The organism is Capnocytophaga sp. oral taxon 878 (assembly GCF_002999135.1).
Taxonomy (GTDB): Bacteria; Bacteroidota; Bacteroidia; order Flavobacteriales; family Flavobacteriaceae; genus Capnocytophaga.
In genome coordinates this window covers 1260001-1375343 of the sequence record NZ_CP027229.1, presented here as the reverse complement: position 1 = coordinate 1375343, position 115343 = coordinate 1260001, and the positions used below count along the sequence as shown (strand labels likewise).

The 115343-nt window shown below is 38.2% G+C and carries 105 protein-coding genes, 2 tRNA genes, 2 rRNA genes and 3 pseudogenes (2 of these 112 only partly in view); 52 read left to right on the top strand and 60 right to left on the bottom strand.

Annotated elements, in window-relative coordinates; translation table 11 throughout:
* Positions 1-17: pseudogene (locus C4H12_RS06430) on the bottom strand (IS1595 family transposase) (its annotated part extends 361 nt beyond the left edge of the window); the annotation flags it as partial.
* Positions 18-215: 198 nt separating this feature from the next.
* On the opposite strand from C4H12_RS06430, the gene C4H12_RS06425 reads away from it, so the two are divergent.
* A complete protein-coding gene (locus tag C4H12_RS06425; RefSeq protein ID WP_106098179.1) occupies positions 216-1070 on the top strand; it encodes a GyrI-like domain-containing protein in 855 nt (284 codons plus the stop codon).
* 11 nt (positions 1071-1081) lie between these two features.
* Positions 1082-1561 (top strand): hypothetical protein, encoded by a 480-nt coding sequence (locus C4H12_RS06420; protein WP_106098178.1) that lies wholly within the window; start codon positions 1082-1084, stop codon positions 1559-1561.
* A 71-nt stretch (positions 1562-1632) separates the two neighbouring features.
* Here C4H12_RS06420 and C4H12_RS06415 read toward each other — a convergent pair whose 3' ends face one another.
* The 6 genes from C4H12_RS06415 to C4H12_RS06390 form a co-directional block, all read right to left on the bottom strand.
* Positions 1633-2946 carry a DUF389 domain-containing protein gene (locus tag C4H12_RS06415; RefSeq protein ID WP_106098177.1) on the bottom strand — a complete coding sequence of 438 codons (1314 nt, stop codon included), beginning with the start codon at positions 2944-2946 and terminating at the stop codon, positions 1633-1635.
* Between the two features lie 34 nt (positions 2947-2980).
* Positions 2981-4327 carry a UDP-N-acetylmuramate--L-alanine ligase gene (gene murC / locus C4H12_RS06410; RefSeq protein ID WP_106098176.1) on the bottom strand — a complete coding sequence of 449 codons (1347 nt, stop codon included), beginning with the start codon at positions 4325-4327 and terminating at the stop codon, positions 2981-2983.
* Positions 4327-5166, bottom strand: coding sequence for a hypothetical protein (locus tag C4H12_RS06405; protein ID WP_106098175.1), 840 nt, complete (start codon positions 5164-5166; stop codon positions 4327-4329). The genes murC and C4H12_RS06405 overlap by 1 nt, the downstream gene beginning before the upstream one ends.
* A 7-nt stretch (positions 5167-5173) precedes the next feature.
* Complete coding sequence (murG, locus tag C4H12_RS06400) at positions 5174-6265, bottom strand: undecaprenyldiphospho-muramoylpentapeptide beta-N-acetylglucosaminyltransferase (protein WP_106098174.1); 1092 nt, start codon at positions 6263-6265, stop codon at positions 5174-5176.
* A 13-nt stretch (positions 6266-6278) separates the two neighbouring features.
* Positions 6279-7493, bottom strand: a complete 1215-nt coding sequence (locus C4H12_RS06395) for a metallophosphoesterase (protein WP_106098173.1) — start codon at positions 7491-7493, stop codon at positions 6279-6281.
* A gap of 68 nt (positions 7494-7561) precedes the next feature.
* Entirely contained in the window at positions 7562-8284 is a 723-nt protein-coding gene (locus tag C4H12_RS06390; protein WP_106098172.1) for a copper homeostasis protein CutC, read from the bottom strand.
* A 407-nt stretch (positions 8285-8691) separates the two neighbouring features.
* On the opposite strand from C4H12_RS06390, the gene pruA reads away from it, so the two are divergent.
* The 6 genes from pruA to C4H12_RS06360 all read left to right on the top strand — a co-directional run bounded on the left by pruA (position 8692) and on the right by C4H12_RS06360 (position 14814).
* Positions 8692-10323: an L-glutamate gamma-semialdehyde dehydrogenase gene (gene pruA, locus C4H12_RS06385; protein WP_106098171.1), complete on the top strand. Its 1632-nt coding sequence runs from the start codon at positions 8692-8694 to the stop codon at positions 10321-10323.
* 122 nt (positions 10324-10445) lie between these two features.
* Entirely contained in the window at positions 10446-12116 is a 1671-nt protein-coding gene (locus C4H12_RS06380) for a putative transporter (protein ID WP_106098170.1), read from the top strand.
* A gap of 47 nt (positions 12117-12163) precedes the next feature.
* Positions 12164-12469: a YbaB/EbfC family nucleoid-associated protein gene (locus tag C4H12_RS06375; RefSeq protein WP_106098169.1), complete on the top strand. Its 306-nt coding sequence runs from the start codon at positions 12164-12166 to the stop codon at positions 12467-12469.
* 22 nt (positions 12470-12491) lie between these two features.
* Complete coding sequence (locus tag C4H12_RS06370; protein WP_106098168.1) at positions 12492-13262, top strand: ParA family protein; 771 nt, start codon at positions 12492-12494, stop codon at positions 13260-13262.
* Positions 13263-14201: a ParB/RepB/Spo0J family partition protein gene (locus C4H12_RS06365; protein WP_106098167.1), complete on the top strand. Its 939-nt coding sequence runs from the start codon at positions 13263-13265 to the stop codon at positions 14199-14201.
* Complete coding sequence (locus C4H12_RS06360) at positions 14194-14814, top strand: DUF5683 domain-containing protein (RefSeq protein ID WP_106098166.1); 621 nt, start codon at positions 14194-14196, stop codon at positions 14812-14814. The genes C4H12_RS06365 and C4H12_RS06360 overlap by 8 nt, the downstream gene beginning before the upstream one ends.
* Before the next feature lie 234 nt (positions 14815-15048).
* On the opposite strand, the gene C4H12_RS06355 is transcribed toward C4H12_RS06360, so the two are convergent.
* The 15 genes from C4H12_RS06355 to C4H12_RS06285 all read right to left on the bottom strand — a co-directional run bounded on the left by C4H12_RS06355 (position 15049) and on the right by C4H12_RS06285 (position 34246).
* Positions 15049-15984, bottom strand: a complete 936-nt coding sequence (locus C4H12_RS06355) for a hypothetical protein (RefSeq protein WP_106098165.1) — start codon at positions 15982-15984, stop codon at positions 15049-15051.
* 15 nt (positions 15985-15999) lie between these two features.
* Complete coding sequence (locus C4H12_RS06350) at positions 16000-17079, bottom strand: DUF4625 domain-containing protein (protein ID WP_106098164.1); 1080 nt, start codon at positions 17077-17079, stop codon at positions 16000-16002.
* 13 nt (positions 17080-17092) lie between these two features.
* Positions 17093-19399, bottom strand: a complete 2307-nt coding sequence (locus C4H12_RS06345) for a TonB-dependent receptor plug domain-containing protein (RefSeq protein WP_106098163.1) — start codon at positions 19397-19399, stop codon at positions 17093-17095.
* 88 nt (positions 19400-19487) lie between these two features.
* The gene (locus C4H12_RS06340; protein ID WP_106098162.1) at positions 19488-19778 is read right to left on the bottom strand and encodes a hypothetical protein; all 291 of its coding nucleotides are present in this window, start codon (positions 19776-19778) and stop codon (positions 19488-19490) included.
* Positions 19779-19841: 63 nt separating this feature from the next.
* Positions 19842-20795 carry a hypothetical protein gene (locus C4H12_RS06335; protein WP_106098161.1) on the bottom strand — a complete coding sequence of 318 codons (954 nt, stop codon included), beginning with the start codon at positions 20793-20795 and terminating at the stop codon, positions 19842-19844.
* Positions 20796-20838: 43 nt separating this feature from the next.
* Positions 20839-21543 (bottom strand): lipoyl(octanoyl) transferase LipB, encoded by a 705-nt coding sequence (gene lipB / locus C4H12_RS06330; protein ID WP_106098160.1) that lies wholly within the window; start codon positions 21541-21543, stop codon positions 20839-20841.
* A complete protein-coding gene (locus C4H12_RS06325; protein ID WP_106098159.1) occupies positions 21521-22396 on the bottom strand; it encodes a neutral zinc metallopeptidase in 876 nt (291 codons plus the stop codon). Before C4H12_RS06325 ends, lipB begins: the two co-directional genes overlap by 23 nt.
* Positions 22397-22749: 353 nt before the next feature.
* A complete protein-coding gene (locus C4H12_RS06320) occupies positions 22750-26103 on the bottom strand; it encodes a reprolysin-like metallopeptidase (protein WP_106098158.1) in 3354 nt (1117 codons plus the stop codon).
* Between the two features lie 25 nt (positions 26104-26128).
* Entirely contained in the window at positions 26129-29194 is a 3066-nt protein-coding gene (locus C4H12_RS06315) for a reprolysin-like metallopeptidase (RefSeq protein ID WP_106098157.1), read from the bottom strand.
* A gap of 664 nt (positions 29195-29858) precedes the next feature.
* Positions 29859-31604, bottom strand: a complete 1746-nt coding sequence (locus C4H12_RS06310) for a DNA mismatch repair protein (RefSeq protein WP_106098156.1) — start codon at positions 31602-31604, stop codon at positions 29859-29861.
* A gap of 7 nt (positions 31605-31611) precedes the next feature.
* On the bottom strand, positions 31612-32010 hold the full coding sequence (locus C4H12_RS06305) for a hypothetical protein (protein ID WP_106098155.1): 399 nt from the start codon (positions 32008-32010) through the stop codon (positions 31612-31614).
* Positions 31991-33268, bottom strand: a complete 1278-nt coding sequence (gene rodA, locus C4H12_RS06300; RefSeq protein ID WP_106098154.1) for a rod shape-determining protein RodA — start codon at positions 33266-33268, stop codon at positions 31991-31993. Before rodA ends, C4H12_RS06305 begins: the two co-directional genes overlap by 20 nt.
* Before the next feature lie 48 nt (positions 33269-33316).
* Positions 33317-33559: a DUF6327 family protein gene (locus C4H12_RS06295; protein ID WP_106098153.1), complete on the bottom strand. Its 243-nt coding sequence runs from the start codon at positions 33557-33559 to the stop codon at positions 33317-33319.
* Entirely contained in the window at positions 33546-33914 is a 369-nt protein-coding gene (locus tag C4H12_RS06290) for a hypothetical protein (protein WP_106098152.1), read from the bottom strand. Before C4H12_RS06290 ends, C4H12_RS06295 begins: the two co-directional genes overlap by 14 nt.
* Positions 33915-33919: 5 nt before the next feature.
* The gene (locus C4H12_RS06285; RefSeq protein ID WP_106098151.1) at positions 33920-34246 is read right to left on the bottom strand and encodes a YtxH domain-containing protein; all 327 of its coding nucleotides are present in this window, start codon (positions 34244-34246) and stop codon (positions 33920-33922) included.
* A 370-nt stretch (positions 34247-34616) separates the two neighbouring features.
* Between C4H12_RS06285 and prfA the strand changes: the two genes are divergently transcribed.
* Complete coding sequence (prfA, locus tag C4H12_RS06280; protein WP_106098150.1) at positions 34617-35690, top strand: peptide chain release factor 1; 1074 nt, start codon at positions 34617-34619, stop codon at positions 35688-35690.
* Positions 35691-35757: 67 nt separating this feature from the next.
* Here the strand turns inward: prfA and C4H12_RS06275 are convergent, their stop codons facing one another.
* Together C4H12_RS06275 and C4H12_RS06270 are read right to left on the bottom strand one after the other, a co-directional pair.
* Complete coding sequence (locus tag C4H12_RS06275; protein ID WP_106098149.1) at positions 35758-37674, bottom strand: S9 family peptidase; 1917 nt, start codon at positions 37672-37674, stop codon at positions 35758-35760.
* A 3-nt stretch (positions 37675-37677) separates the two neighbouring features.
* Complete coding sequence (locus C4H12_RS06270; protein WP_106098148.1) at positions 37678-38805, bottom strand: heparan-alpha-glucosaminide N-acetyltransferase domain-containing protein; 1128 nt, start codon at positions 38803-38805, stop codon at positions 37678-37680.
* 363 nt (positions 38806-39168) lie between these two features.
* Here C4H12_RS06270 and C4H12_RS06265 point away from each other — a divergent pair, with 363 nt between their 5' ends.
* Entirely contained in the window at positions 39169-40962 is a 1794-nt protein-coding gene (locus tag C4H12_RS06265; RefSeq protein ID WP_106098147.1) for a leucine-rich repeat domain-containing protein, read from the top strand.
* Between the two features lie 128 nt (positions 40963-41090).
* Positions 41091-41573 (top strand): cytidine deaminase, encoded by a 483-nt coding sequence (cdd, locus tag C4H12_RS06260; protein WP_106098146.1) that lies wholly within the window; start codon positions 41091-41093, stop codon positions 41571-41573.
* Here cdd and C4H12_RS06255 read toward each other — a convergent pair.
* From C4H12_RS06255 to secDF, 12 genes are all read right to left on the bottom strand, one after another.
* Positions 41565-42251 (bottom strand): 5'-methylthioadenosine/adenosylhomocysteine nucleosidase, encoded by a 687-nt coding sequence (locus C4H12_RS06255; RefSeq protein ID WP_106098145.1) that lies wholly within the window; start codon positions 42249-42251, stop codon positions 41565-41567. The genes cdd and C4H12_RS06255 overlap by 9 nt on opposite strands.
* 90 nt (positions 42252-42341) lie before the next feature.
* Positions 42342-43373, bottom strand: a complete 1032-nt coding sequence (locus tag C4H12_RS06250; RefSeq protein ID WP_106098144.1) for an FAD:protein FMN transferase — start codon at positions 43371-43373, stop codon at positions 42342-42344.
* Between the two features lie 32 nt (positions 43374-43405).
* Entirely contained in the window at positions 43406-44413 is a 1008-nt protein-coding gene (locus C4H12_RS06245; protein ID WP_106098143.1) for an FAD:protein FMN transferase, read from the bottom strand.
* 128 nt (positions 44414-44541) lie between these two features.
* A complete protein-coding gene (locus tag C4H12_RS06240; protein WP_371514495.1) occupies positions 44542-45306 on the bottom strand; it encodes a class I SAM-dependent methyltransferase in 765 nt (254 codons plus the stop codon).
* A gap of 2 nt (positions 45307-45308) precedes the next feature.
* Entirely contained in the window at positions 45309-46037 is a 729-nt protein-coding gene (locus C4H12_RS06235; RefSeq protein ID WP_106098141.1) for a phosphatase PAP2 family protein, read from the bottom strand.
* A 27-nt stretch (positions 46038-46064) separates the two neighbouring features.
* A complete protein-coding gene (locus C4H12_RS06230) occupies positions 46065-46865 on the bottom strand; it encodes an undecaprenyl-diphosphate phosphatase (protein ID WP_106098140.1) in 801 nt (266 codons plus the stop codon).
* Positions 46865-47101, bottom strand: a complete 237-nt coding sequence (locus C4H12_RS06225) for a DUF3098 domain-containing protein (RefSeq protein ID WP_106098139.1) — start codon at positions 47099-47101, stop codon at positions 46865-46867. The genes C4H12_RS06230 and C4H12_RS06225 overlap by 1 nt, the downstream gene beginning before the upstream one ends.
* A 12-nt stretch (positions 47102-47113) precedes the next feature.
* The gene (locus C4H12_RS06220) at positions 47114-47986 is read right to left on the bottom strand and encodes an ABC transporter permease (protein ID WP_106098138.1); all 873 of its coding nucleotides are present in this window, start codon (positions 47984-47986) and stop codon (positions 47114-47116) included.
* Between the two features lie 141 nt (positions 47987-48127).
* Positions 48128-49306: a proline dehydrogenase family protein gene (locus tag C4H12_RS06215; RefSeq protein ID WP_106099444.1), complete on the bottom strand. Its 1179-nt coding sequence runs from the start codon at positions 49304-49306 to the stop codon at positions 48128-48130.
* Positions 49307-50080: 774 nt separating this feature from the next.
* Positions 50081-50368: a hypothetical protein gene (locus tag C4H12_RS06205; protein ID WP_106098137.1), complete on the bottom strand. Its 288-nt coding sequence runs from the start codon at positions 50366-50368 to the stop codon at positions 50081-50083.
* Positions 50369-50602: 234 nt separating this feature from the next.
* Positions 50603-52009, bottom strand: coding sequence for a dihydrolipoyl dehydrogenase (gene lpdA, locus C4H12_RS06200; RefSeq protein WP_106098136.1), 1407 nt, complete (start codon positions 52007-52009; stop codon positions 50603-50605).
* A gap of 55 nt (positions 52010-52064) precedes the next feature.
* Positions 52065-55055: a protein translocase subunit SecDF gene (secDF, locus tag C4H12_RS06195; protein ID WP_106098135.1), complete on the bottom strand. Its 2991-nt coding sequence runs from the start codon at positions 55053-55055 to the stop codon at positions 52065-52067.
* 815 nt (positions 55056-55870) lie between these two features.
* On the opposite strand from secDF, the gene C4H12_RS06190 reads away from it, so the two are divergent.
* Positions 55871-58114 carry a nitric-oxide reductase large subunit gene (locus tag C4H12_RS06190; RefSeq protein ID WP_106098134.1) on the top strand — a complete coding sequence of 748 codons (2244 nt, stop codon included), beginning with the start codon at positions 55871-55873 and terminating at the stop codon, positions 58112-58114.
* Between the two features lie 105 nt (positions 58115-58219).
* Here the strand turns inward: C4H12_RS06190 and C4H12_RS06185 are convergent, their stop codons facing one another.
* Positions 58220-58426: a hypothetical protein gene (locus tag C4H12_RS06185; RefSeq protein WP_254424835.1), complete on the bottom strand. Its 207-nt coding sequence runs from the start codon at positions 58424-58426 to the stop codon at positions 58220-58222.
* Between the two features lie 130 nt (positions 58427-58556).
* On the opposite strand from C4H12_RS06185, the gene C4H12_RS06180 reads away from it, so the two are divergent.
* From C4H12_RS06180 to trpA, 9 genes are read left to right on the top strand one after another with little or no spacing between them, the layout of a single operon-like run.
* On the top strand, positions 58557-59741 hold the full coding sequence (locus C4H12_RS06180) for a hypothetical protein (protein ID WP_106098133.1): 1185 nt from the start codon (positions 58557-58559) through the stop codon (positions 59739-59741).
* Complete coding sequence (locus C4H12_RS06175) at positions 59738-60649, top strand: AAA family ATPase (RefSeq protein ID WP_106098132.1); 912 nt, start codon at positions 59738-59740, stop codon at positions 60647-60649. The genes C4H12_RS06180 and C4H12_RS06175 overlap by 4 nt, the downstream gene beginning before the upstream one ends.
* 51 nt (positions 60650-60700) lie before the next feature.
* Positions 60701-61984 (top strand): anthranilate synthase component I family protein, encoded by a 1284-nt coding sequence (locus C4H12_RS06170; RefSeq protein WP_106098131.1) that lies wholly within the window; start codon positions 60701-60703, stop codon positions 61982-61984.
* Positions 61985-62003: 19 nt separating this feature from the next.
* Positions 62004-63635 carry an anthranilate phosphoribosyltransferase gene (gene trpD / locus C4H12_RS06165; RefSeq protein ID WP_106098130.1) on the top strand — a complete coding sequence of 544 codons (1632 nt, stop codon included), beginning with the start codon at positions 62004-62006 and terminating at the stop codon, positions 63633-63635.
* A gap of 28 nt (positions 63636-63663) precedes the next feature.
* Positions 63664-64392 carry an indole-3-glycerol phosphate synthase TrpC gene (locus tag C4H12_RS06160; RefSeq protein ID WP_106098129.1) on the top strand — a complete coding sequence of 243 codons (729 nt, stop codon included), beginning with the start codon at positions 63664-63666 and terminating at the stop codon, positions 64390-64392.
* 49 nt (positions 64393-64441) lie between these two features.
* On the top strand, positions 64442-64843 hold the full coding sequence (locus C4H12_RS06155) for a DUF4279 domain-containing protein (RefSeq protein WP_106098128.1): 402 nt from the start codon (positions 64442-64444) through the stop codon (positions 64841-64843).
* Complete coding sequence (locus C4H12_RS06150) at positions 64840-65445, top strand: phosphoribosylanthranilate isomerase (protein WP_106098127.1); 606 nt, start codon at positions 64840-64842, stop codon at positions 65443-65445. Before C4H12_RS06155 ends, C4H12_RS06150 begins: the two co-directional genes overlap by 4 nt.
* Positions 65446-66651: a tryptophan synthase subunit beta gene (gene trpB, locus C4H12_RS06145; protein ID WP_106098126.1), complete on the top strand. Its 1206-nt coding sequence runs from the start codon at positions 65446-65448 to the stop codon at positions 66649-66651.
* On the top strand, positions 66641-67408 hold the full coding sequence (gene trpA / locus C4H12_RS06140) for a tryptophan synthase subunit alpha (protein WP_106098125.1): 768 nt from the start codon (positions 66641-66643) through the stop codon (positions 67406-67408). Before trpB ends, trpA begins: the two co-directional genes overlap by 11 nt.
* Here the strand turns inward: trpA and C4H12_RS06135 are convergent.
* The 5 genes from C4H12_RS06135 to C4H12_RS06115 form a co-directional block, all read right to left on the bottom strand.
* Complete coding sequence (locus tag C4H12_RS06135; protein ID WP_106099443.1) at positions 67405-68637, bottom strand: NAD(P)/FAD-dependent oxidoreductase; 1233 nt, start codon at positions 68635-68637, stop codon at positions 67405-67407. The two genes, trpA and C4H12_RS06135, sit on opposite strands and share 4 nt — an antisense overlap.
* A 107-nt stretch (positions 68638-68744) precedes the next feature.
* Complete coding sequence (locus tag C4H12_RS06130; RefSeq protein ID WP_106098124.1) at positions 68745-69179, bottom strand: PepSY-like domain-containing protein; 435 nt, start codon at positions 69177-69179, stop codon at positions 68745-68747.
* A 1-nt stretch (position 69180) separates the two neighbouring features.
* Positions 69181-69627, bottom strand: coding sequence for a PepSY-like domain-containing protein (locus tag C4H12_RS06125; RefSeq protein ID WP_106098123.1), 447 nt, complete (start codon positions 69625-69627; stop codon positions 69181-69183).
* Between the two features lie 137 nt (positions 69628-69764).
* Positions 69765-70160: a PepSY-like domain-containing protein gene (locus tag C4H12_RS06120; protein WP_106098122.1), complete on the bottom strand. Its 396-nt coding sequence runs from the start codon at positions 70158-70160 to the stop codon at positions 69765-69767.
* Entirely contained in the window at positions 70160-70603 is a 444-nt protein-coding gene (locus C4H12_RS06115) for a PepSY-like domain-containing protein (protein WP_106098121.1), read from the bottom strand. The genes C4H12_RS06120 and C4H12_RS06115 overlap by 1 nt, the downstream gene beginning before the upstream one ends.
* Positions 70604-70950: 347 nt before the next feature.
* Here C4H12_RS06115 and C4H12_RS06110 point away from each other — a divergent pair, with 347 nt between their 5' ends.
* Complete coding sequence (locus C4H12_RS06110) at positions 70951-72069, top strand: formimidoylglutamase (RefSeq protein ID WP_106098120.1); 1119 nt, start codon at positions 70951-70953, stop codon at positions 72067-72069.
* A gap of 15 nt (positions 72070-72084) precedes the next feature.
* Here the strand turns inward: C4H12_RS06110 and mfd are convergent, their stop codons facing one another.
* The 15 genes from mfd to pncB all read right to left on the bottom strand — a co-directional run bounded on the left by mfd (position 72085) and on the right by pncB (position 87439).
* Complete coding sequence (mfd, locus tag C4H12_RS06105; protein ID WP_106099442.1) at positions 72085-75417, bottom strand: transcription-repair coupling factor; 3333 nt, start codon at positions 75415-75417, stop codon at positions 72085-72087.
* Between the two features lie 132 nt (positions 75418-75549).
* Complete coding sequence (locus C4H12_RS06100; RefSeq protein ID WP_106098119.1) at positions 75550-76092, bottom strand: DUF4199 domain-containing protein; 543 nt, start codon at positions 76090-76092, stop codon at positions 75550-75552.
* A 354-nt stretch (positions 76093-76446) separates the two neighbouring features.
* A complete protein-coding gene (mscL, locus tag C4H12_RS06095) occupies positions 76447-76824 on the bottom strand; it encodes a large conductance mechanosensitive channel protein MscL (RefSeq protein ID WP_106098118.1) in 378 nt (125 codons plus the stop codon).
* A gap of 159 nt (positions 76825-76983) precedes the next feature.
* Positions 76984-78348: an oxygen-independent coproporphyrinogen III oxidase gene (gene hemN / locus C4H12_RS06090; RefSeq protein WP_106098117.1), complete on the bottom strand. Its 1365-nt coding sequence runs from the start codon at positions 78346-78348 to the stop codon at positions 76984-76986.
* A 65-nt stretch (positions 78349-78413) separates the two neighbouring features.
* Positions 78414-79307: a NifU family protein gene (locus tag C4H12_RS06085; RefSeq protein WP_106098116.1), complete on the bottom strand. Its 894-nt coding sequence runs from the start codon at positions 79305-79307 to the stop codon at positions 78414-78416.
* A gap of 2 nt (positions 79308-79309) precedes the next feature.
* On the bottom strand, positions 79310-79948 hold the full coding sequence (locus tag C4H12_RS06080; RefSeq protein WP_174688430.1) for a viroplasmin family protein: 639 nt from the start codon (positions 79946-79948) through the stop codon (positions 79310-79312).
* Entirely contained in the window at positions 79945-80430 is a 486-nt protein-coding gene (locus C4H12_RS06075) for a hypothetical protein (RefSeq protein ID WP_106098114.1), read from the bottom strand. The genes C4H12_RS06080 and C4H12_RS06075 overlap by 4 nt, the downstream gene beginning before the upstream one ends.
* Positions 80431-80462: 32 nt before the next feature.
* Positions 80463-82154 carry an energy-dependent translational throttle protein EttA gene (ettA, locus tag C4H12_RS06070; protein WP_095914737.1) on the bottom strand — a complete coding sequence of 564 codons (1692 nt, stop codon included), beginning with the start codon at positions 82152-82154 and terminating at the stop codon, positions 80463-80465.
* A 215-nt stretch (positions 82155-82369) separates the two neighbouring features.
* Positions 82370-82993, bottom strand: a complete 624-nt coding sequence (locus tag C4H12_RS06065) for an L-threonylcarbamoyladenylate synthase (protein WP_106098113.1) — start codon at positions 82991-82993, stop codon at positions 82370-82372.
* A 36-nt stretch (positions 82994-83029) separates the two neighbouring features.
* Positions 83030-83458, bottom strand: coding sequence for a PaaI family thioesterase (locus tag C4H12_RS06060; RefSeq protein WP_106098112.1), 429 nt, complete (start codon positions 83456-83458; stop codon positions 83030-83032).
* 1 nt (position 83459) lies between these two features.
* A complete protein-coding gene (locus C4H12_RS06055) occupies positions 83460-84770 on the bottom strand; it encodes a hypothetical protein (protein ID WP_106098111.1) in 1311 nt (436 codons plus the stop codon).
* The gene (locus tag C4H12_RS06050; protein WP_106098110.1) at positions 84767-85432 is read right to left on the bottom strand and encodes an ABC transporter ATP-binding protein; all 666 of its coding nucleotides are present in this window, start codon (positions 85430-85432) and stop codon (positions 84767-84769) included. The genes C4H12_RS06055 and C4H12_RS06050 overlap by 4 nt, the downstream gene beginning before the upstream one ends.
* A complete protein-coding gene (locus C4H12_RS06045) occupies positions 85429-85977 on the bottom strand; it encodes a Smr/MutS family protein (RefSeq protein WP_106098109.1) in 549 nt (182 codons plus the stop codon). The genes C4H12_RS06050 and C4H12_RS06045 overlap by 4 nt, the downstream gene beginning before the upstream one ends.
* Positions 85978-86029: 52 nt before the next feature.
* On the bottom strand, positions 86030-86230 hold the full coding sequence (locus C4H12_RS06040; RefSeq protein WP_106099441.1) for a hypothetical protein: 201 nt from the start codon (positions 86228-86230) through the stop codon (positions 86030-86032).
* A 42-nt stretch (positions 86231-86272) separates the two neighbouring features.
* Complete coding sequence (pncB, locus tag C4H12_RS06035) at positions 86273-87439, bottom strand: nicotinate phosphoribosyltransferase (protein WP_106098108.1); 1167 nt, start codon at positions 87437-87439, stop codon at positions 86273-86275.
* A 506-nt stretch (positions 87440-87945) separates the two neighbouring features.
* Between pncB and C4H12_RS06030 the strand changes: the two genes are divergently transcribed.
* The 6 genes from C4H12_RS06030 to C4H12_RS06005 all read left to right on the top strand — a co-directional run bounded on the left by C4H12_RS06030 (position 87946) and on the right by C4H12_RS06005 (position 92987).
* On the top strand, positions 87946-88887 hold the full coding sequence (locus tag C4H12_RS06030) for a 2-hydroxyacid dehydrogenase (RefSeq protein WP_106098107.1): 942 nt from the start codon (positions 87946-87948) through the stop codon (positions 88885-88887).
* A gap of 7 nt (positions 88888-88894) precedes the next feature.
* A complete protein-coding gene (locus C4H12_RS06025; RefSeq protein ID WP_106098106.1) occupies positions 88895-89704 on the top strand; it encodes a 5'-nucleotidase, lipoprotein e(P4) family in 810 nt (269 codons plus the stop codon).
* 136 nt (positions 89705-89840) lie between these two features.
* Complete coding sequence (ubiE, locus tag C4H12_RS06020) at positions 89841-90575, top strand: bifunctional demethylmenaquinone methyltransferase/2-methoxy-6-polyprenyl-1,4-benzoquinol methylase UbiE (RefSeq protein ID WP_106098105.1); 735 nt, start codon at positions 89841-89843, stop codon at positions 90573-90575.
* A gap of 24 nt (positions 90576-90599) precedes the next feature.
* The gene (locus C4H12_RS06015) at positions 90600-91322 is read left to right on the top strand and encodes a porin family protein (protein ID WP_106098104.1); all 723 of its coding nucleotides are present in this window, start codon (positions 90600-90602) and stop codon (positions 91320-91322) included.
* Between the two features lies 1 nt (position 91323).
* A complete protein-coding gene (locus tag C4H12_RS06010; RefSeq protein WP_174688420.1) occupies positions 91324-91935 on the top strand; it encodes a DUF2911 domain-containing protein in 612 nt (203 codons plus the stop codon).
* Positions 91936-91937: 2 nt separating this feature from the next.
* A complete protein-coding gene (locus tag C4H12_RS06005; RefSeq protein ID WP_106098103.1) occupies positions 91938-92987 on the top strand; it encodes a DUF3810 domain-containing protein in 1050 nt (349 codons plus the stop codon).
* A gap of 16 nt (positions 92988-93003) precedes the next feature.
* Here the strand turns inward: C4H12_RS06005 and C4H12_RS06000 are convergent, their stop codons facing one another.
* On the bottom strand, positions 93004-93300 hold the full coding sequence (locus C4H12_RS06000; RefSeq protein ID WP_106098102.1) for a co-chaperone YbbN: 297 nt from the start codon (positions 93298-93300) through the stop codon (positions 93004-93006).
* 99 nt (positions 93301-93399) lie between these two features.
* Here C4H12_RS06000 and ccsA point away from each other — a divergent pair, with 99 nt between their 5' ends.
* The 11 genes and pseudogenes from ccsA to C4H12_RS05940 all read left to right on the top strand — a co-directional run bounded on the left by ccsA (position 93400) and on the right by C4H12_RS05940 (position 103443).
* A complete protein-coding gene (ccsA, locus tag C4H12_RS05995; protein ID WP_106098101.1) occupies positions 93400-96090 on the top strand; it encodes a cytochrome c biogenesis protein in 2691 nt (896 codons plus the stop codon).
* A gap of 120 nt (positions 96091-96210) precedes the next feature.
* Positions 96211-96666, top strand: coding sequence for a hypothetical protein (locus C4H12_RS05990; RefSeq protein ID WP_106098100.1), 456 nt, complete (start codon positions 96211-96213; stop codon positions 96664-96666).
* 46 nt (positions 96667-96712) lie between these two features.
* On the top strand, positions 96713-97675 hold the full coding sequence (locus tag C4H12_RS05985; RefSeq protein WP_106098099.1) for a beta-ketoacyl synthase N-terminal-like domain-containing protein: 963 nt from the start codon (positions 96713-96715) through the stop codon (positions 97673-97675).
* Between the two features lie 402 nt (positions 97676-98077).
* Positions 98078-98422 (top strand): hypothetical protein, encoded by a 345-nt coding sequence (locus C4H12_RS05975; RefSeq protein WP_254424833.1) that lies wholly within the window; start codon positions 98078-98080, stop codon positions 98420-98422.
* Between the two features lie 316 nt (positions 98423-98738).
* Positions 98739-99278 (top strand): hypothetical protein, encoded by a 540-nt coding sequence (locus tag C4H12_RS05970; protein WP_106098097.1) that lies wholly within the window; start codon positions 98739-98741, stop codon positions 99276-99278.
* Between the two features lie 657 nt (positions 99279-99935).
* Positions 99936-100112 carry a hypothetical protein gene (locus C4H12_RS13695; RefSeq protein ID WP_164997593.1) on the top strand — a complete coding sequence of 59 codons (177 nt, stop codon included), beginning with the start codon at positions 99936-99938 and terminating at the stop codon, positions 100110-100112.
* A pseudogene (locus C4H12_RS05960) lies at positions 100027-100245 on the top strand (IS1595 family transposase); the annotation flags it as partial. The gene C4H12_RS13695 and the pseudogene C4H12_RS05960, both read left to right, overlap by 86 nt.
* Positions 100246-100329: 84 nt before the next feature.
* Positions 100330-101415 carry a M949_RS01915 family surface polysaccharide biosynthesis protein gene (locus tag C4H12_RS05955; protein WP_106098096.1) on the top strand — a complete coding sequence of 362 codons (1086 nt, stop codon included), beginning with the start codon at positions 100330-100332 and terminating at the stop codon, positions 101413-101415.
* 260 nt (positions 101416-101675) lie between these two features.
* Positions 101676-102367, top strand: a pseudogene (locus C4H12_RS05950) (IS1595 family transposase); the annotation flags it as partial.
* 190 nt (positions 102368-102557) lie between these two features.
* Complete coding sequence (locus tag C4H12_RS05945; protein WP_106098095.1) at positions 102558-103088, top strand: hypothetical protein; 531 nt, start codon at positions 102558-102560, stop codon at positions 103086-103088.
* 10 nt (positions 103089-103098) lie between these two features.
* Complete coding sequence (locus tag C4H12_RS05940) at positions 103099-103443, top strand: DUF4280 domain-containing protein (RefSeq protein WP_106098094.1); 345 nt, start codon at positions 103099-103101, stop codon at positions 103441-103443.
* A 394-nt stretch (positions 103444-103837) separates the two neighbouring features.
* Here the strand turns inward: C4H12_RS05940 and C4H12_RS05935 are convergent, their stop codons facing one another.
* Together C4H12_RS05935 and C4H12_RS05930 are read right to left on the bottom strand one after the other, a co-directional pair.
* Positions 103838-104305, bottom strand: a complete 468-nt coding sequence (locus tag C4H12_RS05935) for a hypothetical protein (protein WP_106098093.1) — start codon at positions 104303-104305, stop codon at positions 103838-103840.
* Positions 104306-104364: 59 nt separating this feature from the next.
* Positions 104365-105399 (bottom strand): DUF2931 family protein, encoded by a 1035-nt coding sequence (locus C4H12_RS05930; RefSeq protein WP_254424831.1) that lies wholly within the window; start codon positions 105397-105399, stop codon positions 104365-104367.
* Between the two features lie 617 nt (positions 105400-106016).
* Here C4H12_RS05930 and C4H12_RS05925 point away from each other — a divergent pair.
* The 13 genes from C4H12_RS05925 to C4H12_RS05865 form a co-directional block, all read left to right on the top strand.
* Complete coding sequence (locus tag C4H12_RS05925) at positions 106017-106664, top strand: polysaccharide deacetylase family protein (protein ID WP_254424830.1); 648 nt, start codon at positions 106017-106019, stop codon at positions 106662-106664.
* Positions 106661-107275 (top strand): outer membrane lipoprotein carrier protein LolA, encoded by a 615-nt coding sequence (locus tag C4H12_RS05920; protein WP_106098090.1) that lies wholly within the window; start codon positions 106661-106663, stop codon positions 107273-107275. The genes C4H12_RS05925 and C4H12_RS05920 overlap by 4 nt, the downstream gene beginning before the upstream one ends.
* Positions 107253-107843, top strand: coding sequence for a hypothetical protein (locus tag C4H12_RS05915; RefSeq protein ID WP_106098089.1), 591 nt, complete (start codon positions 107253-107255; stop codon positions 107841-107843). Before C4H12_RS05920 ends, C4H12_RS05915 begins: the two co-directional genes overlap by 23 nt.
* 49 nt (positions 107844-107892) lie before the next feature.
* Complete coding sequence (locus tag C4H12_RS05910) at positions 107893-108261, top strand: 3-hydroxyacyl-ACP dehydratase (RefSeq protein WP_106099439.1); 369 nt, start codon at positions 107893-107895, stop codon at positions 108259-108261.
* A gap of 142 nt (positions 108262-108403) precedes the next feature.
* A complete protein-coding gene (locus C4H12_RS05905) occupies positions 108404-109003 on the top strand; it encodes a hypothetical protein (protein WP_106098088.1) in 600 nt (199 codons plus the stop codon).
* A 72-nt stretch (positions 109004-109075) separates the two neighbouring features.
* Positions 109076-110098 (top strand): hypothetical protein, encoded by a 1023-nt coding sequence (locus tag C4H12_RS05900; RefSeq protein WP_106098087.1) that lies wholly within the window; start codon positions 109076-109078, stop codon positions 110096-110098.
* An 18-nt stretch (positions 110099-110116) separates the two neighbouring features.
* On the top strand, positions 110117-111589 hold the full coding sequence (locus C4H12_RS05895) for a HEAT repeat domain-containing protein (protein WP_106098086.1): 1473 nt from the start codon (positions 110117-110119) through the stop codon (positions 111587-111589).
* Positions 111590-111695: 106 nt separating this feature from the next.
* The gene (locus tag C4H12_RS05890; RefSeq protein ID WP_106098085.1) at positions 111696-112016 is read left to right on the top strand and encodes a hypothetical protein; all 321 of its coding nucleotides are present in this window, start codon (positions 111696-111698) and stop codon (positions 112014-112016) included.
* Between the two features lie 119 nt (positions 112017-112135).
* A complete protein-coding gene (locus C4H12_RS05885) occupies positions 112136-112582 on the top strand; it encodes an Imm26 family immunity protein (RefSeq protein WP_254424829.1) in 447 nt (148 codons plus the stop codon).
* A gap of 690 nt (positions 112583-113272) precedes the next feature.
* Positions 113273-114784 (top strand): 16S ribosomal RNA (locus tag C4H12_RS05880).
* 110 nt (positions 114785-114894) lie between these two features.
* A tRNA-Ile gene (locus C4H12_RS05875) sits at positions 114895-114968 on the top strand.
* Positions 114969-115005: 37 nt separating this feature from the next.
* Positions 115006-115079, top strand: a tRNA-Ala gene (locus C4H12_RS05870).
* A gap of 139 nt (positions 115080-115218) precedes the next feature.
* A 23S ribosomal RNA gene (locus tag C4H12_RS05865) occupies positions 115219-115343 on the top strand (it continues 2725 nt past the right edge of the window).
* The 16S and 23S rRNA genes sit together here with 2 tRNA genes alongside, the layout of an rRNA operon.

The window sequence follows — 115343 nt, the reverse complement described above, 5'->3', positions numbered from 1 at the left end:
CCTTTGAATAATTGCATAATACATTAATTTTCAGAGTGCAAATATATGAAAATACTTTGACACCTTAAAAAATATATTTTTTACTTAAAATGCAGAAAGAACACTTTTTACTTCCTACCCAACATTATCCTCCTCGTAATAAACTTAGCAAGTTAGGAAAAGCCTTTTTATCAAACTTGCCTTATCTTTGCACCGAAATTTAAAATAACTCCTATATGAAAAACATCACCCATAATGATTATACCCAGCGCATCAACAAGGTAGCAGAGTATATTAATAATCACCTGAACGACCCTATCGAAGTAAAAACTCTTGCTAACATAGCCAATCTATCTCACTATCATTTCAGTCGTATCTTTAAGGCACTTAAGGGAGAGTCGCCAGCAGCTTTTATAGCGCGTTTGCGTATTGAAACCGCCGTTCAGCTTCTCCGTTACTCCAGTCTTACGGTTGAAGAAATAGCCTTTAATATAGGCTATGAAACCCCAGCATCCCTTTCCAAAGCTTTTAAAAACCACTATAACATAACCCCCACCCAATACCGTACAAATAAAGATATCTATATTATGAAAAAAGAAATTATCAATCCCGATTTGGTGCTTAAAGCTCCTAAAATAGTTCAGTTAGAGCCAAAAAACCTCATTTATGTAGCTCTTACAGGAGCCTATGGCACGTTGGATTATAATGCAGCCTATCGGCAACTTTGGGCTGTAATTAAAGCCCAGAAACTATTTACCAAAGGCATCGAAACAATATGCATCTCGTACGACGACCCTAAGGTTACACAAGCTTCCCTACAACGCTCTGATGTATGTCTCGCTATACACAAACCAGCAGTACCCCAAGATAAAGTCAGTTGCAAGACCCTTACCGGTGGCAAATACGCTGTATTTTTCTACCAAGGCAGTTACACTATGCTCTCAGTGGTATGCGATGCTGCTATGCAATGGCTCTTGCAAAGTGAATACACCCTCCGCGACGAACCTATGTTTGAAAAATACCTTAACGACAGCCGTCGCACGCCCGAAGATAAGTTAAAAACCGAAATTTATATCCCTATTAATTCCTAAAACTAACACTTATGACTCTTACAAAAACAGAAAAAACTGTAGGCATTGCTTTGGCTATGGTCTTATTGTTGCTAACGCTTTCTGGCAGTGGCTACTTCTTTTTTACCCTTAAAGTGAACTGTATACAATGGCTTGCCTATAACGCTTGCTCTCCCAGTAGTTTGGTTTATTTAGGCTGCTTTCTTGCTTTTTTGCGTACCAAAAACACCTTTTGGCTACCCCTTGCTTTCCTGCCTATGTATTACTTCGGAACTATGGGGCTTTTCACCTTTACGTGGAGCGGAGCCAACATCTTCGCCCAACTTTCGCACATTACAATGACGCTGAACCTCCTTTGGGCAGGCTATATCCTCTACCGTACAGCCCATTATAAGGCTTTTGCAGAAGGCTTATTGTGTAGTATAGGGCTTTTTGTGCCCTATATCGCCTTTGTGATGTATTACTGCCGTACTCACGCTACCGAAATAGCCAACTTATTACAGATGAACTAACCCTAAATAACAGCAAACAAAAAAGGCTACCCCAGCGGGCAGCCTTTTTTCTTGTTAATTTGTTATTAGCTTTATTGGCGAATAAGCTTCACTTCTTTATCCTTGAATTTTTTAGAAAGCCATTGTTGTAGCTTCTCGGTATCTACTTCTTTTACTACCTCTTTTCCTTTAACAGTTTCTATCATAGGTTCATAAATCATTACAGTAGTAGTGTAGATAGAATCCTTTTTACTAAAATTATTCAGTTTTCCAAAATAAAACTCTTTGATATTAGGGAACAATACCTTTACTTCATTGGCAAAAGTAGGGTCAGAAGGCTTATATTGCTCTAACTCATCAGTAAGATGCTTAATTTTTACATCTTTATTGGAGAGTGTAGCCTTACTTTTGTTAATTTCAGTAAGTATTTCGTCGCTAATATCTGTCTCTTTTTGGCGAATAATCAGCTCAGTGTTATTAATCTTGAAGTTTTTAAGGTTACTTTGCAGTGTTTTAAGCTCTTCCTCACTGAATTTCTTATCCAAAAATGCCAATTCTATTTTTTTAGGCGAACTGTTATAGCGTATTTTCTTATAAATAATGGTATAACCACTATTTTCAAACTGGGCAGTAATGTAATGAGCTACATTTTCATTAAAAGTTTTTTCTTGAAATAAAGAGTACGCCAAATACAAACTGGGAGTTGTAATAAGTACCACCAACGAGCTGATTACATAGCGCAAACGCTTGTTTAGTTGTTCATTACCAGTGTTTTTAGGAGCATATTTTAGGTATTTGATGATTAGGAAAGTAGCAATACCAATAAAAAAGCAGTTGATACTATACAAGTAGAAAGCTCCTAAGAAGTAAGCAAAATTAGCAGTAGCCAGCCCAAAGCCAGCTGTACATAACGGAGGCATTAAAGCCGTAGCGATAGCCACCCCAGGTATAGGGTTCCCTCTATCTTGGCGAGTAAGTGAAATAGCCCCTACCAAGCCACCTACAAAGGCAATAAACACATCATAAATAGTAGGTGAGGTACGTGCCAACAACTCTGATTGTACATCTTTAAACGGACTTACATAGAAGTAAATAAAGGACACTAATAAGCTCACTATGGTAGCTATTAAGAGGCTTCTACCGGTTTTCTTCAGCAGGTCGAAATCATAAGTAGCAAGGGCAAAACCTGCCCCTACAATAGGACCCATTAGGGGCGAAATAAGCATTGCTCCTATAATTACAGCTGTTGAATTAACATTTAGCCCTATAGAAGCAATAAGGATAGCACAAGCCAGAATCCAAAGGTTGGCCCCTCTGAATGAAATATTGTTAAGTATATCCTCTATTACCTTTTCTTTCTTCTCCTCACCTTGATGTAAGTTGAATAGGTTTTTGAAAAAACTCATATTTTTATTTCTTAATTTTCTAATTTACTATCTGTTAATTTATTAAAGCTTCTTTAATATGATTCACTTCGGCACCTATATCGCCAGCACCTACTGCTAAGAGCAGTTTAGGACGTTTTTTTAGTAAGAAAGGAATTAAGGCTTCTTTGCTTACTAAAGTTTTCTGCTTAGCGGTAATCTTATCTAATAGCACTTGTGAAGTGATACCCTCAATAGGCAATTCGCGGGCTGGATAGATGTCCAACAGTATTACCTCATCAAACTGAGATAAGCTTTTAGCAAAATCATCCATAAAGTCGCGAGTGCGGGTAAAAAGGTGAGGCTGGAAAATAATTGTTTTGGGAGTGTCAGGATACATTTCGGCTACGGCTTGGTACAAAGCGCTAATTTCGGAAGGATGGTGTGCATAGTCATCAATGAAAACGAAATCCTTTTCTTTGATGATATAAGAAAATCGCCTTTTTACCCCTTTGAAAGTAGCTAAGTGAGGGAGAAGTGCCTCTGGAGCAAAACCAGCTTTTATAGCCACTGAAACTGCGGCTAAGGCATTAAGTAAGTTATGTCGGCCGGGCTTAACGAAAGTATAATCTTTGTAGATGCCCCCACTGTATTTAAAATCAAAGTGATATACGCCATTTTCTATACGTATGTTTTGGAAAGAGTAATCGGAATTGTCTTCTAAGCCATAAGTTTCGCCTGCAATATTTAAGCCATTACGCACTATAAGGCTACCCCCTGGTTTTATCTTAGCTGCAAACTGATGAAATCCTTCAATAAGATGTTGCTCATCACCATAAATATCAAGGTGATCGGCATCCATTGAGGTAATACAAGCTATATTAGGAGATAGGCGCAAGAAAGACCTGTCAAACTCATCGGCTTCGGCTACGGTGTACTCACTGCCTTTTAGCACTAAGTTGCTACCAAAATTTTCGGCTATTCCGCCTAAGAAAGCACTTACTGGAGCACCTGCTTCTACCAATATGTGAGCGAGAATACTAGTAGTAGTAGTTTTGCCGTGAGTACCAGCTATAGCCAAGCAGAAACTGTTTTGGGTAATAAGCCCTAATACTTCGGAGCGTTTTACTACCTCAAAGCCGTGCTGCTGAAAGTATACTAACTCACTATGTTCTTTAGGAATAGCAGGGGTATAAATAACCAAAGTAGTTTCTTTATCTTTAAATGGGGGAGCTATTTTGGCTACCTCATCGGTGAAGTGCACGCTGATGCCTTCTTTTTCTAACATTTCGGTAATTTCGGTAGGAGTACGGTCGTACCCTGCTACCAGCTTGCCATTGGTGTTAAAATATCGGGCAAGTGCAGACATTCCTATACCGCCTATACCTATAAAATAAACGTTTTGTATTTTTTCTAAGTTCATTATTTTTTTGAATCAATTAATTTTCCGTTGAGGTAATTACTTACTTTTGTTTCCTTAGTACTGCGGTCTTCGCAAGTTTTTTGGGTAATAACACCCTTATTATACAGTTCGCGGCAGTTACCTTTTTCGGTTATATAAAATTTTTCGGTAAGATTGCCTTCGGGGTCATACTTGGTAGTGGCTTTGCCATCAATTACTTCCAATTTGAGTTTGCCATTTTGGTAAAACTCACGAGTGATGTTTTTAATAGTATTCACCTCTTTGCTAGGGTTACCATTCTTATGGTAAGTAGTAACAATTTGGTCGGCACCTTCTTTTAAGTTGGTATGAATTTCTATTTTTTGAGCTACATTACCAGCATAGTCATACACTAAGCCCTCAATGATGTCGCCTTTGAAGATATTCTTTTTGCGCAATCTGCCTTCTTTGTTAAACAAGTGTATTTCTGAGAGTTTTCCATTATCAAAAAGGTAAGTAGAGGCAATATTACGGACTTTGTTAAGGAACTTACCTTCTCCTGTAAATTTGCCGCTATTACCTATTTCGAACTCAAAGCGTTGCTCATCATTATCAATTATGTAAGAGCCTTTTTGTAAAGCTACCTTGCGAATAATATATGCCTGACGTATCATATCGGCATTGATACTTGCTGAGTTACCAGACTTCATTAATCGTTGTAATTGTTGATACACTTCGTAATTGGTATATTCTTTTATTTCGACAATGCCTTTTTTAAAGGTATCACTTTTAGTATCGATAAAAACAGAAGGCTTTAGGGTAGTTTGTGAAAAGGCAGTAGCTACCCAACATATCATTATAAAAGTTATGTATTTTCTCATTCTTTTTCTATTTTTTGTGTTCTAATTCTTCAAATATCAAATCGACAATTTCTGTAGTAGCATTGGGTTGGGCAAGCGCTTTGATATGCTGTGAAAGGCTTTGCTGCTGGTTTTCATCGGCTATTAAAGAGCTAAAAGTATCGGCAAAGTGAGTGTCTAACTCTGTTTCACGTAGTAGGATAGCGGCTTGCTTATCGGCTATAGCTTTGGCATTTTTGGTTTGGTGGTCTTCGGCTACATTGGGTGATGGTATAAATATTACGGGTTTGCCTACCACGCATAGCTCACTTACTGAGCTAGCGCCTGCCCGTGAGATGATTACATCGGCGAGGGCAAAAGCCATTTCCATCTGATCAATAAATGCTAATACGCGTATATTTTCGCTATTGTACTTTTTGTACTCATCATAGTAGAGTTTGCCGCACTGCCATAGTACTTGCACCCCAAGCTGTTCAAACAAAGGTAGCTGAGCTTCTACCAGCTGATTGATACGCCTTGCTCCTAAACTACCTCCTAATACCAAGAGTGTTTTCTGCTGGCTATTAAGATGAAAATAAGAAAAGCCTTCATTGCGATGTTGTGCTATATTTAGCAAACCTTCGCGTATGGGGTTACCTGTTTTGACGATTTTCTCTTTAGGGAAAAAAGCCTCCATACCGTCATAAGCTACGCATATTTTCTTAGCTTTTTGGGCGAGCATCTTATTGGTGATGCCGGCATAGGAGTTTTGTTCTTGAATAAAAGTAGGGATACCCATTTGTCCTGCTACTTTCACTACAGCCCCGCTAGCAAAGCCTCCGGTACCTATTACTGCATCGGGTTTGAAGCGTTTAATAATCTGTCGGGATTTGAGCAGGCTATGGATAAACTTTAAAGGGAATAGCAAGTTTTGCCAAGTGAGCTTACGTTGGATACCGGAAATCCAGAGCCCTTGAATGGGGTAGCCAGCTTGGGGTACCTTTTGCATTTCCATACGGTCTTTGGCTCCTACGAATAGAATTTCGGCTTCGGGTGAGCGTCTTTTTATTTCGTTGGCAATGGCAATGGCGGGGAACATGTGTCCGCCAGTACCGCCACCAGAAATGATAATTTTTTTCATTTTTATTTAGGTTTTAGGTAGTTTTGAGTTCAATAACAGTGATTTCAGGCCATACGCCAAGTCGGCCAGGGAAGGCGTGATAACCGAATCCGCGATTCACGTTTAGGTATTTGCCATCTTCTTCATACATTCCGCCCCAATATTTATAGGCGTATTGAGAGGGGCTCCACTTTATCCACCCAGGTATTTCGATGCCGAACTGCATACCATGTGTATGTCCGCTAAGGGTGAGCTGGATATCTTTGTTTTCGGGCAGCACTACTGCTTCCCAGTGAGTAGGGTCGTGGCTCATTAGTATTTTGAAATCGGTATCGGTGATGCCCTCCATAGCTTTGTTCAGGTTGCCGTATTTGGAGAAGCGGCCTTTGCCCCAGTTTTCGACTCCTATGAGAGCGATTTTTTCGCCATTTCGTTCTAAAAAGCGATGTTCATTGAGTAGCAAATTCCATCCCATTTCTTTTTGAAGGGCAAAGAGCTTGTCTAAATTTTGTTGTTTTGCTTCGGGAGTTTCCCAAGAGGAATAATCGCCATAATCATGGTTACCCATTACAGAAAACACTCCGTGGGGGGCGTGTAGGGTAGCGAAGAGGCTTTTCCAATTATGTACTTCATCGGCTAAGTTATTGACTAAATCGCCGGTGAAGAGGATTACATCACTTTGTTGGGCATTAATGAGTTCGACTCCGTACCGTATTTTGTCGTAATTATCAAAGCTGCCGCAATGGATATCGGATATTTGGGTAATGCGGTAGCCATCGAACGCCTTGGGGAGGTTATCAAAGTAGAGGGTGTATTTCCATACTTTGTAGTTGTATTTGCCTTTAAAGATGCTATACAAAATTCCTGCCAAAGGGATAGCGGCTAGGCTCCAGCCTAATGTACTTACGAACTTACGGCGTGAAGGCATACGGGGTTGGCCATTGGTGGGCTTGCGGAAAGGAGCGCGGATAAGGCGCACTACATCTTCTAACAGCAGGGGTATGCTTACAAAGAGGCAGACAATAAGCCACGATAGCAAGCCGGCTACAGCGTATTGCTGAGGGGCACTCCATACTACCTTACCACGGTGAAACCAGTGGTACAAGAGGTGGGCTATTACGGCTGAAGCTGCTATCCAAAATACCCAGTGTACCCAACGGGGTGCTTTGAGTGCTTTTAGGCTTCGGCTGGCGTAGATAGTTAATAAAAAGTATACGGTAAAAATACCTGTAATAATGATGTAGACCATAGATGAAATTAGCAAATTAGAAAATTAGCAAATTGGCAAATTAGCAAATTAGCAGATTAGCAGATTAGTTAATTGGCAGATTGGATAATTTTCTTTATATTTTCGACTGATGAGATGGGGCGCTTGCTTTCGTCGAGGAAGGCTTCGGTTTTGAATGAGAAGGGTAGGGTAGTGCCCATATCTTCAAAGATAGTGCCTGAAAAATGTACATCGGTAAAGCCAGCGGCTTTTATCTGTTGTATGCTTTGTGGGTTGATACCTCCTCCAGGCATAATGGTAGGTTGCCCCTTGGCAATGTTATTGAGTTGTTTTAATAACTCAAGTCCTTCGATAGCTGATTTTTTGCCTCCTGAGGTGAGAATGCGATCAACACCTAAGCTTTTGAGTGTTTGGATAGCTGTGATAGGGCAGGGGGTGCAATCAAAGGCGCGGTGGTAGATGAACTCCATAGTGCCTGCGGCTTCTTTGAGGCGGGCAGTACGCTCCTGATCGATGGTATTGTCACGATGTAGTACGCCTGTAACTACGCCTTGGCAACCGAGTTCGCGACAGAGAAGGATATCACGTAGCATTACATCGAACTCTTCATCGGTATAGGTGAAGTTACCACTGCGTGGACGTATGAGTACACAGTTACCAATACTGAGTTCGTCCATTACTTTTTTTGTAAGTCCGTAGCTGGGGGTGATACCTCCTACGCCTAATTCACTACACAATTCAATACGGGTAGCGCCCGCTATTTGAGCATTTTTAGCCGACTCAAAAGAGCTGGCACATATTTCATAAATCATAATAATCGGTAATTTTTGGTGCAAAGATACAGAATAATTGACAAATAGCAATATTTTTTAGGATTTAGGGGGGAGGAGGGTGAAGTTTCTTCATTTTGCATTACATACTTGGTTGCGGTAGCTGAGCAACTATCCTTCGTTTATAGTTCGTTTATCCTTCGTTATTCGTTCGTTCAGCCTTGGGGATAGTTGGTAGGCAGTTGAGGGGTGGGGGGGAGCTTAACTATAGTAGGCTGGGGGTGGCGTGAGGAAGAAGGGTAGGGGAGTGGAGGGGTGGTGAGCCTTGGGAGGAGGTAAAATGTTTTGGCAAAATAAAAAACTTATTAAAAACTTGCAGATTCATTTTTTTGTCGTAATTTAGCCCCAAAATTTAAAACAGTTGTATCAACTAAAAACAAGCATTTACAATGGGAAAAGGATTTTTTAAGGTACCTAATGCTACCAATGAACCGGTAAAAAGCTATGCTCCTGGCACAGCTGAACGCACTGCGGTGCAAGCAGCCTATAAAGATTTATGGGCTACTGAAATTAATGCGCCTTTGTATATAGGTGGTAAGGCCGTGCGTACAGGCGATACTGCCGAAATGTACTGTCCGCACGATCATAAGCACTTGCTTGGGGTGTATCACAAAGCTAGTAGCGAGCATGTAAAGCAAGCTATAGAAGCGGCTTTGGAGGCTAAAAAACAATGGGCTGCCCTTGCGTGGGAAGAACGTGCGGCTATCTTTTTGAAGGCTGCTGACCTTATTGCGGGTCCGTACCGTGCCCGTATGAATGCTGCTACGATGATTGCGCAATCAAAAACGGTGCATCAGGCAGAGATAGATTCGGCTTGTGAGCTGATAGATTTTTTGCGTTTTAATGTGCAGTTTATGGCGGATATTTATGCTGACCAACCTAATTCAAGCGAGGGGGTATGGAACCGTGTGGAATATCGTCCGCTTGAGGGATTTGTGTATGCTGTGACTCCGTTTAACTTTACTGCTATATCGGGTAACTTACCTGCCAGCGCTGCCCTTATGGGTAATGTGGTGGTGTGGAAGCCAAGTACTTCGCAGATTTTTTCGGCTGAAATGATAGTGGAAGTGCTACAGAAAGCGGGATTACCTGCTGGGGTGATAAACGTAGTACACGGTGATGCGGCTATGATTACTGATACTATATTGGCGAGCAAAGATTTTGCTGGTATTCACTTTACGGGCTCGACTAATGTGTTTCAAGATATATGGAAGAAAATAGGTAATAATATTCATAACTACAGAACTTATCCTAAAATAGTAGGAGAAACTGGTGGTAAAGACTTTATTATTGCACACCCTACTGCTGATGCACAAGAGGTGGCAACAGCTATAAGCCGTGGTGCGTTTGAGTATCAGGGACAGAAGTGTAGTGCTGCTTCACGCGTGTACCTGCCAAAGAGTAAGGCTGATGAGATTTTGGCTTTGGTGAAGAAAGATGTACTATCATTCAAGATGGGTTCACCTGAGAACTTTGAGAACTTTATTACAGCTGTTATTCACGAGCATTCATTTGATAAATTGGCGCGCTATATAGACCAAGCGAAGAAGGATAAAGATGCTGAAATATTTGTAGGCGGTGGTTATGATAAGAGTAAAGGTTATTTTATTGAACCTACAGTAATTGTAACTACTAATCCTAAATACACTACTATGGAAACTGAGCTTTTTGGTCCGGTAGTAACTGTGTATGTGTATGAGGATGCGAAATGGATAGAGACATTGCATTTGGTAGATGAGACTTCGGACTATGCGCTTACAGGTGCTGTATTTGCTACCTGCCGTTATGCTGTGGATGAGGCAGTGAAGGTATTGGAGAATGCTGCGGGTAACTTCTATGTGAATGATAAACCTACGGGTGCTGTAGTAGGACAACAGCCTTTTGGTGGTGCTCGTGCATCAGGAACTAATGACAAGGCAGGGTCAGCCCAAAACTTATTACGCTGGGTATCGCCACGCCTTATTAAAGAGACTTTTGTGCCTCCTGTAGATTATAGATATCCTTTTTTAAATAAGAATTAAACAATAGATAAATTATACTTTGCCAAAGGTTATAGCAGAATAAGAGGCTATAAACTTTGGCAAAGTTAATGCTAATATTAAAATAATAATCATCATTAATCATTAAACGTTAAACATTTGAAATGGACTGGCTTATTAACTTAATGACCAATCATGAAAGTGTAGCCTATACGGTTATTGTGTATAGTATTGTAATAGCAGTAGGGGTTGCCTTAGGGAAAGTAAAGATTTTTGGCATCTCGTTTGGGATAGCGTGGGTGCTGTTTGCAGGGATTGCAATGGCTGAAATGGGGTTCACGGTGAATCATCATATTCAGCATTTTATTAAGGAGTTTGGGCTTATACTATTTGTATATACGATAGGGTTACAGGTAGGGCCAAGCTTTTTTGCAGCCTTTAAGAAAGAAGGTATTAAGCTTAATTTATTGGCAATACTTTCGGTAAGTACTTGTGTAGCAACAGTTATTGCTATTCACTACATTACCAATACCGATATGGGTACGCTAGTAGGTATAATGTCGGGGGCAGTAACTAATACGCCAGGACTTGGAGCTGCTAATGCGGCTTTGGCAGAGAAGTTTGGTGAAGGAGCGCCTTCACTTACTACTATGTATGCGGTAGCTTATCCTTTTGGGGTATTGGGTATTATTATTGTAATGCTTGGCTTGAAAAGCATCTTTAAGGTAAACTTGGATGCGGAGAAGCGGCTTAATGCACTACGCCGCTCTAAAGACCAAGTTATTATTAACCGATTTGCAGTAAAAGTTACCAACCCAGCGCTTTATGGCAAGCCGCTAAGTGTGATTAAAGAAACTTTACACTTTGATTTTTCTATTTCACGTGTTAGCAGAAAAGGTGAGGTACTACTTGCCAGTGAAGATACACTAATTGAAGAAGATGATGTGATATTGGTAGTAGCAAACCAAAAAGAGAATGAGAAGTTCTTGACTTTAATGGGACAGAATGTATCGATTTTGGATTATTTCCCTGAAGAAAAGACAACGCGTTACACATCACACCGCATTAACGTTACGCAAAGATCAATCTTTACTAAAACGCTTGCAGAGCTGGATGTACGCAAACGTTTTGGAGTAAATATCACTCGTGTATTCCGTGCAGGTATTGAGTTTGTGCCTTCGGCTAATACTAAATTACAATTTGGTGATACTATTACCGTAATAGGAGAAGAAGCTCATATACAACAAGTAAGTAAAGAGTTTGGTAACTCTAAACGCCGTATGCAAACCCCACATATAGCAGAGCTTTTTATGGGTATTACTCTTGGGGTGCTATTGGGTAGTATACCTTTTGCTATACCAGGTATACCAGGGGCTGTGCGCTTGGGATTGGCTGGTGGTCCGCTGATTGTAGCTATACTCATAAGCCGTTACGGAGGTAAGTTTTCGGTAACGCACTATGTATCACAAAGTGCTAACCTAATGGTGCGCGAGATAGGTATTGTGCTTTTCCTTGCCAGTGTAGGCTTGGATGAAAGAGCTAATTTTATTGATACTCTTTTGTACGGACAAGGTTTGTACTGGATGGGCTTAGGAGCGCTTATTACCCTAATACCATTATTGGTAACCTCACTTGTAGCACGTATAAAAGCTAAGTTAGACTATTTGGAAATCTGTGGATTACTTTCAGGAGCATCGACAGACCCACCAGCATTGGCTTTTGCTAATGATATGTCCAACTCGGAAATACCTGCCCTTACGTATGCTAGTGTATATCCGCTTACTACGTTTATGAGGATAATGGTAGCGCAATTATTGATAGTACTTTTTATGTGATGTTTTAAAAAAAAATATGTACTTTTGCGCCCTAAAAATATAATACTATGTTTGGAAATATGATGGATATGATGGGTAGGCTTCAGGAAATTAAACAAAAAACCGATGAAGCTAAAGCCCAGCTAAATAGCGTACTCTTGGAAGAAACATCTGCTGATGGGAATGTGAAAGTAACTATTAATGCTAATAGAGAAATAAAATCTATTAGTATAGATGATACACTTTTGGAAGATAAAGAAGCCTTAGAAGACTTTTTGATACTTACCTTGAATAAAGCTATAGCTAGAGCTACAGAAAAGAATGAAGCAGCTTTGGCAGAGGTAGCTAAACAAGGACTTCCTTTTAATTTTTAAAACACAAAAAAACACAAAACAAATGGGTAAAATAATTGCTATTGCAAACCAAAAAGGAGGGGTAGGTAAAACTACAACCTCAGTGAATTTAGCAGCTTCGTTAGGGGTGCTGGAGAAGAAAGTATTACTTATTGATGCTGACCCACAGGCAAATGCTACTTCGGGCTTAGGTATTAATGTTGACTCAATAGAACATGGTACTTATGAGCTTTTGGAGCACACTATGGAGGCTAAAAATATGATTATTCATACCAGTTCGCCTAACCTTGACCTTATAGCAGCACATATTAACTTAGTAGCTATTGAGATTGAATTGGTGGATAAGGAACAGCGTGAATTTATGCTTAAAAAGGCCTTAGCCCCTATTAAAGACCAATACGACTATATTTTGATAGACTGCGCGCCTTCATTAGGACTTATTACCCTAAATGCTCTTACTGCTGCAAACTCGGTAATAGTGCCTATACAGTGTGAATACTTTGCTTTGGAAGGTTTGGGTAAATTACTTAATACTATTAAGAGTGTGCAGAAAGCTTTTAATCCTAATTTGGATATTGAAGGCTTGCTACTTACTATGTATGATGCCCGCTTGCGCCTATCAAACCAAGTAGTAGAGGAGGTACAAAAGCATTTTAGCAATATGGTGTTTAAGACTATCATTCAGCGTAATGTGCGCTTGAGTGAGGCACCGAGCTTTGGTGAAACAATCATTAACTATGATGCTACTAGCAAAGGAGCTACAAACCATATTAGTTTGGCGCAAGAAATTATTGATAAAAACAGAACAACATAAATGGCGAAACCTTTAAAAAAACAATCATTAGGAAGAGGCTTAGATGTTATTTTTGGTAATAGTCCTGAATTGGCAATCAATTCTATAGAAGATAAGAATGCTGATAAGATAGTGGGGAATATTATTGAGTTGGAACTTGACCTGATAGAAGTGAACCCTTTTCAGCCCCGTACTTCATTCAATGAAGAAGAGCTGCAAGGCTTGGCATCTTCTATTGAAGAATTAGGGGTAGTACAGCCTATTACTGTACGCAAGCTGGAAGGAAAGAATAAATATCAACTCATTTCGGGCGAACGTCGTTTTCGTGCATCTAGATTGGCAGGATTGAAAACTATACCTGCTTATATACGTATAGCTGATGATAACGAGTCGCTTACAATGGCATTGGTAGAGAATATTCAGCGACAAGACTTAGATCCTATAGAAATAGCTCTTTCATACCAACAGCTTATTGAACAAGTAAACCTTACTCAAGACCAAATGAGTAAACGTGTAGGCAAAAAACGCTCTACAATTACTAATTACTTGCGATTACTGAAGTTAGCCCCTATAGTGCAAACAGGTATACGTGATGGCTTCATTACAATGGGACATGGTAGAGCTATTATTGCTATTGAAGATGCTGACCAGCAAGCTGAAATATACCAACGTATTGTAGCTGAAAATCTATCAGTACGCGATACGGAAGAGTTGGTACGCCGCATGCAAAACCCTGAGCAACTTACTGATAATATAGTGAGTATACAAATACCTAAGAGTGTAGTAAAGACAGATTTGCCTACCTATATACGTGAAAATGTAGGAGCTATCAGTAAATTTTTTGGTGCTAAGGTAGGAGTGAAAATGAGTAAAGATGGTAAAGGAAGCCTTACAATTCCTTTTACTTCAGAAGAAGATTTTAAACGAATTCAACAACTCTTACGTACATATAATGAATAAACATATTGTTTTTATAATAGCGCTTTTTGGCTGTATGGGGATTTTGCAGGCACAAACCAATAAAGGAGAAAAACTTGAAGTGCCTAGTGACTCGGTGCAAATAGCTGCTATGCGCAATAATGTGAAAAGCATTACATGGAATACTGATCCGCTATCGCCTGCTAAAGCTGCTTTTTATTCGGCAGTATTGCCAGGTTTAGGACAAATATATAATAAGAGTTATTGGAAGGTACCTTTTGTATATGCAGCTATAGGCACTCCTATCTATTTTTATATTCGTAATTCAAATTACTATGATCGTTATCTAAATGCCTATAAACACAGGCAGCAGGGATATACAGATGATGAATTTTACGGTAACCAATCTAATGGACAACCTAGAGTTAGTACTGATGGTTTGAGACGTGGTATACAGTTTTATAGGCGTTATAAAGAGCTATCAATACTAGTAGGTGTAGGTTTATATGCTCTAACAGTGATTGAAGCTAATGTAGATGCCCACTTAAAGCAGTTTAATGTAGATGAGAGACTTACTTTAGAGCCTTTTATTTATACAGATCCGCTTACCAGTTCCCAGTTTGGCCTAACACTTACTTATAAGACAAAGTGGTAAAAATATTTAACTAAAAAGAAGTGGCAGCCAAGCATTTGCTTGCAACCACTTCTTTGTTTAGTTTTTTATAAAATCACAAATCTGTAAAAGTATCATTAGTAAAGCATAGAAAATATTAATCTATACTTAAATAGAAAAATCTGTTTGAGACTTTCCAAAAGGATCTGAGTTTACCCTCCCCAATTTACTAAATTACTAAATTTGTTCATTTGAAACTAGAATTCTAAAGTAAAACTACATCCAAAAACTTTCGTTTTCTTGATTTCGTTTCTCCTCTTTTATTAAACGCTTAGCTTCTTCTTCTGTTATGTTATATTGTCTAGCTATATCGCTGTAATATCGCATTGTTTCAGCTTCACTACCATCAGGAAGTGTTGTAAATATGTATATAGGTACTTTTTGAGAAAAGTCAGTAGAGCTTCTTGCTTCTAATTCATCACCAACTTTATTAAAAGGATAAAATCCTTTAGATTTTATATCATTTATATATTTTGTACCTTTAGTAACATGAAATAGAGTGATCTGTAAATTGAATTTTACATAGGCTTTTTTAGGAGAAAAATAACCTTTAAGGCCTAATGGGTTATCTGTAAGAGCAGACCTTCTTGGAGAATTAGTAGGGTCTATAAATTGATTTATCATAATGTCTTCAGGGTCAGTGTCTCTATATTCATAGCTCCAAAGATCATCGGTTTGGGTTACTGTTTCATTGTTCTTTGTATTTATATAGCTATTTACTTCAAAGAAATGTTGGTGGATAGGTAGCATTTCGGAAGTTGTAAATTCACTATTCATTCTCTCTCCTTTATGATTATAATAAATAATCTCTAAAGCATAAACAGTTTTACCACTATTTTCTATCATTAATACAGGGTCACTTTCTGTAAGGATTTTGCCAGATTCATTTTTTCGTACCCAGTTTTTACTTACATTATCTAATTCAAAAAAGAATTTTTGTACAGGATTGATAGCACTTATAGGGTCGGCATGAAACATTTTGTCATGCAAGTGTCCTTTTCTAATAATGAACTCTACTTTGGCAGGGTCTTCATGTCCTTTACCTTTTCTTTCATCAGTAGGGGCAATAGGTTCTTTACTACAAGCAGTAAAAATAATTGTTAATGCTATAAAAACAAATATAGCTTTGAAAGTGTATGTAATTTTTTTCATTTTAGTAATCTATTATTAGTTATTCTTCAAATATTTATGAAAATCTTCAGGACGATTAAATTCTAAGGAAATATTATAGGTTTGTGTTTCGTGTTCGTAGTTAAGAGTGATTTTAGGAGTATTTTTAGCCTTACTGCTATTTTCTGCTAAAGCATTAGGATTATTATTCCAATATATTGTTGCACTTCCTAACTCTTCTTTGGTTAAAGAATGATAAAATTGCTCTTTTGTAAATTGAGCATAATCATAGTTTTTATCATCATTAAATCTTCTATATCTATAAGCTTTGTTAGCAAAAGAGCTAATGTACTTATCTAAAAAAGTAATGTTTTCCACTACATTCTTACTTTGTAAGCTTTCATTAGCATTATCTACAGGCACTACTATAATACTTCCTACCCCTTTGTATCTTTGATAAGGGCGAAGATCTAAATCAAAAATATCCTCGAAAGAAACAGTTACTTTATATTTTTTAAAGGCTTCCATTTCTTTTTCTGCATAATATATTAATTGTGGCTCAAAATCATCTGTCCACTCATAACTGATATTGTGAGAGGTCAGTAATGCTACAAAATCGTCTTTTTTCATTCCGATACTTTTATTTAACACACCTAATTGTAGAATGCTAAAGGATAAAGCTTCATTTTCACTGAAATTATACTTCTTTTCCAATTTAAGTATTTCTTTTATCTCAACTCTTTTTCCTTTTTGGTCAGTAATACTCAGTGAAAAATTATAATTTCCTTCTTTGGCATCTGTTGGAATATCAAAATGTTTATGAATATTACCTCCTTTCAAGCCTTTAAGATTAGGAAAAGTTTCTTTTACATTAAAACTAGAAGACTCATTTCCTTGATAAGTGATTTCTAATTTTACTTCTTCAATATTTCCTTCTACAGTAAGAGTTGCTTCTAAATGCAGTTCCTCTCCTATTTCTCCTATTTTAGAATTTTTCTCTCCTAATTCTATGTTTTCTATCTTAGGATCAGCTATAGTGGCATCAATGTCATTCTTACCTTCTTTAGAACAAGAAAATAGAAAAATAGTAAAAAATATTCCTGTAATAATAGTGAATAAATATGATATTTTCTTCATTTTTTTGATAGTTTTAAAAATTGTAATTTACTCTTACGAATATATTCCTACCCAAATCGTGGGCATAATACCTAAACCTATTGGTATATTCTTTATATTCGGTATTGAAAAGGTTTTCAGCAGAAAGCTTTATGGTAAGAGTTTGCTGTTTATGTATGGGTAAAGTAACTCCTATACTTCCCTCAAAAAGATGATATGCATTAGGAGTAGTAGGTACTAACTCTTGTGAAGGCTCAAAACGAGTTTGCTTAGCTACAAAAGTATGTCCTATACTTAGCAGGATGTTATTGAAAAACCTTTTAGGAGCTACCTTATATTCCAACTGCTGACTTACACGAGGTGCAGGAATGAACGGGAAGTAACGCTTCGTATGTAGTTCATTTGCCAGCACTACCGAACCTTTTAGCTGATAGTTAAAATTATTGTGTAGCTGCAAACTCGCATTTAAGTCAGCCCCTCGGAAAAATGCATCAGCTTGGGTATACTGAAAAATAGGGTATACTCCCGAAAATAAGGTGCGTGTTTCTCCTGTTGGGTAATCATAAATGTAGTTCTTAATAAGCTGTGCATAAAGATCAAGATTTACCCGACATTTGGGTTTACTATCTCTGTCATAGTTAAGCGATACAACCCATTTAGCACCTGTTTCAGCTTTGAGTTTTTCATCTCCCAAATCGTAAGTACCAGCACCGTGATGTAGTCCACTACTATACAACTCATTTACGTGAGGAGCGCGCCAAGCAATTCCTATATTCGTTTTTATACGCAAATCATTGTTATATTTGCTCATCAGAGGCAAGGCAGTTCCTAAACTATAAGTGAGGTTGTGAAAGTAGTGCTCACCACCATATCTTGCAGAGTACATATCATAACCATCAGCATTTAGGTATTTGTAATCATAACGTAAACCAGCTTCCAAAAGTAAAATATTCTTTTCGTACTTTTGAATAGCAAATGCCCCATAGCTTAAGGAAGCGTAATTCGGAATTACAGGTACTACTCCAGTGCCTGGTTGGTTGTAGTTATCTTGCTTGTTTAAACTACCTCCTATAGTACTTTTCCAGTGGTTGTAACTATGTTCCCAGTACATATCAAGAGTATGGGTTGTGAGCTCCATATTCAGTGCAGGGATACGTGTTCTATCCATACGCCTTACACTATACTCTTGTCTAATGTCTTTTTGAAAGGCATATTGAGCAGTCAGTTTTCCACCAAAAGGCAATAAGTAAAAAGCCTTACCTTTCAGTAGGTGGTGTATTACCTTTTGTTTAGGAGCATTGATATTGTATGAAAACGGATAAGTAGTCAGTGGTTTACCTATCTCAAACCGAGCTAGCAAATCATCCAAATTACCTATGTGCGAACCATAGAACACACTGCTTTCATTTTCGTATCTACTATAGAATACTTCTGCTGTACCTTTATCTTTTTGCACTCCAGTAGCTACCGAAAAGTTAGCTTCACGGGCAGCAGTATTGTTCAGAAGATAATTAGCTGTACTAATATCGCCCGAGCGTTTCACAGTTCCTTGTACGCGCCATGCCCATTCGTGTAGCTTAGGTACCGAACTTTCTAACTTCAAGCTAGTAGCTAGCTTACGTCCATTAGTAGTGAATGAGGGTGTTAGCTCTCCGTGTAGCCCATCACCATAAGGCAACTTATTAGGCGAAATAATGATAATTCCTCCTAAGGCATCAGCTCCATAGCGCACAGCTTCAGCTCCTTTTACTACTGTTATTTGGTCTGCTACAGTAGGGTCAATTTCAGGAGCGTGGTCTGCTCCCCATTGTTGCCCTTCTTGCCGAACTTCGTTGTTTAGTATTAAAATCCTATTGCTGTGTAATCCGTGAATTACGGGCTTAGCTATTGTAGCTCCTGTTTGTATCATCGATACGCCTGCTGCATTGCTAAGCACTTTTGCCAGCTCATTGCCCGAGTTTTCTTGTATCTTATTCTTACCTATTACTGCTACAGTTTTTACAGGGTTATATGCGTGTATATACTTGCTAATAATAACTGTTTCTTCCAGTTCTGTAGCCTTTTCCTTCATAACCACTACATAAGGTTTGGAAGCGGGTATGCTAATAGTAGCTTCATAGTCCTGAAAACCCAAGTAGCTTACTTTTATAGGGTACTTTCCCTTATTCACTTTGGGTATACTTATTTTACCTTCAACGTCAGTAAGGTAGTGTTTACCTATAAAATGCACTACAGCTCCTGCCAAAGGCAAATGGCTACCCTCTTCTACTCTTAATTGTAACGTTTCTTGTCCATAACCAAACGCGCAACCAAGCAGCAGAAGATATAATATCTTTTGCATAAATTTTTTAATTAGAAAATTAGCATATTAGCTAATTAGCAAACTATAAGTCCTTTACCATTTTATTTGTTAATTAAGAAATTAACAATTATGCAAAATTATTTGGCGGACCTCTTAAGAAGATTGTAAAGGCTCTTTGTGTAACGCCTTTTTCTATAAAGAAGAATATAAAATCAGTACATTGCTCCCATAACTGATATACAAAATCAGAAGGGGTAAAATACTGGTGTATTTGTACAAAAATACAATCGTGATGACTATCTACAGTACTGAAGTGCGCACTGTGATGACACTCATCACCTGTATTTATAGCACATAGCTCCTTACCCGTATAGTGACTATGGAAGAATTCACCTATCGGGAAAGCTACTTTCAACATACATAATAGTAGGGAGAAAGCAAAAATACGCTTATGTGCTTTGTAGTATTTCATTTATTATTATTACATCCTATCATTGCTGAAAACAGTCCGACCTATATCGCCATCTTTTGTGTTTACAAACCATAACTGACCATTATTTTCCAAAGTAGCTCCTGCAGAAATTATGCCATACCATTTCACTATTTGTTTCTCATAATTAGGCTTTAAGCTTCTATCGGTAGCTCCTAAGCTATAGGCGTGGTATCCATTGTAATTTGTAAATAAAAGGTTACCTCTAGCAAACTCTTCTTTGTACAGATTAATAACTTCATCAATACTCATAGGGGCTGAAAGGCTAAGCTCTCCAAAATTAGGTGTTTTCAAAGGAAATTTCTTTACAAAAACAGTATAATCGTAAGCACTGTTACCTATAATACGCTCCCAATACACATACACATCTGTTTGTGGGGCAAGCTCTGGTTTAAATAGGTATAACACAGGTGTACCTTTGTAGATGGGTAGTGAGTAGTCCTTTAGTATTTTACTAATGTCTACCTCATTTTTATTACCTATCTCTGGGTTACTATTCACCTCACTTCTGCTAAAATACTTCACAGGTAGATGGCTAACAACAGCGTATTGTAATGCACTACCCGATAAGTTTTTTATTACTAAGTGGTCAGCTCCTTTTTCATTGTAATTTTTCTGTAACTTTCTGTGTAAGTGCTGCATATTTTTACCATAGCTGGTATATAAGCTATCGTATTTCACCATTACCTGTTCGCCTCCAATTACAAAAGGTGTGCTTAGGGTTTGTATTTTTACAATATTTCCTCCCGATAAGTTGCTGTATACCGAATAGCTTACCTCTACTTGTGCCGTACTTCCATCAAGCGTATTTACCAATACGTAATTATGCTCAAAAAGCTTGCTTTTAGTCTCTATGATTGTCTCATCATCATCCTTTTCACAACTCCACTGCAAACTAAGAAATACAGCTGTCAAAACGGCAAAGTGTAATAGTATTTTTTTCATATCAATATGCGTTTATAGGGTCTATAAATCCTTGTTATCTGCGCTATCTGTTTAAAATCTCTACCTCAAACATTTCTTTAAAGTGTTCCAAAATCCGCATCTTTACTTCTTCTATATCCACTTTTTCTTTGGATAACTCTACATTTAGTGAGGTTACTGCCTTACCCCGTATACCACAAGGGATAATATTGTCAAAATACCCCAAATCAGTATTTACATTTAGGGCAAAACCATGCATTGTAACCCACCGTGAGCAGCGCACTCCCATAGCACATATTTTGCGCGCAAAAGGCGTGCCAACATCTAGCCACACTCCTGTTTCTCCTTCACTCCGTTCTGCTTTAAGCCCGTAATCAGCAAGGGTGCGAATAATCACTTCTTCCAAAAAACGCAGGTACTTATGTATGTCAGTGAAAAAGTTATCTAAGTCTAAAATAGGATAACCTACAATCTGCCCTGGCCCGTGATAGGTAATATCTCCACCACGGTTTATTTTGTAAAAGGTAGCTCCTTTCTTTTTTAATCCATCCTCGTCAATAAGTAGGTTCTCTATATGTCCACTCTTGCCCAAGGTATACACGTGTGGGTGTTCTACAAAAAGGAAGTAGTTATCAGTAGGTAAAGCCGTATTATTAGCTCTATTAGCTGTCTTTTGGGCTACTATCTCCTCAAAAAGATTCTCTTGGTAATCCCACGTCTCCTTATAATCTTTATTCCCTAAATCTTTAACGATTACTTGTTTGTTCATAAATGGTCTGAATGTTTCCTTGGCGTATATCACCTGTAGTGTATCCTTTATTGAACCAGTATTTTCTTTGTTCCGAAGTACCATGAGTAAATGAATCTGGTACCACATGCCCTTGCATACGTTTCTGTATAGCATCATCACCCACTGCATTGGCAGCGCTTAAAGCCTCGTCTATATCATCCGCATCCAAGTATTTTTTATTGTGATGAGCCCAAACTCCCGCGTAAAAATCAGCTTGCAATTCTTGTGCTACCGACCATTTATTAGCCGCTGCTTTGCTCAAGCCTTGTTGCCTTTTGCGCACCTCTGCCGATGTCCCCAATAAGGTCTGTACATGGTGTCCCACCTCATGAGCCATCACGTATGCAATAGCAAAGTCACCTCCTTTAGCCCCAAAACGTGTCTTAAGCTCCTCAAAAAAAGCCATATCCATATAAAGTTTATAATCAGCAGGACAGTAAAAAGGCCCTACTGCCGATGAGGCCGTTCCACAGCCAGTACTTACATTATCGGTGAAAAGAACTAAGGTCGGTTGCTTATAAGTACCCAATCCATTCTGATTAAAAACCATTTCCCAAACATCCTCAGTATCAGCCAATACAGTAGCAGTGAACTCACCTATTTTCTTTTGCTCAGCAGTCAGCTCTACTTTTTCTACTTGCTGCCCACTGGTACCACCACCAGCTACCTGATTTACCATCGAAGCTACCTGTTGTCCGGTCTCTCCTCCAAACAGTTGTAACAGTACCACAATGATACCCACAATACCACCGCCAGCAATCAGTCCGCCTTTACCGCTGATACCTCTACGGTCTTCCACATTATTACTTTGTCTTCTACCTTCCCATTTCATATTTTATATGTTTTAGAATTTGGGCGCAAAGATAAGAATAATTTATAAATTAGCAAGAAGTCAATACACCAATTCTCTCCACATTTATGCTCCACCCCCCAACCACCTTCCTATCCCCTCTCAACCACCCCTTAGCCTGAACGAACGAATAACGAAGGATAAACGAACTATAAACGAAGGATAGTCATCCAGCTGCCACAGCTCAAAATATGTGATGTAGGATTAGTAAAGAATCAGCCTTTTAATCATTAAATTATATCTCTCTAATAATTATGAAACAAAAAAAACACTATTTCCTCAACATCTAAAAATGTCTCAGAAACAGTGTTTTAATCTTCTACTGTAATAATTTCTTATTTAACGTATAAAAATCCTTTTTTCTCTTCCAAAGTATTATTTTTGTAATACCTCAATATATAGAAATAAGTTCCAGCCAAAGCTCTGTTGCCTATTACGTTTTTCACATTAGCATAGCCTCTAAATACTTCATTTTTACCATAGTCAGCATTCTCATATACCTTTAAACCAGTTTCATCAAAAACAGCTATGTAGATAGGTCTATCTTTGTCCGTATTTTCTATTTTGAAATAGTTACAAGAATTAGCTGTCGAAACTCCATTGTAAATAATTACTTCCGAAACATCAGAAGTAGAAGGTATATTCACCGTTGGCGTCGTTACCGTTGGCGTCGTTACCGTTGGTGTACTCACTGTTGGCGTCGTTACCGTTGGCGTCGTTACTGTTGGCGTCGTTACTGTTGGTGTCGTTACCGTTGGCGTCGTTACCGTTGGCGTCGTTACCGTTGGCGTCGTTACTGTTGGCGTCGTTACTGTTGGTGTACTCACTGTTGGCGTAGTTACCGTCGGAGTACTTACCGTTGGCGTAGTTACCGTCGGAGTACTTACTGTTGGCGTCGTTACTGTTGGAGTACTTACAGTCGGAGTACTTACAGTCGGAGTAGTTACAGTTGGAGTACTTACAGTCGGAGTAGCTACTGTCGGTGTACTTACAGTCGGTGTACTTACAGTCGGAGTAGTTACCGTAGGCGTAGTTACCGTAGGCGTAGTTACCGTAGGCGTAGTTACCGTAGGCGTAGTTACCGTAGGCGTACTTACTGTAGGCGTAGTTATAGCAGGATTAATAGTAATTACCTGTACATAACGATTTTCGTTATGAGCATTATCCTCTACAAACCATACATAGGTTACCTCTTTCTTTTTACCATTTTTGTCATATTTACTTTCTTCACTTGAAGTTACATTTAATACCCCATCGCAGTTATCAGTAGCTGTAAGGTTTTCTTTGAAAGGCACTTGATCCTCACTCTTCACTATCATACTCTTAGGGTAAGCCGAAAGCTCTGGCCTTTTGGTATCCCTAAGGAAGATTTGCTGAGTATGCCGAATAGGCAATACCCCATCAGCGTATGCTATCCAAGAACGCGTGAGTTTATAAGCTTTTTTATCACCTTCAGTCATTTCTTCTTCATAATCTATACGAATATTATCAGCTCCTGCAGCCTTTACTGTTGCTTTTTCAGGTATCTCACCTCGGCATTCTATATGCATATCTTTAGGAAGGTCTCCTACAAAATGCAAACTATTAATAGGAGTTTCTTTTTCGTAATAGATAAATTGCTGAGCGGTAGCGGTATTCTTGCAATTATCAGTCGCTACCCATTTGCGCAATAAGTAGGTAGTATGATTTTCTTCAGAAAAAGCTACTTTTGCAACCTTATTACTAGAACAATAATTAGAAATAGCAGTAACATTCGGAACAGCGGGTACAGCATTTTTCTTCACTGTTATTGTAGGCTCTGGCAAATTATTAAAGGTAATATCAGGACTGTGCATATCCAGATAGGCAGGAGTATCACTACTCACAGCATAGGCTATATGATTAAGCACTTCTATTTTGAAAAGTCCTTCCACAAAAAGAGTACCCCCATTCCAACCTTTGGCTTGCGTCGGGAAAATAACAGTAGCTTTTCCATTGTTAGGGATTCCATCAGCCAACACATATTTATAGCTCTTTCCATAATCGTCTGAAAAGAGAATGCGCACCTTACTATCTTCACCAAAGATATTTTTATCAACTCCCCAATTGATAGTTACTTCTTTACCTCGTTTAAAATATCTACTACTCTTGCTTATGTTCGTTATTTTAAAAGGTGTTCCAGCTACTATATTCACTTTGGTTTCATACACATCATAGAGAGGCACATGGGGTTTACCATCTTTATAGGCTCCTACTTTGCCATCACATACGCCCAACCAAAAAGTAAACTCACCTGTTTCATTTTTTTTAGTAAATTTGAAAGGAACAGCTTCCCATTCATTGCTTCTATTCTTTCTATATGGTTGATAAAACTCTATACGGTTACTCTCTGTAGGTCTGTTAGAAGGGAAACGGGCTTTGCCAAATATCTTAAAGTCAGCTTGGTGTGCCATATAAAGTAGCGGGTCTCCATCAGGGTCGCTGGCTTCTATGTCAAACCGAAAATAAGTATTAGGAGGCAAAGTATAGTTCTTTTTCAACTTGGCACGATGTATCACTGGGGCACGATTATCCGATACTTCTCCATAAGGTATATTCGCTTGTGGCAATCCTACCAACTGGGTACGTGCTTTATCGCTATAGTAAGCATCGTGTAGGTTAGTACGATTGCGAATGGTATAGATAGAAGGCAACGAAAAGTAAGTCCCATAAGGGTCATTAATGTAACTCATTATCGAGTTTCCCCTATCAGGCTCTGTAAATGACGAAGCCGTTTGTCCTCCAATAGTAAAGGTATGCGCCGAACCTAATAGGTGTCCGAACTCGTGAAGAATGATATAAAATTCGTGGTTAGCTATACAACCACCTTTTAGTTTCCCTGTGATTTCACCCAGATGTGCCAATCCACGATTATCTTTGTATACCGAAAATACTATACCCGCATCGTAATTTTCTTCACCTATCAAGCTGTTAAAATCGCCTGTAGCTCTCTCAACTACCGTTCTTACTACGGGAAAGTCATACACTTCCTTTTCTTTAGTAGTGATGATAAGGCGAGGGTCGTTTACCAATTCAAATTGGCAACCTATCTCCCTACCACATACCTCATTCAGTCCAGCTTGTACTTCCGTCATAAAGGCTTTTACTTTGTTCATATCACTGCGGCAATGTCCTTTGTAAAAACTGTAATCTATAAGCATTGCCAAGCGGTACGTTCTCATTACATTAGTGTTGTACAGCACTCGTTTGTCTTCTGAAGGCAAAGCTATTTCAGCAAGGGCTATACCGCGTGCAGTAGGACTTGTTTTAGGGGCTGTAGGGGTAGCCATATCAGTATTACAATGCCCATCAGCACAAGTACCACAACTAAACTGACTCTTTTCGGTACTAATCTTTAGTATGCCTTTTTCGGTACTCAGAAAATAAGCCTTCCCTTCGTGCCATACTTCCCCCGATAGGGTAGAAGGGGCTACAGAAATACTCCCTGAAAAAGCTCCATTGTGATAAGCTACAAAAGTACGAAAGCCTTCTTTTGCAAAGGAGTTGTTGCGTTCATACCACATAAAGGGTATGCTTTCTCCCTTTACGTGTAAATGCCATTCTATCGAAGTATTTTGCCGAAACAAGCGTATTACTTCTGCAGCACTTTGTTGCGCGTTTACAGTGGTTCCTATAAATAAGAACCATACCAATAGTCGTAATATTTTCATTTTTTTGATTGTTAGTTGTCAATTATTATTTGACGTATAAGTATCCTTTTTTGTATGCTAATTGTCCGTTTTTGTAATAAGTAATAATATAGAAATAAGTACCTGCCAATTTTCTCTTTCCTCTTATTATAGTATCTACATTAGCCTCTCCTCTAAATACTTCTGTCTTACCATAATCATTATTCTCATATACTTTTAGCCCCATTTCATCAAAAATAAGTACTGAAATAGGTTTATCAGCATCAGTGTTTTCTATTTTCAAATAGTTACTTGGGTTACTTGTCGAAACCCCATTATAAACAGTTATTATTTCTGTCAGATTTGTAACCGTTGGCGTACTTACTGTTGGCGTACTTACAGTCGGTGTACTCACCGTTGGCGTACTCACTGTCGGTGTACTCACCGTTGGCGTACTCACTGTTGGTGTACTCACTGTTGGTGTGCTCACTGTCGGAGTGCTCACTGTAGGCGTACTTACTGTAGGCGTACTCACTGTCGGTGTACTGACTGTTGGTGTACTCACTGTTGGTGTGCTCACTGTCGGAGTGCTCACTGTTGGTGTACTTACTGTTGGTGTACTTACTGTTGGCGTACTTACTGTTGGCGTACTCACTGTTGGTGTACTCACTGTTGGCGTACTCACTGTTGGCGTACTCACTGTTGGTGTCGCTATTTGTGGTTTAATATGTATAGAAATAGTTTGAGTATGCACTGTACTATTACCACAGCTGTCAGTCGCTTTCCATAAGTATACAACCTTATTATTAGCTTTACTTACCGAAGGTGTTACTTGCCAATTTCCTACACAATTATCCTTAGCAGTAAGCGTCTTAGCTTCAGGTAAAGAAGCTCCTTCTTCTATAGTCATATCACTGGGCAGAATTCCTACAAAAGCAGGTGCTTTATCATCTTTTACAGTAATAAATTGCTCATAGCTTACACTATTATTACACTCATCTTTAAAAGTATAAGTCCGTTTGAGCGTATAACTATGTTCGCATTTTTCATTTGTTTTCTCTTCTGTTATATCCGAAGTAATGCTACTACAGCCGCCTTCTGTCTCTATCTTAGCAGCAATGGGCATTTCATTAGCACAGGCTATTGTAGTGTACTTAGGTGGTACACTGCCTGCTACCAATGTAAGTGGAGTAGGAGTGTTTTTATTCTTCTCAATCATAAAACCGCCTACATGGTAAGGTTTAGTACATGAAAGGGCAAAAGCCAAACCATCTATCACTTCTATTTTGATAATACCTCGCCCTCTTTGCTTGCCAAAATGCCCATTTGTAGTGCCAATATTGATGTTAGGCAGTATCACATCACATACTCCATTGTTATCAGCTATCTCTTTCAATATGTATTTATAAGTCTTTCCCGAGTCGTCCGAAAGTAAAATCCTCACTTTACTATCTTTATCAAAGATTTTTTCATCTACCTGCCAATGTAAGGTGAGTAGTTGCCCTCCTTTGTAAGTGCGGTTTCGCTCCCAAGTACCATTGTCAAAATCTTGTATTTGAAAAGGTTTTCCTTCAGCTATTTTCACTTTTACTTCCTCCACATCATATTTCACCACGTGGTTGCGGTCAGCTCTGTTATGGTCAGCAGCAGCCAACCAAAATGTAAAAGTACCAGGGGTGTAATTTAAGGGTGAAGTAGCAGCTATAGGTACAAAAGTATTGCGTTCTTGCTCAAACCACGTAGCTTCAAAGCGTATATTACCATTAGTCTTCCCTTTATAAGTCATAAAGCGCGCGTTTGAATTAGTAGAGTGAAAACGCCTATCTGCTTGATGAGCTATATAGGTAATGGTATCATTCTCAGCATCCCTTCCTGTTAGGTAAAACTGAAAGTAAGTATCTTTCGGAATTACATATTCTTTCTTTAAGTGCGACCTGTCAAGCACTGGAGGCTGGTTATTACTCTTCACCCCATACACAAGGTTAGAGCCTGTACCTTCCACACGTTTGCCAGCTACTTGAGTACGTCCCTCATCAGCATAATACGCCATCGAGTTACCCAAGAATCTGCGTATAGTTTCCAAACTTATCAATGAGAAGAAATCACGAGGGTACTCGTGTCCATAACTCATAATCGACTGCCCTGAGCCTATTTCTGTTTTACTCGAATACTGCCCTCCGTTAGAAAAAGTATGGTCTGCCCCAAACATATGTCCGATCTCGTGAGCTATAGTCGAAGGTTTTATAGGCCGTGCAGTAGCATTCGCTTTGTTATGTTGTTCATAAGCCGAATAAACAGCTGCCATACCATTATATTTCTCCTTATAATCAGTCAGAATAACTGCCAAATCATACTTTTTAGGATCATAACGTTTGTTTAAAGTGATAGTACCATTGTTCACTACCTCATTAGCTGCTTCCCTTCTGCGGAATAGGTGATCTTTTTCAGTAGTAAAAATAAGTGCTTCATCATCTACCAAAGTAAAATCTACCCCTACATCATTGCGGTATAATTCATTCACAAAGGCAATAGTAGCATACCAAAATGCCCTAACCTTATTTACATCTTTATTAAAATATTTCGAATTGTAAATGCTGTAATCTACCGGAAGCGCCAATCGGTAGTGCCTAAATACCCCATCGGTGTGAATAAGAGCATCGGGGTATAGTGAATTGTATATTTCAGGTTTCTCAATTGGCGGGTCATTCTTATCTTCATTACCCTCATAGTACTGATTGCGTCCTGTAACACTATGTGATGTCCCACCCTTATTCCCACAGTTCACGCCTTCTTTCGTTTCAGTTACCTCTATCCAACCTTTGTCATTGCTGCTCAATATGTATGATTTCCCATTGTAAAGAAGCTCACCACTAAGCGTTTTCTGGTTGAAACTAATAACTCCCACTAATTGTTCCTGATAATAACCTACAAAACTACGAAAACCTGTCGTGTTTGAACCCACTTTGCGTTCTTGCCATTCAATAGTTAGTGCTTGGGCATTTGGAAGAGAAATTGTCCAGCTGATAGGTTGTGGTTGTAAAAAATGATTGAAGAGATGTTGTAATCTTTGTTGTGCATTGGTAGTTTGCCAACCTATAAACAATGCGCAACAATACCATAATATTGTTTTCATTACTAATATTAGTTTGACGCGGCAAAGGTACGTTATTTTTTTAAAAAACAAGCAAAAAAATGTAAATAAAAAATTAAAGTATCCTAAAATCCCAATCTACTTCCCTTAATAATAGGACACTACATAACAAAGTCCAAGCCCAATATATAACCTAACTTACAGCTCTTGCCTAAAATTGAAAAATTCGCACTCTTTTTTCATTTTCATTGCCAATATTTCAAAAATTGCTATCCCCAATTTTATTTTTAGGAAAAAATATAATACCCTGATAATCAAACTTATTTTCTACCAACATAGCCCAAGGCATCTTATAGGATAAGCTTAGGATAAACGAACCTATAACGAAGGATAAACGAACTATAAACGAAGGATAAGCCTTACTATCCTGACTATCAGTTGTTTCATCTCTCTACTTCCTTTTTGCCAAATTCGCAACAAAATCCACCAAACACTACATTTTTCTCATCTTTTAATATATAGCTCCGTCCCTATGGCCCATCCTCTTGATAAATCACCCAAGGATACACCCCCAACCCTCACCCCCAGTTCTCCCTATCGATAAGCAAAAAATAAGCATAAAAAAACTGCTTTTAAGGCATCTTTTAAAGCCTCAAAAGCAGTATATTTTCTATTTTCGTCTGAAAAAAATAGTATATCCTTGTTGCTAACTATTAATTATTTTCAGTTTTTTCATCAAAAAAGTAGCATTTTTATTCTTACAAACACCCTCTCTCAGTTTATAGTCAAAAGTAAGCTCATCATTCTTTATCTCCGATTCAAAACATTTGTTTTTCAGCGCCTTAGGGTACTTTTCTGCCAGCTTGCACACCTCAATATCGTGAGTTGCCAATACACCCAAAGCCCGTAACGATAGCAGTCGCTCAATAATTTTAATAGTACCATGTTGTTTATCATCCGAGTTCGTACCCCTTAGCACCTCATCAAGTAGCACCAAGCAGCGTTCTTGCTCCAAAGTGTGTATTATTTGTTGCATTCTATTTATTTCAGCAAAAAAATACGACTTCCCATCACTCAATGAGTCCGATAATCGCATCGAAACCAGCAATCTCAAAGGGTGTACATCTGCTTTCTTAGCACAAACAGGCAATCCCATTAGTGTAAGCAGCATATTTACCCCTATAGTACGCAAAAAAGTACTCTTCCCCGACATATTTGAGCCTGTAAGCAGCACAAAACTCTCCTCATCAAGCCTAATACTATTCCTCACACACTGCCCCGAAGGTATAAGCGGATGCCCTACCTCCTCCAGCACAATTCTATACTCATTATTCAGTGTCGGGAATACAAAATCAGGATTATTATACCCAAAGTTAGCAAAACTACACAGCACCTCTGTCTCAGCCACCAGCATCAGCCATTCCTCAATCTGTGCCCCATATTGCGCTTTCCATTGCAGTAGTTTTCGGTATTGGTGTACGTGGTAAAAAGTAAAAAGGTTCAGCGGTACCGATACCAATATGTTACTCACATTATCCATATCGTCCAATAACCCCGATAATCGTGCTATTTTACTACTTGCTTGGGTGTTTTTATCACCAAAATGCATTTCCACTTGGGTAATACACTCCTTAAAAGCGTGTAACATATTATAAGTACGCTCAAAACCGAGTTTCTCTTTACTAATTTTTCCTATAAAGAAGAAGAAAGTAAGCAAATTAGCCGAAATAAGTAGGTTAGAAATACTTTTTACCACCTCATTACTCCATCCATAACCTATGATAAGGCTTGTAAGCAGTAATATCGGCGATGCAACTATCCACCATACTACTTCCTTGCCAATATGTTTTACAGGTGCTTTAGCCCACTGCTGTAGTTTAGTGTAGAAGTCTTCAGTATCATCTATCTGTTGGGCGTATGCCATAAAAGTCTGCCGCCAAGCTATTTCAGGGGTCAAAGCTTTTATTTGCCCTTGGGTATGTTTAATCTCCTCAGCAGTATAGTTTGTGCAAAGTAGTTTCTCTGCCAGAAGCTTTCTCCCCAAAAAAGTATGAGTACGATTCAAGTAATGATACACCGAGCGCTCTCCCAGTACATCCAAATCATAAGCATAAGGGTGATTTTCCTGCTGAAAAGAAGAACCATTATCCGCAGGATATATTTGTCGCTCTAAAAAAGCAATCTCCTGTTCATTAATGCGCATTTTAGTCTGCGCAATAGTACGTTGTAGGGCTATTTTCTTGTGCTTTACTATCAGAAGAAGAAAAATAATAAAAAAAGCTACCGAAATAGCTCCCATAAGCCAAGACCCTTCCTTAAAAGCCTTGTATAACGGACTAATAGTCCCCATAATAGTAAGAAACCGTACAAAAGCCAGTTGGTTATATTGTTTATTCAGCTGCTCATAACGTATGGTGGCAGCTTGCAGTCTCTCTTGGTAAAGTTCCGTCATAGTAGTATTATTCCTTTTCAGACTTTATTTCATCAATAATATCTTGTAATTCATAAAGGTCCTCCAGCTTTTTTAGAAGCTTAAAATACTCCTTTTCCTCCATAAACTCAATACATTTATGAATCATAAAAAGAGAGTCCTTTTCACTGTTTATCTTATGTTTGAAGTTTGTAAAAATCTCGTCAAAAAGTATATTAGCTTGAGGTAGTACTCTTTTGTTTATTCCCTTAGCTTTATCAAACAAAGGTTTTATATAGCCTACCTCTTTAGCATCGTACTTTCCAATGCGTTTTTCAGCGTATTCTATATAGTTAAAGGATGTTTTCTTATCCTTTTGTCCCATAGCCATTGTTACCGAAAACAAAGCTATTATAAAAAAGAAGAGTTTAATATTTACTTGCTGCATCTAATTTTAAAAATATAAATAGTAATATAGTGAAAGCCCATAATCCCGAGCCCCCATAACTGAAGAAAGGTAACGGAATCCCAATGGTAGGTATCAAGCTGATAACCATACCTATATTAATAGCAAAATGCACAAAAAGTATCGAGACCACGCAATAACCATACACCCTTGCAAACTTAGTTTTCTGTCGCTCAGCCAGTGCTATAAGTCGCAGTAAGAGTAAGGCAAAAAGTACTACTACTACCGCAGTTCCTGCAAAGCCCCATTCTTCTCCTATGGTAGTGAAAATATAGTCAGTGTGTTGTTCAGGGATGAAACTTCCTTTAGTACGTGTGCCCTGTAAGAACCCCTTACCCAAGGTACCCCCCGATGTAATTGCCGATTCTGCCATATTAGTATTATATGCAAAATCACGTTTCATAGCTGCAATCTTCTGTGGGTCAGTCTCAAGGCGCAACCATAAGTTCAAGCGGTTTCTGTGGTGTTGTTTCAGTACATTCTCATACACAGGGTGCGTAGCCAAAGCCGTTACCAAGCACAACACCGATAAGATAAAAATATTCTGAAACGGAATCCGGTTTGTACTCCGCTTATGCCAAAAACTATATAAGGTTATCAGCACCCCACAGCCTATAATAGTCAAGGTAGTGCCAAATTTTAAAGCCGAAATAAATACCACTGCTGCCAAAAATAAATAGAAGAGTAGGGCAGAGGGCATTCCTTCACGGAAAAGTACAAAAGCCAAAGAGAAGAATACTAATAAGCTCCCCACATCAGGCTGTAGTAGGATAAGCACCGCAGGTACAATAACAATAGCTATAGCACGCACTAAGTGAGGTGTGCGTCGCACATCTGTGTGTATGTCACTCACATAACGCGAAAAAGCCAAGGCAGTTGCCACCTTGGCAAACTCACTTGGCTGCACCGTAATACTCCCAATAGCATACCACGCCTTAGCACCATTAGTCTCCTTGCCAAAAACAAACAAACCCGCCAATAGTACTATGGCAAAAATGTAAAAGGCTACCGAAAAGTTCATATAGAACTTACTGTCTAATGCCAAAATAAAAGCTATCAGCACAAAGCTAAGCCCTATAAAAAGCATTTGTTTCCCATAAAACTGATTCAAATCAAATACCGACGTCACATTTAAGTCAGTATATGTAGTAGCAAAAATAGCCACCCAACCGCACATTACCAATAATAGGTAAAGCAGTACACTAATCCAATCTATGCTCTTTAAAAAACTATGCTTCAACTAATAAGTTACAATTAAATTAACAATTAACAGTTTGAATATCAATAACTATCGTCTCAAGCGCCTGAGTAGAAAACCTAAACCAAACTCCAAAAGCACATTCACCCATCTATTCCCTTTAAATAAAACCGACAGCCATGTGCCTCCCAAAAGATTCTTAGGAGTTAAACTCTCTACCGATGCCGATACCTGTTGCGTAAGTGATAACCTATCTATCTCCTTCTCTAATCGCAATATCCTTAAATCAGTATCAATCTCCTCAAATGAGCGGTATATTTTATTCTTCATCATCAGGCTCCTCTTTAAAATAAATTTCAGAAAGCTTTTCCAATAGTGGTCTCTCTATCAGTCGCTTGCGAAATAAAAGCACCAATACAGCTACCAATATATAGAAAGCTCCTACAATAGCAAACCCCAACCCATTGCTTCCCAAGGCCTCGCCTATAGCATAAGCCCCAGCTAGCGATAGGAAAAAAAGTATCAACAAACCCGCAAAAGCCACTACAAAAAGAGTAATAAGCCCGTACGACGACTTCGCTATAAACCTAAATAGAAAAAGCTTGTAGTAAGCCACTTGCGAGTTCAAAGCCGAGTTCGCTTTTGTAGGAACTTCCTCAAAAGTTTCTTTAACCGAAAGTACAGACATAAGCCCTATTTCTGTAATTTAGCGTTAGCTTCTTTAAGCGCAGCCAACTTCTTCTCTAAAAAAGTAATCACATCCTCAGCTTTATAACTCGATTTTGAAAGCAAAGTCTCTACTTTTTCTTCCAATGAACCCTTTAATTCCGCCGATTTCTCACGAACACTATCCGTAAGGCGTTCCAATTGCTCTTTTAGCTTATCAGCTTTCTCACTTACACTGTCTTTGATCTTCTCACGAGTATTTTTACCCTTATCTGGGGCAAAAAGAATACCTAATCCTACCCCAATAGCAGTACCAACTGCCAATCCTAATACTACATTTGCTGTCTTTGCCATAATATATAAATTTTTAAGGTTATTATTCCAATCCAAATTTCGGCACAAATGTACGAATTATTTTTTTAACCACAAAATATTACCCTAAAAAACACCCATATAAATCATACTATCCCACATCATTTTTCAGCCTTATATCTATCATTATGCTGCTCTTGTCTCATTATAACACCCCCCAACCACCCCTTAGCCTGAACGAACGAATAACGAAGGATAAACGAACTATAAACGAAGGATAGTAGGAACCAACTATCTCACCCAATATAATCCCATCCCACTCTTGTGCATTAAGACCCCCACCCTCAAAAATTTGCTTTTTTGCAAAATATTTCGTACCTTTGCGCCCTCAAAATAAGAATTTAAAACAATTATGCTCGATAAACTCAATATCGTAAAACAACGCTTCGACGAGGTATCCGACCTAATTATACAACCCGATATCATCGCCGACCAAAAACGCTATGTCCAACTCAATAAGGAATATAAAGACCTTAAAGAACTGATGGACAAACGCGATGAATATATCAACCTCACAGGTAACCTCACCGAAGCTGAAGAAATTATAGCCGACGGATCCGACCCCGAAATGACCGAAATGGCTAAAATTCAACTCGAAGAATGCAAAGAAAAACTACCACAACTCGAAGAGGAAATCAAATTTATGCTCATCCCCAAAGACCCCGAAGATGCCAAAAACGCAGTAATGGAAATACGCGCCGGTACAGGGGGCGATGAAGCATCTATCTTTGCTGGCGACCTCTACCGTATGTACACCAAATACTGCCAAAATAAAGGATGGAGCACCTCAGTAATGGACTTCAATGAAGGTACAGCAGGCGGATATAAAGAAATAATATTCGAAGTTACTGGCGAAAACGTATACGGAACCCTTAAGTTTGAAGCAGGAGTACACCGCGTACAACGCGTACCCCAAACCGAAACTCAAGGCCGCGTACATACCTCTGCCGCTACCGTTATGGTACTACCCGAAGCCGAAGAATTTGATGTAGAACTCGATATGGCCGATGTAAAAATCATCCGTACCACCTCTACAGGGCCAGGCGGACAGTCAGTGAACACCACCTACTCAGCTATCCAGTTACAGCACATACCTACAGGTATCGAGGTACGATGCCAAGACGAAAAATCTCAACACAAAAACCTCGAAAAAGCCCTCAAAGTACTCCGTTCTCGCCTGTATGAAATGGAGCTTGCTAAAAAAATGGAAGCCGATTCTGCCCGCCGCAAATCAATGGTATCCAGCGGCGACCGTTCAGCCAAAATACGTACCTATAATTATCCACAAGGCCGCGTAACCGATCACCGCATAGGGCTCACCCTTTATGATCTGCAAAACGTCATCAATGGTGATGTACAACGCCTTATCGACGAACTCCAACTCGCCGAAAATGCCGAAAAACTCAAAGAAGGCGACGTATTTTAATAAATAAGTAAATAAATAAAAAAAGCTGGTTGTTAAACCAGCTTTTTTTATTTATTGTTTATATTTACTATTTGAGAGTCTCTTTCAGCCACTTGAAGAAAGTGCGCTGCCATAACAGTCCATTTTGAGGCTGTAACACCCAGTGGTTCTCATCAGGGAAGTATAAAAACTCACTCTTAATACCCCTTAGTTGTGCTGCAGTAAAGGCTTGAAAACCTTGTTCTTCAGGCACACGGTAATCTTTACCACCATGAATAATCAAGATAGGAGTATCCCACTCAGTAATCCTCTTTATTGGGTTAAACTCCTTATATGATTTTTGTGCAATAGTATTCTCTTTTTCCCAATAAGGCCCACCTATTTCGTGATTGTTGAAGAAAAGCTCTTCAGTAGTACCATACATACTTTCTAGGTTGAATACCCCGCAATGGGCAATAAAGCTCTTAAATCTCTTTTGATGAATACCAGCCAAATAGTAGATAGAATAACCACCATAGCTAGCCCCTACAGCTCCCAATCGTTCTTTATCCACATAAGGCTCTTTAGCTATATCATCAATTGCCGATAGGTAATCGCGCATAGGTTGTCCACCCCAATCCCCACTAATTTGATCATTCCATTCTACCCCAAAACCTGGCAAGCCACGTCTGTTAGGTGCTATTACTATATACCCTTCCGATGCCATTAGTTGGAAGTTCCACCTAAAACTATAAAACTGACTTACTACAGATTGCGGACCTCCTTGGCAATAGAGTAGGGTAGGGTACTTCTTATTAGGATTGAAATCAGGAGGGTAAATCACCCAAGCGTGCATATCTTTACCGTCAGTAGTCTTTATAATACGTTCTTTTATACCACATTGGGCTATCTGTTTGTAGGCTTCATCATTAAAGTGCGAAAGCTGTGTGAGTGATAAAAAGCCTTTTTTCTTCTCCCTTAAGTTGATGGTATACAATTCACCAGCGTGGTTCATATCATTACGCATTACCACCAATAGGTTACCACTTTGTCCTACTATACTGCTCACATCAAATACTCCCTTAGTAAGCTGTTTTGGGGTAGTGTCTTTGCCATAAACATCTACTACAAATAGCTGTTCAGTACCTTGGGTAGGGGCAATCAGGTAAATCTGTTTACCATCTTTGCTCCAGCGGTAACTAAATACAGTATTATCCCACTTAGCAGTAAGGTTGATGCGTTTGTTATCTTTTAGTATATATAAGTCGTTCTTATCAGCCTCATTGCCATCATGCTCCATACTCAGCCATGCTAGTACCCCTTCTTTGCTGTATTGGGGGTGAGTGTCATAGCCCATCATTCCCTCTGTCAGATTCTTGCTTTTCATCGTAGAGAGGTCTAACTCGTATATGTCAGTATTAGTGCTCAGTACATACTCAGTTCCTGTTTTAGCTTTAGTTACAAACAGTACCTTCTCTCCATCAGGGCTCCATATATAATCCTCATCACCACCAAAGGGCACTTGCGGACAGTAAAATGATAACCCTTGCATTAAATCTTTTTGCTTGCCCTCAGCATCTTCTATAAACACGTGGTTGTATTTGCCTTCATTCCACGTATCCCAATGGCGGTGGTCTAAACTACTATATAGCCTCCCCGACGATTTTTCCAAGTCAGGATAGAAATCTTTACCTAATACAGGCTCTACTTTTACTTCTTTATGTATAAGTTTCACTAAGCCTTCTTTTTTGTTAGGACTGTATTTGGCGGTAAGCCGTTCTATCTCTTCCTTACTTACAGGTATAGGCACCCCTCCTTTTACTGCCAATTTGTAATATTCCTTGTTAAAAGAATTGTCCTTTACATTAGGTGTACTTACACTAAGCAGTACATATTGTTCATCAGGAGTAATGCCAATCCCATTCACACGGTGCAAAGCCCATAACTTTTCAGGGGTAAGGAGCTCTTGTCCTTCTATATTATTCAAAGTCATAATACCTACCAATAAAAAAATATATCTCTTCATATTTTAATCGTAATTTTTAACACCCAATATCTTCACGATAGAATGATAACTTTCCACAAAAAAATCTCTTATTTCTTTCAATACAAAGCCAATGCCTGCCTTTATAACAGGTTTTACTTTGTTGTAGATGAATGACAAGCATACACATACCGCTATAAAGGCAATAGCTCCTGCTACAGTCCCATAAGGGTTCAGCATACCACTAAAGTGCTGTGCCAGCCCGTGCGAGGTAATACTACCATACAGTATAAAGCAGTGTATCACATATATTGATAGCGTATTTTGTCCGATTTTTTTCAGTAACCCCCATGTAATTATGTTGCGCATCAAGGCAAAGAAGCCAAAAATAAGCAATACATTACCCAAGCGCAAGAATGTAAAATCTTCTAGCATTGTAGCTACAAAATCCCAATGAGTAGTGTAATACAATTGCTCTACCAAGTAATGATAAGCCCAAAGGAAGAAAGCCCCAGTACTCAAAAAAATCACTATCGCATTGCGGTATAAGTGCGAATAATTCTTGTAATACTGAAACAAATACCCCATAAAACCACCAAATGATACATACCCAAACCACGGAAAAATAGGGAAAATACTACCGTGTACTTTTGTTAAATAATTAGCAATAGGTAAAGGTAATGAATTAAAAGGCAAGTTATTATAAAAAGGCTCAAAAGTAAAAGCAAGCAGGGTAACCGAAATTAGTATAGTAGGCATCACCCACGCTTTTCGCTGGTAGGTAAGCAAGTAAGTTGTAATAAGTAATAATAACGATAAGCCAATGCAGTGCAACACATCCACACTCTGAAAGCTCATTCGCAAAAAGTAAGCAATTCCTATCAGCATCAAGCCTCGTCTTATACCTTTCTTCACACGCGGATTGTTCCACCCTATTTTTGTAGGATCGCTCTCTTTTACCAGCAAAAAAGTAAAAATAAAGCCCGAAACTGTAAAGAACACAGGCGCAGTAATACCTGTGCAATAATGCCAAAGCCAATAAATAAAGTTATTCTCATCATGATAACGTGCAGCCAAAAGTTTGCCCACAAAGTGCCCTTGCAACATCATACAGATAGCAAAAGCTCTAATCACATCAATAAAATCAAGTCTAAATTTCTTAACCTGTTCCATAAACCATATCTCAAAAACGCGGCAAAAGTACAAAATAATGAATAATAAGCAATATTTTTTTACTTTCTTCCTAACAGAAAAATTTTCTGTTAGAGCTATCTTAGAGCTACCATAGAGGAACCTTGGAGCTTCAACGAAGGATAAAAATCCAAATAACAAACCCTGAGTTTCTGCTAAACTAATTAAAAATAGAATATTTTTCTATTTTTCTTCCAAAAATCAGAAAAGTTACTAATCCCTAAAAACAGCAAGTGTAACCTATAAATGTAGCCTGTTTTCTCTCTCAAAAAAAAACACTTATTTATTTGCTATTTAGAATAAATCTACTAATTTTGCCCCAAAATTCTAAATTAAATAATCATTATGTTCAAATTAAAGTTAGTGAATCTGGCGGCAATAGTCGCCCTATTCTTTGTTGCCTGTAAAAAGGACGACAATAAGCCAATTGCAACACTTACCGTTGATAAAAGCCAAGTAACGGTAAAAATTAATGAAACAAGTACCATTGCTATTACCAGCGGTAATGGTAATTATGTCCTAAAATCTGCCGACCAAACTAAGGCTACTGCCACCCTAAAAGGCAACGCTATTACCGTTACAGGTAAGGCTGAAGGCGAAACTTTACTCACCCTTACCGATGCCGAAAACCAAACAGCCAAAATAGCTGTAAAGGTTATCAACCTCATTGTTCCTGGCCAAACGGTAAGCCTTACTACAGGCACTACAGCCACCTACACCCTTACTTTTGGTAGCAATTATACCCTTAATGTTCTGAAAACAGCTGTAGCTACTGCCACAGTAAGTAATAGTTTGCTCACTATTACAGCCCTTACCGAAGGTCAAACCGATATAATAGTAAAAGACCCTCAAACCGAAAAAGAACAAACTATTAAGGTAACTGTTACAGCTCCAAAGTTAATTGTCGAAAAAACACAAGTAGTAATTGTAGGCACTGCCGATGAAGATGTAAAAATCACTTCTGGCACCCCCAATTACACCGTAAGCAGCAGTAATGATCAAGTTGCTACTGCCGAAATAATAGGTATAGGTATGGGCGAAAAAGTGCGTATCCGTGCTATAGCTGTAGGTTCAACTACCATTACCCTCACCGATGCCAGTAACCAAAAAGTTACTATCAATGTAACAGTTAATGCTCCCGAACTAACAGTAGCCAAAAACACTGTAACTCTTGAAGGTACAGCTGCCGAAGAAGTTAAAATTACCTCTGGCACACCCAATTATACAGCAACTTCCGATAACCCTCAAGTAGCCACTGCCGAAGTAATAGGTAAAGAATTTAAAGTAGTGCGAATTAAAGGTGTCAAAGCAGGTAACGCAATAATAACCCTTACCGACAGTCAAAACAAGAAAATAACCATTAATGTAACTATTACAAGCCCTAAATTAACAGTAGCCAAACACAGTGTAGTGTTGGAAGGTACTTCGGTTGAAGAGGTTGCTATCACTTCTGGTACCCCCGATTATACTGTAACTTCCAGTGATGATAATGTAGCGACAGCCATTATCATAGGCAAAACAACCAAAGCTATACGCATCAAAGGAGTAGGAGCTGGTACAGCTACCCTCACCCTTACCGATGGCAGCAATAAAAGCACTTTAATTAAAGTAACTGTAAATGCAGAAGAAGAGACTAGTTTGTTTGAAATTGATGATTATGGTGTAGTAACTCTCAAAGAAGATGCAACACCTACCGGAGCTATCAAAATACCTTCTAAAGGTACTTCTATTGATAGTGAAGTGTTTTATAATAATAAGGATATCACCTCTGTCGATTTAAATAATGTAACCGAAATAGGCGAAAATGCCTTTGCAGGTACCTCCAAACTAACAAAAGTAATAATGACAAAAGTCGAAGAAATAGGTGATGCAGCTTTTACTACCTCAGGGCTTACCCAGCTTACCCTCCCTGCTACAATTAAGAGCATAGGGCAAAGAGCTTTTATGAATAACCGAGATTTGACCAAAATTACAGTACTAAAAGCAACTCCTCCTACTGTACATAGCCAATCCTTTGCAGGGGTATGGAATAACTCAACAAAAACAGTCACTCTCTACGTTCCTAAAGGTTCCAAAGCCGCTTACCAATCCGATGAAAATTGGGGCAAATTCAAAAATATCGAGGAACTCTCAAAATAATTCTTATTAAAATAAAAAGAGGCTGCCTAATTATATGGCAGCCTCTTTTTTGTTAAAAAATAGGTTTAAAATATTGCATTTCAATAAAAATATTACTACCTTTGCACCATCTTAAAAGCAGATTGGTTATGAAGGCAGAACATCACTTACATATTCACTACACCATTTATCAAAACCTCACCGAGCTTCCCGAAAAAGCAGCTCACTTAATGAAAGAAGCTATAGCAGCACGCCAAAAAGCCTATGCACCTTACTCTCATTTTAAGGTAGGAGCAGCAGTATTGCTAAAAAACGGACATATATTCATAGGTTCTAATCAAGAAAATGCAGCTTATCCTTCAGGATTATGTGCCGAAAGGGTTGCCATCTATCAGGCCTCTACCCAATACCCCGATGAGGAAATTGAGATGATTGCTATTAGTGGTACAGCCGAAATTCCTACAGCTCATCCTGTATCACCTTGTGGCTCGTGTAGGCAATCGTTGTCAGAATATGAAACCAAACAGCAAAAGCTCATACCAGTCTACTTTATGGGTGCCGAAGGTAATATTATCCAAACCGACTCTATTAAAGATCTCCTTCCTTTCCTTTTTGATGGAAGTTTAATGTAGTGTAGCAACAAAATCTTGTACTATAGCAGCCGAGATTCTTCCAGCTTCATTTACAAACTCATTATATGAAATAGCATTGCCTTCTCCAGCCTTATCCGATATAGCACGAAGCATCACAAACGGAACCCCAAGTAGATAACATGTTTGGGCAATAGCGGCAGCTTCCATTTCTACAGCTTTAGCTTCAGGGAAAGTACGTGCTATTTGTTGCAAGCGCTCAGGATCCGAAATAAATGAATCTCCGCTTACTACTTGCCCGTAATGCAACTTCCTCTCATGCTTTTCTGCAGCTTTCTTTATCTTTCCTGCCCAATGTACATCAGCAATGAAAGCAGGAGGCATTTGCGCTTGTTGTCCTATTTCATAGCCAAAAGCAGTAACATCTACATCATGATGGCGTACTTCAGTGGCTAAAATAATATCATGAACAGAGGTGTCATTTAGTCCTCCAGCTGTTCCTGTATTAATAATTAGAGTCGGTTGGTAGTGTTCAATAAGTAAAGTTGTAGCTACAGCAGCACTTACCTTACCAATTCCCGAAAGTAGTACTACTACTTTACTACCATCCAAAGTTCCTTCATAAAAGGCAAAACGCCCTATTTTAACTTCTTTACAATTATGTATGGCAGCTTTTAGAGTAGTAATCTCAAGCTCCATAGCTCCTATAATTCCAATCATATAAAATTAATTAATAATAAAAAATAAGAGGCTGCCCATAAATTAATTACGGGCAGCCTCTATTACATATAAATATGAACCGTTATCTATTTACTTATTATCAGCTACCAAAAGAGGTTCTAAGTTTTTGGTAATATAACTTTGTACTTTATTATCTTTGTCGCTATAAATTAATAAAGCCTTTATTTCAGGATGTTTAGATAAAAACTCCTTACTTTTCTCAACTCCAATAAGCATAAACATAGTAGCGTATGAGTCTGATTCACGTGCTGTTTTAGTTACTACAGTAGCACTTAGCATTTCACTTTCTAAAGGTTTCCCAGTAAAAGGGTTGATAATGTGTACAAAACGTCTTCCTGTACCATCAATCCATACACGGCGAAAACTCTCATCAGTAGATATAGCTTCATTGTCAAGTTTTAAAGTGAGCTCAGAATAATTTTCATCAAGTTGGTAAGGGTCTACTATCGAAGTTAGCCAAGGCTTATTTTCAATAATATTTTTACCATTTACAACAATTTCTCCTGCTACTCTTACTACATAATCATTTATGTCTTTATCTTTTAAGAAAGCAGCAATTTTGTCAGCTGTATAGCCTCTCACTACCGAAGTTAAATCAACTTGAACAGCAGGACTTTCTTTTTTTACATAACCATCTTCTCCAATATGTACTTTATCAAACCCTACATATTGTTTTAAGCTATCCAGTAGTTTATCAGTAGGAAGTGTAGATATAGGTTGTATTTGCTCACGACCAAATCCCCATACATTTACTAAAATTCCTATAGTAGGGTCATACATACCACCACTTTCTTTCCATATTTGTCGGGCAGCGGTGTATACTTCTTTAAAGTGCGCATCAGCTTTTGTTGGCACATATCCCCTATTAATTTTTGATACTATAGACTCTTGATTGTATATAGAAAGTGAATTATCTACCTCTCTTACTATAGAGTCAATGGCATGTTTAAGATTGGTGGTGTCTGCTGAAATATATTTTACTCTATACTCTACAGTACCAGCAATACCTTCTAATTCTTGAAGTTTAAAAGCTTCTTTTTTAGGCTCGCATGAAAACAATAGCAAAGCACCTACACACAAAGTCAAAAATTTTTTAGTCATATTTGCTTTTATTTTAAAAAGTTTATTATTAGTTAGTGAATCATTAATTCCTCAAAAGGTTTTGTTTTAAAAGTAGCTTCTTTGTTATCAGAGGTGCTATATACTAATAAAACAGCAAGTTTAGGGTGTTTTTCTAAGAAAGATTTGCTTTTTTCTAACCCCATTACCATAAACATAGTAGCATAACCATCTGCATACATAGTACTAGGGGCTATTACAGTAGCACTAAGCACATCACTTTGAGTAGCCTTTCCTGTAAGTGGGTTTATAGAATGTACATATTTTCTTCCATTACTATCAGTCCACACTTTTCGGTAGTTTCCTGATGTAGCCAACCCCTGATTAGTAAACTCAACAGTCGCTACTAGTTCACGATCATCCAAAGGTTTAAAAGGGTTTTCTACTCCTATCCTCCAAGGTTTATCTTCAAGGGTGTTTCTTCCTTTTAAATACATTTCACCAGCTATTTCTATAATAAAGTTCTCTATATGCTTTGACTCAAAAAACTTAGCAACAACATCAGAAGTATATCCTTGAGCTATTGCATTAAAATCAAACAATATTTGTGAGAAATCTTTTTTTATATAGTTATCGTTGGTTAGGTGTACTTTATTAAAACCTACATATTGTTTAAGTTCTTCTATTTTATCATCAGTAGGTAGGTCTTTCTCTTCTATTTTCTGTTTGCCGAAACCCCAAGCATTTACTAATATTCCTACAGTGGGGTCAAAGAGTCCTTCACTTTCTTTCCATATTTGTTGTGAGGCTTCAAACACTTTTCTAAAATGTTCATCTACTATTACTGTAGTATCACCAGTATTAATTTTTGATATGGCCGAATCAGTACGATAAGTAGACATTGAAAGATCTATTACTTTAAGGATTGAATCAATAGCAGGTTTTAAATTCTCATCACTATTACTTATGTACTTAATATGATAAGTAGAGCCTTGTGCCTCTCCTTCTATAAATTGTAATTTCTGTTTAGGAGCAAATTGGCAACCTGCTAAAGCAACCATTATGAATAATAAATATTTCATCATTTTAATAATTGAATTGCAAAATTAGTACTAAATTTTGAAATCTACAAGAGTTTTACAATATTTATTTTTACATCTAATTTAACATCCTATTAACACTCTGTTAATCAACTACTTTTTTTTTACTTTTATAAAGGCTTCTTGCAAACAGGAATTATCTCATTTTCTACTATTCTGTATTGTTCTATCTGTTCAGTTGTAAACTCCTTACTATAACGCACTTCTGTTACCTCAAATCCTATTGCTCTCAGTTTGTCAAAGTAATCAAGTCCATAAATCCGTACATGGTCATACTGGCCAAAAATACGTGTCCGTTCCTTAGGGTCAGTAATACTATTATCTTCAAAAGTAACAGCTCTATTATAATCTTGCGGAACTTGAAATATGCCCCAACCTCCTTTTTTCATTACACGGTACAGCTCTTTCATTGCTTGGGTGTCATCTGTAATATGTTCTAATACATGGTTACAGAATATTACATCAAAACTCTCATTAGCAAAGGGCAAAGCACACAGGTCTGCTTTTACATCAGCCAAAGGCGAATATAGGTCAGTTGTGGTATATTCAAGATTAGCCTGCTTTTTAAAACGCTTGTAAAACGCTTGTTCAGGAGCTACGTGTAGCACTTTTAATTTCTTTGTGAAAAAGTCAGTTTCTCCTTTTAAATACAACCATAACAGCCTATGTCTTTCCAATGATAAGGTTGAAGGAGACAGTACATTAGCACGTTGTACCCCATAACCATAAGGTAAAAATTTCCTAAAGGTACGTCCATCTATAGGGTCTTTATATTTTTTTCCCCTCAAATAGAATGCCAAAAACGGACGTACTAAGTAACTTATTTTAATAAGCCAAGGGCGAGGTATAATATTTAGAATAAATGAGAACAAAATAATTAGTAATTAAGAATGAATCCTAAACCTGTCATTTCAGAAGAATAAATAGGGTAGAACACCATTTGGGTACTACTATTTTCATTATTTTTAGGGCTGAATAGTCGTGAAGTATAAGGCAATGTCCAATAAGCTATACGAGTACTCAGTATTCCTATCCCTGCCCCTACACATACATCACCTACCCAGTGACGGTTATTGTATAGTCGCATAGCACCAACCGTAGTAGCAATAGCATAACCGCTAATACCTACCCATATATTTTCATCTTTATATTCCTGCCATAATAGCTCCATACCAGTAAAAGCAGTAGCCGTATGTCCCGAGGGGAATGAATTAAAAGCACTACCATCAGGCCTATGTATTTTGGTTGTGTATTTTATCCCATTCACCAAGGCAGCTGTAATAGCGTACGCTGTTGCGCCTACTATCAGCCGTTCTTTTATGCTATGCTTAGCCTTAAATCCTAAATTACTGAATAGAAATACACTCGCAGCTGGTAAGTACTGCACATAATCGTCAAAACGCAGTTTTTTACCCCCCGAATACCCATAAGCATGCCGTTGCACATATCTATTGATGTAAGTAGCGTTAGAAATAAGCCCTACTGTAACCAGCGATGCTGGTAATAAAACCTCTTTAAACTTAGGTTTGTATGAAAGACTATCAGTTTGTGCTTTTAAAGGTAAAAAAGCAAACAGAAGTATTACAATAAAAAAAAATATCTTCATTTATATCAGCGAAATCAGTTTCAAACTTTACCAAAAATACCACAATAATACCGTACCAATTACAATACGGTAAATACCCCATACTTTAAAACCAAATTTAGTGAGTATATGTATGAAAAATTTCACTGCTATCATTGCCACTATAAAAGCTATCACATTACCTATGATAAATAACCAAAAACTCTCATCAGTTTTCATTATTAGCTCATAGCCTTTTTCTTCTGCAACCCCCCATTTTTTTAGGAAGATAGAATATACAGTTACAGCCAACATGGTAGGCACAGCTAAGAAAAATGAAAATTCAGCTGCAGCCTTGCGGGTAAGTCCTTGTGTCATCCCTCCAATAATAGAAGCTGCCGAGCGTGAAGTACCTGGCATCATTGCCAAGCATTGCCAAAAGCCAATAGTAACAGCTTTTTTAATGGTAATATCTTTTTCATTGTCAATCTTAGGGTTTTTAAACCACTTATCTACAAAAATAAGAATGATTCCTCCCACAATAAGCACTACCGAAATAGCTTTTTGGTTCCCTAATACGGCTTCTATCTTATCGTCAAATAACATTCCCAAAATAAGAGCAGGCACTACAGCACAAGCTAACTTAAAGTAAAAGTTCCAGTTTTTAAAGTCAAAAAATTTACGCCAATACAGCACTACTACCGAAAGTATAGCTCCAAACTGAATAGATACTTGGAACATCTTCAAATACTCGTCATCTGGCATACCCATTAGGGCTGCTGTAAAGCCCATATGGGCAGTTGATGAAATTGGGAGATATTCAGTAAGCCCCTCAATAATAGCAATAATAATAGCTTGTAGTGTATTCATTATTTATCTTTTTTTTTCAAAGACTCTTTATCTGGGTTTAATAATATAGCATATATTTCAATGGCAAAGCCCAAAAGCACCAAACCTGGCGCAAGATGAATCCGCCTAAAACTAAATACCGAAGGGTCAAACACAGCAGGATTATCACTGCCTCCACCACTCATCAGTATAAAACCCAAAGTGATTACAGCCAATCCCACCGCCATAAAAAAGTAATTCTTTTCTTTAAATATCATTTCTTTATTTCTTTAATAGTAAAGGTCATTAGTGTTTAGATTCAAAAAACGTTGGGTCGCAAAAAAAGTACTACCCCAGCTTATGAGTATTCCTACTAGCAAAATACCCGCAAAAACTATAAATAATATTGTATTATCTATCAATACACCAAATTCAGGGTATGAACGCACAATTCCCCATAATGACAGATAGAATAACCCAATCGCTATCAGCGCCCCCACTATACCCAATCGCACATTAGTACGAATAAAAGGCCTGCGTATAAAACTACGGGTGGCGCCTACCAGTTGCATTGTTTTAATAATAAACCTCTTAGAGTAGATCGAAAGCCTTATCGAAGCATTGATAAGCAATACTGATATAAAAGTAAATAACGCACTAAATACCAAGGTTACTAGCCCTATTTGGTTTACATTCTCGTGAATCAAAGCAACCAACGATTGGTCGTATATCACTTCCGAAACAAAAGAGTTTTGCTCCAATTCCCGCTTTATCTCTTGCATCTTTTCTGGCTCTGCATACTCAGCTTTCAAACTCAAATCAATAGTGTTTTGCAGCGGATTGGTACCCAAAAAGGTAACAAAATCCTCACCTATCTTTTTGCTCAGCATCTCTGCCGCTTCTTCCTTTGATACCAAATGCAGTGATTTTACAAAGTCTGCTACCGATAAGGTCTTCTGTAATTGCGTAATATCCGCTTCCTTTGCATTATCTTTTATTAGTACAGTTACTGTAACTTGCTCTTTAAAATGATTAGCCAACTTTTTAGTACTAAGTACCAAAAATCCAAAAAAACCTAACAAAAAAAGCACCAACGTAATACTTACTATTACAGAAAAATAGGAACTGAGTAATCTACGTCTATTAAATGAATCTACTGACATTTAAGCTATTAACAATTAATAATTTAGTGATTAACAAATATCAAAGTGCAAAAGTACAAATAATTTACAAAGCAACCAAATTAAAAAATTAGCAAATGAAGGCATCACCCTCATTTGCTAATTTCCTAATTCTCTCATTTGCTAATTTTCTTCTTTCCTTCTTTTCTTCTCAGCGCTCAGTAAGCTAAGTTCACGCCCCGTTTGCCCTGCTACCGAAGTATTTTCCTCTGCCCTGCGTATTAAGTAAGGCATCACTTCACGTACCGGTCCAAAAGGCAAGTATTTAGCTACATTATACCCCTCTTCCGATGCGTTAAAGCTAATATGGTCACTCATACCGTACAGTTGTGCTATCCACACTCGTTTGTCATTAGGTTGCAAGCCCTTTTCTTTCATCAAGTTCATAATAAGAGCCGTACTTTGTTCGTTATGAGTACCCGCAAAAAGAGCAATTCTATCTATATGGTCTAAAATATAAGTAACCACAGCATTGTAGTTATCATCAGTAGCTTGTTTGTTAGCACATATAGGGGTCGGATAGCCTTTTTGTGCAGCACGTTCATTTTCTTTTTCCATATATGCCCCACGTACTATCTTCACTCCTATATAAAAACCATCAGCTACAGCACGCTCATATAAGCCCTTTAAGTAAGGCAAGCGGTCGTGTCTATACATTTGCAAGGTATTGTACACTACAGCCTCTTCTTTGTTATATTTGCGCATCATCTCCTCTACAAGGTCGTCAGCAGCAGTTTGCATCCAGCTCTCTTCAGCATCCACCAAAATAGGAATCTTATACTCATAAGCCTTTTTACAAGCCGCATCAAAACGCTCTTTTATACGTTCCCATTCCTTTTCTTCTTCAGCTGTTAAAGGCTCTCTTTCAGTAATTTTCTGGAATATAGCAAATCGCCCAAAACCTGTCGGTTTGAATACCACAATAGGAATCCCCTCATTGCGGTGCGCATTACCAAAGTCAATAGTCTCCATTGTCTTCTTAAATGTAGCTTCCAACGATGCTTCATCTTCCTTACCTTCTACCGAGTAGTCCAGTACCGAGCCCACTCCCTTTTCATGCATTTTCTTAATTACAGGCAAGCAGTCTTGTTCCGATATACCACCACAAAATTGCTTGAAAACAGTGCGTTTTATAAGCCCCTCTACAGGCAATCGCATTTTTAATGAGAAGTTAGTAAGCGCTGTCCCTACTTTAGTAAGGGTAGGGCTCCCTATAAGTTTAAAGAGCCAATAAGCCCAATTCAATTCCGATTGGCTTTTAAGAGCAAAAGCCGTCTTAGTGTCTGCAAAACGATTTTCCATAAGATTAGTAATAAACGAATTAATTAACGCAAAAATAAAACTTATTTTTTTAATACGCAAATTTTCCTTCATTTTTTTTACGAAGAAAAACGCAACACTTACTCTGATTAACTGCTACACCTGCCTTATCCCCTCTCTCCTCACACGCATAACGCCCCCATAAAGCACCCCCTCCCTATTTTTTTACTTTTTACCCCTTTTCTCTTATTTTATTACCAATTCTTCAAAAATCTCCATCCCCTACCTCCCAATCGCTATCCTTTGATAATCAGTACATTCCTCCCCCAGCCATACCCCCAGCACCCCTCAGCTATACCTTAGGATAAACGAACCTATAACGAAGGATAAACGAACTATAAACGAAGGATAGCTGTTACATCACTGATAATCAACCCTTTCATTCCCAACCTGTCTTTTTGCATAATTCGCAACAAAATTCCCAAAACATTGCATTTTCTGTATCACTCCTATCTTCATTTTTTTAAGAAGAAAAACTCCATAAGCCAGCTCACTATAAAAAAACCGCAGTACTCACCTCATAGTAAGTACTGCGGTTTTTCTAATAATAAAATGACCTATTAGCCTACTTAAGCCTATTTTTTTCTTCTTCCACCCCTGTATTTCTTATGTTTTCATTTACCTCCTTGCCTTTCGCAAAATCATAACTAATACCAATGCCAAACTGCCTACTATTACTAATTGAATAATATCTATTATAAACACCATTGAAATCGTATTCACTTTTAGAACGAGACGTCTTAAAAATATCTATTGCTAAAGTTTTTTTGCCCAAAACAGACTGAGCTCATCACTATATCCCAATTTTTGCTTGTATTGAAAATAATGACCCAATGAGCCTACCCAGCCGTCTTTTACAATAGTACTTATTTTTATCACACCTGCCTTTGAGCTATCCACACTAGCATCAATCTTATCAACCACTTCAATACTTTTAATACTTTTTACAGGCATTTCTTTATTGGTTAAGTTCCCTGTAATACTATACTGAGAAAAAACAAATAAAGGACAAAAAGACAGAAAAAATAAGATAATTACTCTCATATTAAAAATGCAATTTAATCTCCATTTGATGTGAAAAATCAATCTTATACATTCATTACCCAATTAAACTCTACACCAGATATAAAAAACTTTGCCAAAGTCTTATAGCCTCTTCTGCTACAAACTTTGGCAAAGTATAATATTGCTAATTCACTAATTCACTCATTTGCTCATTCACTCATTTGCTAATTTACTAATGTGCTCATTCGCTCATTCACTCATTTGCTAATTTGCTCACGCGTGTATCGCTCTATTTTCAGTAGCAGCAAGAGCAGCTTCCTTCACAGCTTCAGTAAAAGTCGGGTGAGCGTGGCAAATACGAGCAATATCCTCAGCACTAGCCCTAAACTCCATAGCCGTAACAGCTTCAGCTATAATATCTGCTGCACGGGCACCAATAATATGCACCCCTAATACCTCATCAGTCTTAGTATCAGCCAATATCTTCACAAAGCCATCAGTTTCCATACTAGCACGGGCACGTCCTAAGGCACGGAAAGCAAATTGCCCTACCTTGTAGCTTACACCTTCAGCCTTCAGCTGTTCTTCACTCTTGCCTACACTAGCTACCTCAGGAGTGGTATATACTACCCCTGGTATGCAATTGTAGTCAATATGAGGTTTTTGTCCTGCCAGTTGTTCCACTACCAGTACACCTTCTTCTTCAGCTTTATGGGCAAGCATAGCCCCACGTACCACATCACCTATAGCATATATGTTCCCCACCGATGTTTGCAAGTGGTCATTCACTATTACCCTACCGCGTTCATCAGTAGTTACACCAGCAGCGCCAAGGTTCAGTCCTTCAGTGTAAGGACGCCTACCTACCGCTACCAAGCAGTAATCACCTTCTAAGCTAAGCTCTTCACCTTTAGGGGTAGTAGCTTTTACAATTACAGTATCCCCTTCACGGGTTACCTCTTTCACCTGATGCCCTGTATAGAATCCAAAACCTTGTTTCTTAAGCACTTTAGTAAGCTCACGTCCCAAGCCTCTGTCCATAGTAGGTATAATACTATCAGTGTATTCCACTACCGATACTTTAGCCCCCAAGCGTTGGTACACCTGTCCCAATTCTAAACCTATCACACCCCCACCTATTACGATAAGGTGCTGAGGTACTTCTTTTAGCCCTAAGGCTTCTGTCGAAGTGATAATGCGCTCTTTGTCTATTGTAATAAAAGGTAATGACGCTGGCTTTGAGCCCGTAGCAATAATAGTGTATGTAGCTTCAATTGTTTCAGCAGCACCCTCATTAGGGGTTACCTGTATTTCATTCTTTGAGAGGAAACTACCCACACCCTTCAGTACATCTACCTTGTTTTTATCCATCAAGAATTGTACTCCAGCACAAGTTTGTGCCACTACCTCGTTTTTGCGGGCAATCATCTTTTCTAAACTAAAACTGATTTCTCCGCTTATGGTAATGCCGTGCGCATCAAGGTGTTTTACAGTATCGTCATAATGGTGTGACGAATCTAACAACGCTTTAGAAGGAATACAGCCTACATTCAGGCAAGTACCTCCCAAAGTATTGTATTTCTCAATCAAGGCTGTTTTAAAGCCTAATTGTGCAGCCCGTATAGCGGCTACATAGCCTCCAGGCCCCGATCCAATAACTGCAATGTCGTATTTTTTCATATTATTAAAAGCAGAGGCTACTCATCTCTGAATAGCCTCTTTTATTTAGAAATTATTATTTTTTAAGCTCTGCTTTAGGCTCTGATTCATCTTTTACAGTATCATAGATGATAGGAGCCGCTACAAATATAGATGAATAAGTACCTACAAATACACCTATAATCATAGCAAACATAAAGCCTCGTAAGGTCTCACCACCAAAAATAAAGATAGTTACCAATACCGCCAATGTAGTGAACGAGGTGTTCAGCGTACGGCTAAGGGTAGTATTCAGTGCGTGGTTAATCTTCTCACGTGACCAGTGTGGCTCGCGCATTACCTCCCTAATACGGTCGTAAATAATCACCGTGTCGTTCAATGAGTAACCCACTACTGTCAGAATAGCAGCTATGAACGCTTGGTCTATCTCCATATTGAAAGGCATAATGCTGTAAGTAAGTGAGTAAATACCCAATACCAAAAGCACGTCGTGAGCCGATGATAGGATCGCACCCATCGAGAATTGCCATTTGCGGAAACGGAACAATATATACAAACCAATCACTATTAGCGAACCAATTACCGACCAGAATGCACTGCTCTTAATATCTTCAGCTATGGTAGGTCCTACCTTCATTGATTGCATAATACCTATCTTATCACTTGAGTTTGCTTGCGCAAAGTCATTGTATGAAAGTCCTTGTGGTAAGAAGCTTTGTAAGCCTTTGTATAGTAACTCTTGTACCTCGTTATCTACCTCAGTACTTTCTTCCTCTACTTTGTATTTAGTAGAGATTTTCACTTGGTTAGGAGCACCAAAAGTCTTCACCTCTACATTACCTAAGTCATTTTTCAACGCTTCACCCACTTGGGTTGGGTTCACTTCGTGTTCAAAACGCACTTGGTAAGTACGTCCACCCACAAAGTCAATACCTTGATCTAAACCACGAGTAAATAGTGAGATAAGACCTATAATACTTAGTACGATCGAGATTGCATAACCTATCTTGCGTTTGCCTATAAAGTTCAGATTTACATTAGCAAGCCAATTCTTCGTAATAGGAGTACTGAAGGCAAGGTTATGGCGTTTCTCAACACTGTAATCAATAAGTAAACGGGTGATAAAGATAGCAGTGAATAGGGTAGTAGCAATACCTATAAGTAGGGTAGTAGCAAAACCTTGAATAGGACCACTACCAAAGAACAACAATATAAGTGCTGTCAAGGCAGTAGTAATGTTAGAGTCTAAGATAGATGATAAAGCGTGTTTAAATCCATCTACCACAGCTTGTGCTACGTTCTTGCCCTTGCGCAACTCTTCTTTTGAGCGCTCAAAGATAAGCACGTTCGCATCCACCGCCATACCTATGGTAAGTACTATACCCGCAATACCTGGTAAGGTAAGCACCGCACCAATACTTGCAAGTACACCAAATATAAGAAGTATATTCACTAGCAGTGCAAGGTCAGCATAAATACCTGCACGTCCGTAGTAGAATATCATCCATCCAAAAATGAAAATAGTAGCAATAAAGAACGACATCATACCGCTGTCAATAGCCTCTTGTCCTAATGAAGGCCCTACTATTTCCGATTGTACAATGTCTGCCCCAGCAGGTAGTTTACCCGCACGAAGCACGTTTGCAAGGTCAATAGCCTCATTTAAAGTAAAGTTACCTGTAATCTCCGAACGACCTCCCGAAATAGCTCCATTGCTCACCCCTGGTGCCGAATATACTATATCATCAAGTACAATAGCTATATTACCTCTCTCTGTAAAGGCTTTACCAGTAAGGTTTTCCCAAATACGAGCCCCTTTACTATCCATTTGCATTGATACTGCTGGTTGGCTTAGTACATCATAAGTTTGGTTCGCATCAGTAATTACATTACCAGTAAGTGGTGCTACACCATCACGATTGCCTTTCAAAGCATATAACTGTACAACCGAAGCTTTACTATCTGGCTTGCTCCATACAAATTTAGCATATTGTAACTCTGCAGGTAATAGTAGTTTAGCTTCTGGTGAATGAAGATAACTATTAAACTGCATAGTATCTTTAATACTTACTGACAAAATAACTGGCGAAGTTTGATCTCTAGTTATTGTAGCCAAACTAAATAGCGGATTAACAGCATTTTGTCCAGCCGGTACCGAATCTTTTTGTGTAGTAGTAAGTAATGAGTCTATAGCACTACTTGCACTTTGCGTAGCTGCAGTAAGTGTATCAGTAGTAGCTGCTGGTTTTTTGTTAGCAGTTGTAGTCTTAAGTTGTTCGTTGAGAGCCTGGAAATAAGGAAGCACGTCTTTTGCTTTAAAGGTTTCCCAAAACTCAAGTTGCGCAGTACTTTGCAATAACCCCTTTACTCGGTCTATATCCTTAGCTCCTGGAAGCTCTATAAGAATACGCCCAGAGGTACCCAAACGTTGAATATTAGGCTGTGATACCCCAAATTTATCAATACGTTTACGCAATACTTCAAAAGCCGAAACTATTGATTCGTCCACTTTACGACTGATAATAGGACGAACTTGGCTGTTGCTCATCTGGAAGTTTATTTGATCGCTAAGTGTCTTGTTAGCGAACACATCAGGTGAAGCCAATTTTCCTCCATTTTTCTCGTACGCTTCAAAGAACAATTCCAAGTAAGTTCTATCTGTCTTACGAAGCTGTTCATCGGCTTCCACTAATGATTTGTTAAAGATGGGATCTTTTGAGTTGTTTGCAAGTCCACGAAGAATATCTTTTACCGAAATTTGCAAAATAACATTGATACCGCCCTTTAAGTCAAGCCCTCGGTTCAATTCCTTTTCTTTTATTTCAGCATAAGTGAACTTTGCAATACCGATGTTATACACATCGCGCCCCAACATTGAGTCCAAATACTTAGCCTCCACAGCCTCACGCTTAGTAATGTAGTCAGCTTGAGTATTAGGTACTTTTGCCTCAGCAAACGCTTTAGCTTTGTCTTCCACACTACCTGCCACATACGTAAATGAAAGTTGGTAAATACTTACCAGCCCAAAAAGTAAGGCAAATAGTTTAATAAGTCCTTTGTTTTGCATTTTTTAAAAATTAATTACTTATTTTATATCTTCAAACGGCAAAGGTATATCTTTTGCCGCAAATACAAAAATTTTCTTAAAAAAATATTTTCACTTTTTTTGAATGATACTGATTATCAGTAGGGTAGTTTTTATCATTTAGCACTCTTTTACTTCCCTTCTCCTTGCTCTACTAATGCCATCATCGCCCCTGCCTCCCAAAGTCTTCTCCACGCCCCAAGCATTTTCTTGTACTTCCTTTCTTTTTCTTCTCAAATTGCATTATTCGTAATAAAATCCAATTTTTGTTACGATTTATGCAAAAGCAATCTTCCTCATACCATAAAAACATACTCTCCTAATAATCAATATTTTAATAAATTACTCCACCTCCAAGAAGCATACACCTACCTTATAGGATGAACGAAGGATAAACGAACTGTAAACGAACTATAAACGCAAACCAACTGATAATCAGTCAAATTCTTCTTATACCCTATTTTGCATATTTCGCAACAAAACGCCCAAAACATTGCATATCCTTCTTTTCCTTTACTTCCCGCTACACTACAGCAGCAGCACTCCCTCCCTTTACCTCCTCTTTTCCCCAATTTAGTAGCAAACTTGCTCTTTTCTTCTCATTATTTTTATCTTTTTATAGCTTGAAGTATATTTGTCTAAAAATCAGACTTTTTTGTCCAACATTTAAGGATTTTCACCCCCTTAATCAGTCTTTTTTTAATTATTAATTGAAAAAAAATCTTCATTTTTTATTTAAGATAACAATATCTTTTATACCTTTGCGCCCGAAATTTTAAAACACTAACAATTTTATTATGACAGCAAAAAAATTGTGGATCTGGTTAGGGGCTACAGTAGCAGCCTCTTTCTTGGTGCTTATCTTTTTCGGTGTAGAAATATACCGTACAGCACCTCCTTTCCCCCAAAAAATCGTAACTACTAATGGGGAAACGCTCTATGAAGGGCAAGACATCAAAGACGGTCAGAACGCTTGGCAATCAATAGGCGGACAAACCGTAGGAAGTATATGGGGACACGGAGCTTACATAGCCCCCGACTGGAATGCCGATTACCTCCACCGAGAGTCTATGCTCTTATTAGATATCTTTGCTCAAAAAGACGGAAAAGTCTATAAAGACCTCCCCGAAGAAGAGCAAGCCAAGTATCAAGTACAGCTCCGAAAAGAGCTTCGTACCAATACTTTCAATCAGCAAACGGGGGTTATCACATTCTCTCCCGAGCGTGCTCAAGTAGCTAAAGAGTTAGCTAACTATTATAGCCAACTCTTTATGGACGACCCTGCACTTGAGCAAACACGTGACCATTACGCCATCCCCAAGAACGCCATCAAAGACCCTGCCCGTATGGCACAAATGAACGCTTTCTTTACTTGGACCTCTTGGGTTTGCAGCACCAATCGCCCTAATGACGATGTTACCTATACCAATAACTGGCCTTACGACCCTCTCATTGGTAACCACCCTTCTACTTCATTGCAGATGTGGTCAGGCTTTAGCGTACTGATGCTCCTCTTCGGGGTCGGATTACTCGTGTATTACCACGCTCGCAACAAAGAAGAAGAAACCTCCGATACCTTCCCTTCCCAAGATCCTTTGCGCAATATGAAGCCTACCCCTTCAATGAAAGCAACCCTTAAATACATCTGGATAGTGTCTTTGCTTATCATCGTCCAAATGATTTCTGGGGTTATTACAGCTCACTATGGGGTCGAAGGCAGCGGCTTCTTTGGCATCCCTCTCGATGTAGTACTGCCACAGGCCATTTCTCGTAGCTGGCACGTACAGTTAGCCATCTTCTGGATTGCTACCTCTTGGTTAGCTACAGGTCTGTATATAGCTCCTGCCGTATCAGGGTATGAACCCAAGTACCAACGTCTTGGCGTGAATGTACTCTTTGTAGCCTTGCTTATCGTAGTATTAGGCTCATTAGCAGGCCAATGGTTAGGCGTAATGCAAAAATTAGGCTTGGTCGAAAACTTCTACTTCGGGCATCAAGGCTATGAGTATATTGAGCTCGGTCGCTTCTGGCAAATCCTCCTACTTGTAGGTCTATTCCTATGGTTGTTCTTAATGGTTAGAGCTTTAATTCCAGCTCTCAAACGCAAAGATGAAAGTCGTCATTTATTGTTGTTATTCGTACTTTCATCAGTAGCTATTGCTGCCTTCTATGGCGCAGGGTTAATGTATGGTCGCCAAACACACATGGCAATAGCCGAATACTGGCGTTGGTGGGTAGTACACCTTTGGGTAGAAGGCTTCTTCGAGGTGTTTGCTACCGTAGTAGCTGCTTTCTTGTTCTCTCGCTTGGGCTTGTTACGCATTAAGGTAGCAAGTACAGCAGTGCTTTTCTCTACTATTATATTCTTAGCAGGCGGTATATTAGGTACTTTCCACCACCTCTACTTCAGCGCTACCCCTACAGCTGTATTAGCATTAGGAGCTACTTTCAGTGCCTTAGAAATCGTACCTTTGGTACTCATAGGTTATGAGGCATATCATAACTACCAATTGTCCAAAACTACCGAGTGGATTAAAGCCTACAAGTGGCCTATTTACTGCTTTATAGCTATGTGCTTCTGGAACTTCCTTGGGGCAGGTATCTTTGGCTTTGCTATAAATCCACCTATTGCTTTGTACTACATTCAAGGGCTTAATACCACTGCCGTTCACGGTCACGCTGCCTTGTTTGGGGTATATGGTATCTTGGGTATAGGGCTTATTTTATTCGTATTGCGAGGCTTGTATGCCGATCGTCATTGGAACTACAAAATACTCGGTTGGTCATTCTGGCTTATCAATATAGGCTTGTTCGTAATGTTAGTAGGCAGCTTATTGCCTATAGGTATTCTACAAGCAGTAGAAGCTATCCAAAATGGCTATTGGTCAGCACGCTCCGAAGAGTTTATGCAAACCGATACCATGCAACTCATCCGTTGGTTACGTGTTCCTGGTGATACGCTTTTAGCTTTAGGCGAATTGCTCTTGGTATACTTTATCATCGGTCTCAAAACAGGTTGGTCTCTCCGAGAAAAACGATAATCTCTTACAAAAATCCCTAAATGAAAAAAAGGCTATCTACATATTGTAGGTAGCCTTTTTTGCTTGAATATGAGTCAAAACAGATTTTTTTCTATATAAACGGAACTATCGCTTTCTTGTACCTGTTATCAGTGCCGTTATCCCAAACGATACAAAAGCTGGCAGAACCCACTCTATTCGGTAGGCAGCCAAAGGAAGCAAACCTTTAAAATCATTAATCCATTGTATGTGTAGTAAGTTCCCCATAATAAATAAACCCGATAGTACAGCCGTAAGTGTTACCCCCACTATATAAGGCTCATTGCTTTGCACTTTTTCATATCAAAAACAAATATTTTTCCTTATTTTCTTTCTTTTCCATTATCCCAATAAAAATTTGCTATTCCCCAAATTATTACTACTTTTGCAGCCTAATATCAATCCTTAGCCCCCTACCCCTAAAATGGACGATAAACTACTCATAAAAAAACGTATCGATTGGTTTTGCAAAAACAAAATCAACGCCTTTTCACCTACTATTTCCCCAGCCCCCAAAGCTCCCGAAAACAATGAAATCGAGAGCCTCTATGAAGGGCTGCTCTGGTTCGTACAACACGGCGTAAATGAACTGCTAATCCAAAAAAAATATATGGGTTCTTATTGTGATATTTACCTGCATAAAGAACTGGAAAATAGCTATTTAGTAAGCCGTAACGGCTATAAAATCAACCATCTAAAACCTCACTTATGGATGCCTGCTCTCACAGGGCTGCACCAGCGTCTTAACTGGGAAGGGGTATCCCTACGCATCATTCAGTCCGAACTGATGCCGTGGTCTGCTTTAGGTAAAGGGCTCATTACCAACGAGTTTTCAGCCTATTACATTTCTCACCACATACACTGTAATTACTTGCAAAATAGTGATTTGTACCAAAAAATAGAAGCCATACGCCAAAAACCCGAGTATCTGGCCTTCATCGCCGATGCCAAAAAACTCTCAGGCAAAGAACTCAAAGACAAATACCCTACACACATCATACGCCAGTACCAGTCAGTACGTGATTTTAAAATGCTTAATCTGCCTAATTATCAGGCAAATATTAACCTCTTTAAGCAGCAGTTAGATGTCTTCGGCACCGAGGCTCAAGTCTACTTTAAGCCTTTCAATATCCTTAAGCAAATTAATGACGATGGTTCCGAACTCTTTGTCAATGATAACCTTACCTTTGCCCAGGTGAATGACGATGATTTCTTGCATTACACCTTTGCCAACGAAGCCGAACTCCAAGCCAAGTACCCCCAAATACGCGCTTGGGTCGATGAACTCACCAATCACAACGAAGAAGGCGTAGTTATTAAGCCTCGAACAGCTTTCTTGCCTTCAATGCCTCCTGCCTTTAAGGTACGCAATAATAACTACCTCACCCTTATATACGGAGTCGATTTTCAAGACCGATTAGCCGAACAAATTAGCAAACGCAATATCAAAGGCAAACTCAAATGCTCAATCAACGACTGGGCTATCAATGCCAAACTCTTGCAAACTCCCTACTCCGATATCCACGAAGAAAATTACGAATTTAAAAACTTAGTACTCGACCGCATCTTGGGCGAAGAGATAGAAAATCAGTTAGATAGCAGATTATGAGTAAATTACTTATATTGGTGGGCGCTCCCGGTTCAGGTAAATCTACCTTCGCCCGTTACTTTTTGCGTACCGAAGATAATTGGATACGCGTAAACCGTGATGATTTTCGCCTAATGCAGTTCGGCGATTCCCTGATGATTCCTTTCTATGAGGAACGAATCAGCCAAATGGTCGAGGCGTCTGTACTCGCCCTTCTAAAAGGGGGTACTAATGTTGTGCTTGATGCTACCAACACTTCACTCCGCACTATCCAAGATATGGTAAGCACCTACACCCCTCACGCCGATATCAGCTTCAAGGTATTTAACCTTCCTGCCGATGTCCTCGTAAAACGCTGTGATAAGCGCTATACCGAAACAGGTAAATACATTCCCAAAAGCGTGGTCGAAAAAAACGTAGCCAACCTCCAGCACGCTATGGAAAAATTTGATTTTAACCCCATACCTCGCCAGATAGTACAGCCCTCCATTAGCTATAGCACACAGGATACATCTCTGCCCAAAGCCATAATTTGTGATTTAGATGGTACCCTCTCTTTGCTCAATGGTCGCGACCCCTACAATGCAGCTACCTGTGATAACGATCTCCTTAATGAGCCCGTAGCAGCAGCTCTCCAAATGGCAAAAGCTCAAGACTACAAAATAATCCTACTTTCAGGGCGTGAAGATAAGTTCCGCGAGCCTACCGTGCGCTTCCTTACCAAGCACCAAATAAGCTATGACTTGCTGCTAATGCGCACTACCAATGATTTCCGAAAAGATAATATCATCAAAAAAGAACTTTTCTTAGCCGAAATTCAAGGTAAATACTTTGTGCAATTCCTTTTGGACGACCGTAACCAAGTCGTTGATATGTGGCGAAAAGAACTTAACCTACCCTGTTTTCAGGTAAATTACGGTGATTTTTAATTGATAAATTAGTATTTTTTTGTATCTTTGCCCTTCCAAAAGTAATATTTTATGCATACTAAAGAACCTTTATATTATTATACAATCATACGTAAGCATTACAAAAATTCATACCTAGCCGAAGATAATCAGCAGGTTATCATTGGTATAGATTGTGAGTATTTTGACGCTTATAGCCATAATTATGCCTCACTCCAAGCCTATTACCAGCAGCAAACTCCCATAGCTCCCTTCGCAGGGCTCTTCGGGGTATTAGGGTATGAGGCTATTCATTTCTTTGAAAATATTCCCCAAAAAGATACAGCTCAGTATAACTTCCCCGCCTTTGTGTTTGCCAACGCAAAGGCTTATTTACATTATTCCAAAGTCAATAAGGTATACTCTTTTTACGGTGATGAGCAGCAGTATTTTAGCTTTTTAGAGGAAGAACCCCAAGCGGATACTCCCTCCCCCAAGCCTTATTATCGCATCTCTACCAATCTCAATCAGGAGCAAGCACACTTTTATGAGGTAGTTGAAAAAGCTAAAGAGTACCTACACGCTGGCGATATATTTCAGGTAGTACTTAGTGAGCAGCTTTGTTTAGAAAGTAATCTAGATTCCCTACAGTTCTATAAGTTGCTCAGCAAGGCAAACCCTTCGCCTTATATGTTTCACTTCCCCACACCTTATGGTGAGGTGGTAGGTTCAAGTCCCGAAATATTAGTCGAAATCAATTCCGATACTATATACATAGCCCCTATAGCTGGCACACGTAAGCGCGGTACTGATGCCAATCACGATGCCCTCTTAGCACAAGAACTATTGTCCGACCCTAAAGAGTGTGCCGAACATCGTATGTTAGTCGATTTAGCTCGTAATGATATAGGGCGCTTTGCCGAAAAAGGTACTGTACAGGTAAAGAATATGATGCACATCAAGCAGTTAGAGCACGTTATGCATATTGTAACCGATGTGTACGGACGAAAGCGCAAGGAGATATCCCTTTTTGAGGTGATTGGGGCAGTATTCCCTGCAGGTACCCTTAGCGGTGCTCCTAAAATACGTGCAATGGAAATCATAGCCGAACTGGAGTCCTACCGCCGTAATGTGTACGGAGGGGGCATAGGCTTCTTGCATTTTAATGGCAATGCACAGTTAGCTATTGTAATACGCAGTGCCTTCTTTGAAAAAACCGACTTTCTTAATACCGATAACACCCGCGTGTTTATCCAAGCAGGCGCAGGCATAGTGTATGATTCCACCCAAGAAAAAGAATATGCCGAAATCCAGCACAAAAGAGCCTCTGTATTAAAAGTATTTGAAAAAAACTGTACCTTAACCCCTAACTCCTAATCCCTAACTCCTGAAACCTATGATATTACTTATAGATAATTATGATTCATTTGTGTTTAATGTAGCCCAATACCTCTCCGAACTCACCGATGAGGAGGTGCGTACTGTGCGTAATGACCAGCTTACTCTTGCTCAAATACAAGCCCTTAAGCCTTCACGTATTGTGCTTTCACCAGGCCCTAAACATCCTAATGATAGTGGTATTTGCCTTGAAATACTTAACCAAATTACCGATATACCTATCTTGGGCATTTGCTTAGGGCATCAAGCATTTGGCTTAGTGCACGGGGCTACTATTAAGCGGCTCGAAGTACCTTTACACGGCAAAACTTCAACCCTTACAGTTACCGACCCTCAGGCACTACTTTTTAAAGGATTACCCCAGCAGTTTAGCGTAATGCGCTATCACTCGTTATATGTCGATAAGGATACTCTCCCACAGGAACTCACCGTAACAGCCCTTTCCGATGATGGTATCATTATGGCACTACAGCATAAAACCAAACCCATTCACGGCATTCAGTTTCACCCCGAATCGTTCTTTACAGAGTATGGGAAGAATATTATTAAGAATTTTATAGTAGGTACACAGCCTGTAGCCGCTGCAGCTCATAGTTCTAATGAGAAAGCCCTCTCTTATGCCAATGAGGTGTTCAAAACAGCTCTGAAAAAATTACAGGATAACCAGCCCTTGCGCGATACTGATTTTAAAGAAATATGTGCCGTATTACATAGCAAGCAGTATGACATTGTACAGTTAGGGGCTTTGCTGGTGCTTATCAGTGAGAAGAGCCTGTACCCACAATCGCTTACTGCTTTTGTACGTAATATTTTAGCTTATAGCACTACCTTTGCCGATTCTAGTTCTATGATTGATCTTTGCGGCACTGGTGGCGACGGACTTAAAACCATTAATATCTCTACCACTGTAGCCTTTATAGTAGCGGCTATGGGGGTAAAAGTAGCCAAACACGGTAATCGCTCTGTTACTAGCCAAAGTGGTAGTACCGATGTGTTAGCCCAATTGGGTCTCACTATGGAGTCCAATTTAATGAAACAGTTAGACGGATTAGATAAAAATGGCTTAGCTTTCTTTCACGCTCCTTTCTTCCACCCTTTGGTAGGCGAAGTGCGTGAGGTACGCCAGCGCTTGGGTATCCGTACAGTGTTTAATGTACTCGGCCCTCTATTGCACCCCAATACCAAACTGAAATACCAATTGGTAGGCCTATACCGCGAACCTGTTATGCGCCTCTATGCCGAAACACTACAGTTATTAGGCCGAGAACACGCTTTGGTAGTACGTGGTAATGATGGTTTAGATGAAATAACTCTTTGCGACGAAACCAAAATAGTCGAAGTAAAAAATAACCAAATATTGGAGTACACCATAACTCCCGAAATGTTTGGCTTTAAACGTGCTTTTCATTCAGATATACAAGGAGGTACTCCACAAGAAAATGCCGAAATACTCCGCCGCACTCTCAAAGGTGATGAATATGGCCCCAAAGCCGATATTGTAATCTTAAATGCTATGTTTGCTCTTTATGCAGCCAATGTAGTACCTCACCCTATTAATGCCAAACCTCTTATTGAAGAAGCCTTGCGTAGTGGTAAAGTGTGGGAGTATGCTAGCAAATTTATTAATTAGTATCACATTAGTATAACACTGTCTAATTATGGATATTCTTTCAAAAATCAAAGAACAACGCGAAATACAATTACATCGTGAAATAGAAGAATGGGCGCGCCCTTATTTAACGCAGGCTATACAACAACCTGGTATTAGCATTATTGGTGAAATCAAACGTGCTTCTCCCTCTAAAGGACAAATAGCAACAGAAGATTTCGACCTTCTAAAGCAAGCTCAACACTACGCAAATAACCGCGTAGCTGCCTTTTCTATCCTCACTGAAGAAGCTCACTTTAAGGGAGATAACGCTTTTATTCCCATTGTAGCCAAAGCTTTCCCTATGATGCCTATCCTCCGCAAGGATTTTATCTATACCCCTTTTCAGGTATTCCACGCCAAGAGTTTAGGAGCTTCGGCAATTTTGCTGATTGTACGTATGCTTACTGATGATGAGCTGATGTTCTTGCATCTGTTAGCACATTCTTTGGATTTAGAAGTATTAGTAGAAGTTCACAATAAAGAAGAACTACAACGCGCTTTACAAGTGCCTGATTTAGAACTCTTAGGTATCAATAATCGCAACCTCAATACTTTTGAGGTATCGCTAAAAACAACAGAGCAACTACTCAAAGCAATTCCCAAAAGCCAACGAGAAAAACTATTGATAGTAAGCGAAAGTGGCTATCACAGTAAAGAAGATATTGTATATGCCGAAAGTTTAGGCGTTGATGCTCTTTTAATAGGAGAAGCACTGATGAAAGGAGAGATTTTTTAATGACGAGGAACGAATGACGAGAGACGAATGACGAATTACGAGAGATAAGATGACAAAAGAAAAAACTAATATAAAACTTACTTTTATTGTGTATGGTGAAATGTTTGATATTGAGCAACTCACTCGCATTATAGGAGTAACTCCTACAGATCAAGCCTATAAAGGAGACCAACTGAAGTATCGCATTAGTGAAGAAACTTTTTGGGAATACAAATTTGCTCCTATAGAAACATTGCTTGTTGAAGATTGTTTAGCTGAATTTGAGCAAATGGTAAAACCTGTTTTAAAAGAACTTTCAGCTTTTATCAAAGATCATCAACTCACCTCTAAATTACAGTTTTGTGTAAATCACTATGAAATAAATGCAGCTTTGACTTTTGAAACTACTATTCTTGATATACTTCATCAACTCAATGGTGAGATTGATATAGACCAGTATTTTTACAAATGACCACTCAACTAAAAATATGTGGAATTCGCTCTCTTAGTGAAATCCAAGAACTGAAGGATTTGCCTATTGATTACTTCGGCTGTATCTTTGCGCCTAAAAGTCCGCGTTATGTGAGCGTGGATTTAGCAAAAGATATAGTTACTGAAATACACTCAGTTGGCAAACTGGCAGTAGGGGTATTTGTGAATACCCCTATACACGAACTACAACAAATTCAGCAACAAACAAACATTGATATACTGCAACTACATGGCAATGAAAGCGTTGAAGATTGTAGTACCTTACACAGCGCAGGCTACACTCTTTGGAAAGTCTTTTCAGTATACGATATTTTACCTGATATTACTCCCTATCAGCCTTATATTCAATATCCTTTATTCGATACCAAAGGCATTTCCGAAGGTGGTAACGGCACTCGCTTTAAATGGGAAATACTAAAAACTATGTCACCATACTCCTATGTTTTAGCAGGTGGCATTGAGGCTACCCACGTGCCGGAAGCACTAACCTATCACCCAGCAGTATTAGATGTGAATAGCAAGGTAGAACTTCATAATCGTAAAGACCGTTCTCTTGTAATTGATTTGATAAAAAATATATAAATGAATACAAAACCTAATAATAAAAAGGCTTACTTCGGAAAATTTGGTGGACAGTATGTGCCCGAAACAGCTATGTTCGCTCTTATCGAACTAGAAACCGAATACCAAAAAGCCAAAGCCGATCCTTCTTTTCAGGCCGAACTTGAAGACTTGCTCAAAAACTATGTGGGCAGACCTACTCCTCTATATCACGCCAAAAAACTAAGTGTCCTTTATGGTCACGATATTTACCTAAAACGTGAAGACCTAAACCATACAGGGGCTCATAAAATTAATAATGCTTTGGGGCAACTACTCCTTGCCAAACGTATGGGTAAGAAAAAGGTTATAGCCGAAACTGGTGCTGGCCAACATGGGGTGGCAACAGCTACTGCAGCGGCTCTCTTAGGTCTAGAATGTGATGTTTATATGGGAGCTGTCGATATGGAACGCCAAAAATTAAATGTTTTCCGTATGGAGCTTTTAGGAGCTAAAGTAGTTGCTATCAATGAAGGACTTAAAACACTTAAAGAAGCTACTACCGCTGCTATCCAATCGTGGGTAGCCGAGATTGAAACAGTTTTCTATGTTATAGGCTCAGCGGTAGGCCCTCACCCTTACCCTTCAATGGTTAAAGATTTCCAATCTATCATAGGTAAAGAATGTCGTCAGCAACTCACTTCTTTAGGCAAACACGCCGATCATGTTATTGCTTGTGTAGGAGGGGGAAGCAATGCTATTGGTATCTTCTCCGGCTTTTTAGATGATGATACTACGCACCTTTATGGAGTAGAAGCTGGTGGCTATGGTATCAATACCAATATGCATGCTGCTACTCTTACCTTAGGCAAAGAGGGTATCATTCACGGAATGAAAACCTATGTATTGCAAGATAAATACGGACAAATAAGCCCTGTACATTCTATTTCAGCTGGACTCGATTATCCTGGGGTAGGCCCTCAACACGCTTATCTTTTTGAAAGTGGTAAGGCTACTTACACCCCCATTACCGATGCCGAAGCTATGGATGCCTTAGTGCGTACTACTCGTGCCGAAGGTATTATCCCTGCTATTGAAAGTGCCCACGCTTTAGCTTACTTACAGCATTTATGCCCCAAATTACCTGCCGAACCCAAACAAACTATTATAGTAAATGTATCAGGCAGGGGCGATAAAGATATGCACACTGTATTTTCAGTATTAAAAGGAGAACATTATGAAGAATAAGAACATTACAGATATTTTTGCCGAAAAGAAGAAAGTAAATATCGGCTATATTGTTGCAGGCTATCCTAACATAGCTTTTACTCAAGAGTTTCTTAGTAAGTTAGATGACTCTGCTATTGATATGTTGGAAATAGGTATACCTTACTCCGATCCTTTAGCCGATGGCAAACACATAGCCGAAGCCTCATTTGCTGCATCACAAGCAGGTGTTACTACCGATGTAGTTTTTAACCTTCTTAATTCTGTAAAGAGCAAAGTACATAAGCCCCTTATATTTTTAGTGTATTATAACCTTGTATTTGCTTATGGCTTAGAAAATTTTGTTAAGAAGAGTGCCGAAGCAGGTATTAAGGGTATGATTATCCCCGATTTGCCTTATGAAGAAGCTACCGAAGTAGCCCGCCTACTAAACGCTTATAATATTGCCTTTATACCGTTAGTAAGCGTAACTTCTGGTAATCGTATTCCCAATATAGCCTCCCTAGCCCAAGATGGCTTTGTATATGCAGTAGGCTCATTAGGTGTTACAGGAAGCAAGCAAGTTGATTTAGGCAGATTAGAACAGTTCATAACGCAAATCAGGCAATATACCTCGCTACCTATAGCCTTAGGATTTGGTATAAAAACCAATACCGATGTACAAACTATGCGCCGCTATGCCGATGGTGTGATAGTAGGTACTAGCATTGTAATACTCACTCAAAGTAATGATGTAACATCTACTATGCAAGCTATTGAAAAACTCTTTGCTTACTAATCTTCCATCATTAATGAGATGTGATATCCCCCGGTCCAAGCATTTTGAAAATTAAAGCCACCCGTAACAGCATCTATATCCAGCACTTCCCCAGCTAAATAAAGATTTTTGAGGAGTTTGCTTTCATAAGTCTTGAAATTAACTTCCGAGAGTTTAACTCCTCCAGCTGTTACAAACTCTTCTTTAAAAGCAGCTTTTCCCTCAATAGTAAAACTTTGCGCACTCACAGCTTTGCCTAGTTGTTGTAGCTGTGCTTTATTTATTTCTGCCCATACTTGTTGCGGAGCAATACCTGCTACTTCTAGTAAGCCTATCCAAAGGCGTTTAGGTAGTTGGAATAAAGAAGTATTCTGTACTACTTTACGTCCTTGTTGCTGTTTTACATCTTGTAGTTGTGCCATAACTTCGTTATAGCTAAGTGGTTCACCAGCATTAGCAGTAAAATTTACTACCATTATACATTCATAGTTTAGTCCTTCTAATATCCTTGCTCCCCAAGCCGATGCTCGTAATACTGCAGGACCACTAAATCCTGTATGAGTAAAAAGTAAAGGTGCTGTCTCACTTATTTTTAAGTGCTTTCCTTCTTTACTTAATAATTCCAACCGAACTGTCACTGCTATCCCCGATAGTTCCTTTACCCACCTCTCAGTAGTATTAAAGGTAAAAAGAGATGGTACAGGGGGTACTATAGTATGACCTAATCCAGCCAATAGTTTCCATATCTTAGGGTTACTGCCAGTAGTAATAGCTATTTTACGTGCTTTATACGTGTGTGTAGGGGTCTCTACCTCCCAAATGTTTTCTGTTTGGCTAATAGCTTGCACATTTTGCTGGGTAAAAAGCTCAATACTATGTTTTTTTATTTCTATCAAAAAACAATTAATGATACTTTCCGAAGTATTTGAAACAGGAAACACTCGTCCATCAGGCTCAGTTTTTAAAGCTACTCCATGTGCTTCAAACCACTCCATTGTATCTCCACACATAAATCGATGAAAAGGGCTTAACAGTTCTTTACTACCTCTCGGATAGTACTTCACAAGTTCATCAGGGGTAAAAGTAGCATTAGTCAGGTTACAACGCCCCCCACCCGAAATACGTACTTTTTGTAGTACTTCTTTACTTTTTTCTAATATAGCAATCTTAAAGTGCGGATGCCTTTCTGCTACATTAATAGCAGTAAAAAATCCTGCAGCACCCCCACCAATAATCAGAAGATCATACATAATTAATAAGTAACAATTAATAAAAAAACTTTGCCAAAGTTCCACACTCTGGCAAAGTTCATTCCGAACATTTGCACCTTCCCCTTCATCAAGGGGCACGATACAAATTATTTCATCCCAATAAAGTTAAACTGCTCATCAAACTTCAGTTCTTGTCCATCAGTAAGTTCAACTTCGTATTTTTTATACTTAAGGCTACGCGACACTTCTTTAATTGATTCAAAAGGGAAAGTAGCCTGTACTTGTGTCAATATCTTCTCAGGCACTACGTGGTTAGGCACTCTACCCCTGCGCACTTTAATATCTTTCCAGTCTCCTTCTCCATTGAATTCTACTTCTAGTCCATCTTTAAAAATCACGCTGTATTCCTCATCATTATAATCAGTATCTTTCCATACCGAGGCAATATCAGCTACCAAAAAATACTGACGTACAAAGTTAATAGCATCAGCAGGAAGGTCATTAAATTCCACTTTTTTATCTTGTGCAGCTGCAAAGCCAAAACTCAAAACAGCCACAATAAGTAATAATCCTTTTTTCATTTTAGTCGTCTATTTTTATAAATTTACCTTTTAGGTTAAATATAAGTTCAATACCGTTTGATAAGTTTACCTCGTATTTAGTACGCCCCTTTTTAATCTCCTTAATAATAGTTCTAGGAAAGTTTTTCTGTACATACTTGCTTATTTTATGAGGAACAATTTTCGCAGGCACCTCACCACTTCTCGCTTTTACCTCATCCCATTCACCATTAGGGTAAAATTCCACCTCAGTACCATTAGCAAAAAGCACAGTATACTCACTGCGCACACCCTTTTCAGTATCTTGCCATACCGATACAATACTATTAGTCGCAAAATGTTCTTTAATAAAACTTCGCGCTTTAGCAGGAAGCCCCTCTACAGGTATAAGTCCCTCCTCTTGAGCAGTAGCCACCCCAAAAGTAAAGAGCGAAAAAACTACTGCCGATAATGTTTTTAGTGTATTCATCATTTTATTATAATACGTTTCACAATGCAAAAATACAAAAAATATGCCAATCAGCAAATTTGTATTTGCTAATCGGCATATTTATTTAGCCTGATAATTCGCTAATTCGCTAATTTGCTAATTCTCTAATTTGCCAATTAATAATTTCCCATCAACTCTCCATTATGATTGAAAAACAAATCAGTATGTGAGCCAATAAGATCTACCTTATAGCCAATATTAGTTTTCCTAATTCCCTCAATAATAAAACCATGTTGAGTAACATAATCAACTATTTTCTGAGGGAAAAAAGTCGTCGGGATACTATTCCCATCCTCAGCTTCCACCTTTACCCAATCACCAGTTTTAGTGAACTCAAGATCAGTATGATCCCTCAATTCAACCGAGTAACCATAAGTATCCCACTCTCTCTCAACTTCTCTAATTGAAGTGTATGGAAAGTGCGTGCTTATAAAGTTACGAGCTGGCTGCGGTAAGCGGGCGCATGAAGTCAATGCTAAGACTGCAAAAGCAGCTAAAAAAACTTTTTTCATTAGTTGTCAAATCTTAAAAATCTACCATTTGTGTCAAATTCCATTTCCAAACCATTGGTCAATTCTACCTCATAACCATAACGTTTTTTCTGAATTTTGTAGATAGAAGCACCAGCATAGTTGTTCTTTACATAAGTAGCAATACCATTAGGAATAATAGCAGCAGGAATCACACCAGTACGAGCTCTCACCTCTTCCCAATCACCATTTGCATAAAATTCAATCTCAGTACCGTTATTAAAATATACTTTATAATCTTGGTCATGAATATCATCATCCTTCCATACCGATGCAATATCAGTCACCTTAAAATGTTTCTTCACAAAAGCCTGAGCATTAGCAGGTAATTGATCAAAAGTAATAGGAAAATCCCTAGCCGATACATCTTGTACAGCTACAAATACTAACAAAAAAGTCGCAATTAATGATACTAATTTTTTCATCGTTCAATATGTTTTTTAAGTTTTACAGGGGCAAAAGTATAACTCAATTTGGGAAAAAAATAGGAACAACACTTCCTAATCTACTTTTTTGTCAATAACCCCACCCCACAAAAAATCCAACCACCCCCCAAACACAAAATAATACTCCTCCACCCACCTTATAACATACCCCCAACATCAGTAAAGACTGAACGAACGAATAACGAAGGATAAACGAAGGATAAACGAAGGATAGTTTTAGAACACAACAAAAGCCCCTACCTCCCAAAACCACCCCCCTAAAACTTGCTAATTCATAATAGTTTTGTACCTTTGCCCACAAAAATTAAAACTTATAAAGAAATTATATGTCACTATCATACCTACAACCCGTTGATGACACTTTTATATCCGAAGATTACAAACCCCAACAAGTAGGGTTCGTCATACAAAAACACCTCCCATCACTCGGAATCCCCGATCTTACCGATATCAAAATCGCCTTCTTCTGCCTCGATACCCTCAGCCAATCCTTTAACCGATTTCGCGAACACTTCTATTCCCTATTCGTCGGAAATTGGGATTTCAATATCGCCGATTTAGGTAACCTACCACAAGGCGAAACCCTCGAACAAACTCACTTCGCCATCAGCCAAATTGTAGCCCAGCTCATCAAAGAAGGCGTCATACCCGTAGTGGTAGGAGGCTCTCAAGAGTTCACCTACTCCCTCTACCGCGCCTTCGATAGCCTCGAGCAAATGGTAAACCTCGTAAGCGTCGATGCTAAATTCGACTTCGGTAACGCCGATGAGTTATTCGTCGAAAACTCCTATATGAGCCGACTCATATCCGAACCCCCAGTAAATTTGCTCGATTTTACCAATTTAGGCTACCAATCCTACTATGTAGCCCAAGAAGAACTCGATTTGTTAGAAAAAATGTGCTTCGAAGCAATCCGATTAGGTAATGTAACCAATGATTTGAAGAGTATAGAGCCAGCCATGCGCGATGCCGATATCGTAAGCATCGATATGACCAGCGTACAAGCAAAAGATATGCTCGCTATGGGTAATGTCAATGGATTTAATAGCCGAGAAATATGCGCCATCACACGCTATGCAGGCATCAGTAGTAATGTACAAGTAATGGGTATTTTTGAAGTTCCTAATACCGATTTAGCAAGCCAACTTGTAGCCGAAATGCTATGGTATTTCTGTGAAGGTAGCAACTTCCGTATTAAGGAATTGCCAGTAATTAACGATGAAAATTACACCAAATACATCGTCCCTATCGATGATATACAAATAGAATTCTTTAAAAGTACACAAACCGAACGCTGGTGGATGAAACCAGGCGGCGATAAGTATTCAGGGCCACAAAACCACGTACCATCGGGCTTAGTGCCTTGCCTCCCTCAAGATTATGAAGAGGCCATTCGCGGCTCCATACCCGAGCGCTGGTGGCGTACCTATAGGAAATCGGTATAACTCCCCCCCGATTTCCTATTGTTCTATCATTTGCATTACTTTTAAAGCTTGATATACGCTATTAATCCCCTCAAAATTAAGAAGTAAACGTAAGCCGTTGCGGGTTTCTTTTTCCTGCATACGGCACTTGTCGGGGTAGCGTTGTACGAAGAGTAATACCTTCTGGAAGCGCGCACTTTGGTAAAACGGACTGTTCTGGTCTGAAATGAAATAGCCTGTCATCTTCCCGTTTTTCATAACCAATTTCTCTATGCCCAAGCGCGTAGCAATCCACTTCACACGCACACTATTTAGTAAGTCAATAGCTTGTGAAGGCAACTTGCCAAAACGGTCAATAAGATTACTTTGATATTGTTGTAAGGCTTCCTCAGTAGTAAGGTTACTAAGTTCATTGTAAAGGTTCAGTCGCTCTGCTACTCTATTTACATAAGTATCAGGAAAAAGCAGTTCAAAATCAGTGTCTATTTGGGTATCACTAAGGTAAGTTTTATCCTCTTCAGCAGTGTGATATAGTTCCGAGAACTCATTCTCTTTCAGTTCTACAATAGCCTCTTGCAATATCTTCTGATACGTTTCAAAGCCTATTTCATTAATAAAACCACTTTGTTCACCGCCCAATAGGTCACCAGCACCACGTATTTCCAAGTCCTTCATTGCAATATTAAAGCCACTGCCTAAGTCCGAAAACTGAGCTATAGCTTCAATACGCTTGCGGGCATCATCACTCATAGCTACAAGCGGAGGGGTAATAAAATAGCAGAAAGCCTTCTTGTTACTGCGTCCTACACGTCCACGCATTTGGTGCAAGTCTGATAAGCCAAAGTTATGAGCATTATTAATGAAGATAGTATTAGCATTAGGCACATCCAGTCCGCTTTCAATAATAGTAGTAGCTACCAGCACATCGTAAGCACCCCCCATAAAGGCAAGCATGGTCTCTTCCAATTTCTTACCATCCATTTGCCCGTGTCCTACTGCAATACGAGCATCGGGTAGAAGCCGTTGTATCATACCTGCTACTTCCTGAATGTTCTCCACTCTGTTGTGCATAAAGAACACCTGTCCACCACGCTGAATTTCATAACGTATACCATCGCGTATTATCTCTTCGTTAAAAGGTACTACTTGTGAGTCTATAGGGTAGCGGTTAGGTGGTGGTGTATTAATAACCGATAAGTCTCGAGCCGCCATTAAGCTGAATTGTAAGGTACGTGGTATAGGGGTAGCAGTAAGGGTAAGTACATCCAAATTCTCTTTTAGTGTTTTGAGTTTATCTTTCACTCCTACGCCAAACTTCTGTTCTTCATCTACTATTAGCAGTCCTAAATCTTTATATTGCATTTTTTCACCTACTATCTGGTGTGTCCCAATAATAATATCTAACTGCCCTTTAGCAAGCTCTTCCAAGATGTTCTTTTTCTCTTTAGCAGTACGAAAACGATTCAGGTAATCAATCCTTACAGGGAAGTCTTTCATCCGCTGGCTAAACGTCTGGTAATGCTGAAAAGCAAGTACAGTAGTAGGTACTAATACAGCTACCTGCTTGCCATTATCTACAGCCTTAAAAGCAGCTCTTATAGCCACTTCAGTTTTGCCAAAGCCTACATCACCACATACCAGCCTATCCATAGGTTTAGCACTTTCCATATCAGCTTTTACATCAGCGGTAGCCTTGCTTTGGTCGGGGGTATCTTCGTACAGGAATGAGGCTTCTAATTCATTCTGCATATAGCTATCGTGTGCAAAAGCAAAACCTTGTGCTTCCTTGCGTTTAGCATATAGTTTAATAAGGTTAAAGGCTATTTCCTTCACCCGTGCTTTGGTTTTCTGTTTCAGTGCCTTCCACGCTCCTGAACCTAACTTGTATATTTTAGGAGGTTTACCATCTTTTCCGTTGTATTTAGTAATTTTGTGCAATGCGTGAATGCTTACAAAAAGCACATCGCGGTCACCGTAAATCAGCTTGATAGCTTCTTGATGTTTGCCCTCTACTTCTATCTTCTGTAATCCAGCAAATTTACCTATGCCGTGATCTATATGGGTTACATAGTCGCCTACTTCCAGTTGCATAAGTTCTTTAAGGGTGATAGCCTGTTTTTTAGCATACCCATTCTTCAGCTGAAACTTATAATACCGCTCAAATATCTGATGATCTGTGAATACATTTAGTTTGCGTTTGGTATCTACAAACCCCGCGTGTAAGGATAAGATAGCTGTTTGGTAATGCACCTTTTGATCCATCTCCTCAAAAATATCATTAAAACGCTTAGCTTGCTGCTCCGTACCACAAAGAATATAGTTTTGGTAACCCTTCTCGTGTTTGTCGTTTAAATAAGCTATGAGTAGCTCAAATTGCTTGTTGAATGAAGGCTGTGGAGTTGTGCTAAAAAGAATCTCTTTTTCTGTTTTAGAAAAAGATGAAGGAAGGTTTACTGTAATTTGCTGAAAGCCTTCTATCTGCTTTAAAAGTACCCCTGATTGGCAGTATAACACCTCAGGCTCACTGCGTTTTACTTCATTAGGAAGTTTTTCATAAATATCAGTAGCTTTGGTAAATAGCTTATCTATTTTACTCTCAAAAGTACTCATTTCTTTAGTAATCACAAGCGTTCGCTCACTGATGTAATCCAAAAATGATTGCCTTACCTCATCTCCTTCTTTGTTTTCCACATTAGGAATAATCGTTACCCCATTCAGTTGTGCTGTTGATAGTTGGCTCTCTACATCAAAAGTCCGGATACTTTCCACCTCATTGCCAAAAAACTCAATACGGTAAGGCTCATTATTAGAGAAAGAAAAGACATCCACTATCCCACCTCGAACCGAGAACTCACCTGGCTCAGTTACAAAATCAGTGCGATTAAAATTGTATGAGAACAATACCTCATTTAAGAACTCAATTGTTAACTGGTCTCCTTTACTTATTTTAAGAGTATTTGCTTCTAACTGCTTCCTTGTGATAACCTTTTCAAAAAGAGCTTCAGGATATGATACCACTACCAAAGGTGTAGTACTATGGCTTAGCTGGTTCAGCACCTCTGCACGCAATAGCACATTGGCATTATCAGTATCCTCTATTTGGTATGGCCTACGATAACTATCAGGAAAGAAGAGCACTTTTTGCTCTCCTATAAGGGTCTCTAAATCGTTTAACAGGTAAGCACTTTCTTCCTTATCAGGCAAAAGCACCAATAGCGGACGCTTAGTTTCGGCGTATACATTAGCAATAAGCAATGATAATGAAGCCCCCGCCAATCCATTGGCAACGGTACTATGCTCTGCCTTAATTTCAGCTAATAAATCTTTGTAAGCAGTATTCTCTGCAAATAATTGTAATAACTCTTTCACAATTAACAATTAAAAAAAATAACGATTAATAACTCCCCTCCAAAAAGCCCCAAAAACAGCCACTCTTATAACAAAAACTTTGCCAAAGTGTACTACTTTGGCAAAGCTAAAAATGTTTTTATATATTACTTATTAAAAAGCAGTTGTATCTTTATTTTGTTTCTTAACAGCACCTATAATAGCACCTATAATAAGCCCCCCTATGGTACTCCACATAACAGGTGAAAGGAATGTCCATACCACTGAAGGCTTGCTTTTAAGCATTTCTGCTTCAAAAGCCTCTAATTGTTCCTCATTCATAACCCCCATGGTTTCCAATTTTTCAACAGTTAAAGCAACTACTTTTTGGTAGAAATCGGGCTCAATAACAGTGTTTAAAAGTACAGCGTATGCACCACCAATAACTCCAGCTATAAGAGCTACAACAACACCTATTTTAACCCCTTCGCCTACAGTTAAAAAACCTCCATTAGCATCTTTGTATTGCTGAATGGCTGCCGAAATAAACCATATAAAAAGTCCTATACTTACTAACACAGTCAAAATACTCAACATTGTATTAGTTGAATAAATAATACCAGTTAGGTACTGTATTATGCTAAGAGCTACAGAAATACCTCCTAAAAGGAGTCCATTTTTAATAACAATACTTTTAAAATCAGCTTTTGTTTCCATAAAAAATATATTTAATGTTTAGTGCCGCAAAAGTATGAAATAAATCTGAACTTACAAATATTTTTTTAAAAAATGGGGCAATCACATAAAGGTTTAAATTACGTGAAAGCGGAAAGAAAGTTTTGAAATACTTACAAGTATTATTGTACAATCATCTCCGATTATCAAAGGATAAACAAAGGATAAGTTAAAGATGACTATAGAATTAAAGTAGGAAAGTAAGAGGGTAATTACAGTTGAGTATAAGTGTAGCAGTTAGTACTTACTGGAATAAAAAAACCACGCTTTTTCAGCGTGGTTTAGATTAGAAATAAATTTTGAAATGTGTAGTGTGCGGTTACACTTTAGTTTTTCTTATTTATTTTTCAATAAATCTCTGATTTCAGCAAGTAATTCCTCTTGAGTAGGACCAGCAGGTGCAGCAGGAGCCTCTTCTTTCTTTTTCTTCATCTTGTTGATACCTTTTACTATCATAAATAGTACAAAAGCCACACACAAGAAGTTAATAACAGCAGCAAGGAACTTACCATAAGCTACTCCATTCGCTACTAAGCCTTCCAAATTCTTAGCTCCAGTAGCTTCTAAAGCTGGAGTAAGCAATAAAGGAGTAATTACATCACCTACTAACGATGATACAATAGCTCCAAAAGCACTACCAATGATAACACCAATGGCTAAATCAACTACGTTACCTTTTACGGCAAACTCTTTAAATTCTTTTAAAAATCCCATAATGACTTGTTTTTAGTTAAAAACTTACTTATTATTTAAATTCGGGGGCAAAAGTAATACTTTTTTTCAAAATAACAAAAAGAAAAGGGACGAATTTCACAACTGTCCCTTTTCATCACTAACTAAAAAACTCAATCACTATATTTTTACAATATGTTTTTATACTGTCATACTGAATATTTTGGTGTTCGGCATTTTGCGCTGCAATCGCAGGTCAAAAGCCATACATATATTTCTTATAAATGGTTTACCCTCATCGGGTACGGTAATACTATCATTATTTATCTGTAGCAGGCCATCACTTTGCATTTCGGAAAGGCGAGCTAATACCTCTTGTATCCCTTCAAACTGCATTGCGGCATCTTCCCACGAAGTATTAAACTGGCACATTAAGTTTAGTATATGTCGCCTAATAATCAAATCTTCATTATTTAAGATATGCCCTTTGCACACAGGTATTTCATTGCGTTCAAGCCTTGCATAATAGGCTTCTAACTCTTTCTCATTCTGAGCAAAAGCATACCAACTATCACTAATAGCAGACATTCCTAAGCCTATCATCAGTTGTGTTTTTGATGCTGTATAGCCCATAAAATTGCGGTGCAATTGGTGTGCTTGGAACGCCTTGTACATACTATCAGTAGGGAGCGCAAAGTGATCCATTCCTATCTCGGCATAACCTACTTGTAGTAAGCGTTCTTTTCCTTCTTCATACAACTGACGTTTTACCTCGCCTGTAGGTACATCTTCATCTTTAAAACCTCTTTGCCCATTGCCTTTAATCCAAGGTACATGGGCGTAACTATAAAAAGCGATACGGTCTGGTCGCAAACTATTACTTTTATCAATAGTAAAGAGTACATCGTCCAGAGTTTGGAATGGTAACCCAAAAACCAAATCGTGACTTACTGAGGTGTAACCTATTTGACGAGCTAACTCAGTAGCTTGTTGTACTTTCTCAAAAGGTTGTATACGGTGAATTGCTTTTTGTACCTTAGCCGAATAATCCTGTACTCCATAGCTTACCCTCCTAAAACCTAAGCGGTAAAGAGTTTGCAGGTGTGCTTTGGTAGTGTTATTGGGGTGTCCTTCAAAGCTAAATTCATAATGAGCAGCACGTTCTGCCCTTTCAAAAATGCCATTAATAAGTCTTTCTAACTCGGTAGGAGCAAAAAAGGTTGGTGTACCTCCTCCTAAATGTATTTCTTTAATAATAGGCTTGGTTGTGAAAAGAGCTGTATACAGCTGCCATTCTTTTAGTACGGCATCAATATAAGGCTGCTCCATTTCATGCCGCTTGGTAATACGCTTGTGGCAACCGCAAAAAGTGCATAAGCTCTCACAAAAAGGCAAGTGTATATAGAGACTAATCCCCTCACGTTCATTACTTTCATTGTATGATTTAGCCAAGCTATCCAACCATTTTTCAGTAGTAAATGCCTCATTTTCCCAATAAGGTACGGTGGGATAGCTAGTGTAGCGAGGTCCGGCTACATTATATTTCTGTATGAGTGAGATTTGCATATCTTCGTTAAAAAACGGCGCAAAGATATTATATTTTTCTTAATAATGCAAGTTTTTAGATGTATTTATATCGCTTCTACTTGAATTTTTGGATTGCTTAATTTGCTTTTTAAAAGTGCTTGAATACCCTTTTTTAATGTTTGGGTAGAAGAAGGACAGCCGCTACAAGCCCCCTGTAACAACACACGTACTAGGAAGGTATCGGGGGTGTATGATATGAATTGTATATTGCCCCCATCACTGGCTACTGCGGGCTTGATATGCTCCTCAATAAGAGCAGCTATTTGCTGTGAAATAGCATCATTGGTGGTTTGGCTTAGCCAATAGGCTTGTGCAGAGGCTTGTTGTTTTTTTATTTCTGCCTGACTGATGAAAGTACGCCCTTCATTGGCATAATTGGTGATAAATAGCCTTATAGCTGCGGTGTATTGTTCCCATTCCTCCGTATCACTTTTGGTAAGTGATATATAGTTATCATCTAAAAATACTTCTGTTATAAACGGAAAGTTCTCAAACAAAGCTAAGGCAATAGGAGCCTCGGTAGCTTCAGTAGCGTTTTTGTATTCTATTACGATAGGAACTAAACGTTTGTTCAGAACAAACTTCATTACAGCGGGATTGGGGGTAGTTTCGGTATATACGGTAGTTGCTATTTCTTGTCCTCCATCGTTATTTACAATAGCCTTCCCTGATTGTAAGTATATTAACACCTGCTCACGCACCTCTTCCTGTACATCAGTCCATTCTATAATAGGGAAGCGCTTAAGGGCGATGAAGTTGCTAGATATGTACACTGTTTTTACAAAAGGCAAATAAAAGAGCTCCCTTGCGAGGGGAGCCCCTTTGGCTTCATCAATATTTTTAAACTCATAACTCCCTTTCACTAAGGCGCGGTTTGCTTCCAGCTTAATGATATCGGGGTGAGAGGTGGCTTGCACCGTAAGGGTAAGGTCTGTCATTCTTATTTGTCTTTTCGTCCAAAATCGGCAGGACATTCGCCCCACGCTTGGGTTTCCCATTTCAGGATAGGGTTAGGGTAAGTATTGGTACGTAACCATTGTTCGGCGCGAGCTATTAACTCAAATATTTTTTCGTTATGAGGGGTGCGCGGTACTTTGGTTTTGCATACCTTTTGGCGTATCCAGCCAATAGCTATTTGACTATCGGAATAGATGGGTATAGTAAGGTTACGCTGCTTTAAGAAAGCTAAAGCGTGTACAATTGCTAAGAACTCGCCTATGTTATTAGTGCCGTCCTTCATTGGCTGTAGCCTAAATATTTCGGCTTGGGTTTCGGTATCTACCCCTCGGTATTCCATTACCCCGGGGTTACCACTGCAAGCTGCATCTACAGCTATAGAAGGCAGTATAGGAGTGCCTATACGCTGCAGCTCGGCAGCTGAAAGGGTAGGGGTATTGCTTAGCTTTTTACCTTTGTACTGTTCAAAATTCTCACTATATGCTTTTTGTGCCATAGCTTCTGTAGGGAAGCTCTTGAACTTGGCATAAGGGTAGCCCTCAATAGCTTTTTTGCATTTATTCCAGGAAGTGAATATACCTGTTTCGTGTCCTTCCCATACTACATAATACTTTTTCATTATAGTAGGAAGATGGCTAAAAGCACTATAATTACAGCTATACTTACCACTACAATGGGAGGAATACTGTTCTTGTTTTTGCTTATGAATAAACTATTCTCAGGGCGGAGCGCCTCAGTATTATAGGCTTGTTTGTATTGCTTTTCTAACATTGCAAACTCTTCCTTTTTTTGAGGAAAAGCCTCTTTTAAATCATTCCAGAGCGGACTTTCGGGAGTGATTTCTTGCAAAGCAGCTCCATCTTTGGCAAAACGTACTTCGGTTTTGCCATTAAAGGTGCTAATGCTATAGCGCGCCTTACTCACATTTTGCCTATTAAAATTCTGTAGTGTAGGTTCATTACCTCTTTCTATCTCTTCTACCAAGTGCTTTGCCTCGTCTAAGCCAATACCACTATCACGGTTGGCATCAAACACTAGCTTTACAGCAGCTAGTTTACATCCTTCTTTTAAAAGAGACTCTATTTCGGGTATATTGATATTCATAAGATTCTCACAGAGATTTTAACTAGTATGGACTATCTTACCAGCTTCTTATATTTAATCCGTGTAGGGGTTACTTCTTTGCCAAGGCGTTTTTTCTTGTTCTCTTCGTATTCCGAAAAACTGCCTTCAAAGAAATACACTTGCGAGTCGCCCTCAAAAGCTAAGATGTGGGTACAAATACGATCTAGGAACCAGCGGTCGTGCGAAATTACTACCGCACAGCCAGCGAAGTTTTCCAACCCTTCTTCTAAGGCGCGGAGGGTATTCACGTCCAAATCGTTGGTAGGCTCGTCCAACAGCAACACGTTGCCTTCTTCTTTTAAGGTCATTGCAAGGTGCAAGCGGTTGCGCTCACCCCCCGAAAGGGTCGCTACTTTCTTGTTCTGTTCACTGCCGCCAAAGTTAAAACGGCTTAGGTAAGCACGTGAGTTCACCTGCCTGCCGCCCATCATTATAAGGTCTTGTCCGCCCGAGAAGTTCTCCCAAATAGACTTTTCAGGGTCTATCTGCTTATGGGTTTGATCTACGTAAGCTATCTTTACGGTTTCGCCTACCAAAAAGTCGCCGCTATCGGGCTGCTCTTCTCCCATAATCATACGGAAAATGGTAGATTTACCTGCTCCGTTAGGTCCTATCACCCCCACTATGCCCGCCTGTGGCAGTACAAAGTTAAGGTCGTCATACAATAGCTTATCACCAAAGGCTTTTGCCACGTGGCGCGCCTCTATTACATTGGTACCCAAGCGAGGCCCGTTGGGAATGTATATTTCAAGTTTTTCTTCTAATTGCTTTTGGTCTTCATTCAGCAGGCGATCGTAGTTTTGCAAACGTGCTTTCTGTTTTGCTTGTCGCCCTTTAGCCCCTTGGCGTACCCATTCCAACTCGCGTTCTAACACCTTTTGGCGTTTGCTTTCGGTTTTCTGTTCTTGGGCAAGGCGTTTGGCTTTTTGGTCGAGCCAAGAAGAATAGTTACCCTTCCAAGGGATACCCTCACCGCGGTCAAGCTCTAATATCCAGCCCGCTACATTGTCCAAGAAATAACGGTCGTGGGTTACAGCTATCACGGTGCCGGCGTACTGTTGTAGGTGCTGCTCTAACCACAATACCGATTCAGCGTCTAAGTGGTTCGTAGGCTCGTCTAAAAGGAGTACATCAGGTTGTTGTAAAAGCAGGCGACACAAGGCTACACGGCGGCGTTCCCCTCCCGAAAGTACTTTGATAGGCGTATCAGGGTCGGGGGTGCGTAGGGCTTCCATAGCCACTTCCAGCTGGTTGTCCAGCTCCCAAGCGTTCAGGGCATCAATCTTGTCCTGTAGCTCGGCTTGCTTATCCATCAGCTTCTGCATCTTATCGGGGTCGGAATAGTTCTCTTCCAAGCCAAAAAGGTCGTTAATATGGTTAAACTCATCGAGTAGTTTAACGGTTTCGGCTACGCCTTCGCGCACTACCTCAATAACGGTTTTCTCATCGTCCAGATGCGGTTCTTGTTCTAGATAGCCTACCGTGTAGTTAGGGGCAAAAACCACTTCGCCTTGGTAGTTTTTATCAATACCGGCTATAATTTTTAGCAAAGAGGACTTACCCGACCCGTTAAGCCCTAAAATACCAATCTTAGCCCCGTAGAAGAAGCTCAGGTAAATGTCTTTAAGCACTTGCTTATTAGTAGATGAATAGGTTTTACTTACCTTATTCATCGAGAAAATAATCTTTTTATCGTCTGCCATAAGTGTTAGAGATTAATGGGGCAAAGGTAATAATAATTTTTGAAATAGCAATATTTAGGGGTAGGGGAAGCAAAGAGGCTGACTCACTATCCTTCGTTTATAGTTCGTTTATAGTTCGTTCATCGTTCGTTCAATCTATATTGATGTTTTAAGACGAATGTATGTTGCTTGGGCGATGAAGAGAAGAAGGAGAGAATTAGAGAGGTTGCCGGTTGCTAATTGATAATTGAAATGTCGCCTTTTCCTTCGCGAATAATAACGGGAGTATCGCCGGAAAGGTCAATAACAGTAGAGGCTACATTGTCCCCATAGCCGCCATCGATGACCATATCTACTTGGTTTTGCCATTTTTCAAAGATGAGTTCGGGGTCGGTAGTGTATTCTATCAGCTCGTCTTCATCATAAATAGAAGTAGATACAATGGGGTTGCCCAGAAGTTGGACTATAGAGCGGGCGATGTTGTTATCGGGCACGCGTATACCTACTGTTTTTTTCTTCTTAAAATCCTTAGGCAGGTTGTTATTGCCCTGCATAATAAAAGTATAAGCCCCTGGTAGGGCACGTTTTAGCAGCTTAAAGGTGCTGCTATCTATCTGCTTCACATAATCGGATAAGTTTTTAAGATCGGAGCATACAAAAGAGAAGTTTGCTTTTTCAAGCTTTACGCCTTTAATGCGCGCTATCTTTTCAAGGGCTTTGGTATTGGTAATGTCGCACCCTAAGCCGTAAACGGTATCGGTAGGGTATATGATAAGTCCGCCTTTGCGCAGTACTTCCACTACTTTGGCAATTTCCTTTTCATTAGGATTTTCGTTGTATAATTTGATGAATTGAGCCATATTAGATGTTAGTTTTTTGTAGATAGTTATTAGATTTTAATTTTTAGAATCTGCCACTATTTTTATAGTTGTAAACTTGCAATAAGATATGAGTTTGCCTTCCTGATTTGTAATTTTAATATCCCAAAGCTGAAGAGTGCGCCCTGCATTAAGGCATTGAGCTTGGGCATAGAGGGTATCACCTACCTTACCAGCGCGCAAGTGGTTGGCACTGAGTTCAATACCGCGTATTTGCTCACCTTCATTACAATGTAAGAGGAAAGCAGCCATACTGCCAGCAGTTTCGGCCAAAGTTAAGGTAGCTCCGCCATGTAGCACGCCATCTACCTGTGTAAGGCGGTCGGTAACAGGCATTGAAAGAGTGAGGGAATCATTGCCTATTTCGGTAATATTCATTTGCCAGTCGCGCATTAGGTTATTTTCGGGCAAGGCATTCCATTTTTGTTGTAAGGTTTGTTTGTCCATATTACTCAAGGTTAATGGGTATCCATTCATATATTTTGGAATAGGCGTCCTGATTGTATTCCTCTAAGGTTACATTTTCATTAGCCATAGGAGAAGGGATGTTAAGCTCCGGGTCGGTGTAGGTGATGAATCGTTTTATGAGGCTGTAAGGTTTGCCTTGTGCATCATATACTACTTTTTGTATCCAGTTACCTTGTTTGTCATACTTAAAAGTACAGGAAGATTTAGCCAATAGGCTGTCTTTTAAATTGTAGAGGGTTACACCTACTAAGTTTTTATAATTATCGTATTTATAAGTGTATTTTCCGCTGTAAGTTTCTGATAAATAAGGGCTTTCTACAGTTTTGGTTGCTCGTAGTCCTTGAGCATTATAAGTGAAGATATGTTTTTCTATAGTTTCATCAGCTTTATCGTTGAAATCCTCATAAGTAAACTGCTCATAGTAAGTGCCTCCTCTTGTTTCTTTGTACTCTATGAGCTGCCCTTTAGAGTTGTAGATGTAATATGCTACATATATTTGATTATTATTATCAGGATCAAAACGCTGCACACGTTTTTTCTTTATCTTTTTATTTGGATAAAACACATAATCATAAGTTTTGCGCTCCTTGGTATAACTACCACCTCCATTGTTTTTCTCGTAATCTTCTTCCTTTAATAAATCATTTTCATACCATTTATTTTCATATAGATATATGTCCCAATCTACTCCAGCTGCCACATCGTGTATTCCTTGCTTTTTTATAGATTTTATCAAATTATTATTTTCATCATATTTCTCATTATATTTGTAGTCATTGCGAAGAGTATCATAAGCTATATGATTACTATTAGGATTTTCTTTCTGTATAAAAATACGTTCTTGCCTCACAAGTCGTTTCCTGTTGTAAAAATACTTTGTTTTTACACGTTTATAGTAAGTAGTAGTCAGTGTTTCCTGCTTTTTTTTGTTCTTGTACCGTACCTTTTCAGTCTTTTCAGTAGTGAAATGGGAGATAGTATCATCATTTACAGGATTCAAATAGACAGTAGTCATTTCTTTTACATCACCTTTAAGGGTATTCTCACGGGCAATGTCTTCTTCTGAGCGTTCTTCATCAATAATGATAAAAAAAGCTTCTTCATCACAACACTCATCTTCAAACTCTTCATCATAAATGAGGGTGTCTTGAACTTCCTGTTCTAATTTATTGTCTACAATATCAGGAACAAGGCTATCTTGTTCCTTATTTGTTTCTTTTTCTGTTTGTGAACTAAAGTATTGGCAGCCTACAAAACAACTGAGAGCTAATGTCAAGATAATATATTTCATTTGCTAATAATATTTCCATCTATCATTACGAGTTTTCTATCGGCCATAGTAGCAAGTTCCTCGTTATGAGTTACTATTACAAAGGTTTGTTGGAACTCCTTTCGCAGCTGGAAAAATAGCTGGTGTAGCTTTTCAGCACTTTCCGAGTCTAAGTTCCCACTGGGTTCATCAGCAAAAACTACTGAAGGTTGGTTCATTAGGGCACGAGCTACCGATACTCGTTGCTGCTCCCCTCCCGATAGTGCATTAGGTTTATGGTGAGCACGATTTGCAAGATGCAAAAAATCTAATAGTTCTATGGCGCGTTTTTCAGCATCTTTCTTGCCCATACCTTTTATCAGAGCAGGAATACAAATGTTTTCCAAAGCTGTAAACTCTGGCAATAATTGGTGAAACTGAAAAATAAACCCTATATGCTCATTCCTAAACCGTGCCAAAGCTTTAGATGAGAGTGATAAAATATCCGTCCCATTGATCTTCAAAGCCGATTGTTTATTGCTATCAGGACTATCTAATGTGCCTAATATATGTAACAAGGTAGTTTTGCCAGCTCCCGAAGCTCCTACTACCGATACTATTTCTCCTTTTGCTACACTTACCGATACACCTTTCAGAACTTCTAAATCTTTATAAGTCTTATGTATGTTAGTTGCTTCAATCATCGTTTTGCATTTTGATAGATATACACTTCAGTAGCCCCAACACCATACTTAGCGTATTCGGCATCGTAGAAGGTTACATTAGGGTAGCGTCCCAACAAAAACTCCAATTCAGTACGTAATACCCCTTCACCCACTCCGTGAATAAAAACCACTCGTTGTATCCGTTGCTCTATGGCCCATTCAAGGCGCCTGCGTGCAGTTTCTAATTGTAGGGTAAGCATATCGTAATTAGTCATATTCTTGGTCGAATCTACTAACTGTTCTATATGCAAGTCCACCTCCATTGGCGGTATATTGCGCTCTTTTTTTGTCAGTACCGATTTGTCCTTGCGTTTGCTTACTACATCCTTGCGTAAGCTCTCTTCATCAATATTCGTAAAAGCACTCTTAAAGGGCGTTTCTTTATCAATAACAATTACTTCTTCAGGTCGAAAGTTAAGTTCAAACCCTTCAGTAGTAAGCATAGTTACTTGTCCTGCTGTTAGGCGCACCACATGCCCTTTAATTGTATCATCCAATACTTCTATGTAATCTCCTATATTCACTGGTTAAGTATGTCTATTTACTAATTAGCCAATCCCGCTATATTACCATTAACTAATTGTCTTCAGGGTTTCTTATTTTAGTTGCAGGGTCTTGAAAATCTTCCTCATTTTTAGAAGGCAGCCTACGTGATATACGGTAAATTCCTATCATCAGTAAGCTCATACCTCCTATAAGTAAGGCTTGGTCATACTGCGGAAATAAATAACGCGATAAGCCTACCAATACCCCCAAAATCATTAATATGTAATTAATCATTAGTCTTTAGTTTTTTAATTTTTAATAGCTGCTAATAAGCTAATTAATAGCCAATATTCCCTTTGCTAGTTCTATCATTCTTTTATCACCAGTGTGTTTATTAGGCTCGTCCGATAGTTTTACCGTAGGCACCCACTCGTTATCGCTGGTAAGCACCTCAGTAAGTTTCATTACAATGTTCATAGGGCGCAACCCTACATCATTAGTAAGGTCAGTACCTATCCCGAATGAAATACCTATCTTGCCTTTGCACGCTTCGGTAATCGCTTGTACTTTCTTAGGATTTAACCCGTCCGAGAAAATAATGTATTTAGATAGCGGATTGATACCCATCTTGTTGTAGTGCGCAATCGTCTTTTCAGCAAATACTATAGGGTCACCACTATCGTGCCTTACCCCGTCAAACAGCTTACTGAATTTCTTGTCGAACTGCTTAAAGAACACATCCGTAGTGTAAGTGTCCGATAGTGCTACCCCAAGGTCACCACGGTACACATCTACCCAATGCTCTAATGAGAGGGCATTAGCCATCTTATAGCTATATTCAGCAGCGTGAAACATAAACCATTCGTGAGCATGTGTGCCTATTGTTTTTACCTGATATTTCATTGCAAAATGCACATTGCTGGAGCCTATAAAAGTACTTTTATAGCCCTCTATAAGGGTACGCATCACTATGTCGTGTACATGATATGAATGCCTACGGCGCGTGCCAAATTCAGCAAATACCACACCCAAATCCTTGTAAAACTGCTCCTTCTCTCTAGTATTCTCTATCACCTGTGCATCTGTCCAAGCCGTCGCATTAGTCAGCTTGTAAAAAAGCTCACTTATTACCGAAAGCAATGGCACTTCCCACAGTATCGTCCTGTACCAATAACCTTCTACTGTTACATTTAAATCATTCCCCTCTTGCGTTATATGAACTTCCGAAGGGTCATAATGATATCCCTCTAAAAAGTCCAAATACAACGGACTCAAATAAGGACAATTATCTTTTAAAAACTGCTTTTCACTCTTCGTCAGTTTTAGCTGTGCCATAGCATTTACTTCCTCCCGCAAAGCTTCAGCAAACCCCTCAGGAAACTCGTGTTTACCTCTATTGATGAAAGTGTAGCGTGCTTTGTTCTTCGGGAACAGCTGCACTACACCGCATTGCATAGTGAACTTATAAAAATCGTTGTCTAATAATGAGTGCAGTATCATATATTTTTCAATTAATAATTAACAATTATATTTAATGCCGCAAAGGTACAAAAAAAATATAAATTAGCAAATAACTTTTTACACCTCCCTCCTCAAAAGCCCCCGTCCCCCTTGCCAATTTCTACCACCCAATCCCCACCTTTCACCCCCCCAATATAATACCCCAATAATCAGTCTAAAATTAAAAAAGCCTGAACGAACGAATAACGAAGGATAAACGAAGGATAAACGAAGGATAGTCAGCGAGCTGGCACAGCTGAGTATGTCGCGAAGGATAGTCAGCGAGCAGGCACAGCTGAGTATGTGGCGAAGGATAGTCAGTGAGCTGCTGCAGCTAAGTATGTCACCAAAGATACTTAATCAGTTACCACAAGCTCATTCCTTTCCTCTACACCCTAAAACCTAACCCCAAAAATATTGCTATTTTATAATTATTTCGTACCTTTGCACTCAGGTAACCGAGTGTTAGCTCACCACCTGTTAATATTAAATGAAAATAAAAAACAATGAAAATATTACATCTTGATACCAACCACCCCCTAATGCTCTCTCAATTAGCAGCTCACGGGTTTGAAAACCACGAAGATTATACAAGTAGCAAACAAGAAATCGAAGCCAAAATAGCCAATTACGACGGAATTATCATCCGCAGCCGCTTCACTATCGACCAAGATTTTTTAAGCAAAGCAAAAAATCTTAAATTCATCGGTAGGGTAGGGGCAGGCCTCGAAAATATCGACGTAGCCTACGCCCAAAGCAAAGGCATCACCCTCATAGCAGCCCCCGAAGGCAACTCCAATGCCGTAGGCGAACACGCACTCGGAATGCTCCTCTCACTCCTTAACCGCTTTAAAATAGCCAATAACGAAATAAAAAACGGCAAATGGCTACGCGAAGAAAACAGAGGATGGGAACTCGATGGCAAAACCGTAGGCATCATAGGCTATGGCAATATGGGCAAAAGCTTCGCCAAAAAATTACGAGGCTTTGATTGTAATGTGATATGCTATGATATACTCCCCAACAAAGGCGATGAAAACGCCAAACAAGTAACCCTCGTCGATTTCTTCCGCCAAGCCGATATCGTAAGCCTTCACACACCCCAAACACCCCAAACCATCGGGATGATTAACCAAACATTTATCAATAGCTTTGCCAAAAACTTCTGGTTCCTCAATACAGCACGCGGTAAGAGTGTTGTAACAGCTCATTTAGTACAAGCCTTGCAATCAGGCAAAGTACTCGGGGCTGGCTTAGATGTGTTAGAGTATGAAAAAGCCTCCTTTGAAGATTTCTTCTCTGGCGATAACCTCCCCGAGCCCTTCAAATACCTCCTCCAAGCCGATAACGTAATACTTACCCCTCACATCGCCGGCTGGAGTTTGGAAAGCAAAGAAAAACTAGCACAAATAATTGTAGATAAAATAATTTCACTTTTTAATAATTAACCGTCAGATGAAAAAAAATATCCTACTTATGGGCATAGCAGCCTTGTGCCTCAATAGCTGCTGCCCTACCAAAAACACAACAACTACTACTACCGAAAACAAACTCATAGCCAATGGTAAATTGTGGTCTTCATACTACCAGCAAAATGCCGCCGAGTATGAAGCACTATGCCTTCAAGCCTTCAATATAGCCCAACTTAGGTTAGATGAGGCTTTAGCCAAAAAAGGCACCCAGCCGCTGGCAATAGTAACCGATATCGATGAAACATTTCTAGATAACTCACCCTTTGAAGCCTATTGCGCCAAGCAAGGCATTAGCTATTCACAAAAAGCGTGGGAAGAATGGACTGTATTAGGCGAAGCCAAACCCTTAGCCGGAGCGTTAGAGTTTTTTGAATACGCCCATAGCAAGGGCGTAGCCATCTTTTACGTTACCAATCGCCTTGAAAAAGAACGTGAAGGCACCGCCAAAAACCTCCGCAAGTATAACTTCCCATTCCCTTCCGATAGCCGTCTTATCTTGCGTACAGCCGAAAAAAGTAAAGAAAATCGCCGTCAGCAAATAGCCAAAGAGTACGATATAGTACTCCTAATGGGCGATAACCTTACCGATTTTGCTAAAGATTTTGACGAGCGTACCCCTCAAGACCGTTCTCAAGCAGTACACCAAAACAAAAGTCAGTTCGGTAAGCGCTTCATCGTATTCCCCAACTTCTCCTATGGCGATTGGGAAGGAGCACCTTATGGCTATAAGTACAACATCCCCGAAACCGATAAAGAAGCTATCATTCAGAAGAATACAAAAACATTTAAGTAAATAAGTAAGAAGAACAACTTTATAGCCTTAAAACCAAAAAAATAGCTACCAATAAAACCAAAAAACAATTTAATTATTTTATTGTTCATTGCCAATTGGTAATTAATTATTATCTTTGCAAAAAATTAAGCATTATATGACTGAAAAACCAGTTACTCCCTACCACAACTCAACACAAGGCAAAAAGCAGCAAGTAATCCAGATGTTTAACACTATATCAGGTAATTATGATGGCTTTAACCGTGTTATTTCGTGGGGAGCTGATATAAAATGGCGCAAGTTTGTAGTAAGCAAAGTAGCCGAAATCCATCCCACTACAGTGCTCGATGTAGCTACAGGTACTGCCGATTTAGCCATAGCTCTCACAGCCATTCCCGATGCCAAAATCACAGGCTTAGATATTTCCGAAGGAATGCTCTCCGTAGGGCGTGAAAAGGTAGAAAAAAAACAACTCAGCCACCGCATTACCTTGCAACAAGGTGATAGTGAGCAACTCCCCTTCCCCGATGCCTCTTTTGATGCTGTAACTGTCGGCTTTGGAGTGCGCAATTTTGAAGATTTAGAAAAAGGACTATCCGAAATTTATAGAGTACTCAAACCCCAAGGGCGCTTGGTAATACTTGAAACCTCAATCCCCGAAAAGTTTCCTTTCAAGCAAGGCTATCACCTGTATACCAACTACATAATGCCCTTTATAGGCAAAGTCTTTTCAAAAGATAAATCAGCTTATAAGTACTTGTCAAACTCGGCTATCCATTTCCCTTACGGCAAAAAGTTCCAACAGATATTAGATAAGGCAGGCTATAAGCACACACAATACTACCCCAAAACATTAGGAGGGGTAGCAACCATTTACATCGCTAACAAATAAAAGACTTACGATAAGCAAAAAATAATGAATTTGAATATAATAAAGAAAATTTTTACAATGCTACTCCTCACCGTAGGGGTAACTAGTTTGTATGGGCAATTCAAAACCCCTATGATTAACTTGGAGCACTTTGATGACAGGCGCTTCCAATGGGGGTATTATTTTGGCGCCAACACCTTCGATTTTAAAATCGATTATAAAGAACTAAATTACCAAACCGAGCGCCTACGTGAAATACAAACCGAAAAGAAAATAGGCTTCAATGTAGGACTTACAGGGCAAGTACACCTCATCAAGTACCTCGACCTGCGTATCGAGCCCGGTTTGGTCTATAACAAGCGCGTATTAACCTTCCCTGGCTTTACCGAAAATCGCGATATAGTTCGTGAAGTACCCTCTACATACATTTACATTCCTCTCTTGCTCAAGTTTAGTGCAGCACGTTGGTACAATGTGAAGCCTTATGTTTCAGCAGGAGCATCAGTAGTATTTAACCTTAGTAGCAATGCAAGTTTAGCTATTGATAACGCCGAAAGAACTTTCCGTTCTTCCAAGAATGTATTCTTTTATGAGTTGGGCTTCGGCTTTGATTTTTATACACATTATTTTAGAGTATCTCCCTCTATAAGGGCTCTGTTCTCAGTAAATAATGAACTAATACCCGATAATAACCCCGCCAGCCCTTGGACAGGTAACCTTAATGGTCTCAAAACACGCGGTTTCTTGATAAATCTTAATTTTGAATAATATGAAGAAAATCTTAATTATAACAGGCTTGTTGTTAAGTGTAGCTACTTATGCACAGAATTTTAGCTACCCTATGGCAAGCCCTCGGCAGGTAATTACCCAGCAGTTCTCCGTAAGCCAAATCACAGTTGATTATGGTCGCCCTAGTGTACGCGGTCGTAAAATATTTGGTGAGTTAGTACCCTATGGTAAAGTATGGCGTGTAGGGGCCAATCAGGCTACAAGTATCAGCTTTTTACAGCCAGTAAAGTTTGGCGGTAAGCCCGTTAAAAAAGGTGAGTATGCTATTTTCGTAACCCCCGAGGCCAACCAATGGAAGATAGTACTTAACTATGATGCCGATGCTTGGGGCGCTTATAGCTATGACCCTAATGAAAACGCTATTGAGTTCACTGTACCAGTAACCCAAACCAAAGAGCTGCAAGAGTCCTTAGAGTTTTCTTTTGAAACACTATCCAATGAAAAACTCAATTTAGTAATACGCTGGGAATATGTAAAAGTTGAAATCCCTATTGAAATAGATAAGAAAGAAACTATTGATAAAATAGTGGAGCAACTCAAAGAAGTAAAACAATTTGAAAGAGATTTAGAAGGTAAAGACGATAAAAAATAAGTATGGAAAGGAAGAAAGTACGCCGCTATAGTTTATGGGCTATATATGTAGCTATTTGGTTGGTATTTCGTAACTTTCCTACTTTTACCGAGTGCTTTTATAGTAATGGTATCTATCCTTATATAGCCAAAATTTTGCACTTGGCTTTTGGGTGGGTACCCTTTTCATTTGGCGATGTGCTCTATACGCTTTTCATAATAGGAGCGATAGGCGCTACCATAAGGCATTTTAGTAAAATATGGCAAAACCCCTTATGGGTATTAGATAAGGTAGTAGGTAAGCTTATAAGTGTTACTTTTGCTTTTTTCTTTCTATGGGGGTTTAATTATTTTAGGATGCCTTTGGCACAGCAATTAGAAGTGAATACACAATATTCTCAGCAGCAGTTGTACCAAGCTACAGAGGCTTGTATAGCCCGAGCCAATGCCCTACATTTGCGCCTCGCCGATAATGATAGTAGTAAGGTTGTAATTCCTTTTACCAACCGAGAAATTTATCGTATTGCATCCGAAAGTTATCCCTTAAATATCACCAATATAGCTGATTTTAAGGCTATCAAAAGTGTGAAGTCATCATTATATAGCACCCTACTTACCTATATGGGCTACAGCGGCTATCTAAATCCTTTTACTAATGAAGCTCAAGTAAATAGCCAGATGGTAGGTTATAGCATTCCGGTTACAGCTTGTCATGAAATAGCGCACCAAATGGGTTATGCTGCCGAAGAAGAAGCTAATTATTTAGGTTATTTAGCAGCTATGAAAGCTAATAACCCTTATTTTAAATATAGTGCCGAACTTTTTGCTTTACGTTGTTTCTTAAATGAAGTAGCAGTTCTCTCTCCTGAAAAGTATGATGAGTTTAGAAGTAAGGTGCGTCAAGGTATTTTTGAGAATTATAAGGAAGTACGTCTTTTTTGGCAACAGTATAAAAATAAAGCTGAACCTATTTTTAAGTCCAGCTATGATGCTTTTTTAAAAGCTAACAAACAAGTGCAAGGCATTAATAGTTATGATTTAGTTACGGGGTTACTAATACCTCATTATCTTTAGGTAATAGGAATTAAAACTACAAGAATTTATTGAGTTCCATTAGTAGTACTTCACTGTCCTGAAAGCCCTCTCCACGCCATATAAGGCTGAGGTTATTAAATATAATTACAGTAGGGATTGAACTTATTTTTAAGGCGTTGCTTAGCTCTTTATTTCTATTAATATCTACTTTTACTACCTTTATACGGTTTTTAAGGGTAGTTACTATTTTTTGTAATACAGCGTTCATACGCAATGAATTTTCTATTCCTTCTGAATAGAAACAAATAAGTACAGGGGTGTTTACATTTATTATATCACCAAATTTTTCCATAGTCTTTATGTTGCTAATAATCGCACAAAAGTACAATTTTTTTCTGAATTACCAAAAATGAGATATAAAATTACATCTTTTTTCTATTCTACTAAGCTAATGACAGTGCTTTTTATTGCCTTTGCTATATCAATGGCAGTAGGAACTTTTATTGAAAGCAACTATGATACTGATACAGCACGTATCTGGGTGTATAACACTTGGTGGTTTGAGGCAATAATGCTTCTTTTTGTGTTCAATTTTATAGGAAATATCAAGCGTTATAACTTGCTTAGAAAAGAGAATTGGGCAGTTCTTTTTTTACATCTTTCGTGGGTGTTTATTATAGTAGGGGCAGGTGTTACCCGTTATTTTGGTGATGAAGGGACTATCTCTTTGCGTGAGGGTGAAACTACTTATACTTATCTGTCAGATCGTACTTATATTACAGTAATGGTAGATGGAGGCTATCAGCAGAAATTGCGTAAAAAGAAACAAAAAGAGGTGCTTTTTTCTTCACACACCTCTAATAGTTATCAGTGGTCATCAGATTTTAAAGGGAAACCTTTTAGTGTTACTTACAAATCATTTAAGCCAATGGGCAAGGATATGAATGTATTAGTGCTAGAAGTAGCTTCGGGGGGTGAGCGCAAAGAGGTTACCCTTATACAGAAGCGTGGCTTAATACATCCTCCTGTTACTGTAAGTCTTAATGACTTAGTTTTTAGACTTAGTTATGGTGCCCGCGAGGTGATGATGCCTTTTAGTATTACTCTTAATAAATTTATAGCTGAAAAATACCCTGGTACAGAAAATAGCTATGCTTCCTTTAAAAGTAAAGTAACCATTAGTGGTAGTGGAGGAAAGGACTCTTTTGGTTATGATATTTATATGAACCACATACTAAACTATAAAGGTTACCGCCTTTTTCAATCGTCTTTTCATCCTGATGAAGAAGGTACCGTGCTTTCTGTAAATCGTGATTATTGGGGTACATTACTTACCTATATAGGTTATATACTACTTTTTGGTAGTTTGCTAGCGTTTATGTTTGTAGGCAAATCAAGGTTTAGGAAACTGAACCAGCAGCTTAAAGAATTGAATCATAAAAGACTGATTACCATTTTCTTTTTCCTCATCTCGGTAATGGCAATAGGACAGACGCCAATGTTAGTGCCTGATAAAGAACACGCCGCTAAGTTTGGGGCTATGCTTATCCAAGATGATGGACGTTTTAAACCTGTAAATACTTTTTCGTCTGAACTTTTGCGAAAGCTAAGCAAGCACGATACTTATAAAGGCTTAACATCAGACCAAGTGCTACTTTCAATGTTAGTATCACCCCAAGTGTGGTATGAGGCCGATATAGTGTATGTAAAGAAAGCTAATGACAGCTTGCATCGCTTTTTGGGGGTGGCAGAAGGTGCAAAATGGATAAAGCCTAAGGATTTTTTTGATGCACAAGGGCAATACAAACTCACACCACTACTAGCAGACATCTATCATACCAATACCCCTAACCAGTTTCAGAAAGATTTTAAAGAGGTAGACCAGCGTATTGGTCTACTTAATAGAGCACTGAGTGGTGATATTTTTAAGGTATTCCCTTTGCCTAATGATACTAACTACAAATGGATTTCGCAACGAGAATATTTGCGTGATACTCTTCAAATAAGTAATGGACAATACCAACAGTTTGTGAAAAATGCGTTGCCTGCTTATCTTCTGTTAGTGCAGCAGGGTATAGAAACTGGTGATTATAGCAAGGCAGAAAAGGTATTGGAACAAATTAAACTGCAACAAGAGTTTTACACAGCAGAAGTTTTGCCTTCAGTAACTAAAGTGCAAACTGAATTATGGTACAATCGGGTTAATATATTTGAGAGGCTTTTTCAGGCTTACTTGTACATAGGAACAGCACTATTTGTGGTATTGCTATGGCATATTTTCTGGACAAAGCGCATTTTTAGGATACTTACGAAAGTAGGTATTGGCTTACTATGGGTGTGCTTTGTTTTGCATACTGCAGGGCTGATAGTGCGGTGGTATTTATCGGGACACGCACCTTTTAGCGATGCTTATGAGAGTATGATATATGTAGGCTGGACAGCAATAGGGGCAGGTTTGTTTTTTTCAAAGCGTTCGCCGCTTACAGTAGCTGCTACTGCTTTTGTAACATCTATGATACTGATGATAGCCCATTGGAACTGGATGGATCCGGCGATAGCTACTCTTCAGCCTGTACTTAATAGCTATTGGCTGATGCTACACGTGGCTGTGATAGTAGGTAGTTATGGACCTTTTGCTTTAGGAATGCTTTTAGGGGCTATCAATCTTTTGCTGATGACACTAACAACTAAAAAGAATGCTCATAAATTAGACCTTATACAACGAGAACTAGGTATTGTAAATGAATTAGCCCTTACTGTAGGGCTTGTAATGCTTACCATAGGTAACTTTTTGGGAGGTATGTGGGCTAATGAAAGCTGGGGACGCTACTGGGGATGGGATCCTAAGGAAACATGGGCGCTTATTAGCATTATGATTTATGCTTTGGTAATACACTTACGATTAATACCTCATTGGCGTGGGCGATGGATATTCAACTTTATGAGTGTGGTGGCTTTTGGGAGTATACTAATGACTTATTTTGGGGTGAATTTTTACCTTACCGGTATGCATAGCTATGCTACGGGAGAGAAAATTATTACTCCGGCTTTTGTGTATTACGCGGTGGGAATAGTGCTATTATTGGGAATAGTATCATACATACGAGCCAAGCAAAATAGAAACAATATGACAAAGAACTAACAGAGAAAAGGTTCTTAGAACTTTTCTGGGTGCAAAGTAAAGGTAAAAGTTTTTCGGTGCCAAAAAACTGTTTCGGAGTGGAACAAAGCTGTTAAAGAAGAAACTACTAAGTGAAAGAAAATGAGATATATATTTATTGCTTTATTACTATTTGGTTGTACCCCAAAGCAACAAAGAACACAAGGGAAGGAAACTACAGAAACACTTACTGTTGGTGCTGTAACAGTATGGGAAGGAGATACCATTAGGTGCTACCAAGATGAGAAGAGTAATGATTATTACTTGCAGTATTTAGGCAATTTGTACCTTATTCCTCATCATTTTATAGTACGGGGTGATACTATTTCGGCAAATTATTTTTATCTTAAAAAGGGAGTAGAGAGCTTAAAACTGGAGATAGCTCAAGGGAATGCGCGTGTAGATGAATACGAGATTGTATTACAGGATAAACCTTTTTTGAATTATATACGTGTGTTATATAATGATGAAAAGATAGATAGTATTTTGGTAGGTAAAACCTTGCCAGTAGATGCTGAAACACTTGACAAGATAAATACTTTCATTAATAAAATATAGTGAACTTACATAGCTTAACTTATTAATTTTAAAACTGATAATTGAAATGAAATCTTATATTAATGGTGCAGCCTGCATATCGGTGCAAGCTACTTTTTTAGCGGATACTTTTCTTGAAGGAGCTTTGCCAGTAGCAGCAGATGAAGTGTGTTATGCTGCCGAACCTTCATATAAAGAATATATAGCCCCTAATGCTAGTAGGCGTATGGCTAAGGGTGTGAAGATGGGTATTGCTACTGCTGCTGAAGCCCTAAAAGAAGCAAACCTTACAACCCCTGAGGCTATTTTTGTAGGTACGGGTATGGGCTGTGTGCAAGACTCGGAGAAATTTTTGACTGCGCTGCTTGATAACAATGAAGCACACCTTACACCTACAGCTTTTATACAATCAACACATAATACAGTGGGAGGGCAAATAGCCCTTTTGCTACAATGCAAGGGTGAGAACCTTACTTATGTGAATGGAGCAGTATCATTTGAGTCGGCATTACTGGCGGCGAGGATGCAGATGGAGCAAGAGACTGTAGGGACAGCCTTAGTAGGAGGAGTGGATGAACACAGTCCGCATACTGTTTTTTTGCACGATTTGGTAGGTTTGAACCAAAAGGGAGAAGGAGCGGCTTTTTTTGCTCTGTCGGGAGAGGAAAGTGCTACTACTTATGGGCAGCTGGTGGATGTAGCCCTTTATAATGAATTAACTGGGGATGAGCAAGAGATGATGCTTCATAGTTTTTTGTTTAGGAATGAGCTTACCCTTGCTGATATAGATTTGGTGCTTACAGGAGAGGCTACCCCGCCCAACTGGGGGCGCCCTACTTATGCTTATAAAAATCTTAGCGGGGAGTATTACACCGCTTCGGCTTTTGGCTTTTGGCTTGCTTGCCAAGTGCTTAGGTGCCAGCGAATTCCTTCGGTAGCGGGGCTACCGGTATCAAGCCCTATAAGGCATATATTGTTAGTGAACTCATACTTGGGGAAAGATTTTAGTTTTGTATTATTAAAGAAATAGAAAAAGCTGCAACACTGAAGTAATAGGTGTTGCGGTTTTTTTATTCTTGAAAGATAACTATTGATAGTTAATTTCACCCTACCAAAGCAGACTGGGAGTTTTTACTTAAATTGAAAAAAGCAGAAAAAGAAGGTGATAAAATAATTAGAAGTAAAGTAAATGATAGCAAAAGAATATATCCCTATTTATATTGTATTAATAGTTCTTACACTTATTTATATAAAGGATAAAAAAAAGAAGAAAAATGATGACAACCCAATGAATATAGCGAGGGTATTTGATTCATTTATACTAATAATAATACTTTTGGTATTAATTATATTATCTGTTTTTAAATAATAATATTGCAGATGGGTAATGTTCTAAATATGTACAAGAAATATAGAGAAAAATAACTTTACTATGAATATACAAAGAGAAAATGGAATTGATGAAGTGAATTGTGCTTTCAGAATGCTGAATATGAGTCTTGAACAATTTACTCAGCTACAACATTTGGTAGAGGGGGTAGATTTAGACTTTGAGATGAATGAGGAGTATAGAAACATTATTATTGATATTAATAACAAAGAAGATGTCAATACAATTATTCAGCTTTGTAAAAAACTCAATATTAAAAAAGGAAATATATATTGTTCTATTATATCATCTTATGACAATGGAGGTTTTAGGCTTCCTTCATATATTATGTATTTGATAAAAGAAATGCAGGAAATAGAATTGGATTTTTCATTTGTGGTGTGTTGATAATGTTCTAAATATATTAATTGAGGTATCAAAATAATTTCATATATTTGCGCTCTGAAAATTAATGTATTATGGAATTATTTAAGGGACAAAGCCTCTTAGAGTTTACTGAACGCTTTAAAACAGACTTTATAAAAAAGGAATAAAAAGAATGCCTGCATTTGTAATATATCGTCCTCATTCAGAGAAAATTCCTTATAAATTTCAATATGATGCCTGGAGTGATTTTATTTATGGTAGTAAAATGAAAGTCAATACATATCAAGATTTGTATAGTAATGTAAAGCCGATACAATATTAAAACTAGAAAGAAATTATGAAACATTTTTTATTATATTTATTACTCTTTATCTTTTTCATATTTTGTAATCGAGAAATAATAGATAGTAGATGTATTATTTTCAATCTATATACTTCAAAAAAAGTACCTTCCCATAGTATTACCTTAGATTTTAAAGATAAATCAATTTTTATTCATAATATTGCAGATGAAGGAATATTTGAATTCAACCCTCCACCTCCACCACCAAGTTATAATATCAAATGGACTTCCGCTTATAGTATTTATCCTAAAGGAAAGGTAATAGATAACAAAATATCTCAAAAAACAGATAAGTTATTTATAAAAATAAATAACATTTTGAATGAGGGACAGCCCTTTTCTTGTTCCAATCACCCGCCTATGCCAGATGAATATGTCTATATATCTTTTACATATTTTAAAGATAATCAGTTAATTTATTCTTGCTTTAGACCTACACAAAAAGAATTAGATATTTTCAATTTAGTAAGAGATTTTATTCTTACTAACGACACTGTAAACGCTGATAAATGGAAGTTATTTTATGATAAATAAAAAATGATGATATTCCTGACAACGTTAAATTTAATCTAAATATTTTTCAATTAAAACCAAGTGGAATACTTTCACATGGATGGTGGAATGAAGGTAAAAATGTAAAAAATGTTGGGATAACTTTCAATAGAGACTCTAAAGGCAATCTAATTTTTCATGCAACTATAGATGAATATACACTATTCTATTGTGCTCAAGTAATTATTTATGCTTTAAAAGGTATTTATTCATTTATTTATTATAGTGAAAATGAAATTGAAGAACAAATTAGGATGTATCATTCTACGGGATTTTAATTTTTATACATTAATAATCATTATTATGCTATTCTTATTCTACATATATACTTTACCTTATATTGCAGAATATGAAGAGATTACAAATTACTCCCAAAAAGCATATCTTATAAATAGTGTAGTAGATAATCTATATTTTTCATCTAACTTTTGGCATTCCCCCCTCGAATATTTAAAAGATATACCTCCCATTTTATTGTTTTTTTTAATCATATTGGCATCATTATTGAATTTTTTAACTACTGTATATACATTATCATTTATTCTGACCATTATTGTAAATAGAACACGATGTTTTATAAAAAAATAATTGAGGTGTCAAAGTATTTTCATATGTTTGCACTCTGAAAATTAATGTATTATGGAATTATTCAAAGGACAAAGCCTCTTAGAGTTTACTGAACGCTTTAAAACTGACTTAGATTGCGAAGAATACTTAGCTTTTTTAAAGAGGGAAGAATTTTCCTACATTACACAAAGTAATACACCAAGTAAAGTCTTGGATACGAGGTATATATTCTTGGGTATCAGAATTTAATATAGACCGATATTTAGCGGAATACAGTTTTAGAATCAATCGCTCACAAAGCAAAGAGACTATCTTTAACAAATTAATGAAAAGAATTGTAGAACGTTCTCCCGTTTCCCAAAGTCAATTAGTATGTAGCTAAATAGACACCTCAATTATAATATTCCCAAAATAACTGCTGATGAGGCGAATAAGAAACATTTTTTAAATTTAGAAACAGAAGAAAATGAACATACATTTTAAGATATTATTTACTATTTGTAGTATATTCATTTGTACTATGAGTATAGCACAAGAGGATAAAAATTATAGAGAGACATCTCTGACAGAAATAGAAATAAAAAAGCTTTTCCCTGTTGAGGTATTGGAGCAGATAGGAGTTGAATTTCCTATATTTAGGGTGTATCCTTTTGAGGATAAAGATGGCAAGCAGTATTTGATTCTTACTGAAAAGGTGACAAAAGGGAATATACAGGACGAAAATAGTTTGAAGCAGTCTATAAAAGCTTTTAACGTATCTTTTGAAGAGGATAAGACTGTAAAAGTGCGATGGACTATTACTGATTACATTGACGAAACAGAGAAATCTATTGGGTTTTGGACGCAATATCTGAATTTGAAAGATTTAGATAATGATGGCTTTGTAGATCCGATTGTAGTGTATGGAACGAAATCAAACTATGGGAAAGGCTTTGAAGAAGGAAGAGTAAAAATCATTATCTATCATCTTGGAAAGAAAATAGCTATTCGTCAGCAAAATTCGTCGTTAGATGACGGCAGACTTACCCAAGTGGATCAAAGTTTTGATGCCTTGCCTTTGGGTATCAAGAAAAAGGTGTGTGATATGATTGGGATTCTGGAGGATAGGGGGTACTCTTTGTTTACTACAGAGGTAAAAAATCAAATTAAAAAGTCGTTGAAAGGAGAGGGTAAAGTTGTATTTTCTTCTGATAAAGGTGAAACCATTGATGAATTTTTACAAAGAGCCAAAAAAGCAGCTCTATCTGATGTTGAATTACAAAAGATGATAAATTTTCCGTTACGAGTAAGGGGACTTGATGAAAATTTAAATGTTTTTGAGGATAAATTTTATTCTTTTGCTGAAATAAAGGACAACATAATGCTATATGATGCTATTTTTAAGGACGGGTTACTTTCAGCGGTTAGTATTTCTCGTGGAGATTGCCATAAGTTTAAAGATAAAAACTGCTTTGTAATAAAATCAACGGAAATTGTTGCTCCTATTGAAGTTGTTCTTTTGAAAAAAGGCAAACGGTATATAATAGTAGGAATAATAATATTAACGGCATAATAATACTTACTAAAATTTCTATGATGTAAGTTTATGAAAAAACTCTTACCTTTGCAAACAATAAATAAAACAAGATAGAACAAAGAACAATCTACTCACCCATTATCCTATAAATTGGATAGACGGAATGAAGCTAAGCAGCAGCCATTTTATTGCTGTGCGACAGCGTTAGAGATGCAATAGCCCTGCAAACCATAGACCTTAACTATGGCTTACAGCCTATGGCTGGTGATTCGGTAAAAGATGCACGTGCTGATGGATCACTATTTCATAGACTAAAATTTGGGTTACGTAAAGTATTTTTTATATGTTTTGAAATGACAACTACAACTAAAGGGTTATCAGCCTCACAAGTTGCTCGTCGTTATGAAATTAGTCGACAAACAGCACATTATTTTATGCACAAGGTTTGTGAAGCTATGAAATCCAGTGAGTCACAGAAAATGGATGGCAAAGTGCAAGGTTGATGAATTTACCATAGGAGGAAAAGAGGAAGGAAAACAAGGTTGAAGCTATGACACAAAGAAAAAGAAAGTTCTTTGTGCAATGGAACTTACTGACCCAAGGCAAAGTAAAGCGCTTTTACGCACTAAAAATACCTGATTTTTCCTCAAAATCATTACGAACAATATTTGACAAACATATTAGTAAAACAGCACAAGTTACTACTGACGAATGGAAAGGATATAAACCTATAAAAGACTTTAATATAACTCAAATTTCTAGTAATGATGGGAAGAATTTTCCTACATTACATAAGGTAATACATCAAGTAAAGTCTTGGATACGAGGTATATATTCTTGGGTATCAGAGTTTAACATAGACCGATATTTAGCGGAATACAGTTTTAGAATTAATCGTTCACAAAATAAAGATACTATCTTTAACAAATTAATGAAAAGAATTGTAGAACGTTCTCCCGTTTCCCAAAGTCAATTAGTATGTAGCTAAATAGACACCTCAATGAAGAAAATAATAAAATCTTTGGGGATATTTATAATTTACAAGATGAAGATCCTGCAATACATTATGTTTTCGCAAGAAAAAATAAGACTGTATATGTGTATAATAGAAATGGAGTTATAGCCACTTTACCGCATAGTTTTTTAAGGAATTATTTAACAAATACAAATCCACAGAAATGAAAATCTATATAATCATTATATTTTTATCTTTTAGTTCTACGCTCTATTCTCAAGATTATCCTTACTATGGTTGGTATGATATAGTGGTAGAAAGAAGTATAGAACATCTACATAAAACACTATCTTCTTCTAATGATATTACAGATAAAGAACTGCTTAGTATGATGAAAAGATCTGTATTGATAACAGAAGGAGGATATTTTTATAATAGTTCTTATTTTAATCAAGAGATGATTAAGTACATCAGACCTTTTTATTCATTTAAAAGCTTTTGGAGAGAGCCTCTTATTGCAAAAAAAATAATAAAAAAACAAAAAGTAAAAGGATTTGATTTTGTAAAAATAGTTCTTCATAGTGTAAACTATGATATTTATATATGCTTTGAAGCTGGTAGTGTGTTTTTAAACAAAGAAGCGGATAAAGGTATTGGGATGAAAAAACAACTTACTTTTGCTCTCTATAAATATAAATACGATAAAGAAAAAGCAGATTATTATTTAGAAGAGTTTGAAATCTATAATCATTAAATGAAATACTATGCCAAACCCAATTATAGATAGCACCCAATTGCAGTGTAATCAAGGTACTCAGATAAGTACTTTAAAAGTTACAAGTCAGACCTTTATAAGTATAAAGGACAAATTACAAGCTACAGAAGGAGATAAAGAGGCTAATATAAATATAAAACCTTTTGCTTTATGTAAACTAAAACCGACTTTCTTCGGGTATCAACCTTGTGTACCTACACCCATTAAATGGGAAAATACCTCACCTTTTGAAATTGATGGACAAAAAGAACTATTAGATTGCTCAACTTGCAGGTGTGCAGTGGGAGGAATTATCTCAGTAGTAAAATCAGAACAAGACTTTGTAAGTGAATAATGCTATTAAACTCTCCACGACTTCGGAGTGCCACATTCTGCGCTCCCTTTCACACAAGTAGTTTTGAGCAGCCTAAAAGGTTTTCAGCTGCTCAAAACACAACTTGCTACCATCTGGTGATGGTAAAACATAGCCCTTTGGGCTAATATTTAGGTTAGCCAACAAACTGCGCCATAGTGCACTCATATACACTCTTTAAAGGACATTTTAGACCTAAAAACAAGGGTCCTTACATAACATCAATGTTTTATCGGTTGAATATTGTGTTCCAGATAAATCATTTCTACTTTTTATTTTTCCTTCTAAAATTCGCTTTTTATAATATGTAAAGGGAAATAGAGTTAAAAATGATAGGTAATATATTGAAAACTTAATGATATATCATCTACTATCTCTATTCATTTATCTTACTTGTTAAGTAATCAAAGTTTTTTAATTGTTGATAATCGGGGTATAGTATTTTAAAGTCGGTGAGTAATTTGTGCTTTATGTTTTCTGTTATATGTAATAACTTTTTGATATTAAACAATGACTTTTTTTGTTGATTGAATATGATATTAACATACTCTTGGTCATATCTTTTAAAGGAAAAATGATAATCATTATAAACACTGAATATTTCATTATTTTGCTCTTCATTGAAAGATATTTTTCTTAGATTGTTGGTAAAAAGAATGAAAAGCTTGAGCAAATCGGCTTCAAATGAAAAAAGAGTTTTATCTTCATTTAAAATTATAACCTCTCCCCATAGCATTTTTTCAGTGATTTCGGATTTAGAAAAGTGGTGGTAATTTTTTGTTTTTACTTTTTTATATACTTCTAAATCAATATGGTATAGGATTATTATATCATTCTTTTTCATAGTGTATTAATTATTTTTTAGCTCGATAAATGGTGTTTGTAGTAGCCTTGATTCATCTTCTATTTATACGAATCTTTAAAGACAAAGTCTCCATCATCATTTTTTCTGATATATTGCCCTTCTGTTTTTATTGGTTCTCCATCTAAAAACACTTCTAAATCGGTGGAGGTAGCATTTAGCTTGACTTCTAAAGTGTGCTCGTCTGTTGGATTTTTTTCTAAAATTGTATGAAGTTTGTCCCAATCAAAAAAAACTTCACAATTATAGGAGGCACCTTTGGCTGTTTCAAATATAAAACGCATCATCTCAGGGATAGCTCGTTCCTCAGCCTTAGGAGAAGTCATATAAGGGCATAAGGTGATTCTTTTTTCTCCATTGAAATATTCTGTACTGATGCGAAACACTCTAAATCCTTTATTTTCGGACGAAATTACCACCTTTAGTTTGTACTTTTTACGATAATTATCCCATCTCTCAGGAGTTGCTTTTGACACTTTTTCACCATGTATTTCTTTATGTATTTCATACTTATCTTTCCTACTAACGTTATAATACATAGTTGCTAATCTATCTTCATACTCTTTGATGAGCTTTTCATCTTTAACAAGCTCAGCTTGGTATCTCGCCAGTTCTATACGGGTAGGTCCATAGCCCAACCACACTACTACCATCCCCTTAGGGGCAAAACCAAAAATGAGGTTATCAAACTCATTACAAACTGTTCCCGTAAAATTAACCTGAGAAAAATAACTGCGTTTTTCCCTAAGATCTATGTACTGGGGAAGGTTCCCCTCAAAGTTTTTTGGCTCATAGATAAAATACGCACGTTGGCTCATTTCCTTCATATAATCTACGGGAAAGTCTGCCTTTAAGTGGTAAAAAACATCCTCATAATTAGAATAGTAGACTATATCTGCCCCTATAGGGGTACCCAGTTGTTCTGTCCACCTAGCACCAGAATCTGCCCAACGCCCCGAAGAGGAGCCATAGGGCAAACCAGCAGGAGTTTCTTCTAAGGTTAAGATATAATCCTTTATAGGGGTTATTCGATATTTATTATCAGGGTGCGATATTTGTACGTGAAATTCAGGCATAACTTCTTTTTTTTGGCAACTTGTTATAGGTAGTAAACATAGGCTAAGGATTATGATATAAGATATTGTATTTTTCATATTAATCATCTGATAAGTGTTTATTTTCAAGGAGTATTATCATATATTACATCATTGGTAGATTTTGTATTGGGATTAAAGGAAATAATATCGGCGAAGATACGATTATTTTTTGATTGAGCAAAATTTTTTTGTGAGAAAGGAGGTGGGAGGCAATGAGAAAAATGCAGTGTTTGGGGGATTTTGTTGCGAATAATGCAAAGATAGAGAGTGGAGGGAGAAGGTTTGATAATCAGGGAAGTAACGGCTATCCTTCGTTTATAGTTCGTTTATCCTTCGTTATAGGTTCGTTCAACCTAAGGGGTAGCTATATGGTGCTTGGGGTATGGTAGGGGGTGAAATGTGCTGATTATCAGGAGAAAGGAGTTGGGAGGTAGTGGGAAGGGATTTTTTGAAGAATTGGTAATAAAATAAGAGAAAAGAGGTGAAAAGTGAAAAATAGGGAGGAGAGGGAGGGGTAGAGGAAGGGAGTTTCTTGTTATTTTGGTAATTATTTGTACCTTTGCGGCGTGTAATTAGTACGATGAACTATGGTGTTTTTGGTATTGATAGTTTTGCTTTTGGGGTTTGTTTCGTGGGGTGTGTTTGATATTAGGCTCTCATTTTTTACTCCGACCCAATGGCACTTAAAGAATAGGCCAGCTAAAAAGGTTGTTTTGACTTTTGACGATGGGCCATCGGAGTATACGTCTGCTTTTTTGGATTTGTTAGAAAAGTATAAGGTAAAGGCTGTGTTTTTCTGTATAGGCGAGCAGGTGGAAAAATATCCTGAGGTAGTGAGACGTATGGTGGCAGAAGGGCACGTGGTAGGGAACCACACCTTTACCCATAAGCCTAAGAATATTTTTAAGAAGCAGGCGTTAGCGGAAGAGATTCGGGATACGGATGAGGCACTGAAGAAGGTAGGAGTGGTAACGGAGCTTTTTCGTCCGCCCTTTGGTATTACAAGTCCGCCGGTGGCAGGTGCTATTGCGCTCACGGGGAAGAAGGCAATAGGTTGGGATATAAGATCATTGGATACGGTTATTAAAGATGAGGAGCGGCTTTATAGGCGTATAGTGGGCAAACTAAGTAACGGCAATATCATACTAATGCACGACCGACTGGGGCATACACTTAAAGTTTTGGAACGCTTATTGCAATACCTGAAAGATAATAATTACACTGTTACAAACGATTTGGAATGAGAAGAATTATATTATATATTAGCCTGTGCCTACCCTTGATGGGAGCTGCACAAGTGCTTACAGAAGCCCAAATACGCGACTTTAAGGCACAAGCCATAGCCAAAAACAAGGCTATAGAAACGATGCAAGCAGACTTTGTACAGAAAAAGCATTTGGACTTTATGAGTAAGGATATTGAGACTTTTGGGAAGATGGCTTTTGCGAAGCCCGACCGCCTAAACTGGCAGTATACGAAGCCTTACCAGTACCGTATCATCTTTCAGAAAAACAATATCAAAGTTAATGATGGAGGAAAAGTATCGGAGATGAAAGCCGATAACAAGGTGTTTAAAAAGATAAACAACCTGATAGTGAGTACGATTAGTGGAGATATGTTTGCTGAAAAGGATTTTAAGATGAGCTTTAGCAAGGCACAAGGGGTAACCCAAGTGCGATTACTGCCAACAGATAAAACGCTACTGAAATACGTGAGTGAAATATATCTTTACTTTGGGAATGATTATGTGGTAGAGAGGGTGAAACTTATAGAACCGACAAGTGATTACACCGAAATACTATTCAGCAATAAAAAACTAAATAGCCCAATAGATGAAGCACATTTTAAAATGTAGTTGGCTACTGTTACTTGTGGGATGTTCATCATATAAACTTCCGGAGGAATATAAGGTAACGAGAGAGAGGCAAGAGACTTATGAGAATAGTTATGTGAGGGTAGGGGAGGAGTACCTTTACCGCACTACTATTGCTGCTTATGGGCATACATTTGGGGGGCTTTTGGCAGCTAAAATAATGGATAGGAATAGCTGGCGAGTGGCTTTGACAACAGATTTTGGTAATACTCTTTTTGATTTTGAAAAGAATAGTAATGGTATTAAAGTACATTACGCTATGCCCGACCTAAATAAAAAGATTATTATCCGTACCCTTACGGCAGACTTTGAGAAGCTATTGATAACCCATTTTGCGGTGATTAAAGAGTATGCCAAAGGAGAGGAACGAGTGTGGGAATGTACAGATAAGAATGATATGGTTTACTTATTTTTTTCGGGAGAGAAGGAACTAAAAAGACAGCTAAATACGCAAGGGAAGCAACTGTATACCACTTTTGGTTATGATAAGAAATATATAGCAATAACGCACCATACTCTGGATATTAAGATAGATTTGGAAGCTATTTGAGAGGTAAACTTTACAGTAGATAACTAATGGTTAATAGTTAATAGCGATGATATTAAAAGATTTTTATAGACTGGACTCTTTGGAGCAGCAAGATGCAGAGCACTACCTTTGTAGAATAACCCTGAATGCAGAGCACTCTATTTTTGAGGGGCATTTTCCTGATAATCCGATAACACCAGGGGTGTGTATGATGCAGATTATTAAGAATATTACAGAAGAGATTACTGGGAAGAGCTTGTTTTTGGCAAAGACGGTGAATGTGAAATTTATGGCACTTATAAACCCGAAAATAAATCCTGAGTTACAAATTAGTCTGCATATAATAAGTGAAGGGGATGAGGTAATAGTGAAAAGTATAACTAATATGGGAGATACGGTAGCCTTAAAGCTTACAAACACCTATAAGATAGTAATTTAATCCTAATAATATAATGGTAAAAGGCACAGATAAAGGAATTGGCGTACTAAAAAAATAAGCTGAAAAATTTCGCTATCTAAAATAAAAGCTGTACTTTTGCACACATTTAAAAAAACACAAGAACTAAACAACAATTTCAATAGTGGAAAAGGAAAGAAAGAATTTTACTGAGAAGAGTTATGAGAAGCTGAAAAATGCAATTCAAGAGATTGTGAATGAAGAGGATAAAAAAGACGTATACGCACTATCGTTATGCTACTCTTGCGATAACGATGATTTGCGATTTCCTAAAGTTACATTGAATTACAATACCCTTTCAAACGCAAAAGAAGAGTCTTATAATGCAGATACCGCAGAAGAGGCTAAGTGGCATTTTGATTATTGGCTGCAGCACGATATGGAAACCATAGGAGGCAAGAAAGATACTCATCTGAAGAAATGGTTTGCTAAAAGTCCTTATTACTACTCGGACGAGGAGAATGACCGTGCGATAGAGGAAGATGAAGATCTTTATGAAAAACTTCTTAAAAAGGGAGATAAGTTTGATAAGGAATTTGTAAAAGAAGTTATAGCACTTACTAAGCGTCTTTTTGATGAAGGGATTTTAGAGCAGCATTTTGATAGGAATATCCCAGTGCTTTTGTACCAGAAAGATCTTGAAGATCTGCCCATAGCTTGGACTAAGAAAGCAAATCCTACAAAACTTGTTAAAGAGTTTGTGGAGTATTGGGACGGAGATTAGTATTCATACACAGAGCTTTGTTAGAGTAAATTAAAAACTTTGGCAAAGCTATTGTTTTTATATATAGAAGCTATGAAAAGATTATTATTTATTTTGCTATTGCATATTACTACAGTGCTTTGCGCACAAGAAAGTTTTAATGCAGGTAAGGTAGATGCTATTGCTTATGACGATAGTGGTAATTATACATTTTACCATAAGCTGAAGAATGGGAATTACCGGAGCTTAGACTTGTATTTTGATGATGAAAAACCTATAAAAGATACGTTTTTCAATTTTTTATCTCCATATTGGTTGGAAGATGATGATGAATATTCAGAAGAAGAGATTTTAGAAGACAATACTGAAATGATATTTACTAAAGATATAAGTAAAACTTCATTTCGGGATTTTGTAGGGCAAACTTATTGGTGTGAAACTCCTATATCATCAGAGGAGGAAGAAAAAGGGCATATTATTTGTGAGATGGTAAATAATCATAGCGCAGTAGTGGCACGTATAGCTAATAAGATACCTACTTATGGTTTTGGAGAGCATATTATTGATACCCCTGAAGATACACCTTGTTGGCTTACTTTTGATGAAGAACAATACGCTATTTTGGTGTTAAAACTAAAAGATCATAAACAAATATATCTGTTTATTAAAGAGAATGGGGATTTGGAGAAGATATTTATCCCTATGGGAGAAAAAGTAGTTTTGCTAGATGAGGCTAGATATACCTTTAGAAAGGTTACATCAGAAACTTATAATCTTAAAAACTACCGCTATAGTTCTCGTGATTTTGATGATTATTTTGAAGTATTTCCTAAGGGTAAGAAATATGAAATCTTAGACATTTTTAAGAATAAAGCCTTACCGGGAACCTATGATAGTATTACTAGAAATCATATTTTTATCATTACTAAAAATAAAGAGGAAGTAAGTATTTATAACCAATTCTTTCAGAAACTGAATTGTGGAAAGGTGAAAAGTGCTCGTTTTGTTAATTTGGCAGTGGAAGTAGAGAATGAACAAGGAATAAAATATTACGATAGTACAGGGAAGGATATACCTAAATCGGCATTGAGAGAGTTTAACTGTGGTACAAGATAATTAAAGCTCCTTATAAATATGTTAGAATCTGTTATTGAAGCTCTTATTAAGAATAAGAAAGGACGATTGGAGGAGGTAGTACAAGCCTTTAATGATGGTGAGTTTGCAAATTCTGACACTCATAAATATCTTGCTGAGGCTTTGGTAGGTAGCCAGTATAATGAACTAGCTAATTATATAGAAGAGGTAGTTATACCAAAAATAGGCAAACCAATGTTGCCCTATCTGTGTGATACCTTTACCTTTGCTGATACTTACGATAATAGGAGGCGATTGCGCTTATTGCGAAAATTGAAATATAATGATATAGAAGACTTAGCTAATCGGGTTTTATCACAAAACCTTCCTTCTTTGCAAGTAGAAGCTGTAGCAATATTAGCGGACACTAAAACTCTTGATAATGAAAAGAAACTCATAGCCCTCAGTACTGATAATAACCGATTGGTGAGAGGAGCAGCCTATAAAGGTTTGGCAGCAATAGCTACGCCACAGGCTTTGGAAGCCCTACTATCTACTTATAAAGGGAAACTTACCCGTACTAATACTCAGATGCTTGTTGAAGCACTCTCCAAAGTAGCACTTCCTACTTATTATCTCAAGTTTTTAGAGGTGCTAGAGCAACATTTTGAATTGCTGCTTGCTATGGATAAAAGCAATGAGAGTAGTGTAAAAGCTGCTTATAATCTTTTTGAGATAGAATTACATATACTTCAGCATAAAGATCAAAAAGAAGTATATGATTTTTTGGAAAAGCTCTTATACAATGATGAGTACCACGCAATTGCAGAAAAGTATGATACTGTACCCTATCACTTAATGCCTACTGTGGTAGAAATACTTAGATCTTTTTCTTTTAATAAAAGAATAGCTTTTTATGAAAAACACTTAGCGGTACTTCCAAAAACACAATGGGTGCGAATATTGGCAACAGACTATTTTTATGAAGCTATAACAATATATTCTAAAGAAAAGTTATACGATATTTTTGCCCCTTATTTTGATTTGTTATCACAGAATATTATTGAGACTTTTTCGGGCTACCAATACAATGCAGGTTACTATACGCCTCTGAAGTTCGAGGTGAAAGAATCTTTTACTGATCCACGTTGGGCAACTATATTGTTACAGTTTTTGCAAAATAGTCCCAAAACAGAAGATTATGAGTTCAAAGCCTTAGTAGTTTTAGATGTACTTTTGCCAGATAGCGAATCATTAAACCAACTTATACTCCAACTATTGCCCCAAGCTTCGCTGAATGATACATCGTGGTTGTATCAGCTTATAATGAAACGTAATATACCCCAAAGGTTTGAGATAATATATGAGTCTTTAGCCTCGATGAAGCAGCCCTCTCACTATGATTATATGAACGTAATGCAAGCCAAAACCTTTTGGCAATGTTTTCCGAAAGAGTACGCTCTTAAATTTGAAAAACTTTATGCCCTGAAACATGTAGCGTACTTTAAAGAAATAAGCCAATTACTCAATTAGTAGAAAAGCAGAATTTAGGCTCACTCTTGCTGATAATATTGATTTCTTTCCTATTTCTAACAAAGATAATAACAGCTTCTTCTACCACAACAATACCTCAAAAATAATGGAACAATCCCTTTTTGAAGAAGAAAAAGAATATGTAGCATTTATAGAAGCTACTAATTGCAGAACTTATAAAGGCTTTATCAAAGCTCTTAATGAAGCCTTTTTTATTCATACAAACTATGAAGAAAATATCAATGATACGCATTGGTATATTTTTTCATCTTGGTTAGGGTACCGCAAAATTAAAATGCTCTTTCTTCGTAGCGGAGCTCTAAAAAAACAACCTATCTACAATGAAATTATTAACGACTTGCAAGAGTGGAAAATATGGTGGGAAAAACAACACCCTAAAAACAGATTGATATTTGAATTCCAATAATAAAATTCCAAAATGTAATAAAAATTTCACCAACTATTTAAAAGCTTAATCTAATAAAATAAGCGATACTAAGACAATTAAACCTAATTCTAATTCATTATACAAATATAAAACAACACATGAAACGAAAACTTGAAGGGCATATCATAGCAGTTCCTTTACAGGATAATACATTTGTAACCTCCTTAGTAATAAGGCAAAACGGGAGTATATCATTAGGCTATTTTTTTAAAGAGCGTTATACTGAACTACCAACGATAGAACAATGGCAACCCTCTGAAGTAATTCTCATAGCTCTCTTTGGAGGGCGTTTAGGACTAAAAAATGGAAATTGGCAACTATTAGGACAGCTTCCTCAATGGGATAGAAATGAATGGCAAGTGCCAATCTTACGACAGCAAGACCCTATAAATACCTCTGTTTACTACGCAGCTATGTATGATAATGATATTAAAAATTTCACCCGAAAAATAATATCCGAAGAAGAAGCCAAAACATACTATCTATATGGCATTTATGGTTACAAAGCAATCGAAAATGTACTTAACAAACTATTATTTTCTTAAAATATCCAATCAATAACCTTCATATATTTAATGTGTTAAATCAATTTGATAAAGCAGAATTAGCCCAAATACCCTTTGATAAATAATACCTTAATTAGCACGAAAATATATTTTCTCCTAAGCCAGGAACTTGTCATTACCAAGAAAAAGCCCTATATGTCAAAAAGTACATACGCTAAAAATCCAACTATCTCTCAAGTAGGATTTTTTTATATTAGAACTATCTTAAAAGCGCCCCCCAACCTGAACGAACTAATAACGAAGGATAAACGAACTCTAAACGAAGGATAAATAAAAAACACCCCACCCCCTTACCTATATATTATTATAATTCCACACCCCCTTCCCCCACATCCCTACATTTTCCCCCACCCATCCCCCCATATTCCCCCCTTTTCTCCCTTTCATCCTTTTTTCATCAAAAAAAAACTTCACTTCTCACATAACTGACAATCAACCATTTAACAAATAAACTCAAAAAAACTTCAAAAAAAGTCTTGAAAAAATTTGGAGAATTAAAAAAACGCCGTACCTTTGCACCCGCAAATGAGACGAAAATTAGTCTTGTAAGCGTAAGAAAACAACACGTACATTGACATAATGTTGTACAGCACAAAACAAAGATTTAAAGAATTGAGTGAAACCTGAAGTCAATAACTTACGAGTCGGTTTAAAACATTAAAGATTTTAACGATGAAGAGTTTGATCCTGGCTCAGGATGAACGCTAGCGGCAGGCCTAACACATGCAAGTCGAGGGATAAGCCTTCGGGCTGAAACCGGCGCACGGGTGCGTAACGCGTATACAATCTGCCTTTCACTGGGGGATAGCCCGAAGAAATTTGGATTAATACCCCATAGTATATAGGGACGGCATCGTTTTTATATTAAAGCCTTGGTGGTGAAAGATGAGTATGCGTTCTATTAGCTAGTTGGAGAGGTAACGGCTCCCCAAGGCTACGATAGATAGGGGTTCTGAGAGGGATGTCCCCCACACTGGTACTGAGATACGGACCAGACTCCTACGGGAGGCAGCAGTGAGGAATATTGGACAATGGTCGGAAGACTGATCCAGCCATGCCGCGTGCAGGATGAAGGTCCTATGGATTGTAAACTGCTTTTGTAAGGGAAGAATAAGGAGTACGCGTACTTTGATGACGGTACCTTATGAATAAGCATCGGCTAACTCCGTGCCAGCAGCCGCGGTAATACGGAGGATGCAAGCGTTATCCGGAATCATTGGGTTTAAAGGGTCTGTAGGCGGGCAGATAAGTCAGAGGTGAAAGCGCTTAGCTCAACTAAGCAACTGCCTTTGAAACTGTTTGTCTTGAATGGTTGTGAAGTAGTTGGAATGTGTAGTGTAGCGGTGAAATGCTTAGATATTACACAGAACACCGATAGCGAAGGCATATTACTAACAATTAATTGACGCTGATGGACGAAAGCGTGGGGAGCGAACAGGATTAGATACCCTGGTAGTCCACGCTGTAAACGATGGATACTAGCTGTTTGGTTGTAAGACTGAGTGGCTAAGCGAAAGTGATAAGTATCCCACCTGGGGAGTACGTTCGCAAGAATGAAACTCAAAGGAATTGACGGGGGCCCGCACAAGCGGTGGAGCATGTGGTTTAATTCGATGATACGCGAGGAACCTTACCAAGGTTTAAATGGAGACTGACAGGTGTAGAGATATGCCCTTCTTCGGACAGTTTTCAAGGTGCTGCATGGTTGTCGTCAGCTCGTGCCGTGAGGTGTCAGGTTAAGTCCTATAACGAGCGCAACCCCTGCCGATAGTTGCTAACGAGTTAAGTCGAGCACTCTATTGGGACTGCCGGTGCAAACCGTGAGGAAGGTGGGGATGACGTCAAATCATCACGGCCCTTACATCTTGGGCTACACACGTGCTACAATGGTCGTTACAGAGAGCAGCCACTGCGTGAGCAGGCGCGAATCTATAAAGACGATCACAGTTCGGATCGGAGTCTGCAACTCGACTCCGTGAAGCTGGAATCGCTAGTAATCGGATATCAGCCATGATCCGGTGAATACGTTCCCGGGCCTTGTACACACCGCCCGTCAAGCCATGGAAGCTGGGGGTACCTGAAGACGGTTACCGCGAGGAGCTGTTTAGGGTAAAACTAGTGACTGGGGCTAAGTCGTAACAAGGTAGCCGTACCGGAAGGTGCGGCTGGAACACCTCCTTTCTAGAGAAACCGATGTTATGGAAAGAAGGTTATCTCTTCTTTAAATCTTGCTGTATGACAAAATAAGATTTGCAAATTTGTGAATTTACAAATTTGCTAATTGAATAAGCAGTCTCATAGCTCAGCTGGTTAGAGCGCTACACTGATAATGTAGAGGTCGGCAGTTCGAGTCTGCCTGGGACTACAATAAGAGCTGAAAAGGAAATTCTGGAAGCTGATGCGGGGAATTAGCTCAGCTGGCTAGAGCACCTGCCTTGCACGCAGGGGGTCAAGGGTTCGAATCCCTTATTCTCCACAACAACAGTACATTGACATATTGGGATAAAGAGCATAAGAGATCAATAAAGGATTATTGATCATCTAACGAAAAAATATTAAAAAGAATCAAAGAGAACGAGGTATTCTATTGAGAGAATCAATAGGAACTACAAGCGCGAAAAGTTATGTAAGGGCGTATGGGGGATGCCTAGGCTCTCAGAGGCGAAGAAGGACGTGATAAGCTGCGAAAAGTTGCGTGGATTGGCACATACGAATTGATACGCAAATCTCCGAATGGGGC

What these genes read in the sequence shown, in the direction of transcription:
- C4H12_RS06425 (WP_106098179.1), top strand. Translation starts at nt 216, where the DNA reads ATGAAAAACATCACCCATAATGATTATACCCAGCGCATCAACAAGGTA.
- C4H12_RS06420 (WP_106098178.1), top strand. Translation starts at nt 1,082, where the DNA reads ATGACTCTTACAAAAACAGAAAAAACTGTAGGCATTGCTTTGGCTATG.
- C4H12_RS06415 (WP_106098177.1), bottom strand. Translation starts at nt 2,946, where the DNA reads ATGAGTTTTTTCAAAAACCTATTCAACTTACATCAAGGTGAGGAGAAG.
- murC (WP_106098176.1), bottom strand. Translation starts at nt 4,327, where the DNA reads ATGAACTTAGAAAAAATACAAAACGTTTATTTTATAGGTATAGGCGGT.
- C4H12_RS06405 (WP_106098175.1), bottom strand. Translation starts at nt 5,166, where the DNA reads ATGAGAAAATACATAACTTTTATAATGATATGTTGGGTAGCTACTGCC.
- murG (WP_106098174.1), bottom strand. Translation starts at nt 6,265, where the DNA reads ATGAAAAAAATTATCATTTCTGGTGGCGGTACTGGCGGACACATGTTC.
- C4H12_RS06395 (WP_106098173.1), bottom strand. Translation starts at nt 7,493, where the DNA reads ATGGTCTACATCATTATTACAGGTATTTTTACCGTATACTTTTTATTA.
- C4H12_RS06390 (WP_106098172.1), bottom strand. Translation starts at nt 8,284, where the DNA reads ATGATTTATGAAATATGTGCCAGCTCTTTTGAGTCGGCTAAAAATGCT.
- pruA (WP_106098171.1), top strand. Translation starts at nt 8,692, where the DNA reads ATGGGAAAAGGATTTTTTAAGGTACCTAATGCTACCAATGAACCGGTA.
- C4H12_RS06380 (WP_106098170.1), top strand. Translation starts at nt 10,446, where the DNA reads ATGGACTGGCTTATTAACTTAATGACCAATCATGAAAGTGTAGCCTAT.
- C4H12_RS06375 (WP_106098169.1), top strand. Translation starts at nt 12,164, where the DNA reads ATGTTTGGAAATATGATGGATATGATGGGTAGGCTTCAGGAAATTAAA.
- C4H12_RS06370 (WP_106098168.1), top strand. Translation starts at nt 12,492, where the DNA reads ATGGGTAAAATAATTGCTATTGCAAACCAAAAAGGAGGGGTAGGTAAA.
- C4H12_RS06365 (WP_106098167.1), top strand. Translation starts at nt 13,263, where the DNA reads ATGGCGAAACCTTTAAAAAAACAATCATTAGGAAGAGGCTTAGATGTT.
- C4H12_RS06360 (WP_106098166.1), top strand. Translation starts at nt 14,194, where the DNA reads ATGAATAAACATATTGTTTTTATAATAGCGCTTTTTGGCTGTATGGGG.
- C4H12_RS06355 (WP_106098165.1), bottom strand. Translation starts at nt 15,984, where the DNA reads ATGAAAAAAATTACATACACTTTCAAAGCTATATTTGTTTTTATAGCA.
- C4H12_RS06350 (WP_106098164.1), bottom strand. Translation starts at nt 17,079, where the DNA reads ATGAAGAAAATATCATATTTATTCACTATTATTACAGGAATATTTTTT.
- C4H12_RS06345 (WP_106098163.1), bottom strand. Translation starts at nt 19,399, where the DNA reads ATGCAAAAGATATTATATCTTCTGCTGCTTGGTTGCGCGTTTGGTTAT.
- C4H12_RS06340 (WP_106098162.1), bottom strand. Translation starts at nt 19,778, where the DNA reads ATGTTGAAAGTAGCTTTCCCGATAGGTGAATTCTTCCATAGTCACTAT.
- C4H12_RS06335 (WP_106098161.1), bottom strand. Translation starts at nt 20,795, where the DNA reads ATGAAAAAAATACTATTACACTTTGCCGTTTTGACAGCTGTATTTCTT.
- lipB (WP_106098160.1), bottom strand. Translation starts at nt 21,543, where the DNA reads ATGAACAAACAAGTAATCGTTAAAGATTTAGGGAATAAAGATTATAAG.
- C4H12_RS06325 (WP_106098159.1), bottom strand. Translation starts at nt 22,396, where the DNA reads ATGAAATGGGAAGGTAGAAGACAAAGTAATAATGTGGAAGACCGTAGA.
- C4H12_RS06320 (WP_106098158.1), bottom strand. Translation starts at nt 26,103, where the DNA reads ATGAAAATATTACGACTATTGGTATGGTTCTTATTTATAGGAACCACT.
- C4H12_RS06315 (WP_106098157.1), bottom strand. Translation starts at nt 29,194, where the DNA reads ATGAAAACAATATTATGGTATTGTTGCGCATTGTTTATAGGTTGGCAA.
- C4H12_RS06310 (WP_106098156.1), bottom strand. Translation starts at nt 31,604, where the DNA reads ATGACGGAACTTTACCAAGAGAGACTGCAAGCTGCCACCATACGTTAT.
- C4H12_RS06305 (WP_106098155.1), bottom strand. Translation starts at nt 32,010, where the DNA reads ATGCAGCAAGTAAATATTAAACTCTTCTTTTTTATAATAGCTTTGTTT.
- C4H12_RS06295 (WP_106098153.1), bottom strand. Translation starts at nt 33,559, where the DNA reads ATGATGAAGAATAAAATATACCGCTCATTTGAGGAGATTGATACTGAT.
- C4H12_RS06290 (WP_106098152.1), bottom strand. Translation starts at nt 33,914, where the DNA reads ATGTCTGTACTTTCGGTTAAAGAAACTTTTGAGGAAGTTCCTACAAAA.
- C4H12_RS06285 (WP_106098151.1), bottom strand. Translation starts at nt 34,246, where the DNA reads ATGGCAAAGACAGCAAATGTAGTATTAGGATTGGCAGTTGGTACTGCT.
- prfA (WP_106098150.1), top strand. Translation starts at nt 34,617, where the DNA reads ATGCTCGATAAACTCAATATCGTAAAACAACGCTTCGACGAGGTATCC.
- C4H12_RS06275 (WP_106098149.1), bottom strand. Translation starts at nt 37,674, where the DNA reads ATGAAGAGATATATTTTTTTATTGGTAGGTATTATGACTTTGAATAAT.
- C4H12_RS06270 (WP_106098148.1), bottom strand. Translation starts at nt 38,805, where the DNA reads ATGGAACAGGTTAAGAAATTTAGACTTGATTTTATTGATGTGATTAGA.
- C4H12_RS06265 (WP_106098147.1), top strand. Translation starts at nt 39,169, where the DNA reads ATGTTCAAATTAAAGTTAGTGAATCTGGCGGCAATAGTCGCCCTATTC.
- cdd (WP_106098146.1), top strand. Translation starts at nt 41,091, where the DNA reads ATGAAGGCAGAACATCACTTACATATTCACTACACCATTTATCAAAAC.
- C4H12_RS06255 (WP_106098145.1), bottom strand. Translation starts at nt 42,251, where the DNA reads ATGATTGGAATTATAGGAGCTATGGAGCTTGAGATTACTACTCTAAAA.
- C4H12_RS06250 (WP_106098144.1), bottom strand. Translation starts at nt 43,373, where the DNA reads ATGACTAAAAAATTTTTGACTTTGTGTGTAGGTGCTTTGCTATTGTTT.
- C4H12_RS06245 (WP_106098143.1), bottom strand. Translation starts at nt 44,413, where the DNA reads ATGAAATATTTATTATTCATAATGGTTGCTTTAGCAGGTTGCCAATTT.
- C4H12_RS06235 (WP_106098141.1), bottom strand. Translation starts at nt 46,037, where the DNA reads ATGAAGATATTTTTTTTTATTGTAATACTTCTGTTTGCTTTTTTACCT.
- C4H12_RS06230 (WP_106098140.1), bottom strand. Translation starts at nt 46,865, where the DNA reads ATGAATACACTACAAGCTATTATTATTGCTATTATTGAGGGGCTTACT.
- C4H12_RS06225 (WP_106098139.1), bottom strand. Translation starts at nt 47,101, where the DNA reads ATGATATTTAAAGAAAAGAATTACTTTTTTATGGCGGTGGGATTGGCT.
- C4H12_RS06220 (WP_106098138.1), bottom strand. Translation starts at nt 47,986, where the DNA reads ATGTCAGTAGATTCATTTAATAGACGTAGATTACTCAGTTCCTATTTT.
- C4H12_RS06215 (WP_106099444.1), bottom strand. Translation starts at nt 49,306, where the DNA reads ATGGAAAATCGTTTTGCAGACACTAAGACGGCTTTTGCTCTTAAAAGC.
- C4H12_RS06205 (WP_106098137.1), bottom strand. Translation starts at nt 50,368, where the DNA reads ATGAGAGTAATTATCTTATTTTTTCTGTCTTTTTGTCCTTTATTTGTT.
- lpdA (WP_106098136.1), bottom strand. Translation starts at nt 52,009, where the DNA reads ATGAAAAAATACGACATTGCAGTTATTGGATCGGGGCCTGGAGGCTAT.
- secDF (WP_106098135.1), bottom strand. Translation starts at nt 55,055, where the DNA reads ATGCAAAACAAAGGACTTATTAAACTATTTGCCTTACTTTTTGGGCTG.
- C4H12_RS06190 (WP_106098134.1), top strand. Translation starts at nt 55,871, where the DNA reads ATGACAGCAAAAAAATTGTGGATCTGGTTAGGGGCTACAGTAGCAGCC.
- C4H12_RS06180 (WP_106098133.1), top strand. Translation starts at nt 58,557, where the DNA reads ATGGACGATAAACTACTCATAAAAAAACGTATCGATTGGTTTTGCAAA.
- C4H12_RS06175 (WP_106098132.1), top strand. Translation starts at nt 59,738, where the DNA reads ATGAGTAAATTACTTATATTGGTGGGCGCTCCCGGTTCAGGTAAATCT.
- C4H12_RS06170 (WP_106098131.1), top strand. Translation starts at nt 60,701, where the DNA reads ATGCATACTAAAGAACCTTTATATTATTATACAATCATACGTAAGCAT.
- trpD (WP_106098130.1), top strand. Translation starts at nt 62,004, where the DNA reads ATGATATTACTTATAGATAATTATGATTCATTTGTGTTTAATGTAGCC.
- C4H12_RS06160 (WP_106098129.1), top strand. Translation starts at nt 63,664, where the DNA reads ATGGATATTCTTTCAAAAATCAAAGAACAACGCGAAATACAATTACAT.
- C4H12_RS06155 (WP_106098128.1), top strand. Translation starts at nt 64,442, where the DNA reads ATGACAAAAGAAAAAACTAATATAAAACTTACTTTTATTGTGTATGGT.
- C4H12_RS06150 (WP_106098127.1), top strand. Translation starts at nt 64,840, where the DNA reads ATGACCACTCAACTAAAAATATGTGGAATTCGCTCTCTTAGTGAAATC.
- trpB (WP_106098126.1), top strand. Translation starts at nt 65,446, where the DNA reads ATGAATACAAAACCTAATAATAAAAAGGCTTACTTCGGAAAATTTGGT.
- trpA (WP_106098125.1), top strand. Translation starts at nt 66,641, where the DNA reads ATGAAGAATAAGAACATTACAGATATTTTTGCCGAAAAGAAGAAAGTA.
- C4H12_RS06135 (WP_106099443.1), bottom strand. Translation starts at nt 68,637, where the DNA reads ATGTATGATCTTCTGATTATTGGTGGGGGTGCTGCAGGATTTTTTACT.
- C4H12_RS06130 (WP_106098124.1), bottom strand. Translation starts at nt 69,179, where the DNA reads ATGAAAAAAGGATTATTACTTATTGTGGCTGTTTTGAGTTTTGGCTTT.
- C4H12_RS06125 (WP_106098123.1), bottom strand. Translation starts at nt 69,627, where the DNA reads ATGAATACACTAAAAACATTATCGGCAGTAGTTTTTTCGCTCTTTACT.
- C4H12_RS06120 (WP_106098122.1), bottom strand. Translation starts at nt 70,160, where the DNA reads ATGAAAAAAGTTTTTTTAGCTGCTTTTGCAGTCTTAGCATTGACTTCA.
- C4H12_RS06115 (WP_106098121.1), bottom strand. Translation starts at nt 70,603, where the DNA reads ATGAAAAAATTAGTATCATTAATTGCGACTTTTTTGTTAGTATTTGTA.
- C4H12_RS06110 (WP_106098120.1), top strand. Translation starts at nt 70,951, where the DNA reads ATGTCACTATCATACCTACAACCCGTTGATGACACTTTTATATCCGAA.
- C4H12_RS06100 (WP_106098119.1), bottom strand. Translation starts at nt 76,092, where the DNA reads ATGGAAACAAAAGCTGATTTTAAAAGTATTGTTATTAAAAATGGACTC.
- mscL (WP_106098118.1), bottom strand. Translation starts at nt 76,824, where the DNA reads ATGGGATTTTTAAAAGAATTTAAAGAGTTTGCCGTAAAAGGTAACGTA.
- hemN (WP_106098117.1), bottom strand. Translation starts at nt 78,348, where the DNA reads ATGCAAATCTCACTCATACAGAAATATAATGTAGCCGGACCTCGCTAC.
- C4H12_RS06085 (WP_106098116.1), bottom strand. Translation starts at nt 79,307, where the DNA reads ATGACAGACCTTACCCTTACGGTGCAAGCCACCTCTCACCCCGATATC.
- C4H12_RS06075 (WP_106098114.1), bottom strand. Translation starts at nt 80,430, where the DNA reads ATGAATATCAATATACCCGAAATAGAGTCTCTTTTAAAAGAAGGATGT.
- ettA (WP_095914737.1), bottom strand. Translation starts at nt 82,154, where the DNA reads ATGGCAGACGATAAAAAGATTATTTTCTCGATGAATAAGGTAAGTAAA.
- C4H12_RS06065 (WP_106098113.1), bottom strand. Translation starts at nt 82,993, where the DNA reads ATGGCTCAATTCATCAAATTATACAACGAAAATCCTAATGAAAAGGAA.
- C4H12_RS06060 (WP_106098112.1), bottom strand. Translation starts at nt 83,458, where the DNA reads ATGGACAAACAAACCTTACAACAAAAATGGAATGCCTTGCCCGAAAAT.
- C4H12_RS06055 (WP_106098111.1), bottom strand. Translation starts at nt 84,770, where the DNA reads ATGAAATATATTATCTTGACATTAGCTCTCAGTTGTTTTGTAGGCTGC.
- C4H12_RS06050 (WP_106098110.1), bottom strand. Translation starts at nt 85,432, where the DNA reads ATGATTGAAGCAACTAACATACATAAGACTTATAAAGATTTAGAAGTT.
- pncB (WP_106098108.1), bottom strand. Translation starts at nt 87,439, where the DNA reads ATGATACTGCACTCATTATTAGACAACGATTTTTATAAGTTCACTATG.
- C4H12_RS06030 (WP_106098107.1), top strand. Translation starts at nt 87,946, where the DNA reads ATGAAAATATTACATCTTGATACCAACCACCCCCTAATGCTCTCTCAA.
- C4H12_RS06025 (WP_106098106.1), top strand. Translation starts at nt 88,895, where the DNA reads ATGAAAAAAAATATCCTACTTATGGGCATAGCAGCCTTGTGCCTCAAT.
- ubiE (WP_106098105.1), top strand. Translation starts at nt 89,841, where the DNA reads ATGACTGAAAAACCAGTTACTCCCTACCACAACTCAACACAAGGCAAA.
- C4H12_RS06015 (WP_106098104.1), top strand. Translation starts at nt 90,600, where the DNA reads ATGAATTTGAATATAATAAAGAAAATTTTTACAATGCTACTCCTCACC.
- C4H12_RS06010 (WP_174688420.1), top strand. Translation starts at nt 91,324, where the DNA reads ATGAAGAAAATCTTAATTATAACAGGCTTGTTGTTAAGTGTAGCTACT.
- C4H12_RS06005 (WP_106098103.1), top strand. Translation starts at nt 91,938, where the DNA reads ATGGAAAGGAAGAAAGTACGCCGCTATAGTTTATGGGCTATATATGTA.
- C4H12_RS06000 (WP_106098102.1), bottom strand. Translation starts at nt 93,300, where the DNA reads ATGGAAAAATTTGGTGATATAATAAATGTAAACACCCCTGTACTTATT.
- ccsA (WP_106098101.1), top strand. Translation starts at nt 93,400, where the DNA reads ATGACAGTGCTTTTTATTGCCTTTGCTATATCAATGGCAGTAGGAACT.
- C4H12_RS05990 (WP_106098100.1), top strand. Translation starts at nt 96,211, where the DNA reads ATGAGATATATATTTATTGCTTTATTACTATTTGGTTGTACCCCAAAG.
- C4H12_RS05985 (WP_106098099.1), top strand. Translation starts at nt 96,713, where the DNA reads ATGAAATCTTATATTAATGGTGCAGCCTGCATATCGGTGCAAGCTACT.
- C4H12_RS05975 (WP_254424833.1), top strand. Translation starts at nt 98,078, where the DNA reads ATGAATATACAAAGAGAAAATGGAATTGATGAAGTGAATTGTGCTTTC.
- C4H12_RS05970 (WP_106098097.1), top strand. Translation starts at nt 98,739, where the DNA reads ATGAAACATTTTTTATTATATTTATTACTCTTTATCTTTTTCATATTT.
- C4H12_RS13695 (WP_164997593.1), top strand. Translation starts at nt 99,936, where the DNA reads ATGGAATTATTCAAAGGACAAAGCCTCTTAGAGTTTACTGAACGCTTT.
- C4H12_RS05955 (WP_106098096.1), top strand. Translation starts at nt 100,330, where the DNA reads ATGAACATACATTTTAAGATATTATTTACTATTTGTAGTATATTCATT.
- C4H12_RS05945 (WP_106098095.1), top strand. Translation starts at nt 102,558, where the DNA reads ATGAAAATCTATATAATCATTATATTTTTATCTTTTAGTTCTACGCTC.
- C4H12_RS05940 (WP_106098094.1), top strand. Translation starts at nt 103,099, where the DNA reads ATGCCAAACCCAATTATAGATAGCACCCAATTGCAGTGTAATCAAGGT.
- C4H12_RS05935 (WP_106098093.1), bottom strand. Translation starts at nt 104,305, where the DNA reads ATGAAAAAGAATGATATAATAATCCTATACCATATTGATTTAGAAGTA.
- C4H12_RS05930 (WP_254424831.1), bottom strand. Translation starts at nt 105,399, where the DNA reads ATGCCTGAATTTCACGTACAAATATCGCACCCTGATAATAAATATCGA.
- C4H12_RS05920 (WP_106098090.1), top strand. Translation starts at nt 106,661, where the DNA reads ATGAGAAGAATTATATTATATATTAGCCTGTGCCTACCCTTGATGGGA.
- C4H12_RS05915 (WP_106098089.1), top strand. Translation starts at nt 107,253, where the DNA reads ATGAAGCACATTTTAAAATGTAGTTGGCTACTGTTACTTGTGGGATGT.
- C4H12_RS05900 (WP_106098087.1), top strand. Translation starts at nt 109,076, where the DNA reads ATGAAAAGATTATTATTTATTTTGCTATTGCATATTACTACAGTGCTT.
- C4H12_RS05895 (WP_106098086.1), top strand. Translation starts at nt 110,117, where the DNA reads ATGTTAGAATCTGTTATTGAAGCTCTTATTAAGAATAAGAAAGGACGA.
- C4H12_RS05890 (WP_106098085.1), top strand. Translation starts at nt 111,696, where the DNA reads ATGGAACAATCCCTTTTTGAAGAAGAAAAAGAATATGTAGCATTTATA.
- C4H12_RS05885 (WP_254424829.1), top strand. Translation starts at nt 112,136, where the DNA reads ATGAAACGAAAACTTGAAGGGCATATCATAGCAGTTCCTTTACAGGAT.